This window comes from Cyanobacterium sp. uoEpiScrs1 (assembly GCF_947331815.1).
GTDB lineage: Bacteria > Cyanobacteriota > Cyanobacteriia > Cyanobacteriales > Microcystaceae > Rippkaea.
Genome location: NZ_OX373462.1, coordinates 2364526 through 2479868 on the forward strand (window position 1 = coordinate 2364526; position 115343 = coordinate 2479868).

At 34.5% G+C, this 115343-nt stretch carries 86 protein-coding genes, 3 tRNA genes and 1 other annotated feature (1 of these 90 running past the window's edge); of the genes, 39 read left to right on the top strand and 50 right to left on the bottom strand.

What is annotated here, in order from left to right; translation table 11 throughout:
- Nucleotides 1–638, bottom strand: the 5' portion of a protein-coding gene (locus OXU93_RS08190; protein ID WP_416378770.1) for a DHH family phosphoesterase. The gene continues 625 nt to the left of window position 1, outside the view; only the first 638 of its 1263 coding nucleotides appear in the window; the start codon lies at nt 636–638; the stop codon falls past the left edge of the window.
- A 705-nt stretch (nt 639–1343) separates the two neighbouring features.
- Here OXU93_RS08190 and OXU93_RS08195 point away from each other — a divergent pair.
- Nucleotides 1344–1817: a gluconokinase gene (locus OXU93_RS08195; RefSeq protein WP_324127132.1), complete on the top strand. Its 474-nt coding sequence runs from the start codon at nt 1344–1346 to the stop codon at nt 1815–1817.
- Between the two features lie 616 nt (nt 1818–2433).
- Here OXU93_RS08195 and OXU93_RS08200 read toward each other — a convergent pair.
- The 6 genes from OXU93_RS08200 to OXU93_RS08225 all read right to left on the bottom strand — a co-directional run bounded on the left by OXU93_RS08200 (nt 2434) and on the right by OXU93_RS08225 (nt 10067).
- Nucleotides 2434–2745: a DUF6679 family protein gene (locus tag OXU93_RS08200; RefSeq protein ID WP_267383710.1), complete on the bottom strand. Its 312-nt coding sequence runs from the start codon at nt 2743–2745 to the stop codon at nt 2434–2436.
- Nucleotides 2746–3168: 423 nt separating this feature from the next.
- Nucleotides 3169–4539, bottom strand: a complete 1371-nt coding sequence (gene opcA, locus OXU93_RS08205) for a glucose-6-phosphate dehydrogenase assembly protein OpcA (RefSeq protein ID WP_267383711.1) — start codon at nt 4537–4539, stop codon at nt 3169–3171.
- A 46-nt stretch (nt 4540–4585) separates the two neighbouring features.
- Nucleotides 4586–6115: a glucose-6-phosphate dehydrogenase gene (gene zwf, locus OXU93_RS08210; RefSeq protein WP_267383712.1), complete on the bottom strand. Its 1530-nt coding sequence runs from the start codon at nt 6113–6115 to the stop codon at nt 4586–4588.
- Between the two features lie 760 nt (nt 6116–6875).
- Complete coding sequence (gene fbp / locus OXU93_RS08215; RefSeq protein WP_267383713.1) at nt 6876–7919, bottom strand: class 1 fructose-bisphosphatase; 1044 nt, start codon at nt 7917–7919, stop codon at nt 6876–6878.
- Nucleotides 7920–8535: 616 nt separating this feature from the next.
- Complete coding sequence (locus tag OXU93_RS08220; RefSeq protein WP_267383714.1) at nt 8536–8952, bottom strand: secondary thiamine-phosphate synthase enzyme YjbQ; 417 nt, start codon at nt 8950–8952, stop codon at nt 8536–8538.
- A 122-nt stretch (nt 8953–9074) separates the two neighbouring features.
- The gene (locus tag OXU93_RS08225; RefSeq protein ID WP_267383715.1) at nt 9075–10067 is read right to left on the bottom strand and encodes a ribose-phosphate pyrophosphokinase; all 993 of its coding nucleotides are present in this window, start codon (nt 10065–10067) and stop codon (nt 9075–9077) included.
- 282 nt (nt 10068–10349) lie between these two features.
- On the opposite strand from OXU93_RS08225, the gene bioD reads away from it, so the two are divergent.
- Together bioD and argS are read left to right on the top strand one after the other, a co-directional pair.
- The gene (bioD, locus tag OXU93_RS08230) at nt 10350–11033 is read left to right on the top strand and encodes a dethiobiotin synthase (RefSeq protein ID WP_267383716.1); all 684 of its coding nucleotides are present in this window, start codon (nt 10350–10352) and stop codon (nt 11031–11033) included.
- Nucleotides 11034–11044: 11 nt separating this feature from the next.
- Nucleotides 11045–12802, top strand: a complete 1758-nt coding sequence (gene argS, locus OXU93_RS08235) for an arginine--tRNA ligase (RefSeq protein WP_267383717.1) — start codon at nt 11045–11047, stop codon at nt 12800–12802.
- Between the two features lie 875 nt (nt 12803–13677).
- Here argS and OXU93_RS08240 read toward each other — a convergent pair.
- Nucleotides 13678–14268 carry a hypothetical protein gene (locus tag OXU93_RS08240; RefSeq protein WP_267383718.1) on the bottom strand — a complete coding sequence of 197 codons (591 nt, stop codon included), beginning with the start codon at nt 14266–14268 and terminating at the stop codon, nt 13678–13680.
- A gap of 547 nt (nt 14269–14815) precedes the next feature.
- Here OXU93_RS08240 and OXU93_RS08245 point away from each other — a divergent pair.
- A complete protein-coding gene (locus OXU93_RS08245; protein ID WP_267384860.1) occupies nt 14816–16246 on the top strand; it encodes a cobyrinate a,c-diamide synthase in 1431 nt (476 codons plus the stop codon).
- On the opposite strand, the gene OXU93_RS08250 is transcribed toward OXU93_RS08245, so the two are convergent.
- Nucleotides 16247–16474 carry a hypothetical protein gene (locus OXU93_RS08250; RefSeq protein ID WP_267383719.1) on the bottom strand — a complete coding sequence of 76 codons (228 nt, stop codon included), beginning with the start codon at nt 16472–16474 and terminating at the stop codon, nt 16247–16249.
- 195 nt (nt 16475–16669) lie between these two features.
- On the opposite strand from OXU93_RS08250, the gene OXU93_RS08255 reads away from it, so the two are divergent.
- Nucleotides 16670–18667, top strand: a complete 1998-nt coding sequence (locus OXU93_RS08255) for an iron uptake porin (RefSeq protein ID WP_267383720.1) — start codon at nt 16670–16672, stop codon at nt 18665–18667.
- Nucleotides 18668–18913: 246 nt separating this feature from the next.
- On the opposite strand, the gene OXU93_RS08260 is transcribed toward OXU93_RS08255, so the two are convergent.
- Both OXU93_RS08260 and pyk read right to left on the bottom strand, forming a co-directional pair.
- Nucleotides 18914–19297: a DUF4346 domain-containing protein gene (locus tag OXU93_RS08260; protein WP_267383721.1), complete on the bottom strand. Its 384-nt coding sequence runs from the start codon at nt 19295–19297 to the stop codon at nt 18914–18916.
- A 91-nt stretch (nt 19298–19388) separates the two neighbouring features.
- The gene (gene pyk / locus OXU93_RS08265) at nt 19389–21167 is read right to left on the bottom strand and encodes a pyruvate kinase (RefSeq protein ID WP_267383722.1); all 1779 of its coding nucleotides are present in this window, start codon (nt 21165–21167) and stop codon (nt 19389–19391) included.
- A 1425-nt stretch (nt 21168–22592) separates the two neighbouring features.
- Between pyk and hpnH the strand changes: the two genes are divergently transcribed.
- Nucleotides 22593–23609: an adenosyl-hopene transferase HpnH gene (gene hpnH / locus OXU93_RS08270; protein WP_267383723.1), complete on the top strand. Its 1017-nt coding sequence runs from the start codon at nt 22593–22595 to the stop codon at nt 23607–23609.
- A 934-nt stretch (nt 23610–24543) separates the two neighbouring features.
- Here the strand turns inward: hpnH and OXU93_RS08275 are convergent.
- The gene (locus OXU93_RS08275) at nt 24544–24720 is read right to left on the bottom strand and encodes a hypothetical protein (RefSeq protein ID WP_267383724.1); all 177 of its coding nucleotides are present in this window, start codon (nt 24718–24720) and stop codon (nt 24544–24546) included.
- Nucleotides 24721–25833: 1113 nt separating this feature from the next.
- Between OXU93_RS08275 and OXU93_RS08280 the strand changes: the two genes are divergently transcribed.
- From OXU93_RS08280 to OXU93_RS08290, 3 genes are all read left to right on the top strand, one after another.
- Nucleotides 25834–27303: a TldD/PmbA family protein gene (locus tag OXU93_RS08280; protein WP_267383725.1), complete on the top strand. Its 1470-nt coding sequence runs from the start codon at nt 25834–25836 to the stop codon at nt 27301–27303.
- Between the two features lie 416 nt (nt 27304–27719).
- Complete coding sequence (gene hypF, locus OXU93_RS08285; protein WP_267383726.1) at nt 27720–30029, top strand: carbamoyltransferase HypF; 2310 nt, start codon at nt 27720–27722, stop codon at nt 30027–30029.
- Between the two features lie 278 nt (nt 30030–30307).
- A complete protein-coding gene (locus OXU93_RS08290) occupies nt 30308–30565 on the top strand; it encodes a HypC/HybG/HupF family hydrogenase formation chaperone (RefSeq protein WP_267383727.1) in 258 nt (85 codons plus the stop codon).
- Between the two features lie 533 nt (nt 30566–31098).
- Here OXU93_RS08290 and OXU93_RS08295 read toward each other — a convergent pair.
- The 4 genes from OXU93_RS08295 to OXU93_RS08310 form a co-directional block, all read right to left on the bottom strand.
- Complete coding sequence (locus OXU93_RS08295; RefSeq protein WP_267383728.1) at nt 31099–32070, bottom strand: heme o synthase; 972 nt, start codon at nt 32068–32070, stop codon at nt 31099–31101.
- A gap of 144 nt (nt 32071–32214) precedes the next feature.
- Nucleotides 32215–33132: a COX15/CtaA family protein gene (locus tag OXU93_RS08300; RefSeq protein WP_267383729.1), complete on the bottom strand. Its 918-nt coding sequence runs from the start codon at nt 33130–33132 to the stop codon at nt 32215–32217.
- Between the two features lie 1158 nt (nt 33133–34290).
- A complete protein-coding gene (gene miaA, locus OXU93_RS08305; RefSeq protein WP_267383730.1) occupies nt 34291–35184 on the bottom strand; it encodes a tRNA (adenosine(37)-N6)-dimethylallyltransferase MiaA in 894 nt (297 codons plus the stop codon).
- A 1206-nt stretch (nt 35185–36390) separates the two neighbouring features.
- On the bottom strand, nt 36391–38091 hold the full coding sequence (locus OXU93_RS08310; protein WP_267383731.1) for an ABC-F family ATP-binding cassette domain-containing protein: 1701 nt from the start codon (nt 38089–38091) through the stop codon (nt 36391–36393).
- A gap of 1193 nt (nt 38092–39284) precedes the next feature.
- On the opposite strand from OXU93_RS08310, the gene gyrB reads away from it, so the two are divergent.
- A complete protein-coding gene (gene gyrB / locus OXU93_RS08315) occupies nt 39285–41210 on the top strand; it encodes a DNA topoisomerase (ATP-hydrolyzing) subunit B (protein WP_267383732.1) in 1926 nt (641 codons plus the stop codon).
- Nucleotides 41211–42289: 1079 nt separating this feature from the next.
- On the opposite strand, the gene gyrA is transcribed toward gyrB, so the two are convergent.
- Both gyrA and OXU93_RS08325 read right to left on the bottom strand, forming a co-directional pair.
- Entirely contained in the window at nt 42290–44872 is a 2583-nt protein-coding gene (gyrA, locus tag OXU93_RS08320) for a DNA topoisomerase (ATP-hydrolyzing) subunit A (protein ID WP_267383733.1), read from the bottom strand.
- Nucleotides 44873–46375: 1503 nt separating this feature from the next.
- Nucleotides 46376–48778: an endonuclease MutS2 gene (locus OXU93_RS08325; RefSeq protein WP_267383734.1), complete on the bottom strand. Its 2403-nt coding sequence runs from the start codon at nt 48776–48778 to the stop codon at nt 46376–46378.
- Nucleotides 48779–49546: 768 nt separating this feature from the next.
- Here OXU93_RS08325 and murD point away from each other — a divergent pair.
- Complete coding sequence (gene murD / locus OXU93_RS08330; RefSeq protein WP_267383735.1) at nt 49547–50899, top strand: UDP-N-acetylmuramoyl-L-alanine--D-glutamate ligase; 1353 nt, start codon at nt 49547–49549, stop codon at nt 50897–50899.
- A gap of 9 nt (nt 50900–50908) precedes the next feature.
- Here murD and secF read toward each other — a convergent pair whose 3' ends face one another.
- The 3 genes from secF to OXU93_RS08345 form a co-directional block, all read right to left on the bottom strand.
- Nucleotides 50909–51832, bottom strand: coding sequence for a protein translocase subunit SecF (gene secF / locus OXU93_RS08335; protein WP_267383736.1), 924 nt, complete (start codon nt 51830–51832; stop codon nt 50909–50911).
- Between the two features lie 96 nt (nt 51833–51928).
- The gene (secD, locus tag OXU93_RS08340; RefSeq protein WP_267383737.1) at nt 51929–53341 is read right to left on the bottom strand and encodes a protein translocase subunit SecD; all 1413 of its coding nucleotides are present in this window, start codon (nt 53339–53341) and stop codon (nt 51929–51931) included.
- Between the two features lie 71 nt (nt 53342–53412).
- Nucleotides 53413–54396: an alpha-ketoacid dehydrogenase subunit beta gene (locus OXU93_RS08345; protein ID WP_267384862.1), complete on the bottom strand. Its 984-nt coding sequence runs from the start codon at nt 54394–54396 to the stop codon at nt 53413–53415.
- 126 nt (nt 54397–54522) lie between these two features.
- Here OXU93_RS08345 and OXU93_RS08350 point away from each other — a divergent pair, with 126 nt between their 5' ends.
- Nucleotides 54523–55275, top strand: coding sequence for a DUF364 domain-containing protein (locus tag OXU93_RS08350; protein ID WP_267383738.1), 753 nt, complete (start codon nt 54523–54525; stop codon nt 55273–55275).
- Nucleotides 55276–55438: 163 nt separating this feature from the next.
- A complete protein-coding gene (hisG, locus tag OXU93_RS08355; RefSeq protein ID WP_267383739.1) occupies nt 55439–56077 on the top strand; it encodes an ATP phosphoribosyltransferase in 639 nt (212 codons plus the stop codon).
- A 417-nt stretch (nt 56078–56494) separates the two neighbouring features.
- On the opposite strand, the gene OXU93_RS08360 is transcribed toward hisG, so the two are convergent.
- Nucleotides 56495–57550, bottom strand: coding sequence for a D-alanine--D-alanine ligase family protein (locus OXU93_RS08360; RefSeq protein ID WP_267383740.1), 1056 nt, complete (start codon nt 57548–57550; stop codon nt 56495–56497).
- A gap of 761 nt (nt 57551–58311) precedes the next feature.
- Between OXU93_RS08360 and OXU93_RS08365 the strand changes: the two genes are divergently transcribed.
- The 4 genes from OXU93_RS08365 (at nt 58312) to OXU93_RS08380 (ending at nt 60278) form a co-directional block, all read left to right on the top strand.
- Nucleotides 58312–58401, top strand: coding sequence for a hypothetical protein (locus OXU93_RS08365; RefSeq protein WP_267384865.1), 90 nt, complete (start codon nt 58312–58314; stop codon nt 58399–58401).
- A gap of 222 nt (nt 58402–58623) precedes the next feature.
- Nucleotides 58624–59139, top strand: a complete 516-nt coding sequence (locus OXU93_RS08370) for an alpha-amylase family glycosyl hydrolase (RefSeq protein ID WP_267383741.1) — start codon at nt 58624–58626, stop codon at nt 59137–59139.
- Nucleotides 59140–59228: 89 nt separating this feature from the next.
- Nucleotides 59229–59912: a hypothetical protein gene (locus OXU93_RS08375; protein WP_324127146.1), complete on the top strand. Its 684-nt coding sequence runs from the start codon at nt 59229–59231 to the stop codon at nt 59910–59912.
- A gap of 120 nt (nt 59913–60032) precedes the next feature.
- Entirely contained in the window at nt 60033–60278 is a 246-nt protein-coding gene (locus OXU93_RS08380) for a hypothetical protein (RefSeq protein ID WP_267383742.1), read from the top strand.
- Nucleotides 60279–61227: 949 nt separating this feature from the next.
- Here the strand turns inward: OXU93_RS08380 and OXU93_RS08385 are convergent.
- Together OXU93_RS08385 and sufR are read right to left on the bottom strand one after the other, a co-directional pair.
- Nucleotides 61228–61425, bottom strand: a complete 198-nt coding sequence (locus OXU93_RS08385; protein ID WP_267383743.1) for a heavy-metal-associated domain-containing protein — start codon at nt 61423–61425, stop codon at nt 61228–61230.
- A 220-nt stretch (nt 61426–61645) separates the two neighbouring features.
- A complete protein-coding gene (sufR, locus tag OXU93_RS08390; protein WP_267383744.1) occupies nt 61646–62305 on the bottom strand; it encodes an iron-sulfur cluster biosynthesis transcriptional regulator SufR in 660 nt (219 codons plus the stop codon).
- A gap of 420 nt (nt 62306–62725) precedes the next feature.
- Here sufR and sufB point away from each other — a divergent pair, with 420 nt between their 5' ends.
- From sufB to OXU93_RS08410, 4 genes are all read left to right on the top strand, one after another.
- Nucleotides 62726–64168, top strand: a complete 1443-nt coding sequence (gene sufB, locus OXU93_RS08395; protein ID WP_267383745.1) for a Fe-S cluster assembly protein SufB — start codon at nt 62726–62728, stop codon at nt 64166–64168.
- A 75-nt stretch (nt 64169–64243) separates the two neighbouring features.
- Nucleotides 64244–65014, top strand: coding sequence for a Fe-S cluster assembly ATPase SufC (sufC, locus tag OXU93_RS08400; RefSeq protein WP_267383746.1), 771 nt, complete (start codon nt 64244–64246; stop codon nt 65012–65014).
- Nucleotides 65015–65052: 38 nt separating this feature from the next.
- Nucleotides 65053–66432 carry a Fe-S cluster assembly protein SufD gene (gene sufD, locus OXU93_RS08405; RefSeq protein ID WP_267383748.1) on the top strand — a complete coding sequence of 460 codons (1380 nt, stop codon included), beginning with the start codon at nt 65053–65055 and terminating at the stop codon, nt 66430–66432.
- Between the two features lie 79 nt (nt 66433–66511).
- The gene (locus OXU93_RS08410; protein ID WP_267383750.1) at nt 66512–67771 is read left to right on the top strand and encodes a SufS family cysteine desulfurase; all 1260 of its coding nucleotides are present in this window, start codon (nt 66512–66514) and stop codon (nt 67769–67771) included.
- 300 nt (nt 67772–68071) lie between these two features.
- Here OXU93_RS08410 and OXU93_RS08415 read toward each other — a convergent pair whose 3' ends face one another.
- The gene (locus tag OXU93_RS08415; protein WP_267383751.1) at nt 68072–69205 is read right to left on the bottom strand and encodes a branched-chain amino acid ABC transporter permease; all 1134 of its coding nucleotides are present in this window, start codon (nt 69203–69205) and stop codon (nt 68072–68074) included.
- A gap of 238 nt (nt 69206–69443) precedes the next feature.
- On the opposite strand from OXU93_RS08415, the gene OXU93_RS08420 reads away from it, so the two are divergent.
- Complete coding sequence (locus OXU93_RS08420) at nt 69444–70805, top strand: nucleoside recognition domain-containing protein (protein ID WP_267383752.1); 1362 nt, start codon at nt 69444–69446, stop codon at nt 70803–70805.
- Nucleotides 70806–71468: 663 nt separating this feature from the next.
- Here OXU93_RS08420 and fabF read toward each other — a convergent pair.
- The 4 genes from fabF to OXU93_RS08440 form a co-directional block, all read right to left on the bottom strand.
- On the bottom strand, nt 71469–72719 hold the full coding sequence (gene fabF / locus OXU93_RS08425; RefSeq protein WP_267383753.1) for a beta-ketoacyl-ACP synthase II: 1251 nt from the start codon (nt 72717–72719) through the stop codon (nt 71469–71471).
- 98 nt (nt 72720–72817) lie between these two features.
- Entirely contained in the window at nt 72818–73066 is a 249-nt protein-coding gene (gene acpP / locus OXU93_RS08430; RefSeq protein ID WP_267383754.1) for an acyl carrier protein, read from the bottom strand.
- A gap of 385 nt (nt 73067–73451) precedes the next feature.
- Nucleotides 73452–75710 (bottom strand): caspase family protein, encoded by a 2259-nt coding sequence (locus OXU93_RS08435; protein ID WP_267383755.1) that lies wholly within the window; start codon nt 75708–75710, stop codon nt 73452–73454.
- A 159-nt stretch (nt 75711–75869) separates the two neighbouring features.
- Nucleotides 75870–75943: transfer RNA gene (locus OXU93_RS08440), tRNA-Val, on the bottom strand.
- 138 nt (nt 75944–76081) lie between these two features.
- Here OXU93_RS08440 and OXU93_RS08445 point away from each other — a divergent pair.
- Nucleotides 76082–77509 (top strand): NADP-dependent isocitrate dehydrogenase, encoded by a 1428-nt coding sequence (locus OXU93_RS08445; RefSeq protein ID WP_267383756.1) that lies wholly within the window; start codon nt 76082–76084, stop codon nt 77507–77509.
- A gap of 1305 nt (nt 77510–78814) precedes the next feature.
- On the opposite strand, the gene OXU93_RS08450 is transcribed toward OXU93_RS08445, so the two are convergent.
- From OXU93_RS08450 to OXU93_RS08460, 3 genes are all read right to left on the bottom strand, one after another.
- A tRNA-Thr gene (locus OXU93_RS08450) sits at nt 78815–78886 on the bottom strand.
- Between the two features lie 609 nt (nt 78887–79495).
- On the bottom strand, nt 79496–79654 hold the full coding sequence (locus OXU93_RS08455) for a hypothetical protein (RefSeq protein WP_267383757.1): 159 nt from the start codon (nt 79652–79654) through the stop codon (nt 79496–79498).
- 20 nt (nt 79655–79674) lie between these two features.
- On the bottom strand, nt 79675–79998 hold the full coding sequence (locus tag OXU93_RS08460; protein ID WP_267383758.1) for a phasin family protein: 324 nt from the start codon (nt 79996–79998) through the stop codon (nt 79675–79677).
- Between the two features lie 231 nt (nt 79999–80229).
- Between OXU93_RS08460 and OXU93_RS08465 the strand changes: the two genes are divergently transcribed.
- On the top strand, nt 80230–80700 hold the full coding sequence (locus tag OXU93_RS08465; RefSeq protein ID WP_267383759.1) for a M67 family metallopeptidase: 471 nt from the start codon (nt 80230–80232) through the stop codon (nt 80698–80700).
- Nucleotides 80701–80884: 184 nt separating this feature from the next.
- Here OXU93_RS08465 and OXU93_RS08470 read toward each other — a convergent pair whose 3' ends face one another.
- Entirely contained in the window at nt 80885–82270 is a 1386-nt protein-coding gene (locus tag OXU93_RS08470) for an MFS transporter (protein WP_267383760.1), read from the bottom strand.
- Between the two features lie 242 nt (nt 82271–82512).
- On the opposite strand from OXU93_RS08470, the gene moeB reads away from it, so the two are divergent.
- From moeB to OXU93_RS08500, 6 genes are all read left to right on the top strand, one after another.
- Nucleotides 82513–83685 (top strand): molybdopterin-synthase adenylyltransferase MoeB, encoded by a 1173-nt coding sequence (moeB, locus tag OXU93_RS08475; RefSeq protein WP_267383762.1) that lies wholly within the window; start codon nt 82513–82515, stop codon nt 83683–83685.
- Between the two features lie 537 nt (nt 83686–84222).
- Complete coding sequence (gene minC / locus OXU93_RS08480) at nt 84223–85056, top strand: septum site-determining protein MinC (RefSeq protein ID WP_267383763.1); 834 nt, start codon at nt 84223–84225, stop codon at nt 85054–85056.
- Nucleotides 85057–85133: 77 nt separating this feature from the next.
- Nucleotides 85134–85934 (top strand): septum site-determining protein MinD, encoded by an 801-nt coding sequence (gene minD / locus OXU93_RS08485; RefSeq protein ID WP_267383764.1) that lies wholly within the window; start codon nt 85134–85136, stop codon nt 85932–85934.
- A 27-nt stretch (nt 85935–85961) separates the two neighbouring features.
- The gene (gene minE, locus OXU93_RS08490; protein ID WP_267384870.1) at nt 85962–86231 is read left to right on the top strand and encodes a cell division topological specificity factor MinE; all 270 of its coding nucleotides are present in this window, start codon (nt 85962–85964) and stop codon (nt 86229–86231) included.
- Nucleotides 86232–86895: 664 nt separating this feature from the next.
- Complete coding sequence (ffh, locus tag OXU93_RS08495) at nt 86896–88332, top strand: signal recognition particle protein (protein WP_267383765.1); 1437 nt, start codon at nt 86896–86898, stop codon at nt 88330–88332.
- Between the two features lie 85 nt (nt 88333–88417).
- On the top strand, nt 88418–89353 hold the full coding sequence (locus tag OXU93_RS08500) for a serine hydrolase (protein WP_267383766.1): 936 nt from the start codon (nt 88418–88420) through the stop codon (nt 89351–89353).
- Between the two features lie 40 nt (nt 89354–89393).
- Here OXU93_RS08500 and OXU93_RS08505 read toward each other — a convergent pair whose 3' ends face one another.
- Nucleotides 89394–89894: a CRR6 family NdhI maturation factor gene (locus OXU93_RS08505; protein WP_267383767.1), complete on the bottom strand. Its 501-nt coding sequence runs from the start codon at nt 89892–89894 to the stop codon at nt 89394–89396.
- An 85-nt stretch (nt 89895–89979) separates the two neighbouring features.
- On the opposite strand from OXU93_RS08505, the gene csaB reads away from it, so the two are divergent.
- From csaB to OXU93_RS08525, 4 genes are all read left to right on the top strand, one after another.
- Nucleotides 89980–91020 carry a polysaccharide pyruvyl transferase CsaB gene (gene csaB / locus OXU93_RS08510; RefSeq protein WP_267383769.1) on the top strand — a complete coding sequence of 347 codons (1041 nt, stop codon included), beginning with the start codon at nt 89980–89982 and terminating at the stop codon, nt 91018–91020.
- 779 nt (nt 91021–91799) lie between these two features.
- Entirely contained in the window at nt 91800–93326 is a 1527-nt protein-coding gene (malQ, locus tag OXU93_RS08515) for a 4-alpha-glucanotransferase (protein ID WP_267384873.1), read from the top strand.
- Between the two features lie 605 nt (nt 93327–93931).
- Nucleotides 93932–94513 (top strand): RdgB/HAM1 family non-canonical purine NTP pyrophosphatase, encoded by a 582-nt coding sequence (gene rdgB, locus OXU93_RS08520; protein ID WP_267383770.1) that lies wholly within the window; start codon nt 93932–93934, stop codon nt 94511–94513.
- A gap of 84 nt (nt 94514–94597) precedes the next feature.
- The gene (locus OXU93_RS08525; RefSeq protein WP_267383771.1) at nt 94598–94840 is read left to right on the top strand and encodes a hypothetical protein; all 243 of its coding nucleotides are present in this window, start codon (nt 94598–94600) and stop codon (nt 94838–94840) included.
- 103 nt (nt 94841–94943) lie between these two features.
- On the opposite strand, the gene folE is transcribed toward OXU93_RS08525, so the two are convergent.
- From folE to OXU93_RS08545, 4 genes are all read right to left on the bottom strand, one after another.
- Nucleotides 94944–95666 carry a GTP cyclohydrolase I FolE gene (gene folE, locus OXU93_RS08530; protein ID WP_267383772.1) on the bottom strand — a complete coding sequence of 241 codons (723 nt, stop codon included), beginning with the start codon at nt 95664–95666 and terminating at the stop codon, nt 94944–94946.
- 27 nt (nt 95667–95693) lie between these two features.
- Nucleotides 95694–96422 carry an SDR family oxidoreductase gene (locus tag OXU93_RS08535; RefSeq protein ID WP_267383773.1) on the bottom strand — a complete coding sequence of 243 codons (729 nt, stop codon included), beginning with the start codon at nt 96420–96422 and terminating at the stop codon, nt 95694–95696.
- A 359-nt stretch (nt 96423–96781) separates the two neighbouring features.
- A complete protein-coding gene (gene accA / locus OXU93_RS08540; protein WP_267383774.1) occupies nt 96782–97756 on the bottom strand; it encodes an acetyl-CoA carboxylase carboxyl transferase subunit alpha in 975 nt (324 codons plus the stop codon).
- A gap of 1468 nt (nt 97757–99224) precedes the next feature.
- A complete protein-coding gene (locus OXU93_RS08545; RefSeq protein ID WP_267383775.1) occupies nt 99225–99674 on the bottom strand; it encodes a hypothetical protein in 450 nt (149 codons plus the stop codon).
- Between the two features lie 97 nt (nt 99675–99771).
- On the opposite strand from OXU93_RS08545, the gene OXU93_RS08550 reads away from it, so the two are divergent.
- Together OXU93_RS08550 and OXU93_RS08555 are read left to right on the top strand one after the other, a co-directional pair.
- A complete protein-coding gene (locus OXU93_RS08550; RefSeq protein ID WP_267383776.1) occupies nt 99772–100395 on the top strand; it encodes a DUF938 domain-containing protein in 624 nt (207 codons plus the stop codon).
- Between the two features lie 933 nt (nt 100396–101328).
- Nucleotides 101329–102801 (top strand): M16 family metallopeptidase, encoded by a 1473-nt coding sequence (locus OXU93_RS08555; RefSeq protein ID WP_267383777.1) that lies wholly within the window; start codon nt 101329–101331, stop codon nt 102799–102801.
- A 51-nt stretch (nt 102802–102852) separates the two neighbouring features.
- Here OXU93_RS08555 and OXU93_RS08560 read toward each other — a convergent pair whose 3' ends face one another.
- The 11 genes from OXU93_RS08560 to OXU93_RS08610 all read right to left on the bottom strand — a co-directional run bounded on the left by OXU93_RS08560 (nt 102853) and on the right by OXU93_RS08610 (nt 111643).
- Entirely contained in the window at nt 102853–103191 is a 339-nt protein-coding gene (locus OXU93_RS08560; RefSeq protein WP_267383778.1) for a hypothetical protein, read from the bottom strand.
- A gap of 1182 nt (nt 103192–104373) precedes the next feature.
- Nucleotides 104374–104775 (bottom strand): 50S ribosomal protein L7/L12, encoded by a 402-nt coding sequence (gene rplL / locus OXU93_RS08565; RefSeq protein ID WP_267383779.1) that lies wholly within the window; start codon nt 104773–104775, stop codon nt 104374–104376.
- Nucleotides 104776–104846: 71 nt separating this feature from the next.
- Nucleotides 104847–105416: a 50S ribosomal protein L10 gene (gene rplJ / locus OXU93_RS08570; protein ID WP_267383780.1), complete on the bottom strand. Its 570-nt coding sequence runs from the start codon at nt 105414–105416 to the stop codon at nt 104847–104849.
- A gap of 40 nt (nt 105417–105456) precedes the next feature.
- Nucleotides 105457–105627: a sequence feature (ribosomal protein L10 leader region), on the bottom strand.
- Nucleotides 105628–105681: 54 nt separating this feature from the next.
- Nucleotides 105682–106398 (bottom strand): 50S ribosomal protein L1, encoded by a 717-nt coding sequence (gene rplA / locus OXU93_RS08575; protein ID WP_267383781.1) that lies wholly within the window; start codon nt 106396–106398, stop codon nt 105682–105684.
- A 74-nt stretch (nt 106399–106472) separates the two neighbouring features.
- Complete coding sequence (gene rplK / locus OXU93_RS08580) at nt 106473–106898, bottom strand: 50S ribosomal protein L11 (protein WP_267383782.1); 426 nt, start codon at nt 106896–106898, stop codon at nt 106473–106475.
- 2 nt (nt 106899–106900) lie between these two features.
- Nucleotides 106901–107518 (bottom strand): transcription termination/antitermination protein NusG, encoded by a 618-nt coding sequence (nusG, locus tag OXU93_RS08585; RefSeq protein WP_267383783.1) that lies wholly within the window; start codon nt 107516–107518, stop codon nt 106901–106903.
- Nucleotides 107518–107739: a preprotein translocase subunit SecE gene (gene secE, locus OXU93_RS08590; protein ID WP_267383784.1), complete on the bottom strand. Its 222-nt coding sequence runs from the start codon at nt 107737–107739 to the stop codon at nt 107518–107520. The genes nusG and secE overlap by 1 nt, the downstream gene beginning before the upstream one ends.
- A 90-nt stretch (nt 107740–107829) precedes the next feature.
- A tRNA-Trp gene (locus OXU93_RS08595) sits at nt 107830–107902 on the bottom strand.
- Between the two features lie 104 nt (nt 107903–108006).
- Nucleotides 108007–108369 carry a 50S ribosomal protein L19 gene (gene rplS / locus OXU93_RS08600; protein WP_267383787.1) on the bottom strand — a complete coding sequence of 121 codons (363 nt, stop codon included), beginning with the start codon at nt 108367–108369 and terminating at the stop codon, nt 108007–108009.
- Nucleotides 108370–109321: 952 nt separating this feature from the next.
- Nucleotides 109322–109765 carry a phosphate-starvation-inducible PsiE family protein gene (locus OXU93_RS08605; RefSeq protein ID WP_267383788.1) on the bottom strand — a complete coding sequence of 148 codons (444 nt, stop codon included), beginning with the start codon at nt 109763–109765 and terminating at the stop codon, nt 109322–109324.
- A gap of 156 nt (nt 109766–109921) precedes the next feature.
- Nucleotides 109922–111643, bottom strand: coding sequence for a SulP family inorganic anion transporter (locus OXU93_RS08610; protein WP_267383789.1), 1722 nt, complete (start codon nt 111641–111643; stop codon nt 109922–109924).
- 610 nt (nt 111644–112253) lie between these two features.
- Here OXU93_RS08610 and galE point away from each other — a divergent pair.
- From galE to OXU93_RS08625, 3 genes are all read left to right on the top strand, one after another.
- Nucleotides 112254–113261, top strand: coding sequence for a UDP-glucose 4-epimerase GalE (gene galE / locus OXU93_RS08615; RefSeq protein WP_267383790.1), 1008 nt, complete (start codon nt 112254–112256; stop codon nt 113259–113261).
- A gap of 314 nt (nt 113262–113575) precedes the next feature.
- The gene (locus tag OXU93_RS08620; protein ID WP_324127161.1) at nt 113576–113809 is read left to right on the top strand and encodes a hypothetical protein; all 234 of its coding nucleotides are present in this window, start codon (nt 113576–113578) and stop codon (nt 113807–113809) included.
- A gap of 53 nt (nt 113810–113862) precedes the next feature.
- Complete coding sequence (locus OXU93_RS08625) at nt 113863–114249, top strand: hypothetical protein (protein ID WP_267383791.1); 387 nt, start codon at nt 113863–113865, stop codon at nt 114247–114249.
- Between the two features lie 56 nt (nt 114250–114305).
- Here the strand turns inward: OXU93_RS08625 and OXU93_RS08630 are convergent, their stop codons facing one another.
- The gene (locus tag OXU93_RS08630; RefSeq protein ID WP_267383792.1) at nt 114306–115181 is read right to left on the bottom strand and encodes a fructosamine kinase family protein; all 876 of its coding nucleotides are present in this window, start codon (nt 115179–115181) and stop codon (nt 114306–114308) included.
- Between the last annotated feature and the right edge of the window lie 162 nt (nt 115182–115343).

A 115343-nucleotide genomic window follows, 5' to 3' on the forward strand; every position in this document is an offset into this window, starting at 1 on the left:
CTGTTATCAAAATGTAACAGTCCTGCTTGCAAGTATTGAGTAATAATTGTTGCAGTAGCACGAGTCTGAGGTCGTAAATCAATAAATTCTGCTCTAATATCTCCTTGTCTACTATGGTGATCAATAACAACAGCAACGGGAATTTTAGCTTGTTTTACTAACGGCATTAATTGACTTGTATTCCCTTGACTATCTACCAGCACGCAACTTTGATAAATAGAGAGATCTCGCTCTTTGAGGGTATTAACACTCCACCGTTTAGCAGGTAATCCAGTCAACTTAACTAAAGCAATATTTTCCTGATGGGATAGGGTTCCAGCATAGACAATATCACAGTTTATTTCATAAGGTTGAGCAATGAGTTGGTAAGCCCAGGCACTTGAAAGGGCATCAGGGTCGGGAAAGTCTTGAATGACAACAATCTGACATTCTCCTTGATGATGTTCTAATGTTTGTTGTAACTTATGAGCAAGTTTTCCCAAAATGACATCATGATTTTTCTTTCCATGATTAGAAATGATAGTTGTTGGACTATTCTTATCAGTTCGGTCAGTTTCCCCTGAAGTCAATTGAGATCTTAACTTTGTCTGCGAGGTTTTATGGTTACTAGGAGTAAGTAAGGTTGATTTCATCTGCAAGTAGTTTAGTGATAAGAAGTGGTTAATAATGGAAATTAATTTAAGAAACTCAGAGATTTTTAACTAACTACGGTCAGGGTTTAGCATTTCTTTAGAAAAATTTGGAAAGGAGACAACTCTATAAAGAGTAAAAGGCAATTAGGATAGTTAACCGTATATTCAACTACTTTATCGACACACAGAAAGATACCTAAGACTACTTTTGGGTCCTACCGTGATTGATCGGCAAAACAAAGTTTTTCTTCATCTTTTTTTGAAAGATTTAGGGATAATAAAGATATAATTTAGAGCAGACGCATTTTGGGCATACCCCCATTATTTTAACCTAATTTTTATAGCAGATTTTATTTTGTCATAAAACAGTAAGATTTGAAAACGGATCTTCTCCTTGAATGAATATTATTTTTTTTAATAATTAGTCGTCCAATCTTAGTTTTTTCTGAGTTAAGCTATGTTCTATTATAAATAATTTGATTTCCTCTTAAACTATTTATAATTAATTATGTAAATTATGTACGCTCAAAAATTATAGGCTAAGATTATAAAACGAAGTGATAGTGACATTGTATAGAAAATATTAAAACAGTTAATCTTAGAGCTAGTAATTGATTTATTTAATATAATTTATAACTTAAGTTATATTAAATTCACACCAGTTATTTTTTTACTTAAAGAATAATAAATAATCTTATGATTTATGTAATCATGGGTGTATCAGGTTCAGGAAAAACAACCATAGGAAAACAGCTTAGTTGTCAATTAAACTATCATTTTTATGATGCAGATGATTTTCATTCATTAAAAAATATCCAAAAAATGAGTAATGGAATTCCTCTTAATGACAAGGATCGTCTACCTTGGTTACTATCTATTAGTTTTCTAATAAATAATCTACAACAACATCAAATCAATGCTGTCATTGCCTGTTCATCTCTAAAAAAATCCTATAGAAAATTATTAAAAAGTAATCATCAAGATCTAGTTTGGATTTACCTTAAAGGAAGTTTTAAACAAATTTCAGAAAGACTAGACAAACGGAACAAACATTTTATGAAAAGTCAGATGTTAAAGTCTCAATTTGAAGATCTAGAAGAGCCAAATAACGCGATAATTATCGATATTAGTTCAACCTCAGAAGAAATAATAAAACAAATTTTGTCCCGTATAACTTATTTATAAAAATCTAATAAATATTAAAGATTTATGGTTTAAATAACAAATATAACGGAGAAGTAAAACAATAATACTTAACTTAACATATCAAACCTAATTAATAATAGAATTTCTGGCTAAGTATTCAGTAATTCTGCGGACCTTTACTATTTTTTTCTAACTGTATCAGTAGCTATAATAAATATTAGTTTTAAACGATAAACTAATTAATTTATTTAGTATTATTTCAAGAACATGAATGAGCAACAGTCTATCATATTGCCTCATTGTGACTAAAATGCAGAAATCATACAAGATCTTCAGGGGGAAGAGCTCCCGTATATCTTTCATAAATCTAATACGACATAGACTCTTTACTGAGTAAGTTTAACTAATCAGCTGGTACAGCAAAATCTTTTGTAAATTGCTGATCAGGAACTCTAGTTAAATCCGACTAACATTAGTAACCCTTTGACTAAACCTTATCTATAGAAAACTTAATTGCTCCTAATTAGATTCAGGGCTTCCAAAAACCGTCTAACATAGGCTATCAAAACAACTAACGATAACGAGAAATTACCATACTAAATTGCGCAGCAGTCTCATAACCTAGAAGTTAACAATACTGGGGCATACAAAAGATTTACTCTTGATTTGATTCAGGAGAATGGGGATGAATTTGTTCCTCGTTAGGACATTCATCAGCAATGAGAAGTTCAGAATTATATCTTGAAACAGAAGCTAGTTTTTGACTCAGAGAACCGATACTTTCGAGTCTGATCATCTCCTCCCAGGAGCTAATTTCGTCATCTTCTTCGATTTCGTAACGAATTGTAACTAAATCTCCTTCTAGGGAAACGATGGTAGCTTCTTCAATCCAACGTTGTTGATCCCGCAAGAAAAGACAGACTTCACGACCCTCTGTACAGATTTGATAAATCTTGCGATGTAGCATAGGTCTCTCCTTAGCAGGTAATACATTTCAACATACCAACATAATGCCATTCTAACAATAACATATTGACCTCCATTCTTGAGAAGAGAAAATTTTTCGGCATAACTAAATAGTCCATATGAATAACCTCCGCAGATACTCCAAGTCATCACAAACAGCCAAGATACCGATATAATCTTTTATTATCTTTGGATAGTATCATTCCCTTTAAATTCATCGCTGAGGAAAATTTACAGTATAAATAATGTTTTATTTCACAGTACTTTTCTCAGTTGAGTTCAGTGAGAATAGGAATGGAAAACCTAAAATTGTAGTACATAATTTCTCAAATATTGAGCATACACAATACAACAAGTAAAGGGCAGTTTTGAAGGATAACTTTACCTCTAAACTTGCCCTGAAACACTAAAAACAAATCAATACTTAAGATTGATTCGCTAACTTAAGAATTTGATCTACAATTTCCACACTTTCTTTATACAGGATATCTTGCCCCCACCGTTGCAATTGCTTACTTAACAGTTGGTCAGTTTTTTGATCTGCCAAGGAAGTCACCTGTTCAATACGACAAGCCTGCGCGCCGCCAGAAGCTTCCATCCGCATACATCCAGTAGTTCCTGAACATAAAACAGTACAACAGTCCGCTTCGAGATTAGTTGAACTTAACTTAAGACTAATTAAGTCTCCTAAAACTTCACCCCAATCTGTCAAAGGAACCCCGGTTAATTCTGCATTAATGGATTTATTTTCACCATTGACAAACTGAATCCGTCGAATATCGTATTCCCCACTTACACACTCATAATCTACAGGTCTCCATTGTAAACGACCTGCGATCCATCCAAGGAACATTAATGCTTGGGACGGATTTCCCTTCTCATAATCAATAGTTACTCGATCAATTTCTTGGACAGCATCACGACGTTCTGGGGGATCGAATGCAGCAGCGGTTAATTCCTGCCAAGCCCCTAAACGTGACCAGTTTAAATCAGCTAAAGAAACATCATCGGCTAACATTTGAATGGTACGAGATAAATCTTCTTCAGGATTGCTAAAGATACTAGAATCGACAATCAAGGTATCCCCATGAGACACTAGACGTTTGAACAAACCATATTCAGGATCAGGCTCAGCTTTCCACCATATGAAGGTAGATAGTCCATTAATGGTTAAATCAGAGATGATTCCTCCGATTCTTTCTAATGCTTCCGCGCTTCCGTGCAGGGTAATGTACTCACAACAAATTAGTGTATCTTGACTACGTTTATTGACTGGACAATAGGCGGAAACCTGGGCCTTGACTCCGTTATCTTCCCCAACAGTAGGACAAAGGGTGATTATTCGACAAGGATTTGCTGAGGCGATAGTATCGGCAATCCCTGTCCCTTCTAAGTCAGGAGTGTACTGTTGAGAAGCTCGTTGCTGTACATCGGTCAATTTTCCTTCAGCTTTAGCCTTTCCTAGTTCTTCTTTTAACTTATCGAGTAAGATCCGATTAGATTTTCCTGTTACCTTTATATCGTAAGCCTTCTGGGCTGATTTAATCGCGGCGATGGTCCGAGGTCCGGCGATGCCATCGACTGGACCGGTATAAAAGCCTAGAGTGGCTAACAAATGTTGGGTAGGTTCAGGTTCATAAACCACAAAGGTAAAAGTGGCTGCCCTGGTAGCAGATATCCCGTCTTCATTGTTACCGTAACTTTGCCAGATATTGGCTAGTTCAGCCTCAATGACATCAATAGAAACATCTTTTGGGTCTTGTAAGGAAACTAGAGGGGGAGTTTGGGTAGTCATGGTGGATTCTTCATTTACATTCTACAATTAACAATTGTTTCCTCAATTACAATCGTCGCCAACGCCGACCATCGCGGTTCAATAACAATTCAGCTTCTTCAGGTTCCCAGGTTCCGGCTTCATATTGGGGAACGGTAGATGGGTCAGCTTGTCCATCCCAAGCAGATAAAATAGGAGTGACAACACGCCAAGCTTCTTCTACTTCATCGGCACGAGTAAATAGAGTTTGATCTCCTAACATGGTATCGAGGAGGAGGCGATGGTAAGCATCGGCAGTTGCCATACCAAAAGAAGATCCATAATTAAAGTCCATTTCCACAGTACGAGTCCTTAATTCTGACCCAGGCATTTTGGCCTCAAACCTTAGATCAATACCTTCATTAGGTTGAATCCGCAGACTTAACACATTTGCATTGGTTTGATGCGCAACAGACTGGAAAATCAGCAGGGGAACTTCCTTAAACTGAATAGCAATTTCGGTGACCTTTTTAGGTAGACGTTTTCCTGTCCGTAGATAAAAAGGAACTCCTTTCCAACGCCAGTTATCAATCATTAGTTTCATAGCGACGTAGGTGGGAGTAGTAGAATTGGGGTTAACTCCTGGTTCTTCCCGATAGCCGGCAACAGATTTTCCCTTCATCCATCCCGCTTTATACTGTCCGCGGACTGCTGAGTTTTCCAGATTGTGAAGGTCTGCGAGGTGTGTCGCTTGCAAGACTTTTACTTTTTCGTTACGAATACTATCAGCACTCAGGGCGTTGGGGGGTTCCATCGCCGTCAAACAAAATAGCTGCATTAAGTGATTTTGCAGCATGTCTCGTAAGGCCCCCGAGGTTTCATAATAACCAGCTCGATCTTCAACCCCGACAGTTTCAGCCACAGTAATCTGAACGTTATCTACAAATTGACGGTTCCAAAGTGGTTCAAAAATGGCGTTAGCAAACCGGAAAACCAGCAAGTTCTGAACAGTTTCTTTGCCTAAATAATGGTCAATACGATAAACTTGTTCTTCTTTACAGACGTTCTGGACAATCCGATTTAAGACCTGGGCGGAACTTAAGTCTTTACCAAAAGGTTTTTCAATGACAATACGGTTTTTGATAGGATCGCTCAGCATTCCCGTCGCTCCCAGTTGTTTAATGCCGGGAGGAAAGAAATTAGGAGAAACCGAGAGGTAAAAAACGCGGTTACCTCGTGTTCCTCTTTTACCATCGAGTTCTTCTAGAAATGCCTTAAGTTTGAGATAGCTTTCTGACTCATCCATGTTGCCACGGCAATAGAACAACCCCTGAGCAAAATCATCCCAAAGTTGTTCATTGCCGATGCCATCGGAGAATTCTTCGATTCCCTTACGCATCTGTTCCCGAAAAAAATCGTGACTCCAGTCGCGACGAGCAACCCCTACGATAGTCAATCCTGGGGGAAGTCGTCGTTCTTGCTTCATTTTATAGACGGCGGGAACGAGTTTTCGTTGAGTAAGGTCGCCAGAAGCCCCAAAAATTACGAGTATTAGGGGTTCTGGGGTGCGTTCTTGGCGTAGTCCTACGCGGAAGGGGTTTTCTAGCAGCGTTACCATAGAGTTTTCAAAATGCTCCTTCGTTAGTCTCCAGTGTACCGAGAACTTCTTTAATTTTAGGAAACTTATCATAGAAAATTAAGCTTTGGTAATCATATCTGTACTCAGATATCTTGGAAAGAGTAGAAGAAGACAGAAAAAACGCGAACAAAGCGACCTTTGAATTATTTTAGTTTTTATCTATTTAATTGTGACAACAACAACATTGTGACAGCTAAAAGCTGAAAATATTATTTTATAAAGGTTTGTAAGATAAAAATCATGAGAACTTCTCTTATAAAGAAGGGGATAAATATATGCTAAGAAATTTTAATTTTAATTATGCTAGTAATGTGGTTAATTATGTAAGGGTAATCTCAGATTCCAAATCTTGTTAGAGTTGACAAGAGAGTAGACAATATTTTTGTAAGCTTATACAAAAAATGTATCAAAAATTTAGTTAAATTAATCAAAGTTTACCAAGCAAAATAATTGATTGAAAATTTAAATTTTATTGTAATTGTAAATGCGAGTTTTTTGTCTCTACCTATTCGATTCTCTAAAAAACTAGGACTAAATATAAGTGAACATAGTAAAAAATATTTTTTAAAATTTATCTTCATTAAAAAAATTGTTACAAAGCCTGTATTTCTAATACTCGGTAAGCCCTAAAATTTTTAGGTAAAAATCACAGCCCCTAAGTTTCTATGGAAACTTAGGGGCTGTGATTGTCATGTTTATCGTTTATGGAATCAATATACTCACGTAATATCTTTACCGTCTAACTTTCTCGATGTTTGCGATCTTCAATAAATGACTCAACGAGTTTAACATCATCTTTAGAACCGATCACTAATGGAGTTCTTGCATGTAGTTTATCAGGAACAATATCCAATATTCTTCTGGTACCGTCACTAGCCTTCCCTCCTGCTTGTTCAACCAAAAAAGCAAGGGGCGCAGTTTCATAAAGCAATCGTAATTTTCCTTCAGGTTTTTTTATTGTTCCTGGATAAAGAAATACTCCTCCTTGCATTAAAATTCGATGCATGTCTCCGACTAAGGCACCACTATAACGAGCAGTATACCCCTCATGGCGGTGAACATAACGAGTATAGTCTCGGATAGCTTCATCCCACTGCCAAAAATTCCCTTCATTGTTACTGTAAACTGGTCCATGATCGGGAATCTTAATATTTTCTTGAGCTAGGATAAATTCTCCTAAACTAGGATCAAGAAGAAAAGAGTGGACACCATGACCAATAGAGTAAACTAACATAGTCGAAGGACCGTAAAGAATATATCCGGCCGCTAGTTGTCCTTTGCCATCTTGTAATAAGTCTGCACCCTTATCATCTTCATCTATTGCCTGTTGTTGGCGAATGGCAAAAATCGATCCCACGTTCAAATTAATATCTACATTGGAGGAACCATCGATGGGATCATAAAGAAGAGTATAACGTCCAATAGGGCAGTTTTCTGGAATATAATAAGGGTCATCCATCTCTTCAGAAGCGAGACGACAAACTAGTCCACTTTGCTTGAATACAGAGATAAATACATCATTAGCGTAGACATCCATCTTTTTGACGGATTCTCCCTGAACATTAGTTTCTCCAGTGAATCCCAAAACATCAGCCATTAGACCTGCACGGCTAAGGCGACGGGCGATCAGTTTCCCAGCCAAGGCGATGCGGGACATTATAGCACTAAGATCCTGAGCTTCTGGGGAAAAGCTTTGGAGCTGTTGGAGAATGTGGCGAGAAAGAGTAGTACAGTCGCGATCAAGGCTGCCGTCTGGAACAACTACGGGCTGGAAGCTAGTCATAATGAAGTCATCCGGTCAAAAGTTAAGAAGTCAGAAAGTTTGACTTCATCTATATTGCTTGTCATCGATCTTAATCAATGATCTCTACTTTGCCCAATAACTTTAGATTAGCTTCAGGTTATATAGAAATAATTAATCAAACTAATAATAAATACAAGAATAAATACTAATTTTAGTAGTCTATAAAAATGCAACACAAACTTTTATGATGATTAAATCAATTTCTTAGAAGTTCTTATTCAGTTAACCTTATAGGGGCAAACGAATAAGAACAGTGCAATATAGTAACTTAAGATATTTCAATCCACTATCTAATTAGTAAACAAATCTATTATAAATAGAATGCCGTAGGAAATACGTATATACCTTCTATTCTCTAATAATTAAACCTCTAAAATTATAAAATTTTTAGTTATAGATCTTACAGAGAGTACTAAGTTTTGACTATTGTATCTTACGAGAATAATAATTTATATCTAGTGTTGAAGGTAAGACAAAAATAAAAATTATGATCTAAAGCTCTAGTTACTAATTAAAATTTTAAGCTTGATTGATAAAATTTTTGCCATAGACTTATTGGTAATAGAATAAATATTACCAATAAGTCTATTTAAATTTAAACTCCACTTATATGAACAATGATATCTCGCCTGTGACCACTTGCACGATGTTCCCAAACATAGATTCCTTGCCAAATCCCTAATGCTAATCTACTTTGATTAATTGGAATCTGTTCTGAGGTTTTTGTTAACACTGATCGAATATGTGCAGGCATATCGTCAGCTCCTTCGGTGTCATGAATATATTGCGTTGATTCAGGAACTAAGTTGGCAAAAAAATTAGATAAATCTACTAAAACATCGGGATCAGCATTCTCTTGAATTACCAATGATGCTGATGTATGACATATAAAAATAGTACATAATCCTGTCCTGATTTTAGACTCAGAAACCACTTCTTCTACCGCACGAGTAATACGATTAAATCCTTTTCCTGTGGTCAAAATAGATATTTTTTTTTGATGGTGATTCATAAATTAGTAACCAGTAATCAATAGTCAATAATTAGCAATTGGTAGTCAATTACCAATTGCTAATTAAAGTAATTGGTAATTGACTACCAATTACTTTAAAGCAATAAAGAATGACTAGATAATTAGCGGAACATACTACTAACGGAAGTATCTTCATGGATGCGCCAGATAGCCTCACCGATTAAGTTAGCAACAGAAAGAACTGTTAATTGTTGAAAGCGATGTTCTTTTGGAATACTAATTGTATTAGTTACAATAACTTCTTCCAACATCCCACTCGATAGTCTAGAAATGGCTGGTTCAGAAAGGACAGCATGAGTGGCACAGGCATACACTTGTCTTGCACCTTCTTTGCGCAAGAGTCTAGCTCCTTCTAAGATAGTGCCGGCGGTGTCAATCATATCGTCAACTAGGACAGCAGTTTTTCCCTTAACATCCCCAATCAAATTCAAAACTTCAGCTACATTATGCGCTTGACGACGTTTATCAATAATTGCTAAGGGAGCCCCATGAAGCTTTTTAGCAAATGCTCTTGCCCTAGCTACGCCACCCACGTCAGGGGAGACAACTACTAAGTCGGAAAGCTGTTTACTTGCTAAATAATTAACAATCACAGGAGATCCATAAACGTGATCAAAGGGAATATCAAAATAGCCTTGGATTTGAGCCGAATGTAAGTCCATGGCTAATACCCTTTGGGCCCCAGCCTCGGTGAATAAATTAGCTACGAGTTTAGCCGTAATTGACTCACGTCCAGCAGTTTTGCGATCAGCCCGTCCATAAGCATAATAAGGAATGACAGCAGTAATTTGCCGTGCCGATGCTCTACGACAAGCATCAATCATAATCAGCAATTCCATAAAGTGATCATTCACTGGATGAGAACAGGGTTGAATTAGATAAACATCACATCCTCGAATAGATTCCTGAATTTGAACATACAGTTCCCCGTCAGCAAATTTTTTGCGAATCATAGGTCCAATGTTCATCCCCAAATAACAGGCAACCTCTTGGGCAAGGGGAATATTAGCAGACCCTGAAAAAAGACTTAGACGATTATTTTCCGACAGTGTCGGCGCTGTCAGATCTAAAGTTAATATGGGAGTGTGACTCACAGCAGACTTTTTTCCCCTCAAATCAAATTATAGCAAATCCATCATCTCAGATTTTTTGATTGCCTGAGTGAGTTTTCTTTTTTACGATGTTCATATCGAACACCTTTTTATTCTAGATTAAGCATGTAAACACAACTTTTACACTTGGAAATATTTAGATAATCTTCCCAAGAAGTTAGCAGACAAATGGGACAATCAGAGATAATTACTCTCGTCGTTCCCTAAACTTAAACGAAACTAAATAATTACAGAAAAATTTTAAGAGCTGTTTTGATTGATAAAATGACAACATTGTTAATTGCAGGAACAGACACAGAGGTCGGAAAGACTGTTGTGACAGCTGCCTTAGCGGCTTATTGGTGTAAGTATCATTCCCATCAACCCTTAGGTTTAATGAAACTTTTACAAACTGGAGAAGGAGACTTCCAATATTATCAACGATTGTTTGCTGATTTTAGTTTTATACAAGTAGTTAACCCCTTATCTTTTAAAACCCCTTTGGCTCCACCCGTCGCAGCCCAACAAGAAGGAAGATCTATACCTTTGCAAAAAGTTTGGCAAGATTTAGTTTCTTTAAAACAAACATCTGATTTCATTTTAGTCGAAGGATTGGGGGGATTGGGATCTCCAGTGACTTGGGAGTTAACGGTAGCTGATTTAGCGAGAGAATGGCGATTATGGACAGTTTTAGTCGTTCCAATCAAGTTAGGATCAATCACTCAAACGATAGCTAATGTAGCTCTAGCTCGTCAAAGCCATGTTAAACTCAAAGGCGTTATTTTAAGTTGTTCTAAGTATGTTTCCGAACAAGAATTAACCGATTGGGTTCCTATAGATTTAATCCAACGGTTAACGGGAGTTCGAGTCTTAGGAATTTTACCCTACCTACCAGATATAAATGATATAGATAGATTGGCTCAAGTTTCTTCTAACTTGGATTTAGAGTTTCTATTTGATAACTTTTAACTATACAAAATATGGCTTCTATCAAGAAACAATTAACTCAATATTTTTGTCAAGCATTGGTTGATGCTTTCGGAGTCAATTTTGTTGAAATTGATCCGTTAGTGAGTCTTGCAAGTAATCCCAAATTTGGAGATTATCAATCGAATATAGCCCTAGTCTTAGCTAAGAAATTAGGAAAAAACCCAAGAGATATTGCAAAAAAAATTATTGAAAACTTAGCCTTAGAAGAATTAGGAGACCCACCCACTATTGCAGGACCAGGATTCATTAATATTAGGCTGAAAATAACTTATTTAGAAAGTCAACTTAAGGCAAGTAGATCTAATCCTAATTTAGATATAGGAAAAACTGACTATTCTCAAAAAATAATTGTTGATTTTTCTAGTCCTAATATCGCTAAAGAAATGCACGTTGGACACTTACGATCTACTATTATCGGTGATTGTATTGCCCGGATTTTAGAATTTCGAGGACATCAAGTTCTACGACTCAATCATGTGGGAGATTGGGGGACACAATTTGGGATGTTAATTGCTTATTTAGGTGAAGTTTACCCTGATGCTTTAACCACAGCAGATGCCTTAGACATTGAAGATTTAGTAACATTTTATAAGCAGGCTAAACATCGCTTTGATAAGGATGAAGACTTCAAACAAAATGCTCGAAATAAAGTAGTTAAATTGCAGGCAGGGGACGAAAAAACATGTCGTGCTTGGCAACTATTATGTGATCAGTCCCGTCGTGAGTTTCAGAGTATTTATGATCGTTTAGATATCAGATTGACCGAACGAGGTGAATCTTTTTATAATCCTTTTTTAGAGGATATCGTTAAAGAATTAGATAGAAAAGAATTACTTAAAGAAGATGCAGGAGCACAATGTGTTTTTTTGGACGGGTTCATTAATAAAATGGGAGATCCTTTCCCCTTGATTGTACAGAAATCTGATGGGGGTTATAACTATGCGACTAGTGATTTAGCTGCTTTAAAATACCGCATTGAAGAGGATCAAGCTGAACGGATTATTTATGTCACCGATACTGGACAAGCTAATCATTTTGCTCAAGTTTTCCAGGTGGCTAGGAAAGCTGATATAGTACCTGAACAGTCGGAGGTTATTCATGTCCCATTCGGTTTAGTTAAAGGAGAAGATGGGAAAAAATTAAAAACTCGTTCAGGGACAACAATTAAGTTACGAGACTTATTAGATAAAGCTGTTGGTTATGCACGTCAAGATCTTAGTGAAAGACTAGAAAAAGAACAAAGAAAAGAATCTAGAGAGTTCATTGATAACGTTTCTAAAGTAGTAGGAATTAGTGCCGTTAAGTATGCAGATTTAAGTCAAAATAGAATTAGTGATTATATCTTTAGTTATAAGAAAATGTTGTCATTGCAAGGGAATACAGCTCCTTATATGCTCTATGCCTATGCAAGGATACAAAGTATTAGTCGAGAGGGAAAAGTCGATTTACAAAAGCTAGGCGAAGATACTAAAATTATTCTCAAAGAAGATACTGAAATTGATTTAGGAAAATACTTATTACAAGTGAATGACGTAATAGAAGAAGTTGAAAGAACATTGCTTCCTAACCGTTTGTGTGACTATTTGTATGAACTGAGTAAAAAATTCAACCGATTTTATGAAAATTGTCCAATTTTAAAATCAGAAGAACTTTTGAGGACTTCTCGTTTATTGTTATGTGATTTAACAGCAAGAACTCTAAAACTAGGTCTGTCTTTATTAGGTATTTCTGTTTTAGAAAGGATGTAGTTATACTTTTATATTTTCTAGACTAGTTATCAAAACGATATAATAATATCCAGGGCTATAACTACTACTTAAAAAGTTAAGATTACCAAATAAAAAATTTAAAAATAATTGGCTTATAACTTAATCATGTTTAGTTTAGACAAGATGTAGTTTATGTTAAAGAATAATGGTATTTGTTTACAGATCATTTTGAGTGAAATCAATATTTATAACAATAAATGACGAGCTTTTCATAAAAATAAGCTACAAAAAAAACGATTAAGTATACATTTAATTTCTACTTTATGACTTATTAATCATAACAAAGTTTGAATAACTTCATGTTAAAAAATGATGATGGTATTGTACATCAAAAAAATATTTATATAAAAATTGCTATTCTAAAACTGGGTCTTGACTGATTAACTGGCAGAGTTAAAGACAAAATTTTTGATTTTGACATCAGTTATTAACTCAATATTATTGTATTCATTGCTTCTAGAAGAAAATATTGGTTATTTAAGATCAACAATTTTATTTAGTTAATAAATTTCTATCAAAGACTATAGTTGATTTGTTAATTGTCGCTATATTTAAATATGTATTACTTTAATTACAAAAGGATATTGTCTCAAGTCTTTAATGATAATTTATACCAACATATAATTTGTTTTTTTAAGCAATATTATTTACTTATAATCTTTGCTTAATCTAGTCCTGTTTAAATAAAACTCTCTAGTGATTAAGTGCTTAAATATTTAGACATAGATAAATTCGGATAGTAAATATATTTAGTTTATCAATAATAGTTAGGCCAAGTAAACAAAGTGCGCCTAGGTGATTCTTGTGAGGTTTTAAAAACATCAATCACAATAAATTATAATTAGTTTTAAAGTTTACCTGGCTAATTCTTGATAAACAGCGGCTTTAAGTTTGGAGTATAATTGAGATGAGTCTGAATGAGGTATAAACTGGTGAATTGAACGCTTGGACTTTATGTTTAATTGAACAAGTTCATCAACTTGCAGTTTATTCTCTAAGGTCCCATCATTGAAATCAATATTTGGAGGGGATAATTCCGTTTTTTGAGAAAATTGAGTCAACTTATGCATTGCTAAAGAGTTTGATTTTTTTAAAAGTTTATGTTGAATATCTTTTTTATCTGATTGATTAACTTTCTTAGTTTCTTGAAATTTTGTAATTAAAGATTGAGACTCAACTTTGGCAACATTTTCTCTATTGAGGAAAACACCGCGACAGATCAACCGTTCAAATTCGTGGGGAAAGTGGAAGGTCGGCTGTCCTCGTCGTTTCCATAAACGAAGAATATGGTCAACAGAGACGGCTTTGTAACGTCCTTGATACAAGGCTTCGATAATCGCTAAGCGAATCCAGTATCTTGAACAAGAGGCCAACCAATAGTCAATATATTCAACTGGAGAACGTTCTTGCAAGTCAAATCCGTAACAGTCGAGTAATACTGCCATTTGGGTTATGGTTTTTTTGTTAAACTGTATCACTGATTTTACGGGGTCTATTGGACAAATAACTTCCAAAGAATATTACCTTTTGAAGTTAATTAAGTTAATTGTAGTTTTATTCTAGAGCATTTAAACTAGAATTCGGACTTCTTATTTTTTAAAATGTTCGGTGATTCATTAATTAAGTAACTTCGAGTCAGTTCAAGAACATAAGTAGGATGGACGATCTATCGTCTAATAAGGGAATCTTCATTATGTATTTTAGGAAGTTAAAAGATTATTCTTTTTCTTATACTTAATATTTTATCCTTAGGCTATAAACAGATAACATCGCTCGGTGTTACAAAATAACAGTTTTGGACGATCTACGTGAAATAGTATTTCAATGAAGTAAATGGAATTGATTTTTTCAAAAAAATATATTTTTTAGGTTATTTGCATGTATATGTATACAATATCAGCTATATTGTAGGAATAACTAAAATTTTTGTGTAACAAGAGATAAATAGATAAAAACAAAATATTATTTTAGGTAAATAAAGAAGTGGCATTAATGATTGCAGGTGATCGCAGTAGTGCAGGGAAAACAACAGTTACCCTGGCACTACTTGCCTTTTTAGCATCCCAAAAACACCGAGTACAATCCTTCAAAGTAGGTCCCGATTATATCGATCCGATGTTTCACACTGCTATTACTGGTCGTTCCTGCCGTAATTTAGACCCCATTCTGACCTCTGAAACTTATATTCAATTGTGTTTTTCCAAACATTGCCAAGGAGTTGAATATGCCCTAGTTGAAGGGGTGATGGGTTTATTTGACGGTATTCCCTTAAACAAAGCAGATGACACAAGGTTTAAAGAAACAATTGTAAAAACGCCGTCCAAGGAAAAAAGTTCGTTAGATTACGGAAGTACGGCTCATGTTGCTCGACTCTTGAACATCCCTGTGGTTCTTGTGATTGATTGTTCTCATTTATCGGGATCAGTAGCCGCAATTATTCATGGTTATAGTTCTTTTAACCCCCACCTTAATCTAGTAGGAGTTATTTTAAACCGTGTAGGTAGTGATCGCCACCTATACCTACTTCAACAATCCCTGGATATACTTAATGTCTCTATTGTGGGAATTCTACGCCGTCAAGACTCTTTGACGATTCCTGACCGACATCTTGGTTTAATTCCCACTAATGAACTGAGTCACTTAAAGTCTTTATTTCAACAACTTGCCCATTTGGCTCAAACTGCTTTCAACTGGCAGTATCTTTTGCCATTACTTAGTTCTTCTCATCTTGATTCCCTTACACCTCCACTCCTTCAGCCTATTATTCCTTCCTCTTCCATAAAAATTGCCGTTGCTAGTGATCACGCTTTCAATTTTTACTATCAAGACAACCTAGATATCTTACGAACTTTGGGTGCACAGCTTATTAGCTGGAGTCCCCTAGAAGATGAAAACTTACCTAAAGGTATTCATGGTCTCTATTTTGGGGGAGGGTTTCCCGAAATGTTTGCTCAAGAGCTTTCCCAGAATCATCGGGGACGAAAAGCGGTAAAAGCCGCGATTATTAATGGAATACCGACCTATGCTGAATGTGGTGGATTAATGTATCTTTGTCAAAAAATTGTTGATTTTCAGTCTCAAGAATGGCCCATGGTGGGAATACTGCCAACTACAGCCATAATGGGCAGAAATCTGGCTTTAGGTTATCGTCAAGCAACTGCTCTCCACGATAGCCCTTTGTTGACTACTGGACAAACAATTTTGGGGCACGAATTTCACCGCTCACAGCTAACTTCTATATCTAAAAATCCTTTATTTTCTGTACGAAGTTGGTATTATAACTCATCTTTTTTGAAAGAAGGATGGAGAATATATCAGCTTCATGCTTCCTATATTCATCTTCATTTTGGTGAACGTTCTGACCTTCCTAGAAAATTTTTACGTCACTGTCTTGATTTTTTTAGGTCAAATAAGCTATATTAGTCATTGTTCAGATATTGAAGTTAGCCGTTTAGGTAATAAAGGAGGTGATGCCCATGATTGAGAAAAGTAAGAGTGTGGGTCTCCTAGTTGAAGTTGGCCAGCTGTGCGCCGGAGCTGTCCTCTAGTAATTGTTTTAATCATTCCATGATTGTTGCTAGTTTTCCTTCCGGCAGTTAGGTTCCAATCGGAAGACCCCTCTAAAATAACCCCGATAGCCCCAGCTGACATTACGTCAGCTGGGGCTATCGGGGTTATTCTGCAAAATGAAAGTTTTTAATATCAAAAAAAATAATCATAAATAAAAATATACACAAGATAAACTTATGTATATTTTTATCTAAAAAAGCTGTGTATAATGGGATGAGAAGTAAGTACTATGAGACTTTTCATAGTCAATCTATAAGGTGTGAGGAAAAGCTGAAAATGCTTAGACCATTTTGGAAATCATTGTTAGTTAGTCCAGCCCTGTTGGGAATGGCTTTAGCCGTCTCACCCGCTGCAACGGCAGCCGAAACCAAGTCACAGGCTGGAGTTGCCCAGAACGAAGCGATGGGCTTTGAGATTGCCCAAGTTGAGCAATCTCAGTTAATCGAACAGCTAGAAACATACAGCAACGGAGATGGACTGGAAACTAACCAACAGGTAACCAGCGTTAGCGAACTGCGGGATGTGTCTCCTACTGACTGGGCTTATGAAGCTCTTCGTAGTTTAGTTGAACGTTATGGTTGTATTGTTGGTTATCCTGACCGTACCTTTCGGGGTAATCGTGCCACCTCCCGTTGGGAATTTGCCGCAGGGTTAAATGCTTGTTTGAACACTATGGAGCGTCTGATCCAAGAGAACGTGGCAGTTCTAAGGGAGGATATTGAGAAACTCAAGCGGTTAATGCAGGAATTCGAAGCAGAACTTGCTGCTTTAGGCGCACGGGTTGATAACCTAGAAGGTCGAGTAGCTTTCTTGGAAGATCATCAATTCTCTACTACTACAAAATTGGTCGGGGAAGTTATATTCGCTGTTACTGGAGCAGGTGGTAGCCGTTCGTCTGAGGATAACCAAGCCGTTCTACAAGATAGAATTCGCTTAAGCTTCAACAGCAGTTTCAGCGGAGAAGACCTCTTAGTAACACGTTTATCTGCTAGTACAGGGACTGGAAGTAATCGTTTTACTATGAACCAGCCTGATCTACGCGTAATTAATCCCGATACAGGTCAACCTATTGGGATTTCTCTTGAGGAGAATACTATCGTTAACCCTACCGCTACCCAAACCTTTAATATTGGGCCGCGGCGTAATGAAGAAGACAACGACGTTGTGATTGACTGGGTGGGTTACTATGCTCCAGTTGAAATCTTTAACAACTTCAAGATTGATACCTATGTATCTGCTTGGGGTGGTAAGTGGTACGACTTTGTTCCTACTTTGAACCCCTTCTTCGAAGATTTTGACGGTGGTAAGGGTTCCTTAAGTACCTTTTCTCAACGTAACCCCATCTACCGGATTGGGGGTGGTGCTGGTGCTGGTGCTAGTGTCCAGCTTGACTGGTTAGATAACGTTCTCGGTCCCACATCGATCAGTTTCGGTTATTTAGCAGGAACCCCCAACAGTCCTTGTGTGAATGGTGATGGTGGTAGTAAGTGTAACAGTGGCAAAAGCACTAACCCTGCAACCGGCAAACCCTACGCTGAAAGTGATGGAGGTAACGGTCTATTCAATGGTAACTACGGTGCTTTAGCTCAGATCAATACCAATATTTTTGACAGTGTAAACATTGGTTTTACTTATGTTCACGCTTACCACAAACCCGATAGCCCCATCTTCGGTGAAGGTATTAATAAGGGTCCTGGAATTGTCGGTACTTCCATTGCTAACGGTTCTCGTTCCACTCTAAATAATGCTTTTGCTGGTGGAAGTGTAGGAGATCCAGGAACTAGTACTAGCTCCTTTAATGGTAGTGGACGTAACTCTCTAGATGGACTTGAAGTTAATCCTTTTGACTGGGGCGGTAAAGTCACTAACAGTTATGGTGTTGCTGGTACTTGGCGCCCCTATGATTGGGTTAACTTCAGCGCATTTGGTTCATTCCACAACGTTCGCTATCTTGGCCGTGGTATGAGTGCTGAACTTTGGACTGGTGGCGGTGGCTTCGCCTTCCCCGACTTGTTCAAAGAAGGTAACTTATTAGGTGTATTTGCCGGAGTTCAACCTTATCAGGGTGATAGTGATCGTCCCACCACTGCTAAGTATCACGCATTACCTCTGCAAAACCCTGTAACAGTTGAAGTGTTCTATCGCTATCAAGTTACGGACAATATTTCTCTAACTCCTGGTGTAATTTGGATCTCCAAACCTGAGCAATTTGTGAATAAGCAAGGATCTGACGGTGAGGTCGTTGGAACTCTTCGAGGTACCTTTTCTTTCTAGATTTAATCTAGTGTAGTGCAAAATAAAAAGCCCTGCTAATAACAGTAGGGCTTTTTATTTTATGTCCTTAAATTAAGAACGTGGAATTTAGGATTATTGTGCGTTGGAAATGAAATATCTCTAAAATAGAATATTTGAATAATTTATGAGAAATATTTTTCAAATTTTTATTAAAATAAAACCTTACTCTACTCTTAAAAAAGTCTAACTCCTCAATTGTTGCTAGTGGCTTTGTTGAACATTAACTTAGTCTTGTATATACTTCGTTCCCTTAATTAGTGCAATTTCAGCACGAATAAATTCGCGTCCTAAATAAGCTGCATGGTCTAACATAGTGATTGGACAAGGTTTAATTTCTTCAAAAATTTTGATAGACAATTCTTTAGCTGTTCTTCCTCTATAAATTGTCTCAAAAGTACGTTCAACTTCTCCATCACAAGCAATTATCTTACCAGTTTTGGGATCGGCAGCTAGCCCTTGTTCATTAATAACATTAGTAAAATGTTTAGCACAAATTAATTGCTTCTCACGCTCAAGATAAATAATAAAGTATCCACCAGGATCAAGAGAAATAAAACGTCTTGACAATTCGTTATCAATAGAACTGATTTTTGCTAGTGTTTGAGTCATTGGGATAAAGCTCTATTTTTGATAAGAATAAAATTAATGATTCTGATTAATAAAATAGGTCAGATAAGGTTGATTACTTTTTCTTAACCATTTAAAACAATTCGTTTCCATTGCCCCTAGCTATAGCCCCAGAATAAACGTAGCCTTTTTCAGCATCTAGAGTTACAATTGCCCCTTCACGAATAATTTTGGTGGCATCTCTCATAGCGACAATGACAGGAACTCCTAAACGAATTCCAATGACTGCGGCATGACTAGTAAGACTTGGTTCTTCAGTAATAATACCTGAAGCTTTTCGCATCATTTCTACAAAATCAGCATTAGTTTGGGGGACTACTAGAATATCTCCTGCCTTAAAATCTCCTAACTCGCGAGAATTATAAGCGATTCTTGCCCGCCCACTGGCGGAAGCCTGTCCAATTCCTACTCCCTTTCCTAAAATGGCCTTGACCATTTCTATTTTAATTAAATCTGTTGAGCCTGCGACTCCCTGGAGAGTTCCAGCTGTCATCACCACTAAATCCCCATCTTGGACTAGCCGATTTTCCTGTGCAATATTAATAGCCGATTGAAATGTCTGACTAGGAGAAGGAAAATCTAGAACCAACAAAGACTTAACTCCCCATACTAACTGTAACTGTCGGGCTACATCTACATGGGCAGTAATAGCCAAAATGGGCCTGGGGGGACGAAACTTAGAAACATTGCGTGCCGTTGATCCTGTTTTTGTTAGAGTCATAATAGCTGCTGCATCTAATTCCTGAGCAATTTGACCAACAGCTGAAGAAATAGCATTAGTTATCGATTGTTTGGGATTAGAAGAAGGTTTTATTAAGACAGGTTCTTGTTCCATGCGTTCAGCGATAGTGGCCATAGTAGCTACTGCTTCGACAGGATATTTACCAACCGCTGTTTCATTGGAAAGCATCACCGCATCGGTTCCATCGAGAATAGCATTTGCCACATCTGAGACTTCAGCGCGAGTAGGTCGGGGATTATTGACCATACTATCCAACATTTGGGTGGCTGTTATTACTGGAATTCCTAATTTGTTGGCTGTGAGAATTAGACGTTTTTGAAGAATTGGTACATCTTCTGCTGGCAACTCCACTCCTAAATCTCCCCTGGCCACCATTACTCCATTACAGAGAGTGAGAATCTCCTCCATGGCTTCGATCGCTTCATGTTTTTCAATCTTAGCGATAACTGGAACTGCTTTCCCTGCATTAGTAATTAAGTCCTTAATTTCTAATATGTCCTGGGGATTACGAACAAAACTAAGGGCAACCCAATCTACTCCTTGATCGAGCCCAAACATCAAATCGGTTTTGTCTTTAGCTGTTAATGCTTTAACCGATAGATAAACTCCTGGAAAGTTAACTCCTTTATTGCTGGAAAGTACCCCTCCAACTACTACTCGACAGTGTAATTCTTGATTAATGCGATCAACTTTTTCTACTCGCATTTCTACTTTGCCATCATCGAGGAGAATCTTCGCTCCATTAGGAACTTCATCAGTTAGATGTTCGTAGCTAACGTAGCTAATTTCTGAGTTACATTCAACTTTACGACTAGTGAGAATAAAGGGATCACCGTTTTTTAGATTTATAGATTCACAAGCAAATTTACCAAGGCGAATTTTAGGACCTTGTAGATCCTGTAGAATACCCACAGGTTCATTGAGTTCAAAGGCTGTTTGACGAATGAGGCGAATTGTATGTTGATGGTAATCGTGATCACCGTGGGAAAAGTTTAGACGAAAGGTTGTAGCACCAGCTAGAATAAGCTTTCGCAGCACCTCTTTATTCTGGGTGGACGGGCCAACGGTGGCAACAATTTTAGTTCGACGAAATAAAGTGCGCGGTTGCATAGAGATACTAAGATCCTAGAGTCGAGGATGGATCGTGTTCTTATAAATAATAGTTTTCCTTGCCTATCCTCTCATAGATTGAACTATAAATCATGCAATTTCTCTATATTTTTTAGCCCACAAAGCTGTATTATTACGTAATACAGCTTTGTGGGCTAAAAAATAAAACAGAGAATATGTTAAATATAATATAGAACTATCGAAATTATTACAGAAAATACAGTATAAAATTCAATTAATAACTCTGTACTTATTACTTTTTTTAACCCTTGATATTTAATAATTAATCTTTTAATACAAATATATTTCGTATTTTCTTTTTATAATAAGTAAACTATTAATGACTAAATATGAATTTTTATCCTATAAACTAATATGATAAAACCACGGAATATATTTTTTACAAAAAGTAAATACTTAAGTGTTCATCATCAGGTAGTTATTTGACAAACTAATTAAACAATATTATTTATACTAAGTAGTTAGAAAAATAAACAATACTATATTCCGTAAATTTAAATATCATCATTGAGCAGTAATATATTTAGAGTATAAAATACTCTAGTGATTATCATGGTTTTAAAAATAGATCATGCAAAAAATCATAGGTATTAACTTAAATTTAAACATTATTTAAAAGAATAAAAAAGTAATTATTTATATAAAAAATCAATAAAATACTAAACAAATAATATTAGTAATTGGGTATAAACTTTTTGTAAAATATAAAAAATAGTCTAGCTATATTAGCTAGTTCTTAAAAGAGTTAAACTAACTTACAATACAATATAAATAGGCACAAAGGATGTAAATTAACTTCCTGGTGTAAAATATTGTTTATTTCAAAAATAAACAATATTTTGCTTAAAAATAAATAATCAATCAACCTTAATTGATTACTATGGTAGTAACACTATCTACTGTATAAATAAGTTATCTTAACTGGATACAGGTAAGTATTTATAAAAACCAGACAGAATAAAAGTAAATGAAATTTTTATACGATAAATCAATCAGCAGATATCTTAACTTAAGATATATCAATAATAAAAGTATATACTAATTTATTTTAAAAAAAACTTACTATTTATTAGCAATAATCCTAAAGAAAAGATAATTAATTTTTACAATTTTTTTGTATAATTTTTTACTTAAGTTAATATTTAATGATATTTATTTGTAGTATATATTTATGTAATAATATTGAATTATTTAATACTAAAATTAGTCGATAATTTTTTCTGAAAAAGAATAAATTTAATGCTTTACTTTTTTAAAATTCTAGGTTTGTACTGATTGATTTAAAACGTATATAATATATGACACTCATTTTATTTATTCTAGATAATTTATATGATGCGCAATTTGTCAATTCGTAATTCCTGTGTTTATAATACTAAGAAGTTCAAAGGTGTGAAGAGGTCTATGGCTATTCAATTGCGACAAGCACTCAAAGTGGGAACTTATATCATCAGTCAACGTTTATTGGCTCGTCAACGTTTTCCCTTAGTATTGATGTTAGAACCCCTATTTCGTTGTAATCTGGCCTGTTCAGGATGTGGAAAAATTCAACATCCACCAGAAATTCTTAAGCGCAACCTGACTCCAGAAGAATGTTTTGCTGCAGTAGAAGAATGTGGTGTACCAGTAGTATCTATTGCAGGAGGAGAACCTTTATTACATCCGCAAATTGACAAAATTATTGAAGGGTTGGTGCACCGTAAAAAGTTTGTTTATTTATGTACTAATGCTCTCTTATTGGAGAAAAGTCTCGAAAAATTTGTACCATCTCCTTATTTAACTTTTAGTGTTCATCTTGATGGTTTACAAAAAAAACATGATGAATTTGTTGATCGCCAAGGAGTCTTTGATAAAGCGATTATCGGAATTAAGGCAGCGAAAGCAAAAGGGTTTAGAGTAACTACAAATACAACGGTTTTTAAAGGATCGGATCCACAAGAAATGCAGGAATTTTTTGATTTTCTTGATAGATTAGGAACTGATGGTATTATGATTTCTCCAGGTTATAGTTATGAATGGGCTCCCGAGCAAGATAACTTCTTAAAACGGGAACAGACTAAGAAGTTATTCAAGGAAATCTTGACTCCTTGGAAGTTAGGTAAAAAGAAATGGAATTTTAATCACAATCCTCTATTTTTAGATTTTCTGTTAGGAGAGAAAGATTATGAATGCACTCCCTGGGGAAGTCCCAGTTATAGTGTCCTGGGTTGGCAAAAACCCTGCTATCTTTTGAACGAAGGTCATCATACAACCTTTAAAGAACTATTAGAAGAAACTAAGTGGGACAATTATGGTCACAAAAGTGGTAATCCCCAATGTGTTGATTGCATGGTGCATTGTGGTTATGAACCCACTGCCGCTGTAGATGCAATGAAACCTGCTAATATGGGACGTGCTTTGGAAAGTATATTTAGTGCTTAAGGTTTATTTAAAATAGATTTTTTGAAATCAGATAGTTTTATGTTAGCCTAGGAGTTCTTCCTAGGTTTTTTATACAAATAAATAACACTGTCTTATACAATGTATAAATACATGAAAACTCTTAACTCATAAAAAATATATAAATTATTTTAGTTTAATAAGTTTAAATAAATTTCAATAGTAACAATACTATTAGTTGTTATTAAATTAATATTTATTTTGTATAGTTTCAATAGTGTTTGAATTTTTTTGTTTAATTTTTGAGCAATTAACCCCCTGATTTTATACCAAGTAGCAAAAATTTTTTTATTTATAAAATTTATCCATAAGATAATTAACTAGCCTCTAGAGCTAGAGTTGGTATCTCACATTTTTCTTAGAACACGTTACCTAATAATTCATCATTTTATTTTTTTATATTCTTTATATTTCTTGTTTGATTTTATAAAATAAAGTGTATTAATTTCAGTAAGTCTTTAGTCATTTTCTTTTTTATTAGAGTTGTTTAATATCCTTATTTTTAGTTTAATAGTAGTTACAATTAAGTTTAAGTTAAACCTAATTTAGGTACATGTTGTTTTTACTATTGTTAAAAAGGTTTTAAATGTGGTAATTATTTTAAATTCTATAAAATAGATTAATACTACATTAATATCTGAATATTTATCAATATATTAAAATTTTATATTTTTGACTTAAAAAGGAGAATAAAATGTATATTACACATAATATTTTTAATATTAAAACTACTAAATTATCTATTTATAATGACAATTTTTATAAAAAATATTAACTGTCATGGACTATATGTTTTTTAACTACAATAATACAATTTCTTTTAGTTTTTAGTAATTTTTATTTGAAAACCTACAAAGTAAATTAAATATTGTTATCTATATTTAATATATAGTCAGTTGGAGATCAACTATCAACTCTAATGTTCGGCTTCACTAATTCGTTCAAACTCCCAGTGACTTGCATCAATCTCACTAAGTAACGCTCCCAATTTTTTTTTAGCATCCTCTTCGGAGGTTGCTTTAACGGAAAAACAGGCACTAAGAATGACTTCATAGTATTTATCTGGTTTAAAGGGTTTAATAGTGTGTTGCATAAGAGAAAATCTGAATATTCCTAATCAGTCTAAAATTAAGAGCCATTCTAACTACTATTGTAAAATGTATTTTTTCTTTTATGTTCTCTAGTTGGTGATTAACTTGGCTTAGCTCATCGTCATCAGTATAACATAAAAAAATCTTTATAAAGATCTATATTAATTAACCTCAAAACTTAGCTAATATAATTAGAATAAAAACAACTACTAAAGTTTACTTACACTTTAGTAGTTGTTTTGAGAACAAGAGCAGAAATATTTCGTTTATATTTAAATAAATTTAAAATAACTATTACATAGAATATTCAAAATATGTACAAACTCTTACCTTCTTTAACAAGAAATAACTTGCATATATATCAAGTGTTTATTACCTAATTTATCAAAAATAAACTAAGAAATATGGAAACAAAAAGTAAATGTTATAATTAACAAATTATATATAAAAACATGAATATTAAAGACATCATTCCTAATAAATATATTATACTTTTGTATAAATCATAAAATAGAAGCTAATTATACAAAGTACAATATAAAAATAAACAAATATAGTATTAATACCTAAATAAAATAAAGATTCCAACTTAGAAAATTTTAAAAAATAGGCAAATAAAAAATATAATAATAGTAAATAAATCAATAAATAGATATCCTGACTATCAGGTCTAATAGGTATAGATATCTTGTCAAGCTATTATAAAATACTTATCATTAATAATCTCAAAAACTAAACAAATATTAGATTAGTTTTACTGAAATATTAGTCGTAAAAATACAAACAAAACATATAATAGTTGGTTATCAAATAGGATATTAAATTAATCTAATAATCTTTTTTTATATTATTAAAAATAAAATAAAATTCTCGGAGAGAAACAAAAGAAATTATCTCTAAAATTGAATTGTTTACATTAGTATTATTGCAAGAGAAGCTTCACATGAATTAGAAAATATTAGAAAAATTTTTATAGCTATCAAAAAAAATAATTCACCAAACTTCATTAAACACCTAACAAATACTAGATAAATTCATTGAAAGATGAGTTAAACTAACGAATGCGCCCCTACAAATCAGCAATATCATTGAGAGCTAGTTAAGGAACACAACTTATGGTACCCACACTATTAACGTCTAAAGAACTCCCTGACTTAACTTATCATTTTAGCCGCGATCACTTTGACCAAAGTTGGCAAGCTCCCCTATCTATTTTACTAGGATTAGGACGGGCAGCAGGGGCGGATTTTATCGAATTTTTTCTAGAGCGGGTAAACTATATCAGTTGTTTAGCTGAACAAGACACTATTACAAGTCTATCCCCTCGTCTCTCCACAGGAGCTGGTATACGTGTCTTTCGAGGGAAAGAAGATTGTTATGTTAGTACAAATGATATCTCTTTTACAGGGCTTAAAACTGCCTTAGAGAAAGCACTATCTATTTTGGAGCTAACCTGTATTTCTTCCAACGCTTACATTCCTGAAATTAACCTAGAAATGATGCGAGATTATGCAAAAGCAAAAGATAAAGAACTTTGGCTGGGTAATTGCAGTTCCATGGCAGATATGGGTGATGTTCTGTTATCCGCTAATGCAAGACTGGAAAAAAAGGCAAGTCATGCCCAGTCTCGTCGGGTTATGTACTTTCGTGATTGGCAAGAAATCTTGGTCGCCGCTAGTGATGGAGTTTTTGCCAGAGATATTCGCTTAACACAATCTGTAGGTTATTCACTATTATGTTCCGATGGAGAGCACCGCACCTCTGTTGGTAAACGGTTTGGAAACACCAGTGATCCCTATTTTCTACAAGAATGGGACTACGAAGCCGCTGCTGAAGAGGTAGCCGAATCTGCAGGTAAAATGCTCTATGCAGATTATGTTGAATCGGGTAATTATCCAATTATTATGGCTAATCAGTTTGGTGGGGTTATTTTCCATGAAGCCTGTGGACATTTACTAGAAACTACCCAAATTGAACACAAAACTACTCCTTTCATAGAGAAAAAAGGTGAAAAGATTGCCCATGAAAGTTTAACGGCTTGGGATGAAGGGTTATCTAATCAGGAGTTTGGAACCTTGGATATGGACGATGAAGGAATGCCAACACAATGCACTTTATTAATTGAAAATGGCATTTTGAGAAACTTTTTAGCTGATCGTACAGGATCAGTCCGTACTGGACATCCTCGTACAGGAAGTGGTCGCCGTCAAAGTTACGCTTATGCTGCAGCCTCACGTATGCGAAATACTTATATTGCTCCTGGTGAGTATTCTATTGACGATCTTTTTGCATCAGTTGATAAAGGAATTTATTGTAAGCAAATGGGAGGAGGAAGTGTTGGTCCTACTGGTGAGTTTAACTTTTCTGTTTCTGAAGCTTATATGATTGAAGGGGGAAAAGTAACCAAACCCCTTAAAGGGGCAACTTTGATTGGAACCGCCAAAGATATTATGAAGGAGATTTCCATGTGTTCCCAAGACTTAGGGCTAGCTCCTGGTTTTTGTGGTTCTATCAGTGGAAGCATTTACGTTACTGTGGGACAACCTCATCTAAAAGTTGACAAAATTACTGTCGGGGGACGATGATTTGATCTATTGTTAATAGATGATTGGGGATTTTAAATTAAAAACACAATTATTATCCCCATTTATTACTTTACAATTCTAGTTGCCAGTACAATAAACAGTGGTGAATTAATAAAAAATGAAAGTAATTCAAAACTCTATAATAGACATAACTTATTTCTTGTCAATAAATTATTTAAATATAATAATAGAAAACTAGATTAAACGAGTTATAAGTTTGGGCTTAAATTCAATAATCAAAATAAATACTTAACTGAATACACTCAGATATTTGTAAATTAAACTTTAAGTTTAAAAGAAGCTAAAAAATTAAATAATTAAAGTAAGTAGAATTAATAAATAATGAATCAGAGTATTTTATCAGCCTTTCATTTTATGTATTATTTTGTTCACTTTCCTGACTAGTTTTTTAAAAAATGATTAAAGAACGATTAAGATTGTTGATATTTGGAATGGTTCAAGGGGTAGGATTTAGACCTTTTATTTATCGACTTGCTACAGAATTAAATCTCACGGGGTGGGTTTGTAATTCTGCTGCGGGAGTGTCTATTGAAGTAGAAGGGAAATCAAAAATACTGAAAGAATTTTTATTAAGAGTGGAGACAGAAGGTCCACCACAATCACAGATTCAATCAATAGAAACTACTTGGTTAGATTACAGTGGATACACTACCTTTGATATTTATCATAGTGTCGGTGGAGAAATAAATGCCATTATCACACCTGACTTAGCTACATGTTCTGACTGTTTACGAGATATTTTCGATCCCCAAAACCGACGATATAGTTATCCTTTCACTAGTTGTACTAATTGTGGTCCTCGTTATACCATCATTGAATCTCTACCCTATGATCGCCCTCAAACTACTATGAAAGAGTTTCTTATGTGTTCTGAATGTAAACAGGAATATAAGAACTCCTATGATCGTAGATTTCACACTCAGCCGAATGCATGTCCCCGTTGTGGACCCCAATTATCCCTTTGGGACAAGCAAGGAAACAATATAGCTGCTCAAAAATCAGCTCTGAAAATTGCAGTAAATTCTATAGAAGAGGGAAAAATCATAGCAGTTAAAGGACTAGGAGGATTCCATCTAATGACTGATGGGAGCAATCCTAATGCTGTTAGAAAATTACGACAGCGCAAAAGTCGCCCTCAAAAACCTTTTGCCTTAATGTATCCATCCCTTGAGTTAATTAAGAACCATTGTCTGGTTAGTCCTCTAGAAGAAGAATTATTAACCTCTCCTGAAGCTCCTATTGTTTTACTAAAACGTAAATCAAATTATATTAACTTATGGAAGTCTATCGCTCCAAACAATCCCTATTGGGGAGTTATGTTGCCCTATACTCCTTTACATCATTTATTACTTTCAAACAGAAAATTTCCTTTAATCGCCACTAGTGGAAATATATCCGATGAGCCCATCTGTATTGATGAAAAAGAAGCTATAAAAAAATTAGGACATATAGCCGATGTATTTTTGGTCCACAATCGTCCCATTCTACGTCCTGTAGATGATTCTGTTGTTCGCGTTATGGCGGGAAGAGAAGTAGTTCTCCGTCGTGCAAGAGGATATACACCTTGTCCTATTATTTTAAAGTCAGAGAATAAAACGCAAAACACAGAAATTGAACATTCACCTCCATCCATATCTATTCTAGCCACCGGTGGACAGTTGAAAAACACGGTAGCAATTTTACGGGGTAATCAAGTATTTATGAGTCAACATATTGGAGATTTAAGTAAATATAAAACCTTAAGTACATTTTATCAAGAGATAGATAGTCTAAAAAGACTTTATGACCTTAAACCTAGAGTTATCGCTTGTGATGCACATCCTGACTATCTTTCAAGTCAATTTGCCCGATCCCAAGATTTGCCAGTAGTTAAAGTACAACATCATTATGCTCATGTTCTCTCTTGTATGGCAGAAAATGGAATTAATGCACCTGTTTTAGGAGTTGCATGGGATGGCACAGGTTATGGAACAGACGGTACGATCTGGGGTGGAGAATTTTTGTTAATTACTGACGCTGGTTATCAACGAGTTGCTCATTTTCGACCTTTTAGATTACCTGGAGGAGATCGGGCAGTTAAAGAACCAAGACGTATTGCTTTAGGTATGCTTTATGAGGTTTTTGGGTCTTTTGACGGATTAGAAAAATTGCAATTATTTGAAGATTGTTCTAATAAAGAATTAGAATTAATCCAACAAATGTTATCTCTTAATTTAAATGCTCCGCTGACTTCAAGTGTAGGACGGATCTTTGATGGAGTAGCTTCTATTTTGGGTATTTGTCAACAAACTAGTTTCGAAGGACAAGGTGCGATGTCCTTAGAATACAAAGCTATCGACTGTAAAACAGACCAAGTTTATCCCTATGAAATATTAGGAACCAGTTTTCCTTTAATTATCGATTGGCAATTGATTATAAAAGAAATTTTAAACAATATTTCAGAATGTTTATCTATTGAGGAAATTTCAACTAAGTTTCATAACACTTTAGTTGAAGTAATAATTGAAATTTCTCAGATTATCTCAGAAAAAAAAGTTGTTTTAACAGGAGGATGTTTTCAAAATAAATATTTAACTGAACAAGCAGTTAGTCGATTAAACCAAGAACAATTTATTCCAGTATGGCACAAAAAAATACCTCCCAATGATGGTGGAATTGCGTTAGGACAAATTATGGCGGGAATATCGCAAATACTAAACCGATAGAATATATAGCTACTAATATCAAATTATAGCTAATAATCATTCTTTATTAACTGCCTAAGTATCCTGCCAAGGATACTATAGAGCAAAAATTCTAAAAAAAACTGACAGCTCAGTTTAAGAAAAGTTAATAGGTTATACTAAGTGGCTATTTTTTTTCTAGAATATTAAAAACTAATCTTATCATAAACCTTCCATGTCTTAGGAGACTAAGGTGCGAGCAGTCTAACATTAAAGGTTTAAGATTGTTAGTAAGTGTTTTTTTTGAGGATAATCAAAGGATGTGCTTAGCTGTTCCAGGTAAAGTTCTTAATATCACTGGGGATAAACCCTTAATGAAAAAGGGAAGAGTAAGTTTTGGTGGAATCATTAAGGAAGTAAGCTTAGCTTATGTTCCTGACGTCAAAGTAGGTAGTTATGTAATTGTTCATGTGGGATTTGCTCTCAGTATTTTAGATGAAGAAGCTGCGCAAAAAAGTCTAGCCGAATTCAAAGAAATGGAGAAAATTCTACAAAGTAATAATGACAACAACTTATAAGTTCCAGAAACTATATCTAATTTTAAAGCGATCTTGAGTATACAGACTATTGATTAACCTTAGTTATAATAATATTTATAGACATTATTATTATTCTCAATACATAGAGTGGAACACAACGAAGCAGAGAGTTATGTGGGAATAATTAACTCTCACAATACGGATAGTTTAAAGCAGGATGAACTCATCTATTAATAATAGATGGAGAGGAACTTTTCAGGGCAGATAGATATTAGCTATCAATCGATCTCGAAAGTCAAGAAAATAATTCTAAATACTTCAACAGGTATTTGGTCTAAAAGGGCTTTTAGACTTGACGTTAACCTTTTTAATCTCAAGAATGCTTATTGCTTATAAAGTTCTCTTTGGAGATATCTCAAAATTCTGTTAATTAGTTTTGTATTAGGTATCGAAATTAGGTTTTATGTTTATCGTATCATGCATCAATATTCATCTTGAGATAATCAAGGAGTAACCTGCCAGAATACCCTACACCTTCCCATGCCAGGGTATCCTGACAGAAAAATCCTGAGTTATCCAAAGGAAATTAAGTTAACTAACATATTTAAGTTATCTCCAACAGTTGCAATTAATTGATGGGTCACAGCCAGACTATCAACAACCATTCCTGTGCAGAGAAGCATTAAGTAAAAGATGGAAAATTTGAATAGTGCTCGTGCTAATTCTTGATTGAAGGGATCTTGTTTTAATCGCCAAGCCTTCTGGATAAATTTACCCCCCAAAACTACTGCAATCACACCATAAACTATCCCAGATACTCCTAGAGGATAAACCAGAAGGAAAGTACAAGGAATAACTAGTAAAGTGTACCACCAAATCTTACGAACCGTAGACTCTTCTCCTTCTACCACCGGCATCATAGGAACATTGACCTGAGCATAATCCTCTTTGATCATTAATGCCAAGGCCCAGAAATGGGGAGGAGTCCACAGGAAAATGATAATAAATAAAACCAAAGCGACCCAACTTAAACCTCCTGTTACTGCTGCCCAACCTACCAGAGGAGGAATAGAACCTGCCGCACCACCAATTACAATGTTTTGTGTACTATTACGTTTAAGAAAGTGGGTGTATACCAGCATATAAAAAATAATGCCAGACATAGCTAATAAACCACTAGTAACATTGATAAATAAGGCAAACAGACAGAAAGATAAGATTGCAAGGATGACAGCAAAAATGAAGGCATGACGTGATCGTACTCGCCCAGAAGGGATAGGACGAGCCCGAGTCCGTAACATTTCATAATCAATGTCACGATCATAAATGCAATTCATCACCTGGGCTGAAGCAGCGGCGAGAGTTCCTCCTAATAAGGTGATAAATAGGGTAAACAGATCCACCCGGCCTCCACCAGCAATCCACATAGCAGAGGTGGTAGTGATCAGTAATAGTGGAATAATACGAGGTTTAGTTAGCTGATAATAGCTATTTATGACTTGTAGCCAGTTTTCGTTACGGGGGGCAACATCAGTCCCAATCATTAATACACACCAAATTCTGTTGATTTACTTGAGGTTTTGTCAGTTTTTGTTCTTGAAGCATTGATGAGAACAGAACTTCTTTTGGACCCTAAATTAGTCAAAAGTTTCAATTCTAATTTCTAACTTCTGTGCAGTGGTACCACACTAAAGTGAGGAACTCCTGACATCACGAATGGCTAACGTTGTCAAGGCGACTAACGTACCAAAGAGGGCAGCACCAAAGGTATGGTGAGCCACAGTTAAAGGTTCTACTTGTAGATGTAATCGGAAAGTGGCAATCCCTAACAAGATTTGTAAGACCACAATGCCGCCAGCAACCCAAGCGAGTTTACGTAACCAGGGATGGAGGGCGGAGGTACTCCAAGCGATAAACACAACACTAAGGGTCGCAATAGTAGCTGGAAAAACACCAATGATATGGCTATTCATCACGGTGCATAGTTGCGAACCCCCAAAACATTGATGTACCGCCCATCGAGATCCCACTAAGGCGCCTAACAAACATTGTAGATAGACTAAAGTAACAGCGATGGTTGCTCCCCAACTTAGTTTTTTTGCGTTGGTGGTTCCTTGATAGGGTGTAAGACACACAGCAATAACAATAAGAGTTCCTAAAAAGAGTAAGGCTGTTCCAAGGTGGGCGGTTACAATATCAAACCTTAGCAGTTGAGTTACTGTAAGTCCTCCTAAGACTCCTTGGAAGACAATCAACCCCAACGTCCCCAATGAGGCCCAAGGCAGCCATTCAGGTAGTTCTTTCCGAAACCACCATGAGAGTCCGAGAAGAACGAAAGTACTTAAGCCAATAAGAGAAGCATCGAGACGATGAAACCATTCGAGAAACACTTGTAGGTTCATCTGTTGACTGGGAACCAATTGACCATAGCATAACGGCCAGTCAGGACAGGCAAGACCTGCATTCATTACTCGTGTAGCACTGCCTACTGCCATTAAAAGTAGGGTAGCAATAGCAATTTTCCAGACAAGGGAGCGTATCCATTTCTGAATTCGGGGGCAGTCGCCAGTAACTTTAATTTGGGATTGAAGAACCGAATCTGTCATAGCATTCTAATGCTTTATTAAACATTTATATGTCTTCACTGTGAGTATTTACTCTCTTGAAGATTGAGTTTGGTTGAAACAGCTAGTCAGATTCTACTGAACAGTCTATCTTTCTTGCACCAATTAATGTAAAGGTTTTAATATATTTCAGATTCGGTTAACAATTGCTTTACGTAAGTTTACATTGAAAGGATGAATCATTACTTTGATTTTTTCTCAAAAGAAAATTGTATAAGTTCATACTAAAGTTGATGCAAAACGACAAACCAAAATTTTTTATGTAAAAAGTGAGTTAAGTTTAACTTATTTCTTTCGTTGAACTTAAAGTATGAGTAGATGTCGTGAAGAAAGGAATAAATTATAAGCACTAAGACTTTAAACGAAATTATCATTATGCTAATAATAGTAAAAATTTATTTTTTTATAAAAAACCAGTATATTTATTGTTCCCATCTCTTTTCTTCCAGTCTTACCTTTTCTAAGAAAATATTCCTAATAACATGATATGCCTTAATTGTTTATTTTTATAAGCATAAACTAAAAGATAACTTGCTATTACTTATTTGTAAAATACATTGTGAATAATTCACAATCCCAATAGTCAATTTAATACATAGTTTGCTGAGTAGATAAATATTGTATTTTTATATATCAATATTATGTTGTTTTCTGTTTTTTATAGCTTAGATTAATATGTTAAAAGTTAGTCTTTTACTTTTTTTTATATTATCTATCTTCTAAAATTAAAAAATAGACAATTTTTGATATTCAAAAATAGTTATGAAAATAACTAATTTGTAGTCTATTAGTTTACTCTAGCTATTTTTTTACTCTCAATATAATTACTTCAATAAGCGTGGCACCTTTATTTTTGATTGAGCTTTTGCTACAATATTGCCTGATGTTATAGCAATATTATTTATATAATTATTATTGTACTAGGGATTGTATTAAGTTACTTTTTATAAAAAATTAACTCTTATCAATAATTATTGCTTTAATTTATATTGTTTACTGTTTTAATTTAGACAAAATATTTTATCTATAGGTTAAACTGCTAACTAAACTACTATTGTCAATAGTTTAGTTTCGCTATACTACATATTTATCTAGAAAAAATTTCTTAAATATAATTACACATCTATTTATCTTTTTTATTTAACAACTGGTTAATTTAGACCAAACTTTTTCTAAGAAATTGGGAGAGGTTATATCAAACCATTCAATTTCTTTATGGGTACGGAACCAGGTTTTTTGATGTTTTGCAAATTGTCTAGTGTGTGTTATTATTGCTTTTTTAGCCTCAGCTAAGGACAAATTTCCCTGAAGATACTGTTTAATTTCTAAGTATCCTAAGGTATTTAATAGCGGTAGATTCCACCCGTATTTCTGTATTATTTTTTCAACTTCTTCAATTAATCCCATATTAACCATATCTTCAATTCGTTTTCTAATTCGTTCTTGCAAATATTTCTGTTCACAGTACAATCCAATTTGCACGATGGGATAAGAGGGAGGATTCTCTCCCTGTTGTTCAGAAATAGGGCATCCTGTGACGTAAAATACTTCTAAAGCACGGAGAGTTCTTACTTGATCATTGGGATGAATTCTATTAGCAGCAATCGGATCAACTTGTTTTAATTTTGCATAGCATTGTGATTGACCTAAAGCACTGAGTTGTAATCGTAATTGAGGTTGAAACGCAACTCTAGGAATTTTCAATCCTCGTATGATTGATTTGATATATAAACCTGTCCCTCCCACTAAGAAAGGAGGGGATAGAGGAGGAGCTGACTCAATTAATGATTGTGCTTTTTCTTGGTATTGAGCTAAAGTTAATGTTTGTGTTGGTTTGCAGATATCAATCAGATAATGAGGAACCAGAGCTTGTTGTCCCAGAGTTGGTTTGGCTGTTCCAATATCAAATTCTTGATAAACTTGACGAGAATCAGCACTAATAATGAAGGAGTTTAAACGTTGGGCTAATTGACAGGCTAACCAAGATTTGCCTGTTGCTGTTGCACCACATATAACAATTAGATGGGTTTGCATAAAAATCTACTAAAAACATGTCATCATTTAACGATGATTTTATCAGTAATTAAATAATAAGATGAGTTGCAGTATCAACTATTTTTCGTCAGAAAACTATTGTTGACAAAATTAAACTGTACCTCACTTCAATAGGTCACTCTCTCCGGGTTTATTCTTGATAATAAATTAACCTTTTAAATATCGTTAATTGTTTATTGTTAGTTATTTAAAATTTGTGCATTAAAAAAATACTTATTTAATACATAATTTATTGGTTATTTTTTATTATTGTTTTCTTCATTTACAAATAAATAATATATATTTTCAGTTATCCTAGTCCGATTACATTTTACATTTTATTGCTTAACTTAATCAGTGTAATCTATATAATAGCAATTTAAATATTAAAAAATTGATAAATTCAGTCATAGCTTTCAAACCAATTTCTTTATTTTTCTTTTGTTTAAAATATATATTTTGCTATTTTAAAGCATATAAAAATAATACAGCTTGTAGTGTTTGTATCTATTTTTTATTTTGTTATGATATAAGATGTTAATTACTACCCTAGAATACATAATTAATTACTATTCATTTTTTATGTTTTATATCTATAAAAATTATTTAATTTAGACAGGTTCAGAGATGTCAAAACCTAGATAGTGGTTGTCGGTGTTAAAGACATATAAAAATATCCGGAACATTATTCAAATAATAATAATTAACAAATAAATAAATTTTTGTTAACATCCTAAAATAATTATTTATTCTCCCATTATTCTTAACTCCGTTTCTCTATTAAAAATTAGTTATTTTTTCTTGACCTATATTCCCCTACAAGAGTTATTTTCTTTATAAAAAACTATTTTGGTCCTTGAATATAAAATATTAATTTTTACTCCTTAGAATTCAATATAAGAGTGTTTGGACTGTTTATGAAGTCAATAAAAAGTAGCCACGAGCAATTACCAAAAAAGTCTAGACACTATCACAATTGCCATCACTTTGCCTAGATAAAAAAATTAATCAATTATGAAAATACATCTAGCTTCAATAGAATGTTAATTCTGGAATAGATTGACTGTCTTCTTACTGAATTTACAATTACTCGTTGTACTTGCATACATTGACTAGACTCCTATTAACTAAATCCATTTTATTTAAAATTAGTATTCTTTAAAATTTTTAAAAAACTAAATTAAAACTTTTTAAAACAAATGTAGATTACATCTTTGATTTTTTTGCCCTCTCTTTTTCCTTTTTTTTAGCTCTTTTTTTAGCTTTTTCAGCTTTTATTTTCTCTTCCTCTGCTTTTTGTCTTTCTTCTTCTTTTTTTTCTAAATATGAATGATAATTTCCTGAATAAACTATTAATTCTCCTTCTTTAATCTCAACAATTTTATTAGCAATTTTAGAAATAAAATAGCGATCATGGGATACACATAAAACCGTTCCCTCATATTTAGATAAAGCTTCTTCAAGTGTTTCTTTAGCTGAAATATCTAAATGATTAGTTGGTTCGTCAAGAATTAATAAATTAACAGGTTCTAGCAACATTTTAAGCAACGCAAGTCTGGCTTTTTCTCCACCACTTAACCCTTCAACTTTTTTGAACACTGTTTCTCCACTAAAAAGAAATCGACCTAATAAAGAACGAACTTTTGTATTAGTCCAATCGGGAACCTCATCATGAACTGTGCTTATAACAGTTTTACTTAGATCTAATGCTTCAGCCTGATTTTGCTCAAAATATCCTGGAATAACATTATATCTTCCTAATGTTATCTCCCCATCATCAGCTTTTTCTAAGTTCATAATTAAACGAAGCAGAGTTGATTTTCCTGCGCCATTGGGACCTAGTAAGGCAATACGATCACCTCGTTCTACTAATAAATTTGCCCCTAAAAAAAGAATCTTATTTTCATAACTATGGACTAAATCTTTAATAAGTATAACCTCCCGTCCACTAGTAGGAGCTTGAGGAAAATCAAACTGTAAAGTTTTTACATTTGCCATGGGAGCATCTAAGGTTTCCATTCTCTCGAGTTGTTTTTCACGACTCTTTGCTTGGGTACTACGAGTCGCACTAGCTCGAAAACGTTCAATAAATTCCTGTTGTTTTTGTATTTCTTTTTGTTGCCGTTGATATGTATTTTCTTGAATCTCTCGATTCATAATTTTTTGTTGAAGATAGTTAGAATAATTTCCAACATAAGTGCTAGAAACACCACGCTCTGTTTCAACAATTTTTGTACACAAACGGTCTAAAAATTCTCGCTCATGAGAAACAATTACCATTGGTATATTAAGTTTTTTGAGATATTTTTCAACCCATTCAATGGTTTCTATATCTAGATGGTTAGTCGGTTCATCAAGTAATAAAATATCAGGGTCTTGTAAGAGAATTTTTCCTAAACTCATCCGCATTTGCCAACCACAACTAAAAGAACTTACCAAACGCTCACTATCTTCAGGATCAAAGCCCATCTCCGGTAGTATTTTGGCAATAGCGGCATCGAGAGAATAACCATCAAGAGCTTCAAATTCTCTTTGTAATTTATCTAGTTTATAGATTAATTTATCTAATTCATCAGAACTGGCGATCTCCATCTTATGAAGAATTATGGTTAATCCTTGATGGACGCGATTAGCTTGTTCAAATGCAGCCCAGAATTCTTCATGAACAGTTCGACTTGGTACAACCTCAAATTCTTGGGTTAGATAACCAATTTTCATACTTTCTGGCCGAACTATCTCTCCAGAAGTAGGTTCCACTTGTCCCATAATAATCTTAAGTTGAGTAGATTTACCTGCCCCATTTGCTCCCACCAATCCGACCCGTTCTCCAGGATTGACTTCCCAAGTGATGTTTTTTAACACTTCTGCAGTGGGATAGATTTTACTAATGTTTTCTAGTCGCAGCATACGATTATTCGTTTAAATGTTTAGATACACAGTATACTATCTGCAATACTCATTAGAATAGACTCTAATGAGTATTCAAGTTAGAGTCAAAATCTTTATTTATCTCTAGATTCTAGAAAAGATTATTTTTTGCCCTATACTTTAACTACGTACGATTAAATTATCAGAAATAATTTATACAATTGATTAATAAGCAATCCGTTATAATTTATATCTAAATAAAATATATTCATTAAATTTATTTTCTGGAATATAATTCTTTACGTCCGATACAGAAAAAATATTACTATGGTCTACAGATATAGGTCTTTCACTTCTGTTGTTACTAGTGATGACGATTACTTCTGAATAATTGTGAGCTAAAATAAACTATAAAGGCTAATCTATATGAAGAATAACACTTAGTTCCTTATTAGATAGTCGTCAAAACTTTATTAGTTGCTTAGGACTTAAGTACTTGTTATTGAGGACTAATTTTTACTTTGATAATTTTTAGTTTTTGATCACTTATGTTTCTAATACAATAACTTAAATTACTGCTTAACAATAACTATGCTATGTTGTTTTAACAAGATATTTATTGAGCAATAAATATTTGAATTATATTTAAATAAGTACTTATTTAAATATAATTATTAGTGCTTAATTTTTAAATTAATAGATTGTATAATAATCACGTTATGGGGATAATAGTCAACTAAAATAATAGTAAAGTCAATATAAAATATTAATTGTAAAATTTAAGTATGGCAATATATTGTTATGTTTTATATTATATTTTTATTCTTTCTTTAATTGTTATTTATTGCTTGCTATCAAATATAGCAATTTTTGCCATAAATTACTATATTGTCTATGTTTAGATAGTTTAAATATTTTAATATTTAGTTCATAAAACTAATTTAAAGACTCAATTATTAATACTAATTTAACAATAAGTAAATTTTAAAAATTTATCTTTATAAGTCAAGAATAATAGTATTCACAGTTATTGACTCCTACATTCAGTCAAAAGTTGAATTTTCGACTAGATTTATTTCTAGAATTACTATCCACACCCAAATAAAAACCTCTCTCCAAACCTGGCTAAAGCAGTCTTTAAACCTTATATGCTAAAATTTTTGAAGATTTTGTCATCAAGGGGTTAGAAGTTCCCCTGTAAGCTATTATTAAGCTATTTTGGGAAAATATTTATGACAACAAGCGATTACGGTGCACAACAGATACAAGTCCTTGAAGGGTTAGATCCCGTCCGCAAGCGTCCAGGGATGTATATTGGAACTACTGGACCCAGGGGACTTCATCACCTTGTCTACGAGGTCGTCGATAACTCCATTGATGAAGCCCTCGCAGGCTATTGTACTCATATTGAAGTTGATATAAATTCTGATGGGTCTGTCACTATTATAGATAATGGCAGGGGGATTCCCACCGATATTCATCCTACTACAGGGAAATCTGCCTTAGAAACGGTGATGACAGTTCTCCATGCTGGTGGTAAATTTGGGGGAGGAGGCTATAAAGTTTCTGGAGGTTTACATGGCGTTGGAGTTTCTGTTGTCAATGCCTTGTCAGCATGGGTCAATGTTAAGGTTTGGCGAGATAAAAAAATTCATATCCAACGCTATGAAAGAGGAATTCCCATAGGATCGCTAGAAGCTGCACCTGACCCTAGTCACGCTACTGGAACCTCCATTTCTTTTTTACCAGACACCCAAATTTTTACAGTAGGAATAGAGTTTGACTATAGTACTTTATCCAGTCGACTGAGAGAATTAGCTTACCTCAATGCAGGAGTTACTATTTCTTTTAGAGATTATCGCTCTAAAGAGCCTCATATTGAAACCTATTGTTATGAGGGAGGGATTAAGGAATATGTCATCTATATGTGTCGACAAAAAGAACCCCTACATCAAGACATCATTTATGTTTCTGGAGAGAAAAATGGGGTTCAAGTAGAAGTAGCTCTGCAATGGTGTCTTGATGCTTATAGTGATAATTTATTGGGTTTTGCTAATAATATTCGGACTATTGATGGGGGTACCCATTTAGAGGGCTTAAAAACAGTTTTAACTCGGACCATGAATAATATTGCTCGCAAACGCAATAAAATCAAAGATAATGAGTCTAATTTAGGGGGAGAAAATATTAGGGAAGGATTAACAGGAGTAATTTCTGTTAAAGTTCCTGAACCGGAGTTTGAAGGACAAACAAAAACTAAATTAGGTAATACAGAAGTTCGGGGGATTGTTGATTCTTTGGTGGGGGAAGTTCTAAATGAATATTTAGAATTTAATCCTCATGTTGTCGATAATATTATTGAAAAAGCAATCCAAGCTTTTAAAGCAGCAGAAGCAGCACGACGTGCCAGAGAATTAGTCCGCAGAAAGTCAGTTTTAGAGTCATCCCCTTTACCTGGAAAATTGGCAGATTGTAGTACTAGAGATCCTGAAGAGGCTGAAATTTATTTAGTGGAAGGGGATTCTGCAGGAGGAAGTGCCAAACAAGGACGTGATCGTCGTTTTCAAGCTATCCTACCTCTACGGGGAAAAATCCTAAATATTGAGAAAACCGATGATGCAAAAATTTATAAAAATAACGAGATTCAATCGTTAATCACAGCTCTAGGATTAGGCATTAAAGGAGAAGAATTTGATGACTCTCAATTGCGTTACCATCGAGTAGTTATTATGACTGATGCAGATGTAGATGGCGCGCACATCCGCACCCTTCTATTAACCTTTTTCTATCGCTATCAACGGGAATTAATAGATCGTGGCTATATCTATATTGCCTGTCCCCCTTTATATAAAGTAGAAAGGGGACGTAATCATGTTTATTGTTACAATGAGAGAGAATTACAAGAACATCTTCACAGCTTGCCCTCTAATGCTAATTACACTATTCAACGGTTTAAAGGATTAGGGGAGATGATGCCTGCACAACTATGGGATACTACTATGAACCCTGAAACCCGTACTATGAAACGGGTAGAGATTGAGGATGCTGCTGAAGCTGATCGTATATTTACTGTATTAATGGGAGATCGCGTTGCACCACGACGGGAATTTATTGAAACCTATGGACCTAAATTAAATTTGACTGACTTGGATATATAATCTTTGTACTGAATGTTCGGTACAGTATTAATAATAAACAGAACATTCGGTACCAATCTATTCCGGCTTGAATTGAAATATCTTTTTGACAAAGTGGAATTACCACACACCAGTTTAATATTTTAATCGTTGGTTATTTTGTTTGCATTTAAATTTAAGTGTGATAAGTTGGTCGAAAAATATTAATTTAATAAAACTCCCCTTTTTAAGTAATTAATATCAATTAGACTATAAACCGGTCTTTCAATCAATTTAATCATCTTATTCATAGGATATAAACAATTTTGTACTGAACTGAACACCTCATGAGACATTATTCATATAAATAAACTAACGATAGTTTACTAGGAAAAATAATTGATAATCCCTTGGGTAATTATCTATAAATCTATACACATAATCCTAATTAAGTTTAGTAGAGTTTTTGAAGCACATTAAAATCTTATCTTGACTGATAAAATGAGAATTAACTAATTTTACGGCTTTGAGATTCATTAGACTGATAATAACATTTTTATTTCAATACTGATTTTCGTTACACTTTTGTAGTATTTTATGTATTAAAATAATTTATGTTTATTCTTTGCAGTAATTATTTTAGATGCTAAAAATTTAACTATTATTCATAACCAAATAGACTTTATTCTTATCATTCTATATGATTAACTTAAGGAGATGATTATCCTTAAATTTAATTGTAATTATTGATTAATTATTTAACAATAATTAATATTGATTCTTTATTATAACAACATGAGTTTTTAAACCGAGTCTGATTATAAACGAGTGTATGAATATCAATTTTTTAACTTCATAGCGTAGTAGACTTGCTTCTGAGTTAAAGATAAATTTAATTAAAAATTATCTTGAAACCTAAAAATGTTAATCACGAACTATTTTGATAAGTTCTATTAATGTGAGAACTCATATTTATTTAATTAGAATTAAGATAAATTATAAAATTAATCAACAACTAACACCAACTATAATACAAATTGTTTACTGACACTAATATAAATCTAGCTATCAATATAAAACTATTAGTAGGGATTAACAATCGTTAATCCCTACTAATAGTTTTATTCCTCTTCACTTTCGTTTACTTCATTACTTTCTTCTTCTTGTGCAGCCGGAGGAACTAAGGCAACAGCAGCAATCGCGTCATCATCGTCTAACTTTTGTACTCGAACTCCCGTAGCCATACGAGATTGTAGAGAAATAGCATTAACTGCTTGACGAATAATAATCCCTCGGTTAGATACAATCATCAACTCGTCATCTTCATTTACAATATGCAGCGACGCTAGACGATCAGTTTTAGATTTAAACTTAATAGCTTTAACTCCCATTCCTGCGCGATTTTGAAGACGAAATTTATTGACTGGAACCCGCTTTCCATACCCTCCGTTAGTAATAGCTAATACCCAAGGACCACTAATAGTTTCGTCGGTCTCAAGTAATTCGTCGGTCTCAAGTAATTCGTCGTCTTCCTCCTCTTGTGTATCCTCCATTCCAGCTATCACTTGACTTGAAAGAATATCCATACTAATAAAGTCATCATCTGACTTCAATTTCATGGATTTAACCCCTCGTGTGGATCGTCCTAGAGGTCGCAATTGCTGGTGATTAGCGTGAAAATGAATTGCCATTCCTTGGCGGGTACCGATAATAATACTATCCTCTACCCTAGCAAGTCTTACCCAACGCAGTTGATCTCCCTCTCCTAAAGAAATGGCAATTAATCCGTTGGCGCGAATGTTACTAAAGGCAGCTAAGGCTGTTTTTTTGATGTATCCTTTACGGGTTAACATTATAAGATAAATATCTTCACTAAACTCACTTACTGCCACAATAGAAGTGATTTTTTCATCTTTGGGAATTGGTAACATCTGGACTATGGTAACTCCCCGCGCAGTTCGAGAGGCTGCGGGAATTTGATAAGCGGGGATACCATAGACAACACCACGATCACTGAAAAACAGAACTTGGTCGTGATCACAACAGGTTAAGAAATGTTCAACTACATCATTTTCCTTTATCTTTGCTGCCGCTTTGCCTCGTGTTGCCCTACTTTGTGCCCCAAAGGTTCTGACAGGCATGCGTTTAATATATCCTTGTTCTGTGAGGAGAATAATTGCTTGCTCATTAGCAATTAAATCAGTATCAATGATTTCTCCGTCGTCACGAATAATTTCGGTACGGCGAGGGGCAGCATGAATAGATTTAATTTGTTCGAGTTCTTCTTTGATAATAGTTTCGACACGTTCGCGTTTAGCTAAAATATCTTGTAAATCGGCAATTTTTATTTGTAATTCTTTGTGCTCAGCATGAATTTTATCAGCTTCTAAAGCTGTGAGGCGGCGCAATTGCATTTGTAGAATGGCATCTGCTTGAACAATGGAAAGACTAAATTGTTCGACTAATTCCTCTTTAGCAGTCGCTATATCAGCTGCTTGGCGAATTAATTGAATGGCTGCATCTAAGTTGTCTAAAGCGATCAGTAATCCTTGTAATAGATGATCTCTTTCTTCAGCTTTGCGTAACTCGTATTTGGTTCGTCTGGTAACAGTCTCAATTCTAAAATCAAGAAAAACCTGGAGAAAACCTTTGATAGTAAGTAATTGTGGTTCTCCATTAACTAATGCCAGCATATTAGCCCCAAAGTTGCTTTGGATTGGAGTTTGTTTATATAGATTGTTAAGAACAACACGAGGATAAGCATCCCTCTTAAGTTCAATTACAATCCTCATTCCGTCACGATCACTCTCGTCTCGAATATCAGAGATTCCTTCAATACGTTTATCGTTAACTAAGTCAGCAATTCTTTCAATTAAAGCGGCTTTATTAGTTTGATAAGGTAGTTGGGTTACAATAATGGCTTCGCGATCAGGTCTACCTCTTTGTTCAATAGTGACAATAGTAGCCACCCCTCGCATTGTAATCGAGCCCCGTCCAGTAGTATAAGCATCTTTAATACCTGATTGACCTAATATCTGTCCTCCAGTAGGAAAGTCAGGACCAGGAATAAGTTTTCTTAGTTTTACCTCTTCTATCTCTGGTTCATTTATCAATGCTATGGTTCCTTCGATCAATTCTCCTAAGTTATGGGGAGGAATATTCGTCGCCATTCCCACTGCAATTCCCGAAGAACCATTAAGTAATAATTGAGGAATTCTAGCAGGAAGTACGATCGGTTCTTGTTGTGAGCCGTCAAAGTTGTCAGCAAAATCAACTGTTTCTGATTCAATATCTGTTAATAAAGAATTTGTTGATAAGGATTGTAGACGACACTCCGTATAACGCATAGCTGCAGGAGGATCATTATCTACCGATCCAAAATTTCCATGCCCTTCAATGAGTGGATAGCGCATAGAAAAACTTTGCGCCATCCTTACTAGCGCATCATAAACGGCGGTATCACCATGGGGGTGATATTTCCCTAAGACTTCCCCAACTACCCTGGCACACTTTCGGAAGGGGCGTTCAGGAGTCAAACCTAGTTCGTACATAGCGTAAAGAATACGACGGTGGACTGGTTTTAACCCATCCCTAGCATCGGGTAATGCCCGTCCTACAATAACGCTCATAGCGTATTCTAAATAAGAACTGGACATTTCATTACTCAAGTCTGTGGGGATGATCCGATCTTGAGAAGCAGTCATAGGGTAATCAACTCCATTAAAGGTTGCAGATTAAGGAGATTCTATCTTAAAAAGAGACAAGCAAGCCCTAGTTAAAGGACTTAATTCTAATTTAGATAGTTAAATTTGTTTTAATATCCTTTTGGATTTTAACATAACTACCCCTTAGATAATATATTATTGTCAGTCTATTATTTGTGGAAAATTAATACTTTAATGAAGAGGTCAAGGAGAACATATTTTAACTTTATAGATTTTTGGTAAAATCTATAAGTAATTTACCTTTTTTATTTTATTTTCTAAGTATTATTTTATTATTATACATATAAAATTTTTGGTAAATCTATTATGTAAATATTAGAAATGTAAAGAAAATTCAAAAATTTATAGGTAATTAATTACAGTTGATAATTATTTATTAAAAACTTTATTCCCTATTTAGTTACTTAAATATAAAGTATTTAATCTACTTTTTATAAGCAAAGCATAAATAGATAGTAAACATTCTTAATAGTTGAAATTTTAAAAACTAGCTCAAGATTATAATTATAATTCAACTACAAGTATAAAAAGCTAGTACTAAAAAAATCTAAATATGTATTATTTTTACTATTTAAAGATAAGACTATTTGTATAGCAATAATTGAGTAAAAATCAGTAAATAATATTTTCTAAGCTCTATAAAAATAGATTCTAATAAAATTTAAGGAAGCGAATATACATATTAAAAATAACTATAAGATATCATAATTTAAATCATAGTATAAGTTTCTTATATATATTTAACATTTTAAAAATTGAATGTTTAATCGTATCACAAAAATACTACAGTTTTTAATATTAATAGATTAAAGAAATGAGTTTCAATATAAGATTTTGTAAACCTAATACCACACAAATAATTTGCTCAAAAAACAAAAATCTAAGTTCAATTAGACAAATAAAACACTACTATCTAACACAAAAATATACTTAGTAAAGTAAAGTAAATTTAAAGTAAATATTAATTATGTCTAGGTAAGAAACAAATTAATAAACAGTAAGGATCATTAACAACAAGTGTAATTAGAAGTAAACGGTAGATTATATATATCTAAAATCTAGGTTAAGATAGTGGCTATTTGACTTGAAACTGTGAAGGTAACAACTTTTGATAAAATTGTTATTAAAAATTATTTTTTAACATAAAACTAATAAATTTTCTCAGAGACTAGTTTCCTTTGACGTTAAATAAGTATATTATCTATATTAATAATATACTTTTAAATATAATTAACAATATCAGAAAATATCTTGTGACTACTTTTTTTTATATAAAGAAGTTTTAATATCATCTTTTTATCAAAAATATTATGTAATCTAGACTGAGATTTCCCCTGCCTTTCTGCACATAAACAAATAAAGAAAATTAAAAACTAACTATATAAAGCATAATATTCTTACTTAAGTTGATTTGATAGGATAGTCAATTAAATAATATTAAATTTTAATAATTTAATCAGGTACATAATACTTAACCGTTGACTATTTTAGATAAGCAATAGTTACTCCTGACCCTCCTTCATTTTGAGGTGCCAATTCAAACCTGTCTACTTGAGGATGTAACCTTAAAAAATCATGAACTCCTTGACGTAGTTTCCCAGTTCCTTTGCCATGAATAACCCATAAAATTCCTGATTGAGTGGACTTAGATATTGCATTTTCTAAATTTGGTTCCGCTTCAGCAACTCGACTTCCTCGAATATCTAAAGTATTTTGAGATGTTCTAATTACTGAAACAGATTGAGAGTTTTTTGTGTTTAATGGGGTAGAAACAGAGACTTGTTTCGTAGTAGTAACTTCAACTTTTTTTCCATCTAAAGATTCAATCTTAGTAAAAGAAACGGTCATTTTCATTAGTCCAAAACGTACTGTAACTTCTTCTTGTTCTTCATCTATTTCTAATACATCTGCCGTTTGTCCAAATTTTAGTAGCCTAATTTTTTCCCCAACTTTAGGTTTATAAATAGATTTACATCTTTCTACCTGAGATAATTGACGTTCACCAATTTCTTTTAAAGCATCTGTAGCTTTTTGTGCTTGTTGTCCCGTTTGTTTTCCCTTTTGTAATTGACGAATAACTTGAGCAATTTCTTTTTTTGCTTGGGCAATAGCTTTTTGAACTTCTTGTTCTTGGTATTGTCTCAATGAATGTTCTCGTTGTTGTAACGATGAAGCTTTTTCTGAAACTTCTGTATAAAACTTCTTAGTTTGTTGTAACAAACTACTAGCCTCTTGTGCTTTTTGTTCTTGTTCTCGTCTTTGTTTTTCTAACCCAGCAATAACTTCATTGATTTCTTGAGAAAAGTTTCCAATACGAGTTTTAGCTTCTTCAATAATTTCCGTTTGTAATCCTAGTTGACTAGCAATAGTTAAGGCGTTAGAACGTCCTGGAATCCCCCACAACAGGCGATACGTGGGAGAAAAAGTTTTAACATCAAACTCTACAGATGCATTCTCAAAACGGTCATCTTGGTATTTTAAGGCTTTCAATTCTCCATAGTGAGTGCTGGCAATAGTCAGTGAAGCGTGATCAGCCAAATAGCGAAGAAGAGCAACAGCTAAGGCACTCCCCTCTGCGGGATCAGTTCCTGCACCCACTTCATCAAGAAGGACTAGGGTCATAGAAGAAGTGGCGGAGGACAAAGTTGTCAGAGCTTCGATAATACGGACAATGCGGTGTATATGACCTGAAAAGGTAGATAAACTTTGTTCGATTGACTGTTCATCTCCAATATCTGCTAAAATCTGTCTAAACCAGGGAATCCTTACTGGATCTCTGGCAGGAACGAATAAACCGACTTTTGACATCAAAGCGGCTAAACCAACAGTTTTTAAAGTTACAGTTTTGCCTCCTGTATTAGGACCAGTGATAGCTACAACTCGAATTTTTGGATCAACTTGAACATTGATAGGGACAACAGAAGAACCTTGTTCTTGTTGTTGTTGCCAAATGAGCAGGGGATGACGTAATTGCCTCAGCGTGATCAGTTCTCCCTGGGTTGGCTCAATAAACTCAGGAGCATTTCCTTCTAACCATAAGCTATAAAGGGATTTAGCCGTTGTCAAATCAAGAACAGTGGCTATTTCAAGTAAATATTCAAGTTCATCATAAACAATAGCTACTTTTTCTGTTAAATTTCGTAAAATAGCTTCTATTTCTACCTGTTCTTGACGTAAATATTGACGACGTTGGTTGCCCCATTTTACGATGGAACTTGGTTCAATATAGAGGGTTGCTCCTGTACTCGAAGTATCATGAACAATACCCCTAATTTGGTCTTTCTTAGAGGCTTTTACTGGAATTACAAATCTATCTCCCCGTTGAGTGATAACAGCTTCCTGGACGACTCCCCCTTGCCTATGGATAATATTTTGAAGCTTTTGATAAATGTGATCACGAACATCTTTGAGGTTTCGGCGAATTTCCCCTAATTTGACACTAGCACGATCGGCAACTTCTCCCGCTTCGTCGACACAATAGTTAATTTCCTGTTCTAATTCAGGATAGGTTCGAATATCTGCTACTAGTTCTTCTAAAACAGGACAATCCTCTTGATTATTGATTATTCGCCGCAGTCGCCTCATCCCCGATAAGGTAGTAGCAATATTAAGTAATTCCTGTCCGGAAAGTATTCCTCTTAATTTAGCTCGTTCTAGAAAGTCCCCAATATCAGTGATTCCATCAAAGGACCATTGAATTTCTAAATTTTGTTCTAAACGACAAATTTCCAAGGTTTGAGCTAATAGTTGTTCACTTTCCTGACGAGTCTCAGGAATCGATAGTTTTTTAGCGGCTAATACTCCCAGTTTTGTTGCGGCAAAACTAGATAAGTGTTGACAGAGTCGAGGCCATTCGAGAAGGTTTAAAGTTTCTTGTTGAATCAAAATTTAACTTAAGAATAGTAAATGAAAAGATTTCTGTACTGACGATGTAACTAGTAGATGCAATTAATAATTGTTCAGTGTGATTACGTCCTTGCTCCTTAAGTCTATGATAATTCCCTACCTATACTTAGCGCTTGACTTCTCTGCTGATATTTACTCAAACTAGAATATATAATTGCTATTTTTAGGCTAATTGGAACACAAATTGTTCATTGTCCATACAGAATAATTACTAACTTGACTAATGATTTTGTCAGTTGTTTAGTCGGATAATGATTTCCTTGTCAAGGATAATAGATATAATTGTAAAGCTAAAAACAATCTCCATTGCACATAACTACTGAAAATAGTGAAACTTTTTTTATACTTTTATTAAGCCAAATTTATCTCAAAGTAGTTAAGATTTATAAATTATTTTGTTCTATTTTAGCTTGTAAAAAACCCTTGTTTTTATTTATTTTTTAACAGATATTGTCAGTAGTAAACTACGTTTTTATATCTAATTATTTAACCTTTAAAACTTTATAAATATCAAAATTATATATTTCATTAAAATTATATTGTTTAACCTGTTTTGATTAAGATATAAAACCTGCATTAGTTATTTTTTTAAATATTTTTTTATCGTCTTATTTGTCAATAGTCTGTTATATATTAGCCATTAATTGGTTAGCTTCAAAAAACATTTGAATAGTATTGCTACAAAACTAAAATTATTTGATAAGATCGAAACTACTTTAAATTAGGAATAGTTACAATATTAGGCTCATGGCGATTGCTTATATCATTGGACTGGGAAGATCTGGGATTGCCGCAGCCAGAGTGCTGGAAACAGACGGATGGGAGGTGATTCTTAGCGACCGCGCTAACTCTCCATCTTTACAACAAACCCGACAAATACTTGAACAAGAAGGGATTACAGTTAAATTGGGACACCAACTAACTTTAGTTAAGACAAATCCGCCTGACTTAATTGTAGTTAGCCCAGGGGTTCCTTGGGATATTCCTTTTTTAGTAGAAGCGCGTAATCATGGTATTGATGTCATTGGAGAATTGGAACTAGCTTGGCGATATTTACAAAAGTCTCCCTGGGTAGGAATTACAGGAACTAATGGAAAAACTACCACTACTGCTATAATAGCGTCGATTTTTCAGGCATCGGGGCTCAACGCTCCTTCTTGTGGTAATATTGGACAAGCGGCTTGTGAGCTTGTTTTATCTTCGGAGAAGTTTGATTGGATTGTAGCTGAAATTAGTAGTTATCAAGGAGAGTCCTTGAAAAAACTAGCTCCAAAGATTGGTATTTGGACAACTTTTACCGCTGATCATCTCAACCGTCACAAAACTCTGGACGACTATTATGCCGTTAAAGCATCAATTTTACATCGATGCGAGTATAAAATTTTTAATGGAGATGATCCTTATCTACACCAAGTAGGATTACACCAATGGGCTGATGCCTATTGGACGACGACAAAAGGAAAGGACCATTTACTATGTAATCCTCATAAGGGAATTTATATTCAAGATAACTGGATAGTAGCTTTTGGAGAATTGATTGCGCCTTTGAATCTCTTTAAAATGGTGGGTTTGCACAATCGACAGAACTTATTAATGGCAGTGGGAGCAGCAAGATTAGCAGGGATCGAAAAAGAAGCAATCATTCGGGCAATTACTAAATTTAAAGGAGTTCCTCACCGCCTAGAATTAATTTGTAATGTGCGAGGAATTGATTTTATCAATGATAGCAAGGCAACGAATTACGACGCAGCAGAAGTTGGACTAGTTTCCATTAAATCTCCAGTAATTTTAATTGCAGGAGGAGAAGTAAAGGAGGGAGATGACGAACGTTGGATTAAACAAATTAAAGAAAAAGTTTCCACGGTTTTGTTAATTGGAGAAGCTGCTGAAGTATTTTCTCAAAAGTTACAAAAGTCGGGATATGAAACCTATGAAATAGTAGAAACTTTGGAAAATGCTGTTAAACGAGGGTTAGAACTAGGACAGAGACAGGAGGTAAAAGTGGTATTATTTTCTCCTGCCTGTGCTAGTTTTGATCAATACCAAAATTTTGAGTATCGTGGTGATCATTTTCGACAACTTTGTCAAGAATTGCGTTAATGATTTATCTTAAGATTCTGCAGAATGAAACATACGGTTGCGCCACCAAGCTAACAGAGTACTAGCAATAAAAATACTCGAATAAGCCCCAGCAAGAAACCCAATGATCAAGGCAAGGGAAAAATACTTTAAGGTTTCTCCTCCAAAGAGAAAAATAGCTAACAATGGCAATATAGTGGTAATACTAGTATTGATAGAACGGGCAAGACTTTGGTTAACGGAAGTTTCTATTGCTTCACTGATGGATACTTCAGGGTTTCTTTGTATGTTATCGCGAATACGATCATAAATGACCACGGTGTCATTAACTGAAAATCCAATTATCGTTAATAAAGCAACCAAAAATAAACTATTAGCCTCAATTTTTATGATCAATCCTAATAGAGCAAAGATTCCTGTCGTGATTAAAATATCATGAAAAAGGGCAATAATTGCAAAGAAAGCATAATCGAATTGAAAGCGAACAGTAAGGTAAACGATAATGCCACAGAAAGCTGCTAACAGGGCTAAAATTCCTGACTTGAATAATTCTTGTCCTACTGTTGGACCTACTGTATCAATTTGAATAGTTTTGGGGTTAAATTGCCCAATTTTTTCGTTTAAATTTTGTTGTAACTGAGTGCGTTGATCAACATTAAGATTTTTACTTCTAATTGATAGGATATTGTCTTCTAAGACCTGAACACTGCCACTTAATCCTTGTCGGACAAGAATTTCTCGAACTTTACTTGTATCAATCGACTGATCGCAGTTTCCTTCTGCTACGCAGACTAATTGTAATTGTAGTCTAGTTCCTCCGACAAAGTCTAATCCTGGACGTATAGGCGAGTTAAACGTGAAAAAGGAAGTCACCATAGCAATGATTCCACCAAAAATAAGAATTGCTGAAATAGACCACCATAAACGTTCCCATTTAAGAATATGTAATTTCATTGTTCGGTCATTAATGAATTAGTAAAACACAATGGTTAGAAAATTTATGAATAAAATTTTTCCTTTTATATCTTTATCAGTAAGTTTAAGACAAAATTAATTAATAGTTTTGGGTAGATTAGGACAAAACAGTTCAGGTTTTTTGCGGACTGAGGGCAATCCTAATACTATTAGTAATGAGAGGGTACGGCTACAAGTAACTGCCGTAAACATACTTACTAATACACCAATAGCAAGGGTAAGAGCAAATCCTTTAACTAATCCTGATCCCAACCCAAACAGAGCACTACAAGCAATTAAAGTAGTGATGTTGCTGTCCAAAATACTCGAAAAAGCGCGATTAAATCCAGATTCTACAGAACGATATAAACTATTTCCAGATCGTAATTCTTCACGAGTTCGCTCAAAAATTAGGACATTTGCATCAACAGCCATACCAATACTCAAGATAAATCCGGCAATTCCAGGTAACGTTAAAGTAACGCCAATTAAAGCGTAAAATGCTAAAGTATATAGGGTATAAATCCCTAAGGACAAATTGGCAATTATTCCAGGAAGACGATAATGAATTGCCATAAAGATTAACACTAGGACTAACCCAGCCACTCCAGCATAAATACTGCTTCGGATACTTTCTTGTCCCAGAGTTGCCCCGACAGTACGATTTTCCACCACTTCTACTGGGAATGGCAAAGATCCCCCACGAATTTGAACAGCGAGATCATTTGCACTATCAATACTAAAATTGCCTGTAATAACAGCATTACCTCCCGTAATCCCAGTGTTAGCAAATTCCACACCTACAATTGGTGCACTAATAAGGGTATCATCTAGAAAAATCCCAATACTACGACCAGTTCCTGCTAGATTTTTCGTGAGTTCGGCGAATTTCTTGCCTCCGTCATTATCAAATTCAATAGCTACCTCCCAACTAGTTCCTGTTTGGGTGGGACTTGGACGGGCATTATTGAGGTTTTTTCCAGTTAAATCGACTGATTTAAACAAATCTAAGATAGCCAGGTCAGATTGTTCAATAGATTTAGTTAGTTCGATAATACGTTCGGCATTTTCTTCAAATGTGTTATTTCGCCTTAAGATCGCTAATTCTGCTTCTAATTGTCGTTTAATTGTGAATTCTGCCTGAAATTGACCTTCAGTTTCTGATTTTTGTTCTCTGAATTCCAATTGGGCAGTTCCCCCTAATACCCGCTCGGCTTGTTCAGAATTAGTAACCCCTGGTAACTGGACAACAATTTTGTCTTGTCCCAAAGTTTGCACAATAGGTTCAGCTATCCCTAAAGCATTAACTCTATTTCCTAACACAATTTTCTGTGCTTCTAAGTCCTCTGAACTGATGTTTTGGATCTTTTCAGTAGGTTTGATTTGAATAGTTAACTGCGCCCCTCCTTTAAGGTCTAACCCTAATTGTAGGGGAATAGCTACTAAAATGGCGATCGCCCCAATAGCCAGGACGGTTATTAAACCAAGGACTAAACGCTGTTGTTGCATAATGATTCCTTTATAAACTTAGGGACGAGGGGCAGACAGCAAAAGATAGATTTCTAATCTTTCTTTTGTATTTAAACCTGCAATGTGATTATTTTTTGCACCGCTTCAACAATTTTAGAAGGTTGAACAATAGTTAGATTCTCTAGATTGCCGTTATATGGAGTAGGGATATCTTGAGATGATAAGCGAATGACAGGAGCATCTAACTCATCAAAGAAATTATCATTAATTAAAGCAATTAATTCGGCAGCAATGCCCCCTGTTTTCATACATTCTTCTACGATAATTACCCGATGAGTCTTACTAATAGAATTACCAATAGTTTCTAAATCAAAGGGTTTAAGAGAAATTAAGTCGATAATTTCAGGATCGTATCCTTTTGGTTCTAATTGTTTCAATGCTTGAAGACAATGATGGCGCATTCTAGAATAAGTCAATATAGTAACGTCTTTTCCTGGTCTGACAATTTCAGCTTTATCTAAAGGCAGCAGATATTCTGTCTCGGGAAGTGTATCTTTGAGATTGTAGAGAAGAACATGTTCGAAAAACAGAACAGGGTTCTCATCTCGAATAGCTGCTTTAAGAAGTCCCTTGGCATTATAAGGAGTAGAGCAGGCAACAATTTTCAGTCCGGGAACCGCATGAAAATAAGCTTCAAGACGTTGAGAATGTTCAGCTCCTAACTGTCGTCCTACACCTCCTGGACCACGGATGACCATTGGAATTTTGAAGTTTCCTCCGGAAGTGTATCTTAACATCCCTGCATTATTAGCAATTTGATTAAAAGCTAGAAGTAAAAATCCCATATTCATACCCTCAATAATAGGGCGTAAACCAGTCATAGCAGCACCAACCGCCATTCCCGTAAAGCTATTTTCAGCGATTGGAGTATCAAGGAGTCTGAGTTCTCCATACTTTTTGTAAAGGTCTTTCGTTACTTTGTAAGAGCCGCCATAGTGACCGACGTCTTCTCCTAAAACAAAGACTGTATCGTCATGTGCCATTTCTTCATCAATAGCCTGACGGAGTGCGTTAAATAATAAAGTTTCTGCCATAAATTCACCAGCGATCGCATCTGTTATCCTATCATTGGAACTCCACATTTTTATCTTTTGAGGATATATCATAAGCAGGAAGCATTTTTTTGGATTATTCTTTAGGTGTTCCTTACTCACTCTAAAATGACTAACCCTCAAGAAATTTACGATTTACTTCTAGATTATGGTAACAACACTACATCTATTCAAGAGGTTATCATAGGTTTGACCTGGACTATCTGTCATGGCAAAGAAATTGGACTATGCATGAGTCCTGCCCTTCCGACACGCACCCTTTCTTGGCCAGGAACTCTAGTCAATAGATCCGTAGCAGATATAGCTCCCTGGTTGCAGTCATGGGATAGTTATCAAGCAACGATTGGAATGGCTGCCATTAATGCTGTGATTAATTCTCAGTCTAATCTCCAGGAAATGAGTCAGCCTATTATTTCATCTGGATCTGCTAATTTAGCTGTTTTCGAACATTTTCTACCAAAATTACGAGGTAAGCGAGTTTCCATTATTGGACGCTACCCAGGATTAGACCGTTATGAAAATGAGATGGAGATCAATGTAATTGAACTTAAACCAGGTCCTGGCGATTTCCCTGCACCTGCGTCAGAATACTTATTGCCAAAGTCTGATTGGGTATTTTTAACTGGAACTTCTATCCCTAACAAAACCTTTCCTCGCTTAGTAGAACTTTCTAGGAATGCAAAATTGGTGTTAATGGGTCCAACAGTCCCTTGGTTAGCAGAATTGGCTGAATTTGGGATAGATTACCTTGCTGGGGTAACTGTTGTTGATCCCCAAGCATTACGACAGACAGTTGCTGAAGGGGGCGGGGTTCGGATTTTTGAGACAGGTGTTCAGTACCGATTATATGATTTTTCTTAACTATTTTGTTTTTAACAGAATGTGTTAACTATCTTTGCTCCTACATTGTTTAATACAATTTTTCCTTTAATCAACCATAGATCATTAAACATTCTGTAAAAAAATACCCTAAACTTAAAAGATATGTGAGACAATACTGTCCACTAATCATAATTAATAGTCTATGTTAACTGTTGCTATCCCCAAAGGCGCACTCTTATCCGATAGTATTAAACTCTTCCAAAAGATTGGTTTGGACTTTGGGGATTTTTTGGAGCCCGAAAATCGTCAATTGCAAATTACAGACTCTACTAACAACGCTAAAGCATTATTAGTTCGGGCAACTGATGTGCCTGCTTATGTCGAATATGGACAGGCACAATTGGGTATTGTTGGTTACGATTTGTTGCTAGAAAAAGCTCCAGTAGTGGCAGATTTAGCAGATCTAACCTTTGGTTATTGTCGAATGTCCGTTGCAGTCTCTAAAACTAGTCCCTATAAACGCACTGTAGATATTCCCCCCCACGGAAAGGTGGCTTCTAAATTCGTCAATTGCGCTAAGGACTACTTCCATAATTTAAATCTACCTGTAGAAATCATCACCCTCTATGGATCAGTTGAATTAGGACCTATAACTGGAATGTCAGAAGCAATTGTGGATTTAGTCTCTACTGGAAAAACTTTAAAACAAAATGGTTTAATTGAAATTGATACTTTATTTGAAAGTACTGCCCATTTAATTGCTCATCCTCTAAGTTATCGCCTGAATTATTGTCAGATCAATTCTTGGGTTAAAAAGATTAGAAATGTCAGAACATCTTAATTATAGCTGTTAATTAATAAGTAATAGAGCATAATAGTACGATATCCGGTAACTGAGTTTTTGTTTAATTTAGTAAAGTATTAAATTGAATAGATACTGAGATAATTACCATTAATGTCTATTCTAAATGTAGAAAATATCAATATTTTTTATTATAGTTAACTTTAATATTGAGTTACTCTTCTAACACCATTGAAAATATAAAAACGTTTTTATGCTTTCTTATTACATAAGCTTCAAAGATATTCAATTAATTAAGTATAGTCGATGTTGCTAATCCTTTTACAATTGCTTCTTGATCAAAAGTAAAAAATAAGAGATTTTTTATCAAGAAAATTTTAGCATCATTGTTGATCGTATTGGACTAGTATACTTAACGTGCCGAAATTGTGCACATACTTTTTAATAAATAGTCTTTTAACTATTTTTTTCTAATGCTAATTGAATTAATCTATCAACCAACTCAGAGAAGGGAACTCCTGTTGCTTCCCATAGTTGGGGATACATACTAAAGGCAGTGAACCCTGGGAGGGTATTAATTTCATTTATGAAGACTTCTCCGCTATCTTCTACATATAAAAAGTCTACTCTAGCTAGTCCCGCCCCATCTACTGCAGCAAATGCGAGAATGGACATTTCTTGAATTTGAGTGATGATAGAATCAGGAAGTTGAGCAGGAATGTGTAATTGTGCCTTACCGTCCGTATATTTTGCTTCATAATCGTAAAAATCACCATCATAAGTGATTTCCCCAATCACTGATGTCTTTGGGTTTTTATTACCAAAAACTGCACATTCAACTTCTCTGGCGGTTACCCCTGTTTCAATAACAATACGTTTGTCATAACTTGCTACATCGTTGAGGGCTACTTTTAATTCAGAACGAGATCTTACCTTAGCAATTCCTACCGATGACCCTAAATTAGCAGGCTTCACAAAACAAGGATATGTTATAGTATCTTCAATTTCATCACAAAAATTTGAAAAAATACAGGGATTAGACCATATATCAGTTCTGTCTACTGAGATATACTTAACTTGGGGTAATCCTGCCTGAGCAAAGACCATTTTCATGACAATCTTATCCATACCAACGGATGAGCCTAAAACTCCACTTCCTACAAAAGGAGTTTGCATTAAGGTTAATAGGCCTTGGATTGTTCCATCTTCTCCATTAGGTCCGTGGAGTATGGGAAACCAAACATCCACCACACTCACTTCGAGGGGAAATTGCCATAGTTGTTGTGTAGCTACATTCTTATATGGTGAAGGAATTTCTTGCTCAAGTATCTGTTGTGCTGTATCTCCTGCCTGCCAAACTCCATTTTTTTGAATGTATACTGGCAATACCTCATATTTTCGGTAGTTATCTGGAGTGCTTAAAGCTTTCATGATTGTCTTTGCAGACTTGATAGAAATTTCATGTTCTCTTGATCGTCCCCCAAACAATAACCCTACACGTAATTTTGTCATTGAAAATACTCCCTAATCATTACAAACAGAAATCGTACTTCACAGACTATAAATGACCTGCGTTATCTTATGGAAGTTCCGTCAAATTAAGTAGTGAAATAAAAGATTCTAGTTACTTTTATATTCTTTTTATTTAAAAGCAGTAGGTTATTTTTATAATTGGTAGCAAATAACTAATAAATGATAATATTAAGGATTAATATACTGATAATTTATCTCGTTTTTTGTACACGATATAAACAAGAATTTTAATTTCTACATTTCTGAATAAAGGCGACATTATTGTAGTTGTCGCTATTTTTAATTTTTTTATATATTCATTGAATGAATATATAATTTTTAATATACAGTTAGTATAGCGAGAATGCTGAGTTAAATCGCTATATAAATATAATTTGTCAACAAATAATTGTTAATGGCTATTTTTTTCTAAAAAGTATTTTATGATGACATAAATAGTGCAAGATATTACGCTATTTATTAGCTAAACAATATTCATGATATACAAAGATAGAAAGCCCAGAAAGTTTAAGAAGTAATTTTAACAACACTTAAAAAAAGATTAATACTTTGAAATCTCATACCATAATCATGTAAGAATGTTAGGTCTTGCACTTTTCATTATTTCGAATTTAACTCACACTAGGACTAAAAAAGTTTTTACTTAAGATAGATATGAACTAATCAATGAATATTAAATTTTACCAGGTAATTCCCATCCTTTAGGAGCGAGTTGGGACGGAAAGGGAATTAATTTTGCTATTTTTTTTGAGAATGCAACGAGAGTTGATCTTTGTCTATTTGATAATCGAGGACGAGAAACATCTATCCCTTTAGAAGAAAGTATTTAATTATATATGGCATGGTTATATCCCTGGAATAAAGCCGGGACAGCATTACGGGTTTCGGGTCCATGGTCTATTTGACCCTACTAAAGGCAATCGTTTCAATCTAAAGCGATTACCGCCGACGTAGAACACAAAGAAGCTATCTTTAGTTACCCTTGGAACTGTGAAGATCAAGATCTAACTGCTTTAGAAATAGATGACGCACCGTGGGTTCCCAAAACAGTTGTGATTGATGAAAGCTTTAATTGGGAAGAAGACATCTTACTCCCACATCCTTGGCATAAAATTATCATTTATGAAACTCATATTAAAGGATTTACAAAAAAACACCCAAAAATCCCTCAAAACTTGCGAGAAACTTATGGAGGACTAGCTCATCCTGATGCAATTTCCCATTTGCAAAATTTAGGCATTACTGCTGTTGAATTACTCCCTGTTCATCATTTTTTTGTGCAGCAAGGCCATCTAATTGACAAAGGACTAGCTAACTATTGGGGTTACGACTCATTGGGTTATTTTGCTCCCCATTCAGGTTATAGCGCCTCAGGAACTAAGGGGCAACAGGTCACAGAATTTAAAAATATGGTAAAAACTCTTCATAAGGCGGGGATAGAAGTCATTCTTGATGTTGTTTATAACCATACAGGGGAAGGTAATCATTTGGGTCCGATACTCTTTTTACGAGGTATTGATAACCGAGCTTATTACCGCGTAGATAAAAAAAACTTCGCTATCATGTAGATTTCACGGGGTGTGGTAATTCTCTCAACGTCAGCCACCCTGATGTTCTTAAACTCATAATAGATAGTTTACGATATTGGGTATTAGAAATGCACGTCGATGGGTTCCGCTTTGACTTAGCAGCAACTTTAACGAGAGAAATATATGAAGTGGGAACTTTAGCGACTTTTTTCGATATCATTCATCAAGATCCGGTTTTATCGAATGTAAAATTAATTGCAGAACCCTGGGATCTTGGACAAGGAGGTTATCAAGTGGGACAATTTCCTCTACTGTGGTCAGAATGGAATGGAAAATATAGGGATGAAATACGAAATTTTTGGCGTGGACAAAATAGCACTCTAGCGTCATTTGCTTACCGTTTTACGGGGAGTTCTGACCTCTACGAAATTTCCGGAAGAAAACCTAATGCGAGTATTAATTTCATCACGGCTCACGATGGTTTTACGTTAGCAGATCTGGTCAGTTATAACGAAAAATATAATGAAGTCAATGGGGAGAACAACAATGATGGAGAAATTTATAATTGTTCTTGGAATTGTGGGAAAGAAGGGAAAACAAATAATCCTGAGGTTTTAGCCTTACGAGAACAACAAAAACGTAATTTTTTAACTACTTTGATGTTATCTCAAGGAGTTCCCATGATACTAGGGGGAGATGAAACGGGGCGCAGCCAACAAGGCAACAATAACGGCTACTGTCAAGATAACGATATTTCTTGGTTTAATTGGGATTTAACAAAAGTCGATCAAAATTTTTTGTCGTTTACTTAAAGGTTAATTAAATTTCGTCATCAACATCCTGTTTTTCGGCGACGTAAATAGTTTAAAGGAAAAGTATTTCGCGGATCAGATGTAAGAGATATTATTTGGTTTAACCCTACAGGAGAAGAAATGACCGAAGAACAATGGGAAAAAGAATTAGTGAAAGCTATTGGCATTTTTCTTAATGGAGAAAAAATTGGAACTCTTGATATCTACGATAATCATGTGATTGACACTAGTTTTTTCTTACTATTTAATGCTGAAGAACATGCGTTAGAGTTTACATTACCTATTAATTTAAAGAATCAATCATGGAAGGTAGTAATTGATACTAGCCCAACTCATTGGATAGATAAAGGAAAAGTCTATCAGTAAAACCAATCAATTACTAGTATAAAAAGAAGATCGTTGATAGTTTTATAAGCTATTTGAAATTATTATCAAACCAGGTTTTCCATTTGAATATGGTTCAAATTTTTTAAAATTTAATAGTCAGTTTTAAAAATTAATAAGTGTTTACTTTAAAACAAAAAAAATTATAAAATATGCTGATATATTTTATAATTTTAGGTGAAATTATTTAGATCATATTTTTTCCCAAAGCTTGGGAAGTGAAATGTGGAAATATAAAGTTATTTGTTATAGTTATATATTTAGTTCTTACCACTTTTTATAGTTAAATATAAAAATAGAAAACGTCCTAAAAATTCATTATATCCCAATAGTCAAATATTAGAATTTATTAAGGCAATTTTAAACCATTATAGCTTTTATTTAAATAACTTTTAAATAAAAGCTATAATGGTTTAGTATTTTTATTGCACTTTATTACAATATCAATTTATATATCTTTATATACCTAATTATAATCAGCTTTCTAAAGAAAGAAAAAAGAAGTACTTTTCATCTTAAGCCATCTAGCAATTATTTTATATGTAGGGAAAATATAGCTATCAATTGAGATCTGATGCTACTAATTTAATATCTAAGCCAATAGCTTCCCACAAAATATTTGTGGGAAGCTATTGGCTTAGATATATTTCTTACTAGGAAATTAACCTATATAAAAATTAAGAAAAATAGTGAATTAAGATAAATAGAATATCTAACTCTATTCTCAATTAATTTGGAATATAAACGCATATTGTCTGTAAGGATCAGCTATCATTCATACCTACAGACAATATACATCTTAATTTTAAGAAATTAGTATGAATAACCGAACAGAATAAGATTATAAAAAAGTCAAAAAAAACAACACTCCAAAAAGTTAAATTATCAGATCAGAACTAACCCTTTTAAATTCTCGACAAAGAAACCAAAATTAACTTTCAACAGTATGCCCTACTCCTTCAATAATTTTTCTTACAGTTTCTTCAGAAACATTTGTTTCAACAGTAACAATTTTTGTAGAGACATCAATAGATATAGTAGCCTCTGGATTTTCATTCCGGACTGCTTTAGTAATAGTATTTGCACAAGCTTCACAGGCAATACTAGGAACTCTAAATGTAATACTCATAGCAAAACTAAGTAAAATATTTGAAACAGCTTCAATTATAACTCAATTTATATAAAATAGGGATATTTCTCAACTATAAAATTATATAATTTACGCTTTATTTATTGATAAATAAAGCGTAAATTGGTCTATAATCTATTTTTGAATAAAATCGATACTTCATCAACACATATTAGGATTAGTTTCTAATATGTTATTAGAGATAGTAATTGATAGCTAATTAATAGTTATTCTGAATTAAATACCCACAATTATGCTTCCCCTCATTAATCCAGTTAGTTCTTTCAATGATGCAATCAGGTAAAATTTCAGCAAACATTTCTAACTCATGACCGCAAACTGTAGGGTAAGATTCAGCGACTTCAGAAATTGCACAATGATGCTCTGCCAAGATATAGCCTTCCCTTAAAGATTGACAATTATTTTTATGATTAACTAAGTGTATTTCTGTCATGTAACCTTCTTCTTGCCGTAATTTAACTAATTTACTCACCCTTTCTTTAAGTGTTCCCCTGCCAATGCGTCGGCGATAATCTTCTGCTTTACGTTCCCATTGTTTCCGCAGAATTTCTCCTACTTGTTGTTCTCCTACAGTCTCAGTAAGAGTCTTAAGAAAGGAAACCGCAAATTCTCCATAGCAATTAGGAAAATGATCTCGTCCTTGTTTACTAAGATAGTAAATGTACTGAGGCCTTCCTAATCCAACTTTTCGAGATTGATGTTCAATCAAATCTTCAATTTCTAAATCTTTCAAGTGACGGCGAGTTGCTTGAGGTGTAATCTCTAGGGCCTGAGCTAATTCAGAAGCCTTAGCTTGACCATGTTTAAGCAAATAGTTAAGAATATCTTCTTTAGTTGAAGGAGGATGAATAATAGTCATCGTTTTTGTCACTAACTAATTGAGTTGGACTGAGATAAGCAGTAAGGAAGACATGAGTAGGAATATCCCAATCATTATGACTTTATTTTCGATATGTCTTTATTAAAGTCATATTAAAATCTTTTTTGAAAATTTTAATGTGACTTTGACAACAATAAGGTTGTTATTCTATTATAGAATAGGGTTAGAAAATAGAAAAATTGTTTTAGTAGATATCGCTCTTTCCTCCAAATAAACTCCCATTATAAATTCGTAATTTTCGCATTTTATATGATTAGGGGACATTTTGGACGGCTTATGGAATCACAAGAACTAAAACGGTTTGTTTTCGGATGCCGTATATTCGTCACCATTTGAGGTTGAGTACTCTCTATATATCTTAAGAGAATTTGTTGAATGGAAACGGAGAACATACAATTTATGAGTGAGACATCAGTTAAAATACTAGTTAACCAATCCTATAAGTATGGGTTTATTACCGACATTGAATCCGATAAGATTCCTAATGGCATCAATGAGGATATTATTCGTCTAATTTCTGCGAAAAAAAAAGAACCAGATTTTATGTTGGATTTTCGTTTAAAAGCTTATAAACAATGGCAAAAAATGACGGAACCAACTTGGTCTCACGTTACTTATCCGCCTATTGACTATCAAAATATTGTTTATTATTCTGCTCCTAAACAGAACAAAGAAAAATTAGGGAGTCTTGATGAAGTTGATCCTACTTTACTTGAAACTTTTGAAAAATTAGGCATTCCTTTATCTGAACAAAAACGACTAGGTAATGTAGCAGTAGATGCTATTTTTGATAGTGTTTCTGTTGCAACAACTTTTAAAGAAAAACTAGCTGAATCTGGGGTCATCTTTTGTTCTATTTCAGAAGCTTTACAAGAACATCCTAATTTAATTCAGAAATATCTCGGTTCAGTGGTTTCAGCTAATGATAATTTCTTTGCTGCTCTCAATTCAGCAGTTTTTAGTGATGGATCTTTTGTATTCATTCCAAAAGGAACTAAATGCCCCATGGAATTATCTACTTATTTTCGGATTAACAGCGGAGATACAGGGCAATTTGAACGTACATTAATTGTAGCTGAGGAAGAGGCTTCCGTTAGCTATTTAGAAGGATGTACCGCACCGATGTATGATAGTAACCAACTCCATGCGGCTGTGGTAGAATTAGTGGCTTTAGATAATGCTGATATTAAATACTCCACTGTCCAAAATTGGTATGCAGGAGATGAAAATGGCAGAGGAGGAATATACAACTTTGTTACCAAGCGAGGGCTGTGCAAAGGTGTTAACTCCAAGATTTCTTGGACTCAAGTAGAAACAGGTTCTGCTATTACTTGGAAATACCCAAGTTGTGTGTTGGCGGGTGATAATTCAGTTGGGGAATTTTATTCAATTGCCCTTACTAACAATAAGCAACAGGCCGATACAGGAACGAAAATGGTTCATGTTGGTAAAAACACTCGTAGTACTATCATATCTAAAGGCATTTCTGCAGGTAATTCTAAAAACAGCTATCGTGGATTGGTAAAAATAGGAGCGAAAGCTACGGGCTCGAGAAATTACTCTCAATGTGATTCAATGTTGATTGGAGATAATGCTGAAGCTAATACCTTTCCATACATTCAAGCAAATAATAACAACTCAACAGTAGAACATGAAGCTTCGACTTCTAAAATTGGGGAAGACCAATTATTTTACTTTGCTCAACGAGGTATCTCTGAAGAAGATGCTGTCTCTATGCTAGTAAGTGGTTTCTGTCAGGATGTCTTAAGTGAGTTACCGATGGAATTTGCTGCCGAAGCCGACAAATTACTGGGTCTAAAATTAGAAAAAACTGTCGGTTAATTTAAGGTAAATAATATCTGCCGTAATTAAAGTTTACAGCACAAAAAATCTAGTTATTAATTACTACTGAAATCAATGAGTGAAATTATTCTATCTATTCAAAATCTAACGGCTAATGTTGAAGGAAAACCTATCCTGAAAGGTGTTAATCTGGAAATAAAATCAGGGGAAATTCATGCAATCATGGGAAGGAATGGGTCTGGAAAAAGTACTCTGTCAAAAATTTTGGCGGGACATCCTGATTATGAAATAACTGGTGGAGATATATTTTATAAAGGAGAAGGAATTCTCGATAAAAGTCCAGATGAACGGGCGAATCTAGGAATTTTTTTGGCTTTTCAGTATCCTTTGGAAATTCCAGGAGTAAGTAATTTAGATTTCTTAAGGGTAGCCTACAATGCGCATCGAAAGTATCAAGGATTAGAGGAAATAGATACCTTTGATTTTGAAGACTTAGTAGAAGAAAAGCTAGACATTGTCAAGATGAACTCAAGCTTTTTAGAGAGAAGTTTGAATGAAGGATTTTCCGGGGGAGAAAAAAAACGCAATGAAGTTTTACAAATGGCTTTATTAGAACCCACTTTAGGTATTTTAGATGAGATTGATTCAGGATTAGACATTGATGCATTAAGGATTGTTGCTAATGGGGTAAACAAATTAGCTACTAATAAGAACGCTTTTTTGTTGATTACTCATTACCAAAGGTTACTTAACTACATTGAACCTCAGTATATCCACGTAATGCATAATGGACAAATTGTGAAGACGGGAGGGAAAGAATTAGCTCTTGAACTTGAAGAAAGCGGTTATGATTTTATCGAAGAAAAACTGTTGGCCAAGGCTTAAAAGTATCACCAAAAACTTATCATAAGGAAAGTGATTTTATGACAGCATCGATTATAAAAAAAAATGTACGTATCAATCAAATTTGGGAGAATATACTTCTGGGATTGCCAGAAAAATGTAAGTCCAAAGAAGTAGTAGGCGAGTTACCGTTTGTGTCAAGATTGAGGGAAAGTGCAATATCTGAGGCCAAGACAATAAACTTCCCAACCAAGCAGGATGAAAATTGGAAGTTTATTAACTTGTCTGAATTATCTAATATTCAGTTTAAGCCAACCCAATCAGTTGCCACTATTTTTGCTGATGATTTATCTTCTTTAATTCTCCCTGAAGCCAAAGAAAGTCGGCTCATCTTTGTTAATGGAGAGTATACCCCTGAATTGTCAAATGTATCTGCTTTACCCAAGGGGGTATATGTAGGAAATTTGATGGAGCTTCCTGAATCAAAAAAAGATAAAGTAGTTTATTACTTAGGAAAAAATAAAGAAGAAGAAGACCTTTTTTCCTTGACAAATACGGCTAATCTTCATCATGTTGCCATTGTTTGGGTTGATCCAAATATTATTGTCGATATCCCTATCGATTTATTTTTTATATCTGTTCCAACTGATTCCTCTGGTCTAATTCAACCTCGTGTTTTGGTGATAGCTGAAACAGGGTCAAGTGTAACTTTCGTTGAGAATTACACTGCCATTGCTCAAGAATGTTATGATACCGCAGAAAATAAACCGTATTTAGTAAATGGAGTTACAGAAATCTTCTTAGAGGACAACGCTCATGTTAATCATAGTAGGATTCAACGAGAACTAGGGGATAGCTTTCATATAGGACAAACCAAAATTATTCAAAACCAGGAGAGTCGTTATATTTGTAATAATATTAGTCTAGGTGCAAAGCTATCTCACCATACCCTCAAGGTTTTTCAACAAGGAAAGCAAACCGAAACTTATCTAAATGGTTTAACAATGGTGAGTGATCTACAGATTTCGGACACTCACAGTGCAGTCCATCTTAATTACCCCCATGGAACAATTCGTCAATTGCACAAGTGTATTATTGATGATCATGGTCATGGGATATTCAACGGTAAAATATTTGTCCCAAAATCGGCGCAATTAACCAGTGCAGATCAGTTAAATCGGAATTTGTTATTGTCCTCAAAAGCCCGTATTGATACTAAACCAGAATTACAAATTACTGCTGATAATATTAAATGTTCTCATGGGGCAACTATCAGCCAATTAGAATCTGATGAACTCTTTTATTTACGGAGTCGTGGTTTAAGTCAAAACGACGCTCGTAATCTCTTAATTGATGCTTTTGCTACTGAAATTTTAGATCGACTTCCTCTTGAATCTTTGCGTAAAAGACTAACTCAATGTGTTGCCTGTCGCACATTAGAATTCCAAACAAGTTATTAACTTTTTTCGAAACAGTAGTTATGTAGAAATATTTCAGAATGATAAAGCCTCTAGCTAACTTCTAATGTTGGAATTTACCATGGTTTCTGTAAAAGAAAAAACTCTCGCTGCTAAAGTTCGTTCTGATTTTCCAGTTTTACACCAAGAAATTCACGGAAAGTCCTTAATTTATCTTGATAGTGCTGCTACTTCTCAAAAACCCTCACTCGTAATCGATACTCTACGTCATTACTATGAGAAAAATAACGCCAATGTTCATAGAGGAGCACATACTTTAAGTGTGCGGGCAACAGAAGCATATGAAGAAGCAAGAGATAAAGTAGCAAAATTTATCAACGCCCAATCATCTGAAGAAATTGTTTTTACTCGTAATGCCACAGAAGCAATTAATTTGGTCGCCTATAGTTGGGGATTAACTAACTTAAATCCGGGGGATGAAATTATTATTTCCGTTATGGAACATCATAGTAATATCGTTCCCTGGCAAATGATAGCTCAAAAAACAGGGGCAATAGTTAAGCATGTCTTTTTAACCGAACAAGAAGAATTTGATTTAGAGCATTTTAAATCTTTGTTATCTAGCAAGACAAGATTAGTCTCTATCGTCCATGTTTCTAATACATTAGGTTGTATAAACCCGGTGAGAGAAGTCACTTCTATGGCTCATCAAGTAGGAGCAAAGGTGTTAATTGATGCTTGTCAAAGTGCGCCACATCTAGCAATTAATGTACAACAAATAGGGTGTGATTGGTTGGTAGCTAGTGGTCATAAAATGTGTGCTCCTACGGGAATTGGTTTTCTCTATGGCAGGAAAAATATTTTAGAAGAAATGCCTCCTTTTCTTGGTGGAGGAGAAATGATAGGGGAGGTATTTCTTGATGGGTTTACTTATGGAAAACTACCCCACAAATTTGAAGCAGGAACCCCTGCTATTGGGGAAGTGATCGCTCTAGGAGCAGCGATAGATTATTTAACAACTATTGGATTGGATAAAATACATATTTATGAAGATGAATTAACCGTATATTTGTTTAAGAGATTGGCAGAAATTCCTAAGATAAGGATTTATGGATCTCAATCTAATTTAGACGGTAAAGGAAGAGCTGCATTAGCATCCTTCAATGTTAGCGGAATTCACGGAAGTGACTTATCAACATTGTTAGATAATGAAGGTATTTCCATTCGATCAGGACACCATTGTACTCAACCCTTACATCGTTTATTTAATGCATCAGGAAGTGCTAGAGTAAGTTTATATTTTTATAATACTTTTGGGGAAATTGATAGCTTTATTTTAGCTTTAAAAGAAACGATTGATTTTTTTACTGAGATCATGTGATAATGGGGGACAGTCTGCGTTTTTAGGGGTGGGTGAGTCCCACCTCTTCTCATTTATTCTGGTATTTTTGGTTGAGTAATTGATAGTTATAAATATACAAAAAGTTCGCAAAAATTATATTTAATAACTACTTTAGATTAAGTCTAATAAATTAGTGACTAATAATATTCAGATACTTTCCATAATTGTATTCTACAACTTCATAAGCTAGATTTTTATATAGATTCAGCCTTTCTGGTAGAAATTATATTTGCTACTTTTTATAAGTTGCTATCCTACTAAATCAACAATTATTTTTACTTACTTTCCTAAAGTAAGTTCTTCTTTTTTACCCAAAATTCCTTGGGGTCGTAAAACCATTAATATCATTAGAACTAAGCCTATAACCATCATACGAAATGCCCCTGCCTGACTCTGAGTCAACATTCCCAATTGAGGTAAAATAAAACGAGTTATGGAATCATAAGCCCAAAAAATAATTGCCCCTAATATTACTCCTGTATTGCTACCTGCACCTCCTAGAACAACAATAATCCAAGCATTAAAAGTTAACAACGGTTCAGAACTTTTGGGATAAATAGTAGTTAACTGCCAGGCAAAGAAAGATCCTGCAATTCCTGAAATTGCTCCTCCTAACATAAATGATTGTATCTTATACAATAAGACATTTTTTCCTAGTGCTTTAGCAATATTTTCATCCTCTCTAATCGATTTTAAAATACGTCCCCAAGGAGAATTAACTAAGAATTCTAATCCTGTATAAATAATCGCTAGTGTCAATAAAGATAACACCATCAATCCAGCTTTGTAAGTATAGTTAGAAATAGCAACAGTACCAGGAAGATAAACTAAAATAATGAACGATGTAGTTAAAATTCCCCAAATAATTAAACTGATAGGTTTCCTCTGTTTAAAACCTTTTTCTTGAATTCTTTTATATTGTCGCCATTGTTGAGACAAGCTCTTCCATAATAGCCATTCAGCATAAATTGCTAATGAGGTTAATATGATAAGCAAACTAAACTTAGTAAATAAATTAGCTTCAAAATCTAAAGGAAGAGGATAGTTTTTTACCCCAAAAGTTCCACCTGTAAGCCATTCTTCATTATTAGCAATTAGGCGGATTAGTTCAGACACACCAATAGTAACAATTGCTAAATAGTCTTCTCCTAAACGAAGTGTTGATAGACCAATTCCTAACCCTAGAATAGCTGAAAAAATTGCTCCAATTAAAACAGAAAGAATAAGAGGAAAGCCTTTAATCGTTAAGAGAGCTGTAGTGTAAGCTCCTAAGGTCATAAATGCAACTACTCCGAAATTAGTAAGTCCCGTGAACCCCCATTGTAGGTTTAGCCCTAGTGCAAACATACTATAGAGGGCTGATGAGGTGACTAAAAAAATGATGTAATCACTGATAGCAACAAGTTGATTCATAGTATCGACGACTAATGAATTTAAGATAGAGAGTAATTGCGATTGTACCGTGATCACGAGTAAATAAGCAGTGGCTTATCTGCTAAAGTATGAAGTATTTCTGTAAAACATTTTTTAGAGCCTTGTATAAATCTTTAAACACTGACCCTAGTTTTAAATCATTTGACGTGGAACTCAAATCGGGGATAATGTTTTAGGCACGGGATTACACGAATGTTAACTCTTCTTTCAACAGTTTATGAGCTTCCTGCGTTCCCAAGCTGGACGGCCCAGCGCAATCGATCTTGTTTTCATCAGTCTAATGACCATTTCTATTCTCTTAGCAGGGTATACGGGAGGAATGGAGTCCATAACCAAAGCTAGTGTAGACTCAGCCAAAAGTGCTGTTGAACTGGCTATTGGATTAGTTGGAGTTATGGCACTATGGTTGGGATTAATACGCGTGCTAGAAGCTGGAGGATTGATGTTCACTCTAGCAGAATGGCTTAAACCCTTGATGATTCGGTTATTTCCCGATGTTCCTCCTACTCATCCCGCAATGGGAGCAATGTTGTTGAATATTTCTGCGAATATGTTGGGATTGGGCAATGCAGCCACCCCATTTGGGTTAAAGGCTATGGCCGAGCTAGATAAGCTTAATCCCTTTCCAGGAACGGCTACCAACGCTATGTGCCTATTTTTAGCGATTAATACTTCCAGTGTTGCAATATTACCTCTAGGAGTTATTGGGGTGCGGGCGGCAGCAGGAAGCACTCTTCCTGCTGCAATTTGGGTGCCCACTTTCTTAGCCACAGCAGTTTCAACAGTGGTAGGAATCTCGATTTCAGTTTGGTTAGGACAAAGGGATAAGAACTACGCTAAGTTGTCGTCTCAATCTTATCCCCAGATATCTAAAACAAAAGACAAGTCTATTCAGATAGATCACCTTACAGAAATAGAGGAGAATCCGAATTTTGACCATCTTTTGTATTCCCCTAGTTTGTTATCTCGTTTTTTTTCCTGGGGATGTCTTGGAGCATTTTTAGGAGCCATTCTCTATCGGGTAATCAATAACGATGATTTAGGGGAATTTATCCGCCAAGAATTTCTTGCTCATTGGTTACTACCTGCGTTAATTTTGTTGATTGTCATTTATGGTATTGGACGGGGAGTTAAAGTTTATGAAGCAGTTACCGAGGGAGCCAAGCAAGGGTTTGACATTGCCATCCGAATTATTCCTTTTTTAGTAGTAATTTTAGTTGCTATTGGTATTTTTCGTGCATCGGGAGCAATGGATAAAGTTATTTATTTTTTGAGTCCCTATACTGCTTGGATTGGTCTTCCAGCAGATGTATTACCGATGGCTTTATTACGTCCCTTGTCTGGAAATGGTGCATTTGCTTTAATGAGTGAGGCGATAGAACGAGCTCCTAACTCCTACAGTGCTTTTGTCTCTTCAATTGTTATGGGAAGTACAGAAACTACTTTTTATGTGTTAGCAGTTTACTTTGGATCAATTGGGATTAAAAATATACGCCACGGATTAATAGCTGCTTTGTTAGCAGATACTTCAGGAATTTTATCTGCTTGTCTGTTTGCTCGAATTTTTTGGTCAGGTTAATACTATTTGCTTTTTTAAAACTAGGCAAAGAGTGTATTTTAATACGTGTAAAATATAAAAATAGAAAAAAAAGACCAATTACTATACGCCAGCTTACTATTTTAATCGAGCTAGAAAAATTAGACAAATAAGGTTGTTAAAATATGATTTACATAAAAAAATACTTCTAAATTTAAAATGGGCTATGGATTGATTTAATTAAATATAAGATTTATTTTTTTCTAGAAGAAGAACAAAAACCTTACTATGTAATGATTAACAATTAATTATTTATTGGTTAGAATCAACTAAAATCATATCAATCGTGAACATTTATTTTTTCTGAATAAATGGTACTTGCAAAGGATTAAGTCATAGAAAACTAGTAATATTATCAGCAATTTATGTCGTAAATAGAACTGACTATCATATTTTTATTTGTAAAATACATCTAAAAGATTTGAAGAAAACTAAAATAAGTAATAGAATAAAAAAACTTAAATAAAGGGTAATAATTTACTCATGTGAAGACTAGTCCAATTTTAAATCGTTGTCGCATTACAATGAGTATTTATATTCTTTATAGAATCTAGAACAGTCATATTTGTTTAGCTTAATTATCCAGTTCTACAGTCATGAATCTCCTTACTTATAGTAAGGAGATTCACATTTTATCCTTCTTGTTTACTGATATTTTTTAAAAGCTAAGGTGACATTATGTCCACCAAATCCAAAGGAATTAGATAAGGCAACTTTGATATCAAAAGAGCGACTTTCATGAGGTACATAATTCAAATCACACTCAGGATCAGGATTTTCTAAATTAATTGTAGGAGGAACCTTCCCATTAGCGATCGCCATTGCAGTAGCTACTGCTTCTATGCCTCCAGATCCCCCTAATAAATGGCCTGTCATCGATTTAGTAGAACTGATGATAATTTCGTAAGCGTGTTTTCCTAAAGCTTTTTTAATGGCTTTAGTTTCCGTAACATCATTTGCTAATGTACTAGTTCCATGAGCATTAATGTAACTTACTTGTTCTGGAATTAATCCAGCATCAGCTAAGGCCAGTTCTATCGCTCTGGTCGCGCCGCGACCATCAGGGACGGGTGAAGTCATATGGTAAGCATCACAAGTCATCCCGTAACCAACGATTTCGGCATAAATTTTAGCCTCACGATCAAGAGCGTGTTCAAGTTCTTCAAGGATTAGGATCCCCACTCCTTCACCCATCACAAACCCATCGCGATCACGATCAAAAGGCCTACAAGCCGTTGTTGGATCATCATTGCGAGTTGACAAAGCTCGAGCTGCTGCAAATCCGCCTATTCCCAAGGGCGTAATAGCAGCTTCTGTCCCTCCACAAATCATCGCTTTGGCGTAACCTCGTTGTACAAGGCGAAAAGCGTCTCCTACGGCATTGGAACCAGCAGCACAGGCAGTTACCGTACAGCTATTAGGTCCTTTAGCTCCCGTATGGATTGCTGTTAGTCCTGCAGCCATATTGGCAATCATCATAGGAATCATGAAGGGACTACAGCGACTGGGTCCACGGTTAAGGTATATTTCTTGTTGGTTTTCGAGTACCTTTAGACCGCCAATCCCCGTCCCAATCATGACTCCTATTTGGTCTGCATTAAGCTCATTAATTACTAGCTGGGAGTCTGCTACAGTTTGTAAACTTGCCGCTACTCCAAATTGTGCAAAACGATCCATTCGTTTAGCTTCTTTTCGATCTAAGTAATCGTGAGGGTCAAACCCTTTGACTTCTCCGGCAAAACGGCAGGCATGCTGTGCGGCGTCGAAATGAGTAATTAAACCAATCCCATTGCGGCCACTAACTAACCCGTCCCAATATTCCATTAGGTTATTGCCAATGGGGGTTATTGCACCTAGTCCTGTTACGACAACGCGCTTTAATTCTGAATTGGTCATGATCTTCGCTTAAGATATTAGGCTAACTCTGCCCCGCAGATTATGTATGGGGAGAGTAAGGGATAGGGATAGCAACCACTTAATCCCAATCGTTGAAATTAAGTAGTTGCTGTAACTTTTTCACCGATGTGTTCAACGGCTTTGCCCACTGTATCAATTTGCTCAGCGACTTCGTCAGGAATTTCAATATCAAATGCTTCTTCTAATGCCATAACCAGTTCAACAGTATCTAGAGAATCCGCTCCTAAGTCATTAGCAAAACTTGACTCCGGTGTTACTGTTCCTGGATCGACTTCAAGTTGTTCGATAACGATACTTTTAACTTTTTCGAAGATTTCTTGGTTCATTAATCCTTTATTTACCGCTAGGTACCCCTTTCGAGAATATCGTCATGGGGAGGAAATGGGGCGGGTAATGCCATTTCCTAAGGTCTGTGTCACTGACTAATTGAAGTGAGCATTTCCTATATTATCGGTAAATGGTCAGTCGGGGAATAGCTATTTCTCTCAGTTTTCAATATGAACTCCTTATTCTAAGACAATTTACCAATTTAGATAAAAGATCTTAAACTCTAGTTCCCCACGCAAAAATGAGTTTCTTGTCATTTAGTGAATTTCAACTTAAATTATTACATCTAGATTAATTTAAACAGTCAGAAAAACGTCAGGCACCAAAGATAAAAATAATACAGGTAGTTTTTCTCGACTCTTTCATTCTAATTTAAGCTATCTTTTAAATAACTTGATACACGAAACTCAAAGTAGCCCAGGTACTGTTATCAAGAGCATAACTATCGTTAAATGTTCCCGCCAATTCATTTGACAAAGAGCCGGAAGTATTTAAGTCCCCTAAAAGGGTTTGTGCGATCTTGAGAGGTTCCTCTAGAGTAAATATTTGTCCCTGGTCAAGTTTAAATCCTGGAAACTCTGCTAGAGTTTCTAAGGTTTTTGTAAAGGGAAATTTAGAACCAACAATCATCATTTGTCCCCATCCCTGACTACTGGCTAATGTCCAGTTAAGTCCTCGGGAGGAAAAAGGAATAAGTCTAGTTTCTCCTGGAGATAGGTATACCTTCTGCTGGGTTTTATTTTGTTGTTGAGAAGGCAAGTAGGCAATAGTTTGTCCACTTGCATCTACTCCTAAAATTAAGTAGTAAATAGGACGATCACTTCGATTTTCCAATTGATATTGAAAACGATTTCCCTGCGGCAGTTGGGGTAAATGCTGGAGTTGTAAGAAATCGGAAGAGGAACTTGTTGGTGATGAGAAGTCAGTCTGAGTTGAGGTTGAAGATATTTTAACCGACGATAGTTTACGTAGAGTTTGTCTTCTTAACACTAGGAAAGAATCTTGATCAAGATTTTTGAGGGTTACTTCCAGCCCTAATTCCGAAGAACCCTCATTAAGAGTAAGGTGCCACCATTTAATAGCTAAGAGTTTTTTAAAAGTAGGTTGAAGTCTCTCAACAGCCGATTTAATAGCTTCTCCAGATTGACCGAAACTGTTGGGAACGGGGATTCCTCCTCGTAAGAAAAGTCCATAACTTCCTTCTGTTTCCGATTTAGATGAATTTCCCCCATCGACCATTAATGTTTCTCGTTGTCGTCCTAGGACACAGTCAGCTCCCGGCTCTCCTGCGGTAATAACTGATGAAACAATTTTTATCGAAGCAAAAGCACTTGTGGCATCAACTCGTTCAATTCTCTCCAAGTTTTTATCTAGTGCAACAGTAAGCCCTAAAGTTTTGGGAATTACACGCAAGGTTTCTTGAAGTAATTGTCCTTTTTCTAAGGGACATGTATCAGCCTGGTTTTGTGGTATCTGAAGTAGTCGAACTTTACCAGTTAGTCCCTCACGGGAATACAATTGTACACTAACAGGATGCAACGACTTGGGTCCAACTACCTTGAAACAAGAATTAAGTCCATAATTTTGTAGCACAGACAAGGGTAGTCCAGTCAGTTTAATAGTAGCAGTAGTTTTCTCCTCTACATGGATAATTACTCCCTCAGCTCCCTCAAAGGTAACTGGAAATAAATAATAAGTGAAAAAGGGCTGTTTTGAATTTTGTTGAAGTTGAGGTTGTTGTTGTTGTCCCCTGATAGGAAATATGTGTTCACTGATGTTTTCTAGAGAAATTATGATTTTACTAGTGGGGGTCGCTTGCCAGAGATATTGAGTTAGAAGATAAGTGAATAAACCAGCACTAAAGCCATCGCCCATGATTTCGGTGGCTACTTGTTGGTTCTGAGCAGCCCTTAGTAGGGTACCTACTATCTGTGACGGTTTAGCTTGGATATTTTTAGCTTTAAGTTTTTCTCTCAATTGAGCTTGAAAATTTATCTCTTCTAGACTAGGTTGTTGAGCTTCATAAGGAAAGGTGCGTCCTTGTAGGTTGCCTTGAAGTTCTTTTCCTGAATAATGATGACTAGTATCTAAAACCATGGTCAGCTTATCAGTAGCTAAAGATTGACCTAACAGTAGTAGAGTCTCTTCAAGAAGATTATTGGTTATAGAAGTACTTTTTGTAGAAAATATCTCATCTTTAGTAACTAATCCCCGTTGTCGTATTGACGAGCTATGAGAAGTATCATAAAGACTGTCTTTTACGTGATTGCCATAACCACTGAAATGAAACAATACGACATCACCTGCTTTAGCCTGTTGAATTAGATGTTCAGTGAAAGCTCGTTCTATTCTCTCACGAGTACCTTGTCGTTCCGTTAAGGTTAAGATATCTTTGCGGGAAAATCCAAAGCGATAAATTAGCAATTCTCTTTGTCGCTCAACATCAGTCACACATCCTTTCAACTTGTAATGGCTGCTATAGTCGTTAATACCTACCAACAATGCCAGTTTACGGGGGGTTGGCGTAGCTAAGATTTGATAGTGACGTTTAATTTTTGGTTGCTTAGAGAACCATTCAAGCCCTGCTTGACTAATTCCCAATGTGAGCAAGGTCTTTAGAAAAGTCCGCCGATCCCATTCCATTGTTTTTCAGTATGCTGTTAGTGGGACTATATACTAATAGTCTAAGTCTTTTTGGACTATTATATGGTCTGTGGAAGTTCAAATTGACTATCCAGTAGAAGTCAAGCAGTATATATCAAACTAACATGCTTTGTCACACGGTACTATTGACTCCTATCATGGACGTAACTGGAATCGAACCAGTGACCCCATCGATGTCAACGATGTACTCTAACCAGCTGAGCTATACGTCCGCATGAACCTCCATTGTCACATATACGCTGTAAAAAGACAACTATTTTTACTAATTTACATAGATTTCCTTAAGAGATTAGGGAATTGATTCATTGGGGGGTGTAATGAAAAGACAACAATAAGCACTAAATAATTCTATGTACAAGAAGCTAATATCCCCAACTACTGGTTCTAAAATTGTTTATAAAGACGGTGGATTTATTGTTCCCGATGATCCTATCATCCCTTTTATTCGAGGAGATGGAATAGGCGTAGATATTTGGCCAGCTACCGAAAAAGTAATCGATGCCGCAATTGTTACTGCGTATGGGGATAAACGTAAAGTCAACTGGTTCAAAGTTTATGCAGGAGATGAAGCGTGTGATATGTACGGAACTTATCAATACTTACCCGATGATACGCTCAAAGCTATTAAGGAGTATGGTATAGCTATTAAAGGACCCCTAACGACCCCCATCGGTGGGGGGATTCGTTCTCTTAACGTCGCATTACGGCAAATTTTTACTCTCTATGCATGCGTTCGTCCCTGTCGTTACTATTATGGAACCCCTTCTTCTCACAAGTCGCCTGAAAAACTTGATGTTATTGTTTATCGAGAGAATACTGAAGATATTTACTTGGGAGTTGAATGGCGTGAAGGAACAGAAATCGCTCAAAATTTAATTGAATATATTAACAATGAGTTAATACCTAGAACATCTGAGCATAGAGGAAAATATATTCCATTTGACGCAGGAATTGGCATTAAACCTATCAGTAAAACTGGGTCTCAACGACTAATCCGCCGTGCTATGGAACACGCATTACGTCTTCCCAAAAATAAACAAATGGTTACTTTAGTCCATAAAGGAAATATTATGAAGTACACAGAGGGAGCGTTTCGCGACTGGGGATATGAACTAGTTAAAACAGAATTTCGAGATGTCTGTGTTACGGAACGAGAATCTTGGATTTTAAGTAATAAAGAAGGTAATCCCAATATCAGTATTGAAGATAATGCGCGCAAAGTTGAACCTGGTTACAATTCTTTAACACTTGAAAAGAAACAAGAAGTGTGTACTGAAGTTAAATCAGTTTTAGAGTTGATTTGGGACAGTCATGGGAATAAAAAATGGAAGAATAAAATCATGGTTAACGACCGTATTGCGGACAGTATTTTCCAGCAAATTCAAACCCGTCCTGATGAATATTCTATTCTTGCAACTATGAATTTAAACGGAGACTATCTCTCTGATGCTGCTGCTGCTGTGGTTGGTGGTTTAGGAATGGGACCTGGTGCTAATATTGGAGATACTTGTGCTATTTTTGAAGCTACTCACGGAACTGCCCCAAAACATGCAGGGTTAGATCGAATTAATCCTAGTTCAGTGATTCTATCTGGGGTAATGATGCTAGAGTATATGGGGTGGCAAGAAGCAGCAGACTTGATTAAAAAAGGTGTTGGAAACGCAATCGCTAATCGTGAAGTAACTTATGATTTAGCTAGGTTAATGGAGCCACCTGTTGATTTTCCTTTAAAATGTTCAGAGTTTGCTCAGGCAATTATTGATCATTTTGTAGATTAGATAAAAACAAAGTAGGGTAACAATACCTTACTCTGTTTCTATTTAAAAATTAAGTTGTTTTTAGGATAGAGATATTCGAAAATAACTCTATTCAATTTAAGTACTTCCCAACACGTTGAGGCTGCTTAAGAAATAGGACTGATGGACATAACTACTGCTCTTAAAAATATTAATTTTTTTTAGAAGATTTTTAGATTACTTCTCAAATTTAAGGTCAAATAATTAATGATAACATCCAATACTATTTATTATTTTATCTTAACCTTTATAGACAATTTTTTATAATTATAGATAATACTATTTTAGTATCTAAACTATATCTAGTTTTTTACAAAAAGTAGTGAATAAATCCGAACCATAAAAAAATAATGAAAATAGTTATTAATTATGTATCTAAATATGAATAAAATACATGGTGTGTTATTCAGACAATAATAGAAGCATAATACGAAATATTTATGCAAAAATACATTACTTAAATCAGGATAATTTGTATTTGTATTTATATAAAAATAGTATAAAATGCAAAAATAATAAAAATAATATACAAAGAAGTAGACAAATTTCAAAAATTACTACAGTGATTTATATTAAGAATGTAGTAAAAAAATATTGTTAATTACTATTTCAGACATTAAAAAAATCTAAGTGATGACAAAAAAATAGTGTAAATTTTATTATTCTTTTCTTATTACTTTAGTGAATGAACTAATCGAGCCCTTAGACTATATTAATATTAGTTAATAATCACTAAAAAGCAGGGCTTTTTCTAGTTGTTATATAGAGCCCAACTGTCATAGGTAACTTTTATGTAGACTATATATACTTTAACATCAATTACAAATATAATCTAGTATTTTCTAACCAACGCTGAACAAACATTATAGTAATATAATTTGAGTAGGTAGTCTAGCTGGTCTCATTTTAAAAACAAGTTTGAATCTAACAAAAGTCCAAAGTAGCTTTATGTCTTAAAACTGAAATTTTGTAGTTTTCATCAGCGATAAGCTCACGTTATAGAATGTATTGCAGAAAATTTTACTAGTCTAAAATCATTTTTAAGGAAATTTAGAGATCATTTTGAAGGCACTGTAAGCTAAGAAGACTTATATGAGAGAAGTGAACTAACTTTTCATAATGAAACTTTTGTTTACAATTCTAATCTAGCTAATCACTTTCACCTCTATGCTATAAATTTGTATATTTATTTAACTAAAAAGGATATAGATATACTAACTGAGTTTTCTCCTCAGCTCCTCATTGTGTTTTAGTAAGCAAGCTAGTAAAGTTTTGATTCTTTCTTAAAGCCGATGAGCGGATTTGAACCGCCGACCGTTCGATTACGAATCGAATGCTCTACCACTGAGCTACATCGGCACTGCCAGTTATCCAGTATATCGTAAATGATTATACTGAACAGTAACAAATCTTATAAGATTCCTCTAATAACTAAATCTTCTGATAAAAATTTACTTTCTTCTCTATCTTGGAAAAGGTACTAGTTCTAAAGCAAAGTACTAGATGCCTTATTACAAAGGATTGAGATAATTTCCTACATCGCCTTTACAGTATTGAGTTTTATTAGGGCTTCGGTGTTTTTTTAATACCCAGATGGTACTTGGCAGAAAACTTACTCAATTTTAGGCTAAAGATAAAAATATAACTTTAATAAATTAGGTACCCCATACTAAGAAATTCTTCATTTTAATCTCATATACAAGATATCAATTACGGAGAAATAGATATGTAAACAAATCAAGAATAACTCTCTGTATGTACCCTTCCGAAAAAATAGCAACGAAGAGACGTTAACTAGACGTCTCTTCAATTATAAAAAATGGATGAAGATTTAGTCTGAAAATATTTAAATTGCTTATTTAAAAGACAAATTTCATCTTACTTGCAGTAATACTACATCTTAAATTAAGAAAGAGGTTTCTTGCGTTTATGCTCATTACCTCTCTATTTTATCCTTTAACTATTTTTTTAGACTAAGCTCAAAGAGAGAATATAGTCCATGGTAACCAGAATTGCCAAATTTTTTCCATTTTCTAATATTCCTGTATTGTGTGCCATCATTATTGAAAGTTTATTTTTGATAATAGCCCGTATTATATCCGGCGTTTTTAGCAAAGTCATCACCATAATAAGCTAATTGGTTTTATTTAACGCCACATTTTATTTTCGAAATTTCGAATCTGACGTTCTAAACGATCAATTCGACCGCGCAACTCATCCATTTCGGACTGACGAGGAACACCTAAATCTTGTAGTATTTTTCGCAGTTGATGCTCTATAGTACTTTCGAAGTTACCTTGTCCTGCTCTAATTTTCTGCATCAGCTCCTCAACAAGTCTTTTAGCTTCTTCCGAGTCAATTCTGCCATCTTTAACCCACTGATCACTGACTTCTTTAATTTTGTCGGCAACTAGTGAGGTTGTGCCAATCCCCACTAACAATAACTGTTTCACCCAGTCATTACTATCCATAAATTTTCATTACCTCCAAAATTACACTTCCATATTTCTGACTGGTAGCCAAGAGACTCACCGATTTCAACCATACCAAAATCTCTGACAACTTGACCTCTATAGTGAAGGTTAACACTAAGTAAAGTAAGTCAATATAAATAATGAATTAATAATTGTTTTAGGGAGCAAAATCATAAAAATTTTTTAGTTATACTGCAATAATTCTAATTCAACTTCAAATTGAACATTGTGATTCTAATAAGCTTAAAGCACTTAAATCAGATTTATAATCACGCTTTTTTAATTTATCCGGAAGAGTGTTGTGGGTTACTTCTTGGTACTGCCAAGGATAATAAAAAGCAAATAATTGAAGTTTTTCCAACAAAAAATACTTGGACTATTGGGGAAAATAAAAAATCATCCAATACCATTAATAACCATGAAAAACATTTAAGCAAAAAAAATCGTTTTAGTATTGCCCCATCAGTACTCGTAAAAATACAAAAGGAAGCGCGTAATCGTCAGTTACAGATTATTGGCATTTACCATTCTCATCCTGATTATCTAGCTATCCCTTCAGAATTTGATCGAATGATTGCCTGGAATGATTATTCCTATATCATTATTTCGGTTACCTCAAATCAAGTTAACGATATTACGAGTTGGCAATTAGATAACACAAGAAATTTTCAACCTGAATACATTAAAATTTTTAATTAAAATTAAATCTTTTTCTATTCAAAATATGATAGTCTATAGTTATTTGACTGCAGTAAATATTATCTATTATTAGGAATAAGTTAACTGAAGTTAATCTCCATTTATTTAAAAAATAATTGACAGTTTATTGACAGTTTACAGTTGATTATAGCTCAAAGTAACTTAATGAAATATCTTCGCAAAACTACTTGTCATATGTATGACAATGATGAAGTTTAAGTAATACTTTTTGGTGAACTTGTCGAGTAATTGGATAAAAGTAGGCTAGAATCAATCCCATGAATAAAATTCCTGTGGAGATAGGTCCGATAATGACCCGAATTGCCCATAAAGCTGACTCTGGTTGTACTCCCTCGCCATAATGTATATACCCTGACCAATCTAAAACTTGCCCAACAAAAAACATAGATAAAGCAACTCCAATTTTTTGTAACTGTACCACCACTCCAAAAAAAATACCTTCTCGTCTTTCCCCAGTGTTTAACTCATCTAAATCTATTACATCTGGTAACATTGACCAAGGAACAATATAAGCAGTTGCAATTCCTATACCAGCCATGATAGCAAGAATATACAATAATACTACTTGTTTTGATTGCAAAAAAAACAGTCCTAGCCCTGCAAAACACATAAAAGGAATACCCCAAAAATATATTATTTTCTTTTCAGTTTTCTTGCATATAAAGTCTAAAAAAATTAACATAAATAGTGCTGTAACTTGAACCACGATAGCCATTTGAGTAACGTGATTTTTTGACAAATTAATACAATTAATTACATAAAAAGGAAGGGTGGCTGCAATAATCTGGATACTTAACCAAGAACAAAGATAAATACCCATCACATATAAAAAGGGACGATTGCTACATGCTAAACACAATTGTTTTCTCAAAGAGAGCACAGAAGTTTTACCGGTTTTTATGTATTTTTTTTGAACTTGATAGTAGTGAGGATAAGTTCCCCAGACACTAACATATACTACCAATACCGATAACAAACCACAAATCAACCCTAAGAACAAATACTGTTGTTTTATATTATCAATATTTATAAAAATTATTTGTGCCAATATCAAAGAAAAAATACTGCCGCTAATGCTAAAAATTGAACGAAAACTAATTAAAGTTGTACGTTCGTCATACTCTTGTGTTAATTCAGCAGATAAAGTTCCGTAAGGTAAAAGAACTGCCGTAAAAGATATATAGAAGAAAAAAGATACTAGCCCATAATAAATCAACAAAAGTATCTGATTAGTGGTGGGAGGGACTACCCATAATAAGATAGAAGTTATTCCTAAAGGAACTGCTCCAAATAACATCCAAGGATAGCGTCTTCCCCAACGAGAACGAGTATGATCACTTAGCCAACCGATAATTAGATCATTAATCCCATCCCATATCTTCCCTACTAACATCATAAATCCTGCCAAACTAGGACTTAAGCCAGCTACATTTGTTAAAAAAAATAGAAAAAAGAAAATTAAAATATTACTGGGAAGAGAGCCGCTTAATTCTCCAATCCCATAAAAAAATTTTGTACGAAAAGTTAGTGTCTTTTCCTGACCAATCATGAGTAATTTTAAGTTGATTTAAATATCAAATGTTTATCAAAATAACCTATGATTTTAGCATAAAAAAATTTAGTCTTTGAATAGTCAAGCCAATAAATGTTAATTTTAATTAATAGAACAGGCGTATGAGCTAAGGTTTTCCTATGTATAGGTATTAGTTGAATAGATATCTGTTACAATGTTTCGTCAAGTTCCCATTTATAAGAAACCAGACGTGACGCGTAATTAGTCGGGCAACGCCTATGCTAAATCCCAATTTACAAGAAATCGAACTCGATAAAGAAGAGTTTCAACGATACTCTCGTCACATTATTCTTCCCGAAGTAGGATTAGATGGACAGAAACGCCTTAAGGCAGCTAGTGTTCTGTGTGTAGGGACAGGGGGACTCGGCTCTCCTCTGCTCTTATATTTAACAGCTGCAGGGATTGGACGTATTGGAATTGTTGACTTTGATCTTGTTGACAGTTCTAACTTACAACGTCAAATCATTCATGGGACGTCTTGGGTAGGAAAACCGAAAATTCAATCTGCAAAAGATCGGATTTTGCAGATCAACCCCTATTGTCAAGTAGACTTATATGAGACTCACTTGTCTTCAGAAAATGCATTAGAAATTCTTAAGCCTTATGATGTCATTATCGATGGAACAGATAATTTCCCCACTCGGTATTTAACTAATGATGCTTGTGTCTTACTCAATAAACCTAATGTTTATGGATCAATCTTTCGTTTTGAAGGGCAGGCAACGGTCTTTAACTACCAAGGGGGTCCCAACTACCGCGACTTGTATCCTGAACCGCCACCTCCTGGAATGGTTCCCTCTTGTGCAGAAGGAGGAGTTTTAGGAGTACTTTGTGGTATTATCGGAACGATTCAAGCTACTGAGACTATTAAAATTATTATAGGAGCGGAAAAGACTCTCAGTGGGCGTTTATTGCTTTACAATGCCTGGGATATGAAATTCCGTGAGTTGAAATTGCGAGCTAATCCTGAACGGCCAATAATCAATAAGTTAATTGACTACGAACAATTTTGTGGAATTCCTCAAGCACGAGCAGTAGAGGAGCAGGAGAAGGCGATTATTCCTGAGATTACTGTTAAGGAATTAAAGGACTTATTCGATAGTGCTACAGATGCTTTTGTCTTAATTGATGTTCGTAATATTAATGAATACGAAATAGCTAAAATACCAGGATCAGTCTTAGTTTCTTTAGCGGATATTGAAGATGGAACAGGAATAAACAAAATTCGTAAATTGTCACAAAATAGAAAAGTTATTGTCCATTGTAAAAGTGGAGTAAGGTCAGCCAAAGCACTAGGGATTCTCAAGAAAAAAGGAATTGTTGGGACTAATCTTAAAGGTGGGATTATAGCTTGGAGTCAAGAAGTAGATCCTGATGTTCCTCAATACTAATATTAGTATTATTTTACAAATATATTAGTTAAATAGTAGTTAAGTTATCTGCCTCTTTGTAATTTAGAGGTATTTTTTTGTAAAAATTATTTGTGATAAAATTTTTGTATAGGATTGACTAGTAGATAAATAGGCAAAAAACATAGTTGTTTTTGACTAATAGTCAAAGAAATAGTAAGTCTAACATAATACTTTAATTTCTTATTAGTGTTTTGATACTATTCATTATTTATTTTGTTAATGTAAACAATAATTTTTACTATTAAACCTCTAATATGTTAAGTACTTAATAACAAATTTAATTTCTTAACAAATTTTATTGAAGTTATATTTTATTCTAAGTTAACAAAAATAAAGGTTATTTGCTTTGATGAGGATAAAAAAATAAATACTAAGAGTGTTAGTTAATTTAACTATGTTCAGATATAGATAATATTTTTATCTATCCCTACTGCCAATTTTCTATTGAGAGATTAGTCTGACTCTTTTGACAGCTTAATGCTAAGCTTGAACTTGAATTTTCCAAATTTTAAACAAATGACTACTGAGCCAAGCTTTAAATCGATTAATACTAAGTCAAATATTTCTTCAGAAGATATAAAAACCGAACTGTCTTCTTCTTTTTCTGGAGTTTATTCCCAAGTTCATTTAAAGAGTGAAGGAAAAAAACTTTTACTAATACTACCCAATATAAACAAAAAAGAAAAAGATCCTTTGAAAGATTGGACGAAAATCTTTCAGGAAATAAAACAGTGTCTGACCTATCATAAAGGAGCCTGGATGTCTGGTATGTCAGTACATTTAGTAGTACAAAATCGTTTGCTGGATAGTAGACAATTACAAAGTATTGGGGAAGTTATTGAAACTGTTAACCTAAAACTTAGCAGTATTCATACTAGCCGCCGTCAAACCGCTGTGGCGGCCGCCATTGCTGGCTACTCAGTAGAGCAGAAAGTTTTCAGACAACCATTGTTTTCTGAAAAAAATCTGACTTTACATCCTTTAGCTGAACCCCTTTATCTAAAAACAACGGTACGCTCAGGAGTCACTATTTGTCATCCTGGGAGTATTATAATTCGGGGAGACGTCAACCCTGGAGGAGAAATCATCTCTGATGGTGACATTTTGATATGGGGATATTTACGAGGAGTTGCTCACGCGGGAGCTAAAGGGAACTCGAAGTGTTGCATTATGGCACTGCAAATGCAACCAACTCAATTACGTATTGCCGAGTTAGTTGCTAGAGCGCCTTCGAGAACCCCTGAATTTTTCAATCCGGAAGTTGCCTACATCACTTCTGAAGGCATTCGTTTGAAACCAGCTCCAAATTTTAACAAGACCGACATAATACAATATGAAAAAAAAGAGTAGAGCAAAAAAACTAATAATTCGTCATAATATCGATAAAAGTCAAATTATCATCGGACATTCAAATTGTATATTAAACCATGAGTCGTATTATTGTGATTACCTCCGGTAAAGGAGGGGTTGGTAAAACTACCACTACTGCTAACTTAGGATTAGCCATAGCCTGTTTGGGGCACAAAGTTGCTCTAGTTGATGCGGATTTTGGACTGAGAAATCTAGATTTACTCCTTGGACTCGAACAAAGAGTCGTTTATACTGCGATCGATGTTTTGGAAGGACAATGTTCTATCGAAAAAGCCCTAGTTAAGGATAAACGTCAACCTAACTTGGTACTATTACCAGCAGCACAAAACAGGACAAAAGAAGCTATTAGTCCTGATCAGATGAGACAGCTGATACTACAAATTGAAAGCCATTTTGATTATATTCTGATTGATAGTCCAGCCGGGATTGAAATGGGTTTCCGTAATGCTGTAGTTCCTGCCAAAGAAGCTATTGTTGTAACAACACCAGAAATGGCTGCAGTTCGGGATGCAGATAGAATAGTTGGATTATTAGAAAGTGAGGAGATCGAAAAAATACACTTAATAGTTAATCGAGTTAAACCAGAAATGATCAAGCTCAATCAGATGATCAGCGTCGAAGATATTATTGATCTTTTAGTGATTCCTCTTATTGGAATTGTTCCTGATGACGAACGGATTATTGTCTCGACTAACCGGGGAGAACCTTTAGTCTTAGAAGAACCGCCTTCTATTCCAGCCATGGCGTTTAATAACATTGCCCGACGTTTAGAAGGTCAAACAGTCCCTTATCTGGATTTGATGGCAGCTCATGATAATTTAATGACTCGTATTCGTCGTCGCTTTTTTGGTAATTAAGTCCTTTCTATACAAATTAAACCTATGATTTTTGAGCTATTAGAAAAACTTTCCCTATGGAAAAGTCTTCCCAAAAGTGGAGAAGAGGCCAAACGCCGATTAAAATTAGTCATTGCCCATGATCGTTCTGGACTCAGTTCAGAAATACTTGAATCTATGCGTAAGGACATCCTAGAAGTTGTTAGTCGATATGTAGATATTGATCCTGAGGAAATGGAGTTTGTCTTAGAGAGCGATCAACGATTTACAGCCCTTATCGCTAACTTACCTATTCGTCGAATAAATCGAAGACAATAAGATTGAGGAAAATTTTTAGCCACCTTGGCTATTTCTTTATTTTTCTTATCTTAAACATTTTTTGAGTTTATCTTCTAATCCGTCAATGACAGTTACATACTTTTAATAAAGTATATGAGAGAGGAGACCTGCTGTGTTTTTTCTATATAGTTATTGATATTAATTGTCGTTTTTTTAGTTGTTTAATTATTGTACGGATTTCTAGATATTTTTCGTGTTATTGTATGGTGACCGTTCGGACAAGAGCTCGAGTTATGTCAAAAATTTTAAGTAATTTTTTCTTGATTTAAAATAAAATTATCATATCTAAATTGGCTATATTCTTTTGTAGAAAAGAGTCGACAATCTTTTAGAAATAAAAACTTCCTTAGAAGTCTAAAAAGTTTAATACTAGTCTAGTTATTAATCAACGATCCGTACAATAAATCTATGGTCTATTATCAACGACAAAATAAACTCCTTAAAATCTTAAGTAAGGAATCAAATTATTAACATAAACAATAGTAGAAAGTCTTTGAAATAATGGTATCTTCAATAAGATTGTTATTCCTGCCATGGAATGAACTTTATAAGATTAATGAAGAGCCTGACCCCCATTTAAAATAAATGGAAACTATCTTTGATTAGTCACAATTAGTTATAAACTTCACAAGAACAAAACCTTATGTTTGATGCTCTCGCCGAACGTTTAGAAGACGCTTGGAAAAAAGTACGCGGTCAAGACAAGATCACTGAAACCAACATTCAAGATGCTCTTACAGAAGTACGCCGTGCTCTATTAGAAGCAGATGTTAACCTTCAAGTCGTCAAAACATTTATCGCAAATGTAAAAAAAGCGGCCATAGGTGCAGAGGTTATTGCTGGGGTTAAACCTAGTCAACAACTTATAAAAATTGTCTATGACGAATTAGTTAGGGTGATGGGAGAAAGTAATGCCTCCCTTGCCAAAACTGAAACGTCTCCAACCGTTATCTTAATGGCTGGGTTACAAGGGACGGGGAAAACTACTGCTACCGCTAAACTTGCCCTCTATCTCCGTAAAGAAAAGCGTAGTTGCTTAATGGTAGCTGCCGATGTCTACCGTCCGGCAGCTATCAACCAATTAATTACCCTTGGACAACAAATCAATGTTCCTGTTTTTGAACTAGGAAGTAAAGTGAACCCTGTTAATATTGCTCATCAAGGAGTTGAAAAAGCTAAGGAAATGGGGCTCGATACTGTCATTATTGATACCGCCGGACGACTACAAATTGATGAAAGTATGATGCTAGAATTAGTCCGCATCAAAGACAGTATAAAACCTGATGATACTCTCTTGGTGGTAGATGCCATGACCGGTCAAGAAGCTGCTAATTTAACTCGAACTTTCCATGAACAGATTGGTATTACCGGTACAATTCTTACGAAAATGGATGGGGATACACGTGGAGGAGCAGCTCTATCAGTTCGTCAAATTTCAGGAAAACCAATTAAATTTATTGGAGTTGGAGAAAAAGTAGAAGCACTACAACCATTCCACCCTGATCGCATGGCATCTCGTATTTTAAATATGGGAGATGTTTTAACCTTAGTCGAAAAGGCCCAAGAAGAAATCGATATTGCAGATGTAGAAAAAATGCAGTCAAAAATTCTTGAGGCTCAATTTGATTTTAATGATTTTCTTAAACAAATGCGCCTAATGAAAAATATGGGGTCATTGGGAAGTCTTTTAAAGATGATTCCAGGAATGAATAAACTTAATAATATTGATATTGAAAAAGGAGAAACTGAACTTAAGCGAACTGAGGCGATGATCAGTTCTATGACTTTTGAAGAACGTATAAATCCTGATTTATTAGCTAAGTCCCCTAGTCGTCGTAGTCGTATTGCCAGGGGTTCAGGACATTCTGAAACTAAAGTAGGAGAACTAGTGAAAAATTTTACCCGTATGCGGAGTATGATGCAGCAGATGGGACAGGGAGGAATGCCATCTATGTCCGACATAGGTAGTGGAATGTTTGGAGGAATTGGTAGCCAAACACCTCCGGGATTTCGCGGTCATGGTAGTACGAAGAAAAAGAAAAAAAGAATCAAGAAGAAAAAAGGATTTGGTCAGCTTTAAATAACAGTAAAAAATATTCTAAGGTGGGCATTACTCACCTTGAAACAGCCTCAAGGAATCTATTGGATATAGAAGAGTGATTACAATGGCTTTTTTTAAATCAGACGACATCCTACAACAACTTGGCAATCGGACTTTAGAAGCCACATGGTCTAAGTTTCCTCAGTTAACTCCTGATCAATTAGCATTAACTTGGATTGTTTATGATTCTCCAGTGATTGCAAATACGGGTGGAGCAATCTCTGCCGAGGAATTTTGGAAACATTCCGTCAGAGGATTTAGTTACAGGGGAATTGAACGTATATATCCGGCAAGTATTGTCAAACTATTTTATTTGGTGGCGATTCATGAATGGCTAGAAGGAAAAATGACCCCTGAGTCAGAGGAATTAAACCGTGCCATTCGGGATATGGTTGTCAATTCCAGCAATGATGCAACGAGTTTGGTAGTTGACGTATTAACAGGAACTACAAGTGGGCCAGAATTATCTGCTGATCCCTTTGACACTTGGCAACGTCAACGAAATATTATTAACCGTTATTTTAAGTCATTGGGATGGGAAGGACTAGCTGCTATAAATGTCAATCAAAAAACCTGGTGTGATGGTCCTTACGGTCGAGAACGAGTATTTGTAGGGAAGATGATGGAAAACCGCAATATGTTAACTACTAATGCTGTTGCCCAATTGTTATATAGTATTGTTGGTGGAGTAGCCGTTTCTTCAAAACGGTCACAACAGATGATGGAGTTACTCAAGCGAAATCTAACCTCGAAAGATTTCAAGGTTACAGAGGAAGAAAACCAAGTTATTGGTTTTTTAGGAGAAGGGCTACCTCCAAATGCCCAATTATGGTCAAAGGCAGGTTGGACTAGTCAAGTTCGCCACGATGCAGCTTATATTCAAATTCCTGGGTGTCAACCCTATTTATTAGTGATTTTTACAGAAGGACAAAATAGTAAAAATAAGGCGATTATTCCTTTTATATCTCAAGAAATAGTGAAAGCAATAGCTCATCTTTAGAATGTCCCGCCATCGGTCAAGGAGATTATTTAAAAAAAGTTTAGTAAATTAATCGAAAAAAATCTTTATCTAAATCATAGCCAAACATTTTCGCCATTGATTGGAGACGAGTAATATGAGGAATATTTCTATATTTTAACCAATCAGACAAGATGAATAGTTTGTGCATAACAAAAATCTCTAGAGCTTCTGGATTGTATTGAATTCCTTCAGTTTGGCTAAATTGATGGGGTACTAACATCGCAAAATAACGGGCTAATTCTCCCTCTTTCCAATTTAAAATAAAAGGTATCCAGGGATAAATTGAGTCTAGGCGAATAAACCACAGGCGAACCTCAGGAATTTCTGATAATTCTCTAGGATCATCGGAATCACGAGGATAATTAATTTCAAAATTTATAGTTTGTTCATAAGAGATAATCTCATTCTGGTGAGCTTTTGATTGTACTGTTTTCATCAAAATTGGTTCAATAATAGTAGTTACAGGAGATAAATCCAATTGCATTAGATGGTCTGGTTGTAAGATAATCCTATAAGTCATTTTTTAAGTGTCTCGTCAAATACTGTCTGATCTATCGTAGTCTAGTATAGAATCATAAAATTAGTATAAACACCGACTTTAAAGGATGAAAAAAGCGGTTATTTGTGGTTATTATGGTCAAGGAAACGGTGGCGATGAGGCTTTATTGGTCTCTTTATTGCAGATGCTTCCGTCTCAAATACAGCCTATTGTTCTTTCAGCAAACCCAAAGCAGACTCATGAGCGTTATGGGGTTGAAAGTTGTCATAATCGTTCAGTTTGTGCAGTTTTAAAAGCTTTAAAAGCCTCAGATTTGTTTATTTGGGGTGGGGGAAGTTTAATGCAAGATGTCACAAGTTGGACAAGTCCCATTTACTATGCTGCATTAATGGCCTTGGCTCAACAACAAGGTTTAAAGACTATTGCTTGGGCTCAAGGAATTGGCCCCTTACGACGCCCTTTTACCCGTTGGTTAACTCGCCGCGCTCTTTTGGGCTGTACAGCTGTAAGTGTAAGAGATAGGGCTTCGGCTAAATTAGTATCTCAATGGCAAATAAATCCTTTAATTGCCCCTGATCCAGTTTGGGCTTTAACAAGGAAATCAACCCTAGAATTAGTAAATATATCTACTCCTATAGTGGCGGTTAATTTACGGAAACATCCTCAATTGACTCCCCAAAAATTGAAAATTTTAACTAAAGCCCTAATTGATTTTCAAAAAGCTACTCATGTTTGTTTGTTATTAGTTCCTTTCCAAGCTTCCCAGGACTTATCAATTGCAAATTCACTTGCTTCACAGTTACCTGGTTCTTCCCAGATTATTTGCCTAGAAGATCCTAGAGAATTAAAGGGATTGTTTCGGGAAGTGGAAATGACTATTGGAATGCGTCTTCATAGTCTCATTATGGCAGCCGCTGAAGGATCTCGATGTTTTGCTCTGAGCTATGATCCTAAAGTCAGCCGTCTGATGGAGGAAATCAATTTACCTGGATGGAAATTAACTGAACTTCCTGACGATCCTAGTATTGTTAGTACCGTTTGGTCAGAATTTTATGCTAATGGAAAAACAATAGACCGCCATCACCTTAAATCTCTAGTGGATAAGGCTTTGATGCACAAGGAAATCTTTAAACAGATTTATGAGTGATGAAGGAGAATTACTAACATCGACTTACCTATCTATTGTTAATAGGTAGCTATAGGATCATAGAATATATTCAAAATGACTATACTATGGGCAACATCAAGAGTGTGTAAAATGTATTTTTTAGAGTTATTTTCCTAAAAATATTAGAGAAATGAAAAACAATAACTTTATTTTTGAGTTATTAAAAGGTAGCCAATACTGTTCGCTCTAAATTAGAGTAAATGTCAATTAAGAAGATACTAGAATATTAATTCTAGCCTAAAAATATTTTTGTTATATATATGTTGTCCTCAAAAATTTCAATATTGATATAATGACTAAATTTAATATTTTGTGTTATTTGAATAAGAAGTTATTTTGTAGATAATGAGTATTTATTTTAGAATTAATAAACATATTTGTTTGACTAAGTAAATGTTTTTTTGTCTGAATAATTACTATATAAACAAAAAATATTTGTACAATTAAATTAACTATTGTAAACTTAACTTCTGTATTTATATAAATAAATTTTTTAATAGATTATTCTCGATATAAGAGATTATATTGAGAATAATCTTTATTTCTATAGCTTAATCAAGCTTAAAATATTATAAATATATGGTCCATAATCTAGTTTTAATTAAGTAAAAATTAGTGTTAATAAACAAAGCATTGAAGATGTTTATAACAATCCCTCATTCTACTTTTTAGGTAGAATAAACTTTAAAATAAATAGTATAAACTATAACAAAAATGAGATTTTATGAGACGATAGTCCTCTGTTGTGTAAACAGAGCATAAAAAATCAGCAGTTTATGACATTCTTTCAAAGAGCTAGTGGTATTTTATTACATCCAACATCCCTACCCAGCCGCTTTGGTATTGGTGACTTGGGAGAGGGAGCTTATCGTTTCATTGATTTTTTGGAAAAAGCGGGTCAAACCATATGGCAAGTTCTTCCTTTAGGTCCAACTGGATACGGTAACTCTCCTTATTTATCTTATTCTTCGTTGGCGGGGAATCCTTTATTGATTAGCCCAGATATTTTGTACGAGGATGCACTAGTTACTCGAGAAGATTTAGACTCTTTTCCAAAATTCTTAAGTGATTATGTTGATTATGATCTTGTAATTAAAACTAAGTTTCCTCTTCTAAAAAAAGCAAGTAATACTTTTCAAGCTAATGTTTCAAGTGAACTGTATCAGAACTTCGAGAATTTTTGTGATCACCATTCCTATTGGTTAGACAACTATGCTCTTTTTATGTCTCTCCATGAAGTCCACCAAGGAAAGACTTGGAGACATTGGGATAAAGATATTGCTACCCGTCAACCTAAAGCAATAGAGAATTGGACAGAAAGATTAGCTGGATCAATTTTCTACTATAAGTTCCTTCAGTTCGAATTTTTTCGTCAGTGGCAAAGGGTTAAAAAATATGCTAACGATCGCGGTATTCATATTTTTGGAGATATTCCTATCTATGTTGCTTACGATAGCGTCGATGTTTGGTCCAATGCTGAACTTTTTTGTTTAGATAAAGAAACCCAAGCCGCATCCTTAATGGCTGGTGTTCCTCCAGATTATTTTAGTTCTACAGGACAATTGTGGGGAAATCCAGTATACAATTGGAAAAAACTTGAAGAAATCAACTTTAAATGGTGGATTGTACGATTTAAAAGAACATTGGAGTATCTTGATATTGTAAGAATTGACCATTTCCGAGGTTTTGAAGCTTATTGGGCAGTTCCCCAGGGAGAAACTACAGCTGAGAATGGGGAGTGGCTAAAGGCTCCGGGAGAAAAATTCTTTCAGTATCTTAAGAACGAATTAGGCGAATTACCTATTGTTGCGGAAGATTTAGGGGTTATTACCCCAGAAGTCGAAGCTTTAAGAGATAAATTTAACCTCCCAGGGATGAAACTTCTCCATTTTGCTTTTGACAGTGATCGCGCTAATCCTTTCCTTCCTTACAACTACACTAATCATAACTGTGTTGTTTACACAGGGACTCATGACAACAACACGACAGTAGGATGGTTTGCAGAACGTAGTTTTGAAGATAATGTAAGAATTACAGACTATTTGGGTGGTATCTGTCCACAAGGGATTAACTGGAGTTTAATTCGCTTAGCTATGGGGTCCATCGCTAATCAAGCAATCTTTCCATTACAAGATTTGCTTGGTTTAACGGAAACAGCAAGAATGAATATTCCTGGACTGGCTGATGGTAACTGGAGATGGAGATATTCTTTCGAAGTATTAACTCCAGAATTAATTAACCATTTACGATTCTTAACAGAATTGTATGGACGTACAACTTACTAAACAAATTGGATATCGAAATATTCAGATTAAAGTTATCAATTCTAAAAGTTGTTTATTAACTAAGAATTAAGCGGACATATCAGTCACCAACTATGAGGTTTTCAGTATTCAGTAGTTTATTTTTTTTATCACATAACATGACAGATCCAAATAATTTTTTAGTATATTGACTTACAGTGCTTATACTTATCTTAAAACATACTGTATAAATAGTATTTAATACAATTTAGATTTAGGTTACTTGTTTTTACAGCAGTCTAAACTAGGAGTAGATTATACTGTTTGCATAAAAATAATGAACTAACTTTAGCTATGAAGCTGTGGTATTATGTCTTATGATTATTATGGGTATACTTTCTTGTTTTTTACTCGAGAATCATTAAGAAAAGCCCCTGGTGGCGTTGAAGACAGCAAACTCAATAAAAACAAAGTTTTGTTACTTCAATGAACCACCAGAAGTATAGAGCAATTCTTGGTGACAAGAGAAGTTCTTGCAATAGCAATAAACCTCTGCAGTGAAAGAAGAGAATTTATTGATAATAGTTCCCTATAAACTTAGTAAACAGTTACGAGTAAATAGTTATTAATAATCCATATCATTTTTAATGAAAAAGCTAATTGTTGCCACAAGTAATCCTGGTAAACTTAAAGAAATACGACAATATTTAACTGAATTAGACTGTAAATTACAATTGAAGCCAGATACTCTAGAGATTGAAGAAACAGGCACTACATTTGTTGAAAATGCTTGTTTAAAAGCTTCTCAAGTGGCTAAAGCCTTAGGAGAGTGGACGATCGCTGATGATTCAGGATTAGCAGTAGATGCTCTAAATGGTGCACCAGGAATATATTCAGCTCGGTATGGTTTAACAGATAAAGAGCGTATTGAACGGTTATTGAGAGAATTGGGAAATACAAAACAGCGTCAAGGGCAATTTGTGTGTGCTATTGCGATTGCCCGTAGAGATGGTTCAATTGCTTTACAAAGTGAGGGTATTTGTCGCGGAGAAATTCTGACTAGTCCGAGGGGAACAGAAGGGTTTGGTTACGATCCCATTTTTTATGTTCCTCAATATAAACAAACTTTTGCCCAAATGCCGCCAGATGTCAAATATAAAGTGAGTCATCGAGGTCAAGCATTTGAAGCTTTACTTCCCCAGTTATCTGAGGTATCAACTATACCTTGAGATGGTCGCCGAAATAATATTATCGAAAATTGTCATAATTTCTATTTGACTTATCATTTAGTTTTTTATTAGATAATTGTCAGTATGGACAAAGATACTAAATTTGCGTTATTAGTTTTAGGACTTCCTATTTTAGGCTTACTTTATTGTGGCGGAATCATTGTCGTCCTAAGAAATATTCCATTTGCCAGAGAACATCCCTTAGTGATTGGCTTTGGAGTAATGTTTTTCCCTTTCACGTTAGCAGCAACGATTTGGATAAGAGCTTCTGCTAAGGCTTACAAAAAAAACGAATTCATGATGAAATTAGAAGATAAAGAAAAATGAGATTATTTAACTTCTTGACCATGATCTAAGAAACTAACGAGAGCAAACTCCCCTTAGTTCAATTGAGGGGAGTTTACTCTCAAGACTAGTATTGTTAAATTAGCTACTTAAAAAAATTTGGTTGATGGCGAATCGAATTTAGGAACTCTTCACGAGTTTTCTGTTCTCTGTGAAAGACTCCTAGCATCGTACTGGTAAAAGTCCAAGAACCTAGTTTTTGGACCCCTCTCATCACCATACACATGTGAGTTGCTTCCATTACGACTGCTACTCCTTGAGGATCTAGAATTTCTTGGATTGCCTCCGCAATTTGACGAGTTAAGCGTTCTTGTACTTGTAAACGGCGGGAATACATTTCTACAATCCGAGCTAGTTTACTGAGTCCGACTACTTTTTGATCAGGAATATATGCAACGTGGACTTTTCCCACAAATGGAAGCATATGATGTTCACAGAGACTAGAGAAATGGATGTCTCGTACTAAAACCATCTCACTGTGTCCCTCATCAAAAATAGCATCATTTACTATACTGTTTAGGGATTGATTATATCCATCAGTTAGAAACGCCATGGCTTCTGCAACCCGTTTAGGAGTTTTTAATAATCCCTCTCGATCGGGATCTTCCCCTAGCGCTTCTAAGATAGTTCGGACAGCCGCCATTATTTTTTCCTTATTAGTTGTCTCAGCTGGATGGAAATGTACTTGTTTTTCATTATAGGTATTATGATCAGGTTGGCTGGAACCACACTCAATCGTATTGGGGCTGAGATCATTTAGTCCGTTAAAATCCAGGGAATTAAATCCTTTAGAAGACGCTATTGTCATGATTAAAGTAAAAACACTTATCGGAGCTTACAGAGTTCCAGCACTAGGTACAATGGTCATTTCTTCAATAACAGCTTCTGCTGGCAAGAGTGCCGCCTGAAGAATAGTTTGAGCGACAGTATAGGGATCGAGCATAGTAGAACGATTCAAATCAGCTTGAACAGTATCTGTATCCCAAATAGAGGTGTTAACTGCTCCAGGGTTGATGGTGATGATACGAATACCATTGGCTCGTTCTTCAGCCGCTAAAACCTTAGAAAAAGCGGCTAATCCAGCCTTACTGACACTATAAGCGCCCCATTTAGGGAATGCATGAGAAGTAGCGATAGAAGATATATTAATAATTGTTCCATAACCCTGCTCACGCATCTGGGGTAAAACTCCCCTGATACATTGAAATACACTAGTCAAGTTTAAATCCATCACTCTTTGCCAGTCTGATAAAGAGGTATCTGCTAGAAGATTGGTGTAACCCATTCCCGCATTATTAACAATAATATCAATCCCTCCTAAACTATCAGCAATTCCTTCTACTTTTGCTGGTATCTCAGCCAATTGACATAAATCAATCCCGTAGGTTTGAGTTAATACCCCCATCTTTTGGGCTGCTTTAGCAACTTCTTGTAACTTATCTGAGGGACGGCTGATTAAGGCAAGATTTATCCCAGCTTTAGCAAAAGTCAGAGCGGTTGCTTCTCCGATCCCACTACTGGCTCCTGTGATAACGGCTCGAAGTTTACTTGAGGAAAAACTCATGATAGGCTCCTATTTCAGTATCTACACTGTCCTCTGATTGAGCGTTATTTAAATTGTGTCAAGCTAGAGCCCAAAGCAACTTAGATAAGTCAGGGAACAATAGGAATTGATTCGTTAAGAAACCTATTAATTGCTTTGAGGGATAAGACTCTACATCGAGAGATAATGATATCCGAGGAACCAACAACATCTGGACCAAAACGAGCCTAGCTCATCTCGCTTTAGCTATTTTTACAGATATCGCCTGAGTAATTATAACATTTCAGAATCATAGAGTCCTAAATTTCAGGATGTAAATTTTCAGTTATAGATAATTGTCCATTTTTTGAAATAAGGACATTGTTTTTAGAAAAATCTTATTAGTTCTCAAGAAATTTACCAATTTTTCGATATTTTTGATAACGTAATTGTCGTCGCTCTTTAGCTGTCATAGAAGAAAGTTCATCGAGAGTATCTAGAAGAGTCTGTTTCAGTAGAGCGGAAGCTTCCAGTGGTTTTGTGTGAGCTGCTCCTGAAGGTTCCGGAACAATCTGATCTACAATGCCCAATTCTTTAAGATTTAAGGCTGTTATTTTTAGAGCTTTGGCCGCCTGAGGAGATTTTTTCGCATCTTTCCAGAGAATAGCAGCACAGGCCTCTGGCGTAGCAACCATATAGACAGCATGTTCAAGCATTAATAAGCGATCCCCTACGCCAATACCTAATGCTCCACCCGAGCCCCCTTCTCCAATAACAGTAGAAATAATGGGGACGTCTAAGCAGAACATTTCTCGTAAATTGTGAGCGATTGCTTCTCCTTGTCCTAACTTTTCGGCTTCTACTCCTGCCCAAGCTCCAGGAGTATCGATAAAAGTTAAAATTGGCTGATTAAATTGGTTGGCACGTTTCATTAAACGCATAGCTTTGCGATAACCTCCAGGGGAAGCCATTCCAAAGTTGCGGGCAACATTATCTTTAGTGTCTCGTCCTTTTTGTTCCCCTAAAATGGTTACAGGACGACCTCCTAAACGCGCTACTCCGCCAACTAAAGCAGGATCATCATACCCACCGCGATCACCATGCAGTTCAAACCATTCATCAGTAATTGCTTGAATATAGTCAAGGGTACTAGGACGGCGGGGATGGCGGGCTAATTGCAGCCTTTGAGATGGGGTGAGGGTAGTAAAAATTTCTTGACATAATTGCTCGGCTCGTCGTTCAAGTTGAGCAATTTGTTCGGAGACATCAACATTATTCTCTTCAGCAAGTTTCCAAATTTGACTAATACGGGCTTCTAATTCTGATAAAGGTTTTTCAAAATCTAAAAGAAAGGTTCGGCGTTCAGTTTTTGCCATTGTTCGTTTCTATCTGTTTAGTTTATATTAGTTAACGGTTAAGAATAGAGAGCAACATAAGACACAATTAATTTTAACTTAATTTAGTAACTATTACGGCTAATTGACATTGCTTGATGTAACAAAGAAGCTCATCTATTTTTTTATCTATCCCATCTAGAATAAATTAAGAATTTATAATAAGGAATGATTTTTTTTGCGCATAGAAATACATGAATATGTCTAAATATTTTTATTTTTCTACATAGAGAATTATCAATCGATAAGCAGTAATTAATAAAAATTTATATTTGTGTATTCTGCAATATTGAAGATTTAGGTTTATAACCATAGAATATATTAGCTTACAATGGTATATTTATGATAAGTATTCTATCTACTAAATACATTGAATTATTTATCACAAGACTTTAAGTAAAATACAAACAACTCTACGTATCAAAAAACACATCAATTAGTTTATTGTTTTTTGTATTCTAATTACTAAAAAGTTTGCTAAAAACAAATTCAAGTATCATATTTTATGATAAAATCGACTATACGTAACATTGATATAGACTTTAAATAATAAGAATAATGGCATAGCAAAGACAGATAACAAAATAGGTAAATAATTCTAATAACTTAGATTAAAAAATACATAAATGTCTCTAGTAAGCAATAAAAATTATGATTAATAAATAAAATTAAACTAGAGGCGTAATTTTTTAGTCCTAAAAATATACATGTTAAATAAATAATATATTCAGCATAATTTATGCATAAAATACATAAAAATATCTAATATTGATAGATCAAGAAAGTTTAGTAAAAATTACAGCTCTTATTGGTTAGTAAACTTGGAACAGCAAAGCTAAAATAATAAGTTTATATCAAGAACAATTATTAAGATTGGTCAAAAATATAGATCAATCTAACATTAAATTTAAAAATAAACTACCTATCTTTTTAAGAGGCTAAAGAAATAGAATAGTTTTTTAAAAATATATAAAATTTAAATTAAAGAATGGTTTCTATGGTTCAAAACTAGTTTATCATTAAATCTGATATTTATTGGCTAAAAATTTAACTTGTTAATTAATTATAAGTAATTATTTGTACTAGTAGTATCAAGTTAATTATTTATATTGTAAATAATTAAATCTTGATTTATTTAAGCCCAGATAATTAAACTACAAGTTACTAAATTTTAAAAAATAGTGATTGTGTATTAAATTATCTTAATTCAAGTGGACTTAGTTAATGAAATCATTATTGATCTGTTTGCCACGTTTACTGCCCTTAACCCAATACTAGTAACAAACTATTTCTTTATTCTATATAAATAATACATTTAGTCTGTAAATATTGGTTGAATTAGTTATTTGCGTAAAAATTATTATTTATATACCTTAAATATTTACTAGTCAAAGTCAATTAGTGCCCATGGCTTAACATAATCGGTATTGTTCTTATTTATTGAATTACTCTAAACAAGTGAACGAGCCACTAAAATACTACCAATAGTGGTTAAAAAAGCTCCAACACATAAATATCCCATAGATACTTGGGTCCATTCATTAAAAATAATTAAAGCAATACAGACAGCAATTAAAGTATTACAATTGTAAATTGGAGATATAACTGAAAGGGGGATCGGAAACTTCTGAAGAGCTAAGGCAATCATTAATTGTCCCAATGCCCATGTGACTCCAACACACAAAGAAGAAAGAATAGATCTAGGGTCAGCTGTAAAATTTTGTCCTACTGTAAAGTTACTAATTATCCCTACTAGAGTTACTGCTATTCCGACAATTGTTACATAGGCACTTGTCGACATACCACCAGAGTTACTAACCTTAGTAAAAATATTGGAAATACCGAACATTAATGCAGGTAATACTCCACCAAGTATTAGTGCTATTGTTTGCTGACTCATTTCATTTATTTCCTCTCATCAATATTCTGCTTGTAACTATTTTAATGTTATTCTTCTTACTAGACATTAAGCATCTATTTAATTTAAGTGAATTATTATGACTTCGGAAAATGATTTAAGACAATATGCTCCTGCAACGCAGAGAAATCGTGATTCTATTTTTAAGATTTTGACAAGTATTTTACCTCCTAAAGGAAATATTTTAGAAATTGCTAGTGGCACAGGAGAACATGCTGTTTATTTCGCTTCAAAACTAAAAAACTATCAATGGATACCTTCAGAACCTGATGAAATGCGGAAGAAAAGTATTGAAGCATGGCAAAAGTTCTGTCCTTCTTCCAATTGTCAGTCCCCTATAAATATAAATGTTCTTAATTCTTCTTGGACTAAGAAATTAAAAAATATAGAGCTTATAGCAATTGTCAATATCAATATGATTCATATTAGTCCTTGGGAAGCTTGTTTAGGGTTAGTTAAAGGAGCGGGTAGTTTATTAACCTCAGGAGGAATTCTTTATCTCTATGGACCCTACAAACAAGGAGGAAAACATACAGCTACTAGTAATCAGTTATTTGATGAATATCTTTGCGCTCAAAATCAAGCTTGGGGAGTTCGTCATCTTGAGGATGTTATTGAAATTTCTCAACAGCAAGGATTCAAGTTTATGCAAACAGTTAATATGCCAGCAAATAACCTGTCTGTCATTTTTGAAAAAAATTAACTTTTCATTATAATATTGCTACAGAATATTATAAGATTATCCAGTATAGTAGAAGAAAAATAATATTGGATTATAGTAATCAATATAAATATTTTTAACAAAAATATTTATATATCTTTAATATTTCTATTTTTTTATTGATTTAAGCAAAAATTGTTATATATTAATGAGCTGAACTGAAAAAATTTACGCTAAAAAAGCGATCAAATAAAGAGTAATCAAAAAAGCTAAAAATATAACTACTTTTTTATAAATTTTCATTAGTTCTCTCACTTTTAATACTTAATCAATAACTAAACTATCAATTACTACACAAGTTTATAGTAGTGTTTTTTGTATGGTGCTTTCTACTTAATATAAATCAAGTCTTAGTTTAGAATTTTAAATCTAATTGGTTAGATAAAGACTTTATTTTATGCTACTTATTTATCTAAAGCTTTAATGTCTTTTAACTAAACTACCTATACATTCTAAATTATTAATAATAATGTGAGATACAATCTTGTTTTTTGCTCTATTTATGAATTTTATTAGTTTTTTGTCTATTGTTATAATTTTACCTATAAAAATACTAAATGTAAGCTTGCATTATCTTAATGTTCTTGTCTTGATTTCAGTTGTCTAAAAATATTTACAACTCTAAATTTAAACTATATAAATCTTTAATAGTAACATATAAATATAGTTGTAGTTGTTGTATGGGTTTTTATTTTTGGATTTATTTTAAATAATTACATAAAATAAAAAAAACTTATAGATAATCCTCTCCAGTTTAACTGATTCAATTAATATTTAATATGTTTACGTTAAATTTTGTTTAAAAAGTTTGACATAGTTATTATCATATGAGTGAAAAGATAGGAACATTGGACACAACAGATTGATGCCTTAATGTATCACAATAAAAAAGATTAACATCACTTAATCTATACTATGACCCAGAACAAACTACTAAAACACCTTCGCTGGCTTAGCTTAATTTTTATTACCATGGTCTCGGTATTAATCCTACGGGACCCGGCAATTGCCCAAACTCCAAAACACTTTACTGAACTGAAATTTCCTCCTCTTTCTGAAATTACTATTCCTGATTATGAACGCTATGAACTTGACAATGGAATGATAGTTTATTTGATGGAGGATCATAAGTTGCCACTAATAAATGGAACCGCTATCATTCGTACCGGCTCACGACTGGAATCATCAGATAAAATAGGATTAGCAGAAATGACCGGAATGTTAATGAGAGCAGGAGGAACTAAAGATCATCCCCCCGGAGAATTAAACGAACTTCTCGAAAAACGGGCTGCTCAAGTAGAAGCCATTATTAATACTGCATCAGGAAAAGTAAGTTTTAATGCTTTGACTGAAGACATCGAAACTGTCTTTAGCTTATTTAAAGAGATAATTCGTGAGCCAGCTTTTACTTCGGAACAACTGGAATTAGTCAAGACTCAATATAGAGGAGTAATTGCACGACGCAATGATAACCCGAAAGATATTGCCAGTAGAGAATTTCGTAAGTTAGTTTATGGTGAGACTAGTCCTTACGCGCGAACAAAAGAATATAGCACTATTAATAATATCTCCCGTGAGGATATCATCACTTTTTATCAGAACTATGTGCGTCCCGACGGAATAATCTTAGGAATTGTAGGAGATTTTGACTCCAAACTTATGAAAAGTTTGATTAATGAAGCTTTTGGAGACTGGAAGTCATTAACTTCTAAACCAGATATTGTTATCCCGTCTGCTCGACAGGAATGTACTCAAGGGCTTTTTTTGGTAAATCAATCTCAGTTGACTCAAAGTAGTGTCCTGATAGGACATTTAGGAGGACAATTTGATAGTTCCGATTATCCAACATTAAGTGTCTTAAATGGTGTAGTTAATGGATTTGGAGGAAGATTATTTAATGAATTACGATCACGGCAAGGACTTGCCTACTCAGTCTATGGCTATTGGAGTGCTGCCTATGACTATCCAGGGATGTTTTATGGAGGAGGACAAACTAGTTCTAAGACAACAGTTTCTTTCATAGACTCTTTCATGCAAGAAATTGAAAAGATACGGACAACACCCATTACCGAGGAGGAACTTTCTAAGGCTAAAGAATCTATTCTCAATTCTTTTGTTTTTAAGTTTGAGAACCCCAGTCAAGTCTTGTCTCGCCTTATGACCTATGAATATTATGGTTACCCCAAAGACTTTATTTTCAGCTATCAACAGGGAGTCAAAGCTACTACTACTAAAGATGTTCAACAAGTCGCTAGAAAATACCTGATTCCTGACAAAATGGCTATTTTAGTAGTTGGTAATGAAGAAGCTATTGAACCTTCTCTTTCTCATTTAGAGAAAACCGTCACTACCATTGATATTACTATCCCTAAAGAAAATCAAAGTTAAACATTTGGGATTTAGGGGAATAAACTAAGTACTGAAACATAAACTAATTTTCTATTCCCCATCCCCTACTGCCTGGATTGTGCAATATTGGTGTCTTTGGTCATAACCACATTGAAGAATCACAGTTTGTCCTTGTCTATTTGTTGCCTTACATAAAACTAACCCATTTTTATCTTTATCTCGTCCTTCACACTCCAAAGCGTCTAACTTACTACCATGGGAAAAAGTTCTTAGATTTCTGATAGCTGGTTTTCTGATTTGACGGCTTTCTTTAGTCTCTAACAGATTTGAGAGAGCAATAACAATAATAATTGTGAAAATTATTACTCCAATAATCCAATCAATTAGTTTAAAGTTTTGATACTGTTTTTGTTTAAATTTAAAAGGCATTCTATACTCTATTTAGTCATTAATTATAAGTTTATGAAAGGGAGAGTTAATAGATTCCTGATTTTAGATTTTTTTAAAAAATACTGTTAACTCAATATCTTTAATGTTAATTCAATTACTTAATAAGTATAACATAATATATTTTATAGTTATTAGGTAAAATTATTAATTTTTATTCCGATATAATTGTCTATAAATTATAGTAAAAACACATTTTATATAATTTTATCTACAGTTTCTATTCAAAATTAAGTCATAATATGATGAACGCATAAAAATAGATTAAAAAATTTACACGTAGACCCATTTTATTGTTAAAATTAATAATTTAAGGCAGATAAATATTAGTATTTTATTTTTTAAGTAAACTTAAAAAATAGAGTTTTATTATGCTCACTAACTAGATATATCTAATAATAGTAATTATAGCGATTACTATTATTAGCTTTGTCGATAAACTATCGTATCTAAATTATGCAGATCAATCATAATATAAAAAACATTTTTTTGTATTTAAGTAGCTTAAAGCTATTTTCTCTTGTCCCAATTATTATGTAATGATATTAAAATATCATTACATAATAAACCAGGGTAAATATTGATTTGACTTAGGAATTTTTAGAGTTAAAAATTAACTAAATTTCTTGCTTAAAACTTACTTTCTAAAAATTATAACTACTTTACTATTTATTTTTTATTTCTATAATTTATAAACTAATTATTTTTATTGAATCTACTAAGATTAGACATTTATTTTTTATATTTTAATTATATTATGAGTTTTGTTTATACGTGAATTTTAATTTTTCCTGAAAAACTGCTTCTATTTTAGTTCAGTCATACTTTTTGTGATTATTTAAATACTTTTATCTTATATTCTTTACTTTTAATTTATTTATATATCAATTACATTTATATTTTATTTTAAATTTAAAGATAAAGTCTTTAAATCTTCCATACATTAACAATTATAATCTAATCTCCTAACTAGAGCTTTGACCGAATAAAAGTAATATATTATTAAAGCAATAAGCAACATTAATTAAAAAAATATAAAAAAATACTATTACCCACTTGCTAAGATTAGTATTTTTTCCAAGCCCATAAAATTTAAATTTTAAAACAACAAGTAGGGGTTAACAACTGTTAACCCCTACTATACTCAAAGATTTGTCAGAGATGTTATTTCACACTGACCTTAGCACCAGCTTCCTCGAGTTTTTTCTTGGTTTCTTCCGCATCATCCTTCCCAGTCGCTTCCTTAATGGTTTTAGGAGCAGATTCCACCATATCCTTGGCTTCCTTGAGTCCTAAACCAGTAATAGCACGAACTACCTTAAGGATAGCGATTTTTTTATCACTGGGGACTTCTTCGAGAATTACATCAAATTCAGTCTTTTCTTCTTCAGGTTCAGCCGCCGCCCCAGGAGCCGCCGCTCCAGGAGCCATCATCATCATACCACCGCCTGCAGGAGCAGCAGCACTAACATCAAAGGCTTCCTCAATCTGTTTTACTAATTCTGATGCTTCTAATAAAGTCAAAGATTTTAGTTTTTCGAGAATTTCATCAGTTGTAGCAGACATAATTTAACTCCTTGAAAGTAAATAAAAAGTAGACAATTAGACAAACATTTAGTTCAAATAGAGGTAGATGCTTAAGCCACATCGCCCTCTTTTTTGTTGGCTATTGCGTTAATAACGCGACCCAAAGAACTCGGTACTTCGTTTATGCCTCGTCCTACAGAGGAAGGCACTTCTTTGATACCAACAGCCAGTTTGGTGGCCAGTAAATTAATAGTTCCGGCGAGTTGACCCATTAATTCCTCTTTTGAGGGTAAGTCAGCAATAGCCTTCACTTGACTTTCATCTAGGGCTTGGCCTTGCATGACACCACCGCGAAATTCGGTTTTTTTGGTATCTTTTTTGAAGCTCTGATAAGCCCTAATTGCGCCCCCAACATCATCCTTAACGAGGATAAAAGCTGATGAACCTTTGAGAAACTCTGTTATTGGTTTCCAGGTTTCGTTTTCTTCAACTGCAATCCGCATCAGGGTATTTTTTGTCACCTTACATACTGATCCTGTTGGACGCAATCGGCAACGTAGGTCAGTAATATCGGCAACTGTCAACCCCTGATAATCAATTACAAAAGCAAGTTGAGCTTCACCTAAGTGTCCCTTGAGATCTGTGATAACTGTTCCTTTGTTTTTATAGGTCCTTCCCATTGATGTTTTTACCTCCTTAAGTTTAAGAACGTTAACTAATCAGCCAAAAAAGAAACCCCTAGCGCATTGCCGGGGCTGAGGTCGGATAAGAAAAAGACAAAAAGGGGAATTAATCCTTTAAATCTTAACTGCTTAACCGTCTTCAGGCCTCAACCTCGGCAGGATATTAAGCACATGCTCCTGCTGTCTGCGGCATAAGCCAAACAAGCATTTAGTTATAGTAGGTCACTTTTTAACTAATAGTTATCCCTCAAGTACAACAATCTTAAACATCAGCCAATTTTAGATCCCTTAATTCACTAATATCAACGCCAATAGATGGCCCCATAGAAGCCGAAACAAAAATACTGCGCCAGTAACGTCCTTTAGCACCGGAAGGACGCTGACGATCAATGGTTTCTTGTAAGGCTTTAAGATTAGCTAGCAAATCCTCAGGAGTAAAAGACGCCTTACCAAACATAACATGAACAATCCCTGTTCTGTCAGCCCGGAATTCTAATTTTCCTGCCTTAAATGCAACAATTGCACTTTCCAAATCAGTCGTCACGGTTCCCCCTTTAGGAGAAGGCATCAAACCGCGAGGACCAAGCACACGTCCTAATTTCGCAACTTTTGGCATCATATCAGGAGTGGAAATCAAAACCTCGAAGTCCATCATTCCTTTTTGAATTTCTTCAATCAATTCTTCTGAACCATAAATATCCGCTCCCGCATTGCTAGCTTCTTGAACTTTCTCCCCTCTAGCAATGACAGCAACGCGAACTTCCTGACCGGTTCCCTTAGGTAAAGAAACCGTAGTCCGCAATTGCTGGTCAGCATACTTAGGGTCAATACCTAAACGAATGTGAGCTTCTGCAGATTCATTAAATTTAGCTGTCGCCGTTTTTTTGAGCAGTTGTAAAGCCTCTAAAGACCCATACAGTTTATTTTGATCGACCTCAGCTAATGCTTTTTTAAAGCGTTTTGAGAATTTTTTTGCCATGAATAATTTCCTCTTTGGGTTAATAGCGAAGCAATACTTCTCCCCTAAGTTAGTTTTTATTTATCAGATATCCGTTAATTATTTATAGTAACCCCCATATTACGAGCAGTTCCTTCAACAATGTTCATTGCCGCTTCGATATCATTAGCATTAAGGTCAGGCATTTTAGTTTGAGCAATTTCTCGCAGTTGATCACGAGTAATGCTACCTACTTTTTCGTTATTAGGTTGGCTCGAACCTTTTTGAATTCCGGCAGCTTTACGAATTAATACTGAAGCAGGAGGCGTTTTCAGGACAAAAGTAAAACTACGATCTTCGTAGACGGAAATTTCAACCGGAATTACCATTCCGGCTTGATCAGCAGTTTTGCTATTATATTCTTTGCAAAATGCCATTATGTTCACCCCGTGCTGACCTAATGCAGGTCCTACGGGAGGAGCGGGATTAGCCTTTCCTGCAGGAAGGGCTAGTTTAATCATTGCAACAACTTTCTTGGCCATCGCTAATTTTGTTTCTCTATTTGGTTAAATTCCAGTTCAACTGGGGTGTCTCGTCCAAAGATGGAAAGTAAGGCTTTAACTTTACTACGTTCGGGACTTACTTCCACTACTTCTCCTTCAAAATCTTTAAACGGTCCTGAGAGAACAATTATTTTATCTCCTACTTCCGTATCGATTTTGACGACAGGCTCTTGGACTTCTACCTGCTTAAAGATCCGTTCCACTTCCCCTGGACTTAGGGGGACTGGTTTAACGTGTCCTCTTCCTCTACCCACACTACGGCGTTGTTCTGACCCCACAAAGTTGATCACATTAGGGGTATTTTTGACAACTAACCAAGCATCATCGTCCATGATCATTCTCACCAACACATATCCAGGGAAGACTTTTTCTTCTCCATGGTGACGAGAACCATCTTTACGAACTTTAACCGTAGGAGTTTTGGGGATTTGGATCCGCAAGATTCTATCAGCTACATCAAGGGTATGAATCCGTTGTTCTAAGTTCGCTTTGACCCGCTTTTCACAGCCGGACGCGACTTGAACAGCATACCAACGAGCCGCTTTTCTTTTGTCTTCGAGTTGTTCTATTTCCGGTGAGTGATCTTGGGCAAAACTCATTAGAATACCTTCCCTGCTCCCCAACTGAAAAGATTATCGACGAGATAGATAACCGTAGCCACTAAACTGACCATCAGGATAACTGCCGCTGATTCACTAAGTAATTGCTGTTTAGAAGGCCAAACAATTTTGGTCAATTCGTCTTGAGTATCCCCAACAAAATTAGATTTTTTTGTTTCGTCATTGTTGGTTTTTGGCTTTATATGATCAATTTTAGTCATAGTTACCTATATTTGCCCATAAAAGTTACCTATCATCAGTTTTTGCTGTTATTCCGAATAAATAGATAGCCTATTATATTCGTACAAAAACACGCCCTGGAGGACTCGAACCCCCGACATCAGGTTTTGGAGACCTGCGTTCTACCAACTGAACTAAGAGCGCACAGCCTGAGCAGTAACTGATAGTTACTCTTTTACCGCCTCTCAATCATAGCGCAATTTAGTTACATTTCACGCTTTTTTTGTGCGCACTGTTATTGGAAAGTTTTATAAAGGGCGATCAAAACGTTGACGAATACGAGTTGCTTTACCGACACGAGCACGCAGGTAGTATAGCTTAGCACGACGCACTTTTCCTCTGCGTATAATTTTGATATCAGCCACTCTAGGAGAGTGTAATAAAAAAACCCGTTCAACCCCCACGCCTTGGAAAATTTTGCGGACAGTAACGGTTTCATTAACTCCACCATTACGCATGGCAATTACTGTCCCCTCATAGGGCTGGGTCCTTTCCTTCCCTCCTTCTCTAATGCGAACTCCGACACGAATGGTATCTCCCACATGAATAGTGGGTAAATCTGACTTAAGATGTTCGGCTTCAATTGACTTGATAATTTCTTGGGCGTTCATGACTTTTGCAAAAACTCACAATTCATCATTATACCTCACTTTTCTGCAATTAGATCTATACTTTCGTAAAATTAGGTAAAAAATTTACACTAGATGGTTCCTATATCATCTTGACTAAAAAATGTTCTTTTATAAATTCTTACTTTGTTTGTCATTAGTTATTAATGGATAATCATATTTGTTCACCACAAAGTTTATCAAAATAAAGTGAATTTAAATAAAAACGTAAGAAATAAAGTGTTTTACCAATTTATCCCTGTTTTGTCGTCTTTCTTAGCTGTTAACAGCTAAGAATAGTGGAAGTTTACCGATTAAATTAGGTGACAAATAAGAGGGGTTAGGACAAAAGAGTTTCTTAAAATAAAATAACTGGTCAATCAACAGATATTTTCTGTGAGCAATCGCCTATAAATCAATATGATTTATAGGCGATTGCTGGAATAGACCCGATTCTGGTTGTCCACTAATTTCTGTGATACCAAACAAGTTGTTTCTTTTTTTATTTCTCCAAAGAAATCACTTCTAACTGTCAACTACCAAAATAATTGATAAACTTTATTAACCAAAGTAGTTTGACACACTTTTTTATAAACTATTCCGGCATTAATCGATGAAGCGATATTACTATGTAATTTCGTCAGCTAAGTACTTTTCATTATTATATAAATGACTGTTAGAACACTATATTCGTTATTTATAACTAATTTAAACTATTTTTAATCTCCTAGATGTTTTCTTTTTGTATCTTGACTGAGAGACTATTTTTAGTAGCTTATTAGAAAGTTTAGAAAGCTAACTTTGATTGATCTCGGGGTATTCATCATAAATATCATCTATCTATTATAATGATTATTATCTAGTTAAAGAGTATATGGAGACTATTTAAAATATTACAATTATAGTATTTTTTTTACTTTCATTTATTTATAAATAATGCTGAACATAACTAATTTTATTTATGATTAACTTTTCTAATCAACCAATAACTAATGGAAAGAGCTAAACTTGCTGCAGCTAAAGCAAATAAATCTGACTTTTGATATTTAACTGGATTAAAAATTATTATCTTTCTAGCAACAGCAATTAAGGCAGTCACAACTACTAATTCTACTTGAACAATATGTTTTTTTAGATAAGCAGTAATATTCTCTAAGAGCTCTAGTGCAATTAAAATATTCAGAAATAGACCAAAAATCTCAATAATAGTTGGACCAAAAAAGCCGATAGGCTCTTTTGTAAATAGATCTTTTGAAAGAATTAAAACAAGTTCAGAAAGAGAAATAAAGATAACAAAAATTAAGGCTAAAGATAATACTTTAGAAAGAAGATTCTCAACAACGTGGATAAATCTCAGGAAATTCTCGTCTTTAAATATTTTTATAATTGATTTTATCATTTAAAAATAGTTTATTTATTAACAGTTATTGAATTTTAAAACCTATCAAAAATAGTAGCATTTATTGCTACTATTTTTGATAATATATTCTTTGTCTTTATATCTAAATATAATAATAGTTTTTATAATTAATTTAATGTCTTATTCTATATATTTTCATAAATCTTGCTTAATGGATTTATGAGAAGAAAGATTGACTTCACTTGCATCTATCTGTTTGTTAATTAGATTTTTTTCTTTAAGTTTAGTAACTGCGAGACGCAAAGCATCTACCCGATTATCAAACCTATTTTGTAGAGAAATACGTTTAAAAATATCAAATTGTTGTAACCGTTCTTTGATTTTAATATTTGCCCCAACAATATAAATTTCTATTGATTTCTTTGCGGCTTCATCAACCATTTTTTCAATAGCTAAAGTTGCTGTTACTCCTAACAGTGGGACTCCGTTTAAATCAATAATCAGAGCATCATAATTATCTAGAATTGCCTGCCGTTGAGTGATTGCTTTTGCTGCCCCAAAACTCATAGGACCGCTCAAATCTAAGAGCATAACTCTTCTGTTGGCTTCTTCCATAAGATACTTGCTCATACCACATAATAGAGTGTCATCATCCGGTGTATCAATTGTTTTAACCAAATTGGATTGAATATCTGCTAGACGTTGGATAGTTAGAATATTGGCTATACATACTCCAATACCAACTGCTGTAATTAAGTCATAAAACACAGTCAGTAGCATTACTCCATACATAATAGCTGCTGCTTTTATTGAAAGTCTGTGAGCGCGTTTTAAGAATTTCCAATCAATGATATCAATCCCTACCTTTAGAACAATACCAGCTAAAACCGCTAAGGGAATATTTTTAGTTAAAGGAGCAGCCCAAAGTACTACAATCAATAAAATCAGAGCCCTACTTAATCCAGATAAGGCAGTACGTCCTCCAGCTTGGATATTAATTACCGTTCCCATGGTAGCTCCTGCCCCAGGAAGTCCTCCACACAAACCAGAAACTAGATTTCCAATTCCTTGACCAATTAGTTCTTTATTAGAGTCATGGTGAGTTTGAGTTAAACTATCGGCAATGACAGAGGTTAATAAAGCATCAATACAACCAAGCATTCCTAAAACAAGACCATCCACCAACATCTCATTGAGTTGATCGAGAGAAAAGATAGGAAAATGTAACTGGGGAAGTCCCTTGGGAATTTCACCAATGATACGGATATCTACTTCTGATAAAAAGAAAATTGTGATCAAAGTTCCCACAATGAGGGCAATTAATTGGGGTGGAACAAGCTTTTTAATTTTAGGAGGCATCAAGTAAAGAATGGCCATCGTCAACAATCCTAACGCTGTTTCAGACGGACTTAGTGTGGTGATAGAGTGAGGTAGTGCCTTTAAAATTTCAACAACTCCTCCTTTAGGATTTGCATGTCCCAGAAACGGTCCTAACTGAAGAATAATGAGGATTAGTCCAACCCCTGACATAAATCCTGAAACTACCGTGTAGGGCATAAGAGTGACGTACTTGCCCAACTTCAACAAACCGAAGATGATTTGAAAAATACCTGCTAGCATAACCGTAGTAAAAGCCATGGCTAGACCATTGTCTGGATTGTACGCAATCATTTTTGTTACAACAGCTGTCATCACTACTGTCATCGGGCCCGTAGGTTCAGAAATTAACGTGGGTGTTCCGCCAAATAAAGCAGCACAAAAACCGACTAATACTGCTCCCCATAGTCCGGCGATCACTCCTGTCCCTGAAGCCATTCCAAAAGCCAAGGCCATAGGCAAGGCAATCACAGCTGCGGTAACTCCGCCAAAGATATCGCCCTGTAAATTTCTAAAATGAATACGATTAGTGATCTGCATATGTTGTTGAAGGTCAATTATATTTTTCTGTTTAATTATCTTGCTTAAATCCTTTAAATTATTTTAGGCATTTTTGTACGAGTCTTTTTAGATTTTTATTCAACTTTTGCTTAAATACTAGAACAGTTCTGACAATTTACTCATTTATTGCCAAAATAGTTTTTTTCTATAGAACTATTCAGATTCTGTACCGTTAATCGATAAGTGCTTAAATATTATCAAACTAAAAGTTACGAAGATTTAAATACCACCTATACAGATAATCTTACCTTTATAAGTTGGACAACAATTATTATTATTTAAGGATATTACTGAACATATACAAGAACATAAAAAATATTGAAGACATGAGTAATTAACAGAAATAGTTCCTATACTAGTCCAAACTTTGTTTTTGCACAAAAAATCAATCAATAAAGTTTTTTACGTAGATTTTTTATAATTAAAACATTTTTAAAATAAATTATATTTGATTTAATACTTTTCATAGTTGCTTTTCTTAATCAACTTGATACTTTATCTTAAACTAAGAGATAAAAGCATTGAAAAGATAGAAATTTTCTCTATTATGTCTTTTATCCTATTGAGCATCTAGTTTTAAGGAAATTTCATGGACACAAAATCTACTATTTTAGTGACAGGAGGAGCAGGGTATATCGGTTCCCACGCCGTACTTGCTCTCCAAGAGTCGGGGTACAACGTAATTATCTTGGATAATCTTAGTGAAGGGCACCCTGATCTGGTTAAGGATGTCCTACAAGTTGAATTGATTGTGGGAGACACGAATGATCGTCTCATACTAGATGAAATTTTTGCTCGCCACGATATCGCAGCAGTTATGCACTTTGCTGCCTATGTTGCCGTCGGGGAATCAGTGACTAATCCTGACCGCTATTATAGGAATAATGTGGTTGGTACCTTGACTTTATTAGAAGCCATGATAGCTGCTAACGTAAAAAAATTTGTCTTTTCTTCTACTTGCGCCATATATGGAATATCTCAGCAAATCCCTATGATGGAGAACTATCCCCAAGATCCTTTAAGTCCTTATGCAGTCAGCAAAGCGATGATAGAACGAATCTTGCAAGACTTTGATAAAGCCTATAACTTACGATATGTCGCTTTCCGTTATTTTAATGCGTCAGGAGCTAATCCTCAGGGGAGGCTGGGAGAAGATCATCATCCTGAGACTCACTTAATCCCTTTAGCTTTATTAACAGCCTTGAAAATACAGAAATCCTTATCTATTTTTGGCGTAGATTATGATACCCCAGATGGAACAGCAATTAGGGATTATATTCATGTTGATGATCTTGCCTCAGCTCATGTCCTAGGATTAGGATACCTTTTAGATGGAGGAAAAAGTGATGTTTTTAATTTAGGTAATGGTAATGGATTTTCCGTACACGAAGTGATTGAAACTGTTAAAAAAGTAACACAGATAGATTTTCCAGTTCAGGAACGAGATCGCCGTCCAGGAGATCCTCCTATCCTAGTTGGAAGTAGTCAAAAGGCCCGAAATACTCTGGGATGGAAACCTAAGTATTCAGACTTGGAAACTATTGTTAATCATGCTTGGTATTGGCATCAAAAACGCCATGGAAATATGGATAAATGAGAAAAATTTAATTTCTAGATTGATATTTTTTTCGTTGACCAATTTGTGAGTATTTTATATTTATTAGTAATAACTATTGATGGCAACTTAAATAAGTACAAAATACAGTTACTTTTTCTGTCATATAAGCTAGTTAGTTAAACTATTTTAAATATAAAGTTGCTGAATCAGCAAACTTGTTAAACTAATATCTCACACACAAAAAATCTACTCTTAATAAAGATGGGAATTATTATATAATGTCAGTCTATTCAATTTTTAAAAACAGTGTGTATAATGAGTGATAAAACTAAGCAGCTAATCGATATTGTAAAATGCATGGGAAAAGCCATAATTGCAACTACAAATACAGTAGAAAAATTAACCCAAAAATAAACCATATCTCTGACAAAATAGAACAACAGGAACATCAAATTCAACAGCAAGGACATCAAATATTTGTCTTGACTGAATCTATACAAACTTTAGTGGATAGCCAAAGTGAATCAAAGGAGCAGTTAACTGAGTTAACTAACATTCTTCGGTCCATAGTAACAAAGACTACTTAATTACAATGATATTTTCTAAAATAATTTTTATAAACACTTCATTGTTAGTAATTTTGACAAATCTGATTTTAGTTAGTTGTTCTGATGACATGGTTTCTCAATGTACAAAAATAATTTTAATTACTCAGGCAATTGCTAAAGAAAGTAAAACTAATCGTCAGACAGAGGATCTCCAAAAAACTTTGCACATGGCTGACTCTTTTGATAAGGCAGCAGACAAAATGAGAAATTTATCTATCTCTGATGATGATTTAGTTAAATATAAATCAGAATTTGCTGATATTTATCAAGGGTACGCCCGTACAACCAGGCAATTCATATCAGCACTGCAAGAAAAGGATATCAATACGATAAAGTTAATGCAACATCAATTACAACAATTAGGTAAAAAGGAACAAAAAATGGGTAATAGAATGAATAATTATTGTAAAGCTAAGTAATAATTTTCAACAAAAATAAAATATCTCCTTGAAAGGAAGTATCCAATCTTATTGTCTCATTGCAATGTGCCAGCTAAAATCATTTTAATTATTTGTTTAGCTTGGTAGCCATATCCATTCCCAAATAAATTAAAATGATTTAAAATATGATAGAGATTGTAAATTATTTTTCGTTTTTGGTAACCTTTATCTAAAGAAAAAATTTCGTTGTACCCTCTATAAAATTCATGTGGAAAACCTCCAAAAAGTTCAGTCATCGCTAAATCAACTTCATGATCTCCATAATAAGTAGCAGGGTCTAAAATAACCGGTTCTTTTTCTGTAGTTGCTGCTGTATTTCCTGACCATAAGTCGCCATGTACTAATGAGGGTTTAGGTTTTCTATCGGATAAAAGTTTCCTAACCATTTCCACAACTTGAGTACGTTCAGGAAAATCTATTTCACATCGTTTCGTCAACTTCAATTGATAACCAATACGATGTTCCGCAAAAAAATTTGCCCAATTATCGGTCCAAATATTTATCTGAGGAATAGAACCAATCATATTGTTGTGTTTCCAACCAAATTGATCAGCCCCTTGATGATAGTGCATCAACCCTAATTTACGTCCCATTTCTTTCCAAGATTGATTAGTCACTCGACTAAATTCTATCCATTCAAGTACAATATAACTGATATTTTCGGCTATTCCCCAACAAATTGCTTTAGGAACTCGAATACTTTTGGTATCTAATATATGCTTCAAATTCAACACTTCAGCAACAAACATTTTTGCCTTAGCAGCCCGATTAATTTTAACAAAATAGGTGATGTTATCTCCAATTAAGGAGTAACATTGACTGGTACAACCTCCATTAATAGAACGTCGGTTTTTAATCCGAAATTCCTGTTGAGTAACCTGGGAAATATGTTGAGCAATTTGTGTCCACATTTTACTAAATAATAAATAATTATTTATTATTTAAATGTACTACAGTAGTACCGTAAGTATTTAAAGACAAATAATAAAGATCAGCTTATTGGGAATCTTCTAAACTAGAGAATGTACACAATTTAGATAAGTTAAGTATAAACGGAATCTAAATATATTAAT

Bases quoted from the DNA above. Each gene is read 5' to 3' on its own strand.
- OXU93_RS08385 (WP_267383743.1), bottom strand. From the start codon at position 61,425: ATGAGTATTACATTTAGAGTTCCTAGTATTGCCTGTGAAGCTTGTGCA.
- rplJ (WP_267383780.1), bottom strand. From the start codon at position 105,416: ATGGGAAGGACCTATAAAAACAAAGGAACAGTTATCACAGATCTCAAG.
- bioD (WP_267383716.1), top strand. From the start codon at position 10,350: ATGACAACATTGTTAATTGCAGGAACAGACACAGAGGTCGGAAAGACT.
- OXU93_RS08550 (WP_267383776.1), top strand. From the start codon at position 99,772: ATGACTTCGGAAAATGATTTAAGACAATATGCTCCTGCAACGCAGAGA.
- OXU93_RS08620 (WP_324127161.1), top strand. From the start codon at position 113,576: ATGCATGGGAAAAGCCATAATTGCAACTACAAATACAGTAGAAAAATT.
- OXU93_RS08380 (WP_267383742.1), top strand. From the start codon at position 60,033: ATGACCGAAGAACAATGGGAAAAAGAATTAGTGAAAGCTATTGGCATT.
- OXU93_RS08525 (WP_267383771.1), top strand. From the start codon at position 94,598: ATGGACAAAGATACTAAATTTGCGTTATTAGTTTTAGGACTTCCTATT.
- nusG (WP_267383783.1), bottom strand. From the start codon at position 107,518: ATGAGTTTTGCCCAAGATCACTCACCGGAAATAGAACAACTCGAAGAC.
- hisG (WP_267383739.1), top strand. From the start codon at position 55,439: ATGTTAACTGTTGCTATCCCCAAAGGCGCACTCTTATCCGATAGTATT.
- secF (WP_267383736.1), bottom strand. From the start codon at position 51,832: ATGAAATTACATATTCTTAAATGGGAACGTTTATGGTGGTCTATTTCA.
- OXU93_RS08350 (WP_267383738.1), top strand. From the start codon at position 54,523: ATGACTAACCCTCAAGAAATTTACGATTTACTTCTAGATTATGGTAAC.
- OXU93_RS08445 (WP_267383756.1), top strand. From the start codon at position 76,082: ATGTACAAGAAGCTAATATCCCCAACTACTGGTTCTAAAATTGTTTAT.
- minC (WP_267383763.1), top strand. From the start codon at position 84,223: ATGACTACTGAGCCAAGCTTTAAATCGATTAATACTAAGTCAAATATT.
- OXU93_RS08470 (WP_267383760.1), bottom strand. From the start codon at position 82,270: ATGATTGGTCAGGAAAAGACACTAACTTTTCGTACAAAATTTTTTTAT.
- opcA (WP_267383711.1), bottom strand. From the start codon at position 4,539: ATGACTACCCAAACTCCCCCTCTAGTTTCCTTACAAGACCCAAAAGAT.
- OXU93_RS08460 (WP_267383758.1), bottom strand. From the start codon at position 79,998: ATGGATAGTAATGACTGGGTGAAACAGTTATTGTTAGTGGGGATTGGC.
- OXU93_RS08250 (WP_267383719.1), bottom strand. From the start codon at position 16,474: ATGTCAGCTGGGGCTATCGGGGTTATTTTAGAGGGGTCTTCCGATTGG.
- sufC (WP_267383746.1), top strand. From the start codon at position 64,244: ATGAGTGAAATTATTCTATCTATTCAAAATCTAACGGCTAATGTTGAA.
- fbp (WP_267383713.1), bottom strand. From the start codon at position 7,919: ATGACTAGCTTCCAGCCCGTAGTTGTTCCAGACGGCAGCCTTGATCGC.
- secE (WP_267383784.1), bottom strand. From the start codon at position 107,739: ATGACTAAAATTGATCATATAAAGCCAAAAACCAACAATGACGAAACA.
- OXU93_RS08500 (WP_267383766.1), top strand. From the start codon at position 88,418: ATGGCTTTTTTTAAATCAGACGACATCCTACAACAACTTGGCAATCGG.
- ffh (WP_267383765.1), top strand. From the start codon at position 86,896: ATGTTTGATGCTCTCGCCGAACGTTTAGAAGACGCTTGGAAAAAAGTA.
- sufB (WP_267383745.1), top strand. From the start codon at position 62,726: ATGAGTGAGACATCAGTTAAAATACTAGTTAACCAATCCTATAAGTAT.
- murD (WP_267383735.1), top strand. From the start codon at position 49,547: ATGGCGATTGCTTATATCATTGGACTGGGAAGATCTGGGATTGCCGCA.
- OXU93_RS08415 (WP_267383751.1), bottom strand. From the start codon at position 69,205: ATGAATCAACTTGTTGCTATCAGTGATTACATCATTTTTTTAGTCACC.
- rplL (WP_267383779.1), bottom strand. From the start codon at position 104,775: ATGTCTGCTACAACTGATGAAATTCTCGAAAAACTAAAATCTTTGACT.
- OXU93_RS08630 (WP_267383792.1), bottom strand. From the start codon at position 115,181: ATGTGGACACAAATTGCTCAACATATTTCCCAGGTTACTCAACAGGAA.
- OXU93_RS08255 (WP_267383720.1), top strand. From the start codon at position 16,670: ATGCTTAGACCATTTTGGAAATCATTGTTAGTTAGTCCAGCCCTGTTG.
- OXU93_RS08455 (WP_267383757.1), bottom strand. From the start codon at position 79,654: ATGGTGATGACTTTGCTAAAAACGCCGGATATAATACGGGCTATTATC.
- OXU93_RS08200 (WP_267383710.1), bottom strand. From the start codon at position 2,745: ATGCTACATCGCAAGATTTATCAAATCTGTACAGAGGGTCGTGAAGTC.
- OXU93_RS08260 (WP_267383721.1), bottom strand. From the start codon at position 19,297: ATGACTCAAACACTAGCAAAAATCAGTTCTATTGATAACGAATTGTCA.
- OXU93_RS08195 (WP_324127132.1), top strand. From the start codon at position 1,344: ATGGGTGTATCAGGTTCAGGAAAAACAACCATAGGAAAACAGCTTAGT.
- gyrA (WP_267383733.1), bottom strand. From the start codon at position 44,872: ATGACTGCTTCTCAAGATCGGATCATCCCCACAGACTTGAGTAATGAA.
- galE (WP_267383790.1), top strand. From the start codon at position 112,254: ATGGACACAAAATCTACTATTTTAGTGACAGGAGGAGCAGGGTATATC.
- OXU93_RS08410 (WP_267383750.1), top strand. From the start codon at position 66,512: ATGGTTTCTGTAAAAGAAAAAACTCTCGCTGCTAAAGTTCGTTCTGAT.
- OXU93_RS08560 (WP_267383778.1), bottom strand. From the start codon at position 103,191: ATGCCTTTTAAATTTAAACAAAAACAGTATCAAAACTTTAAACTAATT.
- zwf (WP_267383712.1), bottom strand. From the start codon at position 6,115: ATGGTAACGCTGCTAGAAAACCCCTTCCGCGTAGGACTACGCCAAGAA.
- rplA (WP_267383781.1), bottom strand. From the start codon at position 106,398: ATGGCAAAAAAATTCTCAAAACGCTTTAAAAAAGCATTAGCTGAGGTC.
- secD (WP_267383737.1), bottom strand. From the start codon at position 53,341: ATGCAACAACAGCGTTTAGTCCTTGGTTTAATAACCGTCCTGGCTATT.
- rplS (WP_267383787.1), bottom strand. From the start codon at position 108,369: ATGAACGCCCAAGAAATTATCAAGTCAATTGAAGCCGAACATCTTAAG.
- OXU93_RS08275 (WP_267383724.1), bottom strand. From the start codon at position 24,720: ATGCAACACACTATTAAACCCTTTAAACCAGATAAATACTATGAAGTC.
- accA (WP_267383774.1), bottom strand. From the start codon at position 97,756: ATGGCAAAAACTGAACGCCGAACCTTTCTTTTAGATTTTGAAAAACCT.
- folE (WP_267383772.1), bottom strand. From the start codon at position 95,666: ATGACAATAGCGTCTTCTAAAGGATTTAATTCCCTGGATTTTAACGGA.
- argS (WP_267383717.1), top strand. From the start codon at position 11,045: ATGGCTTCTATCAAGAAACAATTAACTCAATATTTTTGTCAAGCATTG.
- OXU93_RS08290 (WP_267383727.1), top strand. From the start codon at position 30,308: ATGTGCTTAGCTGTTCCAGGTAAAGTTCTTAATATCACTGGGGATAAA.
- OXU93_RS08610 (WP_267383789.1), bottom strand. From the start codon at position 111,643: ATGCAGATCACTAATCGTATTCATTTTAGAAATTTACAGGGCGATATC.
- OXU93_RS08375 (WP_324127146.1), top strand. From the start codon at position 59,229: ATGCACGTCGATGGGTTCCGCTTTGACTTAGCAGCAACTTTAACGAGA.
- OXU93_RS08360 (WP_267383740.1), bottom strand. From the start codon at position 57,550: ATGACAAAATTACGTGTAGGGTTATTGTTTGGGGGACGATCAAGAGAA.
- pyk (WP_267383722.1), bottom strand. From the start codon at position 21,167: ATGCAACCGCGCACTTTATTTCGTCGAACTAAAATTGTTGCCACCGTT.
- OXU93_RS08300 (WP_267383729.1), bottom strand. From the start codon at position 33,132: ATGACAGATTCGGTTCTTCAATCCCAAATTAAAGTTACTGGCGACTGC.
- OXU93_RS08245 (WP_267384860.1), top strand. From the start codon at position 14,816: ATGATTGCAGGTGATCGCAGTAGTGCAGGGAAAACAACAGTTACCCTG.
- OXU93_RS08280 (WP_267383725.1), top strand. From the start codon at position 25,834: ATGGTACCCACACTATTAACGTCTAAAGAACTCCCTGACTTAACTTAT.
- OXU93_RS08420 (WP_267383752.1), top strand. From the start codon at position 69,444: ATGAGCTTCCTGCGTTCCCAAGCTGGACGGCCCAGCGCAATCGATCTT.
- OXU93_RS08505 (WP_267383767.1), bottom strand. From the start codon at position 89,894: ATGACTTATAGGATTATCTTACAACCAGACCATCTAATGCAATTGGAT.
- OXU93_RS08310 (WP_267383731.1), bottom strand. From the start codon at position 38,091: ATGCTGCGACTAGAAAACATTAGTAAAATCTATCCCACTGCAGAAGTG.
- OXU93_RS08220 (WP_267383714.1), bottom strand. From the start codon at position 8,952: ATGAATCACCATCAAAAAAAAATATCTATTTTGACCACAGGAAAAGGA.
- sufR (WP_267383744.1), bottom strand. From the start codon at position 62,305: ATGACTATTATTCATCCTCCTTCAACTAAAGAAGATATTCTTAACTAT.
- gyrB (WP_267383732.1), top strand. From the start codon at position 39,285: ATGACAACAAGCGATTACGGTGCACAACAGATACAAGTCCTTGAAGGG.
- OXU93_RS08240 (WP_267383718.1), bottom strand. From the start codon at position 14,268: ATGGCAGTATTACTCGACTGTTACGGATTTGACTTGCAAGAACGTTCT.
- OXU93_RS08545 (WP_267383775.1), bottom strand. From the start codon at position 99,674: ATGAGTCAGCAAACAATAGCACTAATACTTGGTGGAGTATTACCTGCA.
- hpnH (WP_267383723.1), top strand. From the start codon at position 22,593: ATGGCTATTCAATTGCGACAAGCACTCAAAGTGGGAACTTATATCATC.
- OXU93_RS08345 (WP_267384862.1), bottom strand. From the start codon at position 54,396: ATGGCAGAAACTTTATTATTTAACGCACTCCGTCAGGCTATTGATGAA.
- OXU93_RS08555 (WP_267383777.1), top strand. From the start codon at position 101,329: ATGACCCAGAACAAACTACTAAAACACCTTCGCTGGCTTAGCTTAATT.
- OXU93_RS08295 (WP_267383728.1), bottom strand. From the start codon at position 32,070: ATGATTGGGACTGATGTTGCCCCCCGTAACGAAAACTGGCTACAAGTC.
- OXU93_RS08605 (WP_267383788.1), bottom strand. From the start codon at position 109,765: ATGATAAAATCAATTATAAAAATATTTAAAGACGAGAATTTCCTGAGA.
- minD (WP_267383764.1), top strand. From the start codon at position 85,134: ATGAGTCGTATTATTGTGATTACCTCCGGTAAAGGAGGGGTTGGTAAA.
- csaB (WP_267383769.1), top strand. From the start codon at position 89,980: ATGAAAAAAGCGGTTATTTGTGGTTATTATGGTCAAGGAAACGGTGGC.
- rdgB (WP_267383770.1), top strand. From the start codon at position 93,932: ATGAAAAAGCTAATTGTTGCCACAAGTAATCCTGGTAAACTTAAAGAA.
- rplK (WP_267383782.1), bottom strand. From the start codon at position 106,898: ATGGCCAAGAAAGTTGTTGCAATGATTAAACTAGCCCTTCCTGCAGGA.
- OXU93_RS08435 (WP_267383755.1), bottom strand. From the start codon at position 75,710: ATGGAATGGGATCGGCGGACTTTTCTAAAGACCTTGCTCACATTGGGA.
- fabF (WP_267383753.1), bottom strand. From the start codon at position 72,719: ATGACCAATTCAGAATTAAAGCGCGTTGTCGTAACAGGACTAGGTGCA.
- acpP (WP_267383754.1), bottom strand. From the start codon at position 73,066: ATGAACCAAGAAATCTTCGAAAAAGTTAAAAGTATCGTTATCGAACAA.
- sufD (WP_267383748.1), top strand. From the start codon at position 65,053: ATGACAGCATCGATTATAAAAAAAAATGTACGTATCAATCAAATTTGG.
- OXU93_RS08535 (WP_267383773.1), bottom strand. From the start codon at position 96,422: ATGAGTTTTTCCTCAAGTAAACTTCGAGCCGTTATCACAGGAGCCAGT.
- moeB (WP_267383762.1), top strand. From the start codon at position 82,513: ATGCTAAATCCCAATTTACAAGAAATCGAACTCGATAAAGAAGAGTTT.
- miaA (WP_267383730.1), bottom strand. From the start codon at position 35,184: ATGCAAACCCATCTAATTGTTATATGTGGTGCAACAGCAACAGGCAAA.
- hypF (WP_267383726.1), top strand. From the start codon at position 27,720: ATGATTAAAGAACGATTAAGATTGTTGATATTTGGAATGGTTCAAGGG.